The 113716-nt window shown below is 67.8% G+C and carries 108 protein-coding genes and 1 riboswitch (2 of these 109 cut by a window edge); of the genes, 58 read left to right on the forward strand and 50 right to left on the reverse strand.

Annotation, left to right across the window (positions count from 1 at the left end; genetic code table 11):
* Positions 1–49 carry the 3' portion of a hypothetical protein gene (locus ACFVIV_RS06390; protein WP_379193755.1) on the forward strand. It extends 344 nt beyond the left edge of the window, so only the last 49 of its 393 coding nucleotides appear in the window; its start codon lies off the left edge, out of view; its stop codon occupies positions 47–49.
* 10 nt (positions 50–59) lie between these two features.
* Here ACFVIV_RS06390 and ACFVIV_RS06395 read toward each other — a convergent pair whose 3' ends face one another.
* The 3 genes from ACFVIV_RS06395 to ACFVIV_RS06405 form a co-directional block, all read right to left on the reverse strand.
* The gene (locus ACFVIV_RS06395) at positions 60–458 is read right to left on the reverse strand and encodes an RNA-binding S4 domain-containing protein (RefSeq protein ID WP_379193756.1); all 399 of its coding nucleotides are present in this window, start codon (positions 456–458) and stop codon (positions 60–62) included.
* Positions 459–516: 58 nt separating this feature from the next.
* Positions 517–1164 carry a C40 family peptidase gene (locus tag ACFVIV_RS06400; protein ID WP_379193757.1) on the reverse strand — a complete coding sequence of 216 codons (648 nt, stop codon included), beginning with the start codon at positions 1162–1164 and terminating at the stop codon, positions 517–519.
* Positions 1165–1182: 18 nt separating this feature from the next.
* A riboswitch (cyclic di-AMP (ydaO/yuaA leader) is annotated at positions 1183–1343 on the reverse strand.
* 182 nt (positions 1344–1525) lie between these two features.
* Positions 1526–1777 carry a hypothetical protein gene (locus tag ACFVIV_RS06405; RefSeq protein ID WP_379193758.1) on the reverse strand — a complete coding sequence of 84 codons (252 nt, stop codon included), beginning with the start codon at positions 1775–1777 and terminating at the stop codon, positions 1526–1528.
* Positions 1778–1963: 186 nt separating this feature from the next.
* On the opposite strand from ACFVIV_RS06405, the gene ACFVIV_RS06410 reads away from it, so the two are divergent.
* The 4 genes from ACFVIV_RS06410 (at position 1964) to ACFVIV_RS06425 (ending at position 6900) form a co-directional block, all read left to right on the forward strand.
* Entirely contained in the window at positions 1964–3148 is a 1185-nt protein-coding gene (locus tag ACFVIV_RS06410; protein WP_379193759.1) for an AAA family ATPase, read from the forward strand.
* 128 nt (positions 3149–3276) lie between these two features.
* Positions 3277–5232 carry an acyl-CoA dehydrogenase family protein gene (locus tag ACFVIV_RS06415; protein WP_379193760.1) on the forward strand — a complete coding sequence of 652 codons (1956 nt, stop codon included), beginning with the start codon at positions 3277–3279 and terminating at the stop codon, positions 5230–5232.
* Positions 5233–5532: 300 nt separating this feature from the next.
* The gene (locus ACFVIV_RS06420; RefSeq protein WP_379193761.1) at positions 5533–6474 is read left to right on the forward strand and encodes an alpha/beta fold hydrolase; all 942 of its coding nucleotides are present in this window, start codon (positions 5533–5535) and stop codon (positions 6472–6474) included.
* Between the two features lie 135 nt (positions 6475–6609).
* Complete coding sequence (locus tag ACFVIV_RS06425; RefSeq protein WP_379193762.1) at positions 6610–6900, forward strand: hypothetical protein; 291 nt, start codon at positions 6610–6612, stop codon at positions 6898–6900.
* A 111-nt stretch (positions 6901–7011) separates the two neighbouring features.
* Here the strand turns inward: ACFVIV_RS06425 and ACFVIV_RS06430 are convergent, their stop codons facing one another.
* Positions 7012–8346 carry an acetyl-CoA acetyltransferase gene (locus ACFVIV_RS06430; protein ID WP_379193763.1) on the reverse strand — a complete coding sequence of 445 codons (1335 nt, stop codon included), beginning with the start codon at positions 8344–8346 and terminating at the stop codon, positions 7012–7014.
* A 367-nt stretch (positions 8347–8713) separates the two neighbouring features.
* On the opposite strand from ACFVIV_RS06430, the gene ACFVIV_RS06435 reads away from it, so the two are divergent.
* From ACFVIV_RS06435 to ACFVIV_RS06445, 3 genes are read left to right on the forward strand one after another with little or no spacing between them, the layout of a single operon-like run.
* Positions 8714–9547, forward strand: coding sequence for a hypothetical protein (locus tag ACFVIV_RS06435; RefSeq protein WP_379193764.1), 834 nt, complete (start codon positions 8714–8716; stop codon positions 9545–9547).
* Positions 9548–9583: 36 nt separating this feature from the next.
* Positions 9584–11512 (forward strand): fumarate reductase/succinate dehydrogenase flavoprotein subunit, encoded by a 1929-nt coding sequence (locus tag ACFVIV_RS06440; protein WP_379193765.1) that lies wholly within the window; start codon positions 9584–9586, stop codon positions 11510–11512.
* Between the two features lie 2 nt (positions 11513–11514).
* Positions 11515–12261 carry a succinate dehydrogenase/fumarate reductase iron-sulfur subunit gene (locus ACFVIV_RS06445; RefSeq protein WP_379193766.1) on the forward strand — a complete coding sequence of 249 codons (747 nt, stop codon included), beginning with the start codon at positions 11515–11517 and terminating at the stop codon, positions 12259–12261.
* 348 nt (positions 12262–12609) lie between these two features.
* Here the strand turns inward: ACFVIV_RS06445 and ACFVIV_RS06450 are convergent, their stop codons facing one another.
* A complete protein-coding gene (locus ACFVIV_RS06450) occupies positions 12610–12813 on the reverse strand; it encodes a DUF397 domain-containing protein (RefSeq protein ID WP_379193767.1) in 204 nt (67 codons plus the stop codon).
* Positions 12810–13715, reverse strand: a complete 906-nt coding sequence (locus ACFVIV_RS06455; protein ID WP_379193768.1) for a helix-turn-helix domain-containing protein — start codon at positions 13713–13715, stop codon at positions 12810–12812. The genes ACFVIV_RS06450 and ACFVIV_RS06455 overlap by 4 nt, the downstream gene beginning before the upstream one ends.
* A 323-nt stretch (positions 13716–14038) precedes the next feature.
* Here ACFVIV_RS06455 and ACFVIV_RS06460 point away from each other — a divergent pair, with 323 nt between their 5' ends.
* The 3 genes from ACFVIV_RS06460 (at position 14039) to ACFVIV_RS06470 (ending at position 15926) form a co-directional block, all read left to right on the forward strand.
* Positions 14039–14242 carry a hypothetical protein gene (locus ACFVIV_RS06460; protein WP_379193769.1) on the forward strand — a complete coding sequence of 68 codons (204 nt, stop codon included), beginning with the start codon at positions 14039–14041 and terminating at the stop codon, positions 14240–14242.
* Positions 14243–14640: 398 nt separating this feature from the next.
* The gene (locus ACFVIV_RS06465) at positions 14641–15063 is read left to right on the forward strand and encodes a GNAT family N-acetyltransferase (protein WP_379193770.1); all 423 of its coding nucleotides are present in this window, start codon (positions 14641–14643) and stop codon (positions 15061–15063) included.
* Positions 15064–15065: 2 nt separating this feature from the next.
* On the forward strand, positions 15066–15926 hold the full coding sequence (locus ACFVIV_RS06470) for a hypothetical protein (RefSeq protein ID WP_379193771.1): 861 nt from the start codon (positions 15066–15068) through the stop codon (positions 15924–15926).
* On the opposite strand, the gene ACFVIV_RS06475 is transcribed toward ACFVIV_RS06470, so the two are convergent.
* From ACFVIV_RS06475 to ACFVIV_RS06490, 4 genes are read right to left on the reverse strand one after another with little or no spacing between them, the layout of a single operon-like run.
* A complete protein-coding gene (locus ACFVIV_RS06475) occupies positions 15927–16910 on the reverse strand; it encodes an SCO2521 family protein (protein WP_379193772.1) in 984 nt (327 codons plus the stop codon).
* A 7-nt stretch (positions 16911–16917) separates the two neighbouring features.
* Positions 16918–17934 carry an SCO2522 family protein gene (locus tag ACFVIV_RS06480; protein WP_379193773.1) on the reverse strand — a complete coding sequence of 339 codons (1017 nt, stop codon included), beginning with the start codon at positions 17932–17934 and terminating at the stop codon, positions 16918–16920.
* Positions 17934–18854: an SCO2523 family variant P-loop protein gene (locus tag ACFVIV_RS06485; RefSeq protein ID WP_379193774.1), complete on the reverse strand. Its 921-nt coding sequence runs from the start codon at positions 18852–18854 to the stop codon at positions 17934–17936. Before ACFVIV_RS06485 ends, ACFVIV_RS06480 begins: the two co-directional genes overlap by 1 nt.
* A 1-nt stretch (position 18855) precedes the next feature.
* Positions 18856–20733: an SCO2524 family protein gene (locus ACFVIV_RS06490; protein WP_379193775.1), complete on the reverse strand. Its 1878-nt coding sequence runs from the start codon at positions 20731–20733 to the stop codon at positions 18856–18858.
* Positions 20734–20848: 115 nt separating this feature from the next.
* On the opposite strand from ACFVIV_RS06490, the gene ACFVIV_RS06495 reads away from it, so the two are divergent.
* From ACFVIV_RS06495 to ACFVIV_RS06515, 5 genes are read left to right on the forward strand one after another with little or no spacing between them, the layout of a single operon-like run.
* A complete protein-coding gene (locus ACFVIV_RS06495; protein ID WP_379193776.1) occupies positions 20849–21736 on the forward strand; it encodes a carbohydrate ABC transporter permease in 888 nt (295 codons plus the stop codon).
* Positions 21726–22559, forward strand: a complete 834-nt coding sequence (locus tag ACFVIV_RS06500) for a carbohydrate ABC transporter permease (protein ID WP_379193777.1) — start codon at positions 21726–21728, stop codon at positions 22557–22559. The genes ACFVIV_RS06495 and ACFVIV_RS06500 overlap by 11 nt, the downstream gene beginning before the upstream one ends.
* Before the next feature lie 2 nt (positions 22560–22561).
* Positions 22562–23836: an ABC transporter substrate-binding protein gene (locus tag ACFVIV_RS06505; protein ID WP_379194193.1), complete on the forward strand. Its 1275-nt coding sequence runs from the start codon at positions 22562–22564 to the stop codon at positions 23834–23836.
* A complete protein-coding gene (locus ACFVIV_RS06510) occupies positions 23784–24188 on the forward strand; it encodes a hypothetical protein (protein WP_379193778.1) in 405 nt (134 codons plus the stop codon). Before ACFVIV_RS06505 ends, ACFVIV_RS06510 begins: the two co-directional genes overlap by 53 nt.
* A complete protein-coding gene (locus tag ACFVIV_RS06515) occupies positions 24181–24303 on the forward strand; it encodes a DUF397 domain-containing protein (RefSeq protein WP_379193779.1) in 123 nt (40 codons plus the stop codon). The genes ACFVIV_RS06510 and ACFVIV_RS06515 overlap by 8 nt, the downstream gene beginning before the upstream one ends.
* An 8-nt stretch (positions 24304–24311) precedes the next feature.
* On the opposite strand, the gene ACFVIV_RS06520 is transcribed toward ACFVIV_RS06515, so the two are convergent.
* Together ACFVIV_RS06520 and ACFVIV_RS06525 are read right to left on the reverse strand one after the other, a co-directional pair.
* Entirely contained in the window at positions 24312–25244 is a 933-nt protein-coding gene (locus ACFVIV_RS06520) for a DNA-3-methyladenine glycosylase family protein (protein WP_379193780.1), read from the reverse strand.
* Between the two features lie 132 nt (positions 25245–25376).
* The gene (locus ACFVIV_RS06525; protein WP_379193781.1) at positions 25377–28280 is read right to left on the reverse strand and encodes an FAD-binding and (Fe-S)-binding domain-containing protein; all 2904 of its coding nucleotides are present in this window, start codon (positions 28278–28280) and stop codon (positions 25377–25379) included.
* Between the two features lie 158 nt (positions 28281–28438).
* Between ACFVIV_RS06525 and ACFVIV_RS06530 the strand changes: the two genes are divergently transcribed.
* The 4 genes from ACFVIV_RS06530 (at position 28439) to ACFVIV_RS06545 (ending at position 32349) form a co-directional block, all read left to right on the forward strand.
* Positions 28439–28690 (forward strand): DivIVA domain-containing protein, encoded by a 252-nt coding sequence (locus ACFVIV_RS06530; protein WP_379193782.1) that lies wholly within the window; start codon positions 28439–28441, stop codon positions 28688–28690.
* 116 nt (positions 28691–28806) lie between these two features.
* The gene (locus ACFVIV_RS06535) at positions 28807–30687 is read left to right on the forward strand and encodes an ABC transporter ATP-binding protein (protein WP_379193783.1); all 1881 of its coding nucleotides are present in this window, start codon (positions 28807–28809) and stop codon (positions 30685–30687) included.
* A gap of 109 nt (positions 30688–30796) precedes the next feature.
* Positions 30797–31735 (forward strand): class I SAM-dependent methyltransferase, encoded by a 939-nt coding sequence (locus ACFVIV_RS06540; RefSeq protein ID WP_379193784.1) that lies wholly within the window; start codon positions 30797–30799, stop codon positions 31733–31735.
* Positions 31736–31893: 158 nt separating this feature from the next.
* Positions 31894–32349 (forward strand): hypothetical protein, encoded by a 456-nt coding sequence (locus ACFVIV_RS06545; RefSeq protein WP_379193785.1) that lies wholly within the window; start codon positions 31894–31896, stop codon positions 32347–32349.
* Here ACFVIV_RS06545 and ACFVIV_RS06550 read toward each other — a convergent pair.
* On the reverse strand, positions 32294–32770 hold the full coding sequence (locus tag ACFVIV_RS06550) for a PaaI family thioesterase (RefSeq protein WP_379193786.1): 477 nt from the start codon (positions 32768–32770) through the stop codon (positions 32294–32296). The two genes, ACFVIV_RS06545 and ACFVIV_RS06550, sit on opposite strands and share 56 nt — an antisense overlap.
* A 4-nt stretch (positions 32771–32774) precedes the next feature.
* On the reverse strand, positions 32775–33344 hold the full coding sequence (locus ACFVIV_RS06555) for a TetR/AcrR family transcriptional regulator (protein WP_379193787.1): 570 nt from the start codon (positions 33342–33344) through the stop codon (positions 32775–32777).
* Between the two features lie 63 nt (positions 33345–33407).
* Here ACFVIV_RS06555 and ACFVIV_RS06560 point away from each other — a divergent pair, with 63 nt between their 5' ends.
* The gene (locus tag ACFVIV_RS06560; protein WP_379193788.1) at positions 33408–34496 is read left to right on the forward strand and encodes a DNA polymerase IV; all 1089 of its coding nucleotides are present in this window, start codon (positions 33408–33410) and stop codon (positions 34494–34496) included.
* A 52-nt stretch (positions 34497–34548) separates the two neighbouring features.
* Positions 34549–35334: an enoyl-CoA hydratase/isomerase family protein gene (locus ACFVIV_RS06565; protein WP_379193789.1), complete on the forward strand. Its 786-nt coding sequence runs from the start codon at positions 34549–34551 to the stop codon at positions 35332–35334.
* Here ACFVIV_RS06565 and ACFVIV_RS06570 read toward each other — a convergent pair whose 3' ends face one another.
* Positions 35335–36171, reverse strand: coding sequence for an alpha/beta fold hydrolase (locus ACFVIV_RS06570; protein WP_379193790.1), 837 nt, complete (start codon positions 36169–36171; stop codon positions 35335–35337).
* 139 nt (positions 36172–36310) lie between these two features.
* On the opposite strand from ACFVIV_RS06570, the gene ACFVIV_RS06575 reads away from it, so the two are divergent.
* A complete protein-coding gene (locus ACFVIV_RS06575; RefSeq protein ID WP_379193791.1) occupies positions 36311–37303 on the forward strand; it encodes an oxidoreductase in 993 nt (330 codons plus the stop codon).
* 96 nt (positions 37304–37399) lie between these two features.
* On the opposite strand, the gene lon is transcribed toward ACFVIV_RS06575, so the two are convergent.
* A complete protein-coding gene (gene lon, locus ACFVIV_RS06580; protein ID WP_379194194.1) occupies positions 37400–39733 on the reverse strand; it encodes an endopeptidase La in 2334 nt (777 codons plus the stop codon).
* A 221-nt stretch (positions 39734–39954) separates the two neighbouring features.
* On the opposite strand from lon, the gene ACFVIV_RS06585 reads away from it, so the two are divergent.
* From ACFVIV_RS06585 to ACFVIV_RS06605, 5 genes are all read left to right on the forward strand, one after another.
* A complete protein-coding gene (locus ACFVIV_RS06585) occupies positions 39955–41004 on the forward strand; it encodes an alpha/beta hydrolase family protein (RefSeq protein ID WP_379193792.1) in 1050 nt (349 codons plus the stop codon).
* The gene (locus ACFVIV_RS06590; RefSeq protein WP_379193793.1) at positions 41001–42236 is read left to right on the forward strand and encodes a saccharopine dehydrogenase family protein; all 1236 of its coding nucleotides are present in this window, start codon (positions 41001–41003) and stop codon (positions 42234–42236) included. The genes ACFVIV_RS06585 and ACFVIV_RS06590 overlap by 4 nt, the downstream gene beginning before the upstream one ends.
* Positions 42237–42294: 58 nt before the next feature.
* The gene (locus ACFVIV_RS06595) at positions 42295–43116 is read left to right on the forward strand and encodes a PaaX family transcriptional regulator C-terminal domain-containing protein (RefSeq protein ID WP_379194195.1); all 822 of its coding nucleotides are present in this window, start codon (positions 42295–42297) and stop codon (positions 43114–43116) included.
* 71 nt (positions 43117–43187) lie between these two features.
* Entirely contained in the window at positions 43188–44051 is an 864-nt protein-coding gene (locus ACFVIV_RS06600; protein WP_379193794.1) for an alpha/beta fold hydrolase, read from the forward strand.
* A gap of 69 nt (positions 44052–44120) precedes the next feature.
* Complete coding sequence (locus ACFVIV_RS06605) at positions 44121–45128, forward strand: zinc-binding dehydrogenase (protein ID WP_379193795.1); 1008 nt, start codon at positions 44121–44123, stop codon at positions 45126–45128.
* Positions 45129–45191: 63 nt separating this feature from the next.
* On the opposite strand, the gene ACFVIV_RS06610 is transcribed toward ACFVIV_RS06605, so the two are convergent.
* Positions 45192–46244, reverse strand: a complete 1053-nt coding sequence (locus ACFVIV_RS06610) for a metallophosphoesterase (protein ID WP_379193796.1) — start codon at positions 46242–46244, stop codon at positions 45192–45194.
* Positions 46245–46455: 211 nt separating this feature from the next.
* Between ACFVIV_RS06610 and ACFVIV_RS06615 the strand changes: the two genes are divergently transcribed.
* From ACFVIV_RS06615 to ACFVIV_RS06640, 6 genes are all read left to right on the forward strand, one after another.
* Positions 46456–47811 (forward strand): hypothetical protein, encoded by a 1356-nt coding sequence (locus tag ACFVIV_RS06615; protein ID WP_379193797.1) that lies wholly within the window; start codon positions 46456–46458, stop codon positions 47809–47811.
* A gap of 44 nt (positions 47812–47855) precedes the next feature.
* Positions 47856–48647, forward strand: coding sequence for a TIGR03084 family metal-binding protein (locus ACFVIV_RS06620; RefSeq protein WP_379193798.1), 792 nt, complete (start codon positions 47856–47858; stop codon positions 48645–48647).
* Positions 48648–49049: 402 nt separating this feature from the next.
* Positions 49050–49862 (forward strand): hypothetical protein, encoded by an 813-nt coding sequence (locus ACFVIV_RS06625; RefSeq protein WP_379193799.1) that lies wholly within the window; start codon positions 49050–49052, stop codon positions 49860–49862.
* Positions 49859–51058 carry an L-2-hydroxyglutarate oxidase gene (gene lhgO, locus ACFVIV_RS06630; protein WP_379193800.1) on the forward strand — a complete coding sequence of 400 codons (1200 nt, stop codon included), beginning with the start codon at positions 49859–49861 and terminating at the stop codon, positions 51056–51058. Before ACFVIV_RS06625 ends, lhgO begins: the two co-directional genes overlap by 4 nt.
* A 103-nt stretch (positions 51059–51161) precedes the next feature.
* Positions 51162–51680: an SRPBCC family protein gene (locus tag ACFVIV_RS06635; protein ID WP_379193801.1), complete on the forward strand. Its 519-nt coding sequence runs from the start codon at positions 51162–51164 to the stop codon at positions 51678–51680.
* Between the two features lie 10 nt (positions 51681–51690).
* Positions 51691–52335: an RNase H family protein gene (locus ACFVIV_RS06640; protein WP_379193802.1), complete on the forward strand. Its 645-nt coding sequence runs from the start codon at positions 51691–51693 to the stop codon at positions 52333–52335.
* Positions 52336–52557: 222 nt separating this feature from the next.
* On the opposite strand, the gene ACFVIV_RS06645 is transcribed toward ACFVIV_RS06640, so the two are convergent.
* The 9 genes from ACFVIV_RS06645 to ACFVIV_RS06685 form a co-directional block, all read right to left on the reverse strand.
* Positions 52558–53454 carry a hypothetical protein gene (locus ACFVIV_RS06645; protein WP_379193803.1) on the reverse strand — a complete coding sequence of 299 codons (897 nt, stop codon included), beginning with the start codon at positions 53452–53454 and terminating at the stop codon, positions 52558–52560.
* Positions 53455–53564: 110 nt separating this feature from the next.
* A complete protein-coding gene (locus tag ACFVIV_RS06650; RefSeq protein ID WP_379193804.1) occupies positions 53565–54737 on the reverse strand; it encodes an MlaD family protein in 1173 nt (390 codons plus the stop codon).
* A complete protein-coding gene (locus tag ACFVIV_RS06655) occupies positions 54734–55846 on the reverse strand; it encodes an MCE family protein (protein WP_379193805.1) in 1113 nt (370 codons plus the stop codon). Before ACFVIV_RS06655 ends, ACFVIV_RS06650 begins: the two co-directional genes overlap by 4 nt.
* On the reverse strand, positions 55843–56904 hold the full coding sequence (locus ACFVIV_RS06660; RefSeq protein ID WP_379193806.1) for an MCE family protein: 1062 nt from the start codon (positions 56902–56904) through the stop codon (positions 55843–55845). Before ACFVIV_RS06660 ends, ACFVIV_RS06655 begins: the two co-directional genes overlap by 4 nt.
* Positions 56905–56984: 80 nt before the next feature.
* A complete protein-coding gene (locus ACFVIV_RS06665; protein WP_379193807.1) occupies positions 56985–57980 on the reverse strand; it encodes an MCE family protein in 996 nt (331 codons plus the stop codon).
* A complete protein-coding gene (locus ACFVIV_RS06670) occupies positions 57977–59008 on the reverse strand; it encodes an MCE family protein (RefSeq protein WP_379193808.1) in 1032 nt (343 codons plus the stop codon). The genes ACFVIV_RS06665 and ACFVIV_RS06670 overlap by 4 nt, the downstream gene beginning before the upstream one ends.
* Entirely contained in the window at positions 59005–60477 is a 1473-nt protein-coding gene (locus ACFVIV_RS06675; RefSeq protein WP_379193809.1) for an MlaD family protein, read from the reverse strand. The genes ACFVIV_RS06670 and ACFVIV_RS06675 overlap by 4 nt, the downstream gene beginning before the upstream one ends.
* Positions 60478–60489: 12 nt before the next feature.
* On the reverse strand, positions 60490–61353 hold the full coding sequence (locus ACFVIV_RS06680) for an ABC transporter permease (protein WP_379193810.1): 864 nt from the start codon (positions 61351–61353) through the stop codon (positions 60490–60492).
* A gap of 3 nt (positions 61354–61356) precedes the next feature.
* Positions 61357–62175 (reverse strand): MlaE family ABC transporter permease, encoded by an 819-nt coding sequence (locus ACFVIV_RS06685; RefSeq protein WP_379193811.1) that lies wholly within the window; start codon positions 62173–62175, stop codon positions 61357–61359.
* A 507-nt stretch (positions 62176–62682) separates the two neighbouring features.
* Here ACFVIV_RS06685 and ACFVIV_RS06690 point away from each other — a divergent pair.
* A complete protein-coding gene (locus tag ACFVIV_RS06690) occupies positions 62683–63345 on the forward strand; it encodes a S1 family peptidase (protein ID WP_379193812.1) in 663 nt (220 codons plus the stop codon).
* Positions 63346–63406: 61 nt separating this feature from the next.
* On the opposite strand, the gene ACFVIV_RS06695 is transcribed toward ACFVIV_RS06690, so the two are convergent.
* Positions 63407–64033 carry a hypothetical protein gene (locus tag ACFVIV_RS06695; protein ID WP_379193813.1) on the reverse strand — a complete coding sequence of 209 codons (627 nt, stop codon included), beginning with the start codon at positions 64031–64033 and terminating at the stop codon, positions 63407–63409.
* 116 nt (positions 64034–64149) lie between these two features.
* On the opposite strand from ACFVIV_RS06695, the gene ACFVIV_RS06700 reads away from it, so the two are divergent.
* From ACFVIV_RS06700 to ACFVIV_RS06725, 6 genes are all read left to right on the forward strand, one after another.
* Positions 64150–65514, forward strand: coding sequence for a cytochrome P450 (locus ACFVIV_RS06700; RefSeq protein ID WP_379193814.1), 1365 nt, complete (start codon positions 64150–64152; stop codon positions 65512–65514).
* Between the two features lie 313 nt (positions 65515–65827).
* Positions 65828–66733, forward strand: coding sequence for an Ig-like domain-containing protein (locus tag ACFVIV_RS06705; protein ID WP_379193815.1), 906 nt, complete (start codon positions 65828–65830; stop codon positions 66731–66733).
* Between the two features lie 252 nt (positions 66734–66985).
* Positions 66986–67915 carry a carbohydrate ABC transporter permease gene (locus ACFVIV_RS06710; RefSeq protein ID WP_379193816.1) on the forward strand — a complete coding sequence of 310 codons (930 nt, stop codon included), beginning with the start codon at positions 66986–66988 and terminating at the stop codon, positions 67913–67915.
* 59 nt (positions 67916–67974) lie between these two features.
* Positions 67975–68766, forward strand: a complete 792-nt coding sequence (locus ACFVIV_RS06715; RefSeq protein WP_379194196.1) for a carbohydrate ABC transporter permease — start codon at positions 67975–67977, stop codon at positions 68764–68766.
* A 19-nt stretch (positions 68767–68785) separates the two neighbouring features.
* Complete coding sequence (locus tag ACFVIV_RS06720; protein ID WP_379193817.1) at positions 68786–70129, forward strand: ABC transporter substrate-binding protein; 1344 nt, start codon at positions 68786–68788, stop codon at positions 70127–70129.
* A 96-nt stretch (positions 70130–70225) separates the two neighbouring features.
* Positions 70226–71305 carry an ABC transporter ATP-binding protein gene (locus tag ACFVIV_RS06725; RefSeq protein ID WP_379193818.1) on the forward strand — a complete coding sequence of 360 codons (1080 nt, stop codon included), beginning with the start codon at positions 70226–70228 and terminating at the stop codon, positions 71303–71305.
* Between the two features lie 16 nt (positions 71306–71321).
* Here ACFVIV_RS06725 and ACFVIV_RS06730 read toward each other — a convergent pair whose 3' ends face one another.
* The 4 genes from ACFVIV_RS06730 to ACFVIV_RS06745 all read right to left on the reverse strand — a co-directional run bounded on the left by ACFVIV_RS06730 (position 71322) and on the right by ACFVIV_RS06745 (position 75222).
* A complete protein-coding gene (locus tag ACFVIV_RS06730; RefSeq protein WP_379193819.1) occupies positions 71322–71849 on the reverse strand; it encodes an AAA family ATPase in 528 nt (175 codons plus the stop codon).
* 73 nt (positions 71850–71922) lie between these two features.
* Positions 71923–73905, reverse strand: coding sequence for a M13 family metallopeptidase (locus ACFVIV_RS06735; RefSeq protein WP_379193820.1), 1983 nt, complete (start codon positions 73903–73905; stop codon positions 71923–71925).
* A gap of 44 nt (positions 73906–73949) precedes the next feature.
* Positions 73950–74339, reverse strand: coding sequence for a DUF397 domain-containing protein (locus tag ACFVIV_RS06740; RefSeq protein ID WP_379193821.1), 390 nt, complete (start codon positions 74337–74339; stop codon positions 73950–73952).
* 31 nt (positions 74340–74370) lie between these two features.
* Positions 74371–75222 (reverse strand): helix-turn-helix domain-containing protein, encoded by an 852-nt coding sequence (locus ACFVIV_RS06745; RefSeq protein WP_379193822.1) that lies wholly within the window; start codon positions 75220–75222, stop codon positions 74371–74373.
* Positions 75223–75311: 89 nt separating this feature from the next.
* Here ACFVIV_RS06745 and ACFVIV_RS06750 point away from each other — a divergent pair, with 89 nt between their 5' ends.
* Entirely contained in the window at positions 75312–75785 is a 474-nt protein-coding gene (locus ACFVIV_RS06750) for a hypothetical protein (RefSeq protein WP_379193823.1), read from the forward strand.
* Between the two features lie 81 nt (positions 75786–75866).
* Here ACFVIV_RS06750 and ACFVIV_RS06755 read toward each other — a convergent pair whose 3' ends face one another.
* Positions 75867–76367 carry a DUF4190 domain-containing protein gene (locus tag ACFVIV_RS06755; protein ID WP_379193824.1) on the reverse strand — a complete coding sequence of 167 codons (501 nt, stop codon included), beginning with the start codon at positions 76365–76367 and terminating at the stop codon, positions 75867–75869.
* 108 nt (positions 76368–76475) lie between these two features.
* Positions 76476–77255, reverse strand: a complete 780-nt coding sequence (locus ACFVIV_RS06760) for a pirin family protein (protein WP_379193825.1) — start codon at positions 77253–77255, stop codon at positions 76476–76478.
* Positions 77256–77512: 257 nt separating this feature from the next.
* On the opposite strand from ACFVIV_RS06760, the gene ACFVIV_RS06765 reads away from it, so the two are divergent.
* Genes ACFVIV_RS06765 through ACFVIV_RS06775 form a run of 3 tightly spaced genes read left to right on the forward strand, consistent with a single transcriptional unit; the run spans position 77513 to position 80938 of the window.
* A complete protein-coding gene (locus tag ACFVIV_RS06765) occupies positions 77513–77983 on the forward strand; it encodes an NUDIX hydrolase (RefSeq protein WP_379193826.1) in 471 nt (156 codons plus the stop codon).
* Positions 77980–79287 carry a hypothetical protein gene (locus tag ACFVIV_RS06770; protein WP_379193827.1) on the forward strand — a complete coding sequence of 436 codons (1308 nt, stop codon included), beginning with the start codon at positions 77980–77982 and terminating at the stop codon, positions 79285–79287. Before ACFVIV_RS06765 ends, ACFVIV_RS06770 begins: the two co-directional genes overlap by 4 nt.
* A 13-nt stretch (positions 79288–79300) precedes the next feature.
* Entirely contained in the window at positions 79301–80938 is a 1638-nt protein-coding gene (locus tag ACFVIV_RS06775) for a DUF4185 domain-containing protein (RefSeq protein ID WP_379193828.1), read from the forward strand.
* Positions 80939–80940: 2 nt separating this feature from the next.
* Here the strand turns inward: ACFVIV_RS06775 and ACFVIV_RS06780 are convergent, their stop codons facing one another.
* The 3 genes from ACFVIV_RS06780 to ACFVIV_RS06790 are packed head-to-tail and all read right to left on the reverse strand — an operon-like array spanning position 80941 to position 83285.
* On the reverse strand, positions 80941–81798 hold the full coding sequence (locus ACFVIV_RS06780; RefSeq protein ID WP_379193829.1) for a biotin-dependent carboxyltransferase family protein: 858 nt from the start codon (positions 81796–81798) through the stop codon (positions 80941–80943).
* A 7-nt stretch (positions 81799–81805) separates the two neighbouring features.
* Positions 81806–82522, reverse strand: coding sequence for an allophanate hydrolase subunit 1 (locus ACFVIV_RS06785; RefSeq protein ID WP_379193830.1), 717 nt, complete (start codon positions 82520–82522; stop codon positions 81806–81808).
* A 10-nt stretch (positions 82523–82532) separates the two neighbouring features.
* Positions 82533–83285, reverse strand: a complete 753-nt coding sequence (locus ACFVIV_RS06790; protein ID WP_379193831.1) for a LamB/YcsF family protein — start codon at positions 83283–83285, stop codon at positions 82533–82535.
* Between the two features lie 85 nt (positions 83286–83370).
* On the opposite strand from ACFVIV_RS06790, the gene ACFVIV_RS06795 reads away from it, so the two are divergent.
* On the forward strand, positions 83371–84276 hold the full coding sequence (locus tag ACFVIV_RS06795) for an NAD-dependent epimerase/dehydratase family protein (protein WP_379193832.1): 906 nt from the start codon (positions 83371–83373) through the stop codon (positions 84274–84276).
* An 18-nt stretch (positions 84277–84294) separates the two neighbouring features.
* Here the strand turns inward: ACFVIV_RS06795 and ACFVIV_RS06800 are convergent, their stop codons facing one another.
* Genes ACFVIV_RS06800 through ACFVIV_RS06815 form a run of 4 tightly spaced genes read right to left on the reverse strand, consistent with a single transcriptional unit; the run spans position 84295 to position 87447 of the window.
* On the reverse strand, positions 84295–85452 hold the full coding sequence (locus ACFVIV_RS06800; protein WP_379193833.1) for a sulfate/molybdate ABC transporter ATP-binding protein: 1158 nt from the start codon (positions 85450–85452) through the stop codon (positions 84295–84297).
* A complete protein-coding gene (locus tag ACFVIV_RS06805) occupies positions 85449–86273 on the reverse strand; it encodes an ABC transporter permease (protein ID WP_379194197.1) in 825 nt (274 codons plus the stop codon). The genes ACFVIV_RS06800 and ACFVIV_RS06805 overlap by 4 nt, the downstream gene beginning before the upstream one ends.
* On the reverse strand, positions 86270–87013 hold the full coding sequence (modA, locus tag ACFVIV_RS06810) for a molybdate ABC transporter substrate-binding protein (RefSeq protein WP_379194198.1): 744 nt from the start codon (positions 87011–87013) through the stop codon (positions 86270–86272). The genes ACFVIV_RS06805 and modA overlap by 4 nt, the downstream gene beginning before the upstream one ends.
* A 20-nt stretch (positions 87014–87033) precedes the next feature.
* On the reverse strand, positions 87034–87447 hold the full coding sequence (locus ACFVIV_RS06815; protein WP_379193834.1) for a molybdopterin-binding protein: 414 nt from the start codon (positions 87445–87447) through the stop codon (positions 87034–87036).
* A 109-nt stretch (positions 87448–87556) separates the two neighbouring features.
* On the opposite strand from ACFVIV_RS06815, the gene ACFVIV_RS06820 reads away from it, so the two are divergent.
* Positions 87557–88447 carry a hypothetical protein gene (locus ACFVIV_RS06820; protein ID WP_379193835.1) on the forward strand — a complete coding sequence of 297 codons (891 nt, stop codon included), beginning with the start codon at positions 87557–87559 and terminating at the stop codon, positions 88445–88447.
* Here the strand turns inward: ACFVIV_RS06820 and ACFVIV_RS06825 are convergent.
* Entirely contained in the window at positions 88437–89873 is a 1437-nt protein-coding gene (locus ACFVIV_RS06825; RefSeq protein ID WP_379193836.1) for a CCA tRNA nucleotidyltransferase, read from the reverse strand. The two genes, ACFVIV_RS06820 and ACFVIV_RS06825, sit on opposite strands and share 11 nt — an antisense overlap.
* A gap of 160 nt (positions 89874–90033) precedes the next feature.
* Between ACFVIV_RS06825 and ACFVIV_RS06830 the strand changes: the two genes are divergently transcribed.
* From ACFVIV_RS06830 to ACFVIV_RS06865, 8 genes are all read left to right on the forward strand, one after another.
* Positions 90034–90591, forward strand: a complete 558-nt coding sequence (locus ACFVIV_RS06830; RefSeq protein WP_379193837.1) for an NUDIX hydrolase — start codon at positions 90034–90036, stop codon at positions 90589–90591.
* A gap of 80 nt (positions 90592–90671) precedes the next feature.
* Positions 90672–93176, forward strand: coding sequence for a DUF6049 family protein (locus ACFVIV_RS06835; protein ID WP_379194199.1), 2505 nt, complete (start codon positions 90672–90674; stop codon positions 93174–93176).
* A gap of 578 nt (positions 93177–93754) precedes the next feature.
* Positions 93755–97609 carry a lipid II flippase MurJ gene (locus ACFVIV_RS06840; RefSeq protein ID WP_379194200.1) on the forward strand — a complete coding sequence of 1285 codons (3855 nt, stop codon included), beginning with the start codon at positions 93755–93757 and terminating at the stop codon, positions 97607–97609.
* Positions 97610–97792: 183 nt separating this feature from the next.
* Positions 97793–98365: an RNA polymerase sigma factor SigM gene (sigM, locus tag ACFVIV_RS06845; protein WP_379193838.1), complete on the forward strand. Its 573-nt coding sequence runs from the start codon at positions 97793–97795 to the stop codon at positions 98363–98365.
* Positions 98366–98399: 34 nt separating this feature from the next.
* On the forward strand, positions 98400–99299 hold the full coding sequence (locus ACFVIV_RS06850) for a hypothetical protein (RefSeq protein ID WP_379193839.1): 900 nt from the start codon (positions 98400–98402) through the stop codon (positions 99297–99299).
* Between the two features lie 85 nt (positions 99300–99384).
* Entirely contained in the window at positions 99385–100368 is a 984-nt protein-coding gene (trxB, locus tag ACFVIV_RS06855) for a thioredoxin-disulfide reductase (protein WP_379193840.1), read from the forward strand.
* Positions 100369–100379: 11 nt separating this feature from the next.
* Positions 100380–100718, forward strand: coding sequence for a thioredoxin (gene trxA / locus ACFVIV_RS06860; RefSeq protein ID WP_379193841.1), 339 nt, complete (start codon positions 100380–100382; stop codon positions 100716–100718).
* A gap of 144 nt (positions 100719–100862) precedes the next feature.
* The gene (locus tag ACFVIV_RS06865) at positions 100863–102059 is read left to right on the forward strand and encodes a peptidoglycan-binding protein (RefSeq protein WP_379193842.1); all 1197 of its coding nucleotides are present in this window, start codon (positions 100863–100865) and stop codon (positions 102057–102059) included.
* 60 nt (positions 102060–102119) lie between these two features.
* Here ACFVIV_RS06865 and ACFVIV_RS06870 read toward each other — a convergent pair whose 3' ends face one another.
* From ACFVIV_RS06870 to rpmH, 9 genes are all read right to left on the reverse strand, one after another.
* Positions 102120–102851 (reverse strand): GNAT family N-acetyltransferase, encoded by a 732-nt coding sequence (locus ACFVIV_RS06870; RefSeq protein WP_379193843.1) that lies wholly within the window; start codon positions 102849–102851, stop codon positions 102120–102122.
* Positions 102852–103034: 183 nt separating this feature from the next.
* Positions 103035–104048, reverse strand: coding sequence for a ParB/RepB/Spo0J family partition protein (locus tag ACFVIV_RS06875; protein WP_379193844.1), 1014 nt, complete (start codon positions 104046–104048; stop codon positions 103035–103037).
* 75 nt (positions 104049–104123) lie between these two features.
* Positions 104124–105092 (reverse strand): ParA family protein, encoded by a 969-nt coding sequence (locus tag ACFVIV_RS06880; protein WP_379193845.1) that lies wholly within the window; start codon positions 105090–105092, stop codon positions 104124–104126.
* Positions 105093–105586: 494 nt separating this feature from the next.
* Entirely contained in the window at positions 105587–106324 is a 738-nt protein-coding gene (rsmG, locus tag ACFVIV_RS06885) for a 16S rRNA (guanine(527)-N(7))-methyltransferase RsmG (protein WP_379193846.1), read from the reverse strand.
* 195 nt (positions 106325–106519) lie between these two features.
* Complete coding sequence (locus ACFVIV_RS06890; protein ID WP_379193847.1) at positions 106520–107068, reverse strand: protein jag; 549 nt, start codon at positions 107066–107068, stop codon at positions 106520–106522.
* A gap of 60 nt (positions 107069–107128) precedes the next feature.
* Positions 107129–108205 (reverse strand): membrane protein insertase YidC, encoded by a 1077-nt coding sequence (gene yidC, locus ACFVIV_RS06895; RefSeq protein WP_379193848.1) that lies wholly within the window; start codon positions 108203–108205, stop codon positions 107129–107131.
* A gap of 4 nt (positions 108206–108209) precedes the next feature.
* Positions 108210–108539, reverse strand: coding sequence for a membrane protein insertion efficiency factor YidD (gene yidD / locus ACFVIV_RS06900; RefSeq protein WP_379193849.1), 330 nt, complete (start codon positions 108537–108539; stop codon positions 108210–108212).
* On the reverse strand, positions 108536–108928 hold the full coding sequence (rnpA, locus tag ACFVIV_RS06905; protein WP_379193850.1) for a ribonuclease P protein component: 393 nt from the start codon (positions 108926–108928) through the stop codon (positions 108536–108538). Before rnpA ends, yidD begins: the two co-directional genes overlap by 4 nt.
* A gap of 85 nt (positions 108929–109013) precedes the next feature.
* Positions 109014–109157 (reverse strand): 50S ribosomal protein L34, encoded by a 144-nt coding sequence (gene rpmH / locus ACFVIV_RS06910; protein ID WP_033085250.1) that lies wholly within the window; start codon positions 109155–109157, stop codon positions 109014–109016.
* Positions 109158–109719: 562 nt separating this feature from the next.
* Here rpmH and dnaA point away from each other — a divergent pair.
* The 3 genes from dnaA to recF form a co-directional block, all read left to right on the forward strand.
* Positions 109720–111549 carry a chromosomal replication initiator protein DnaA gene (gene dnaA, locus ACFVIV_RS06915; protein ID WP_379193851.1) on the forward strand — a complete coding sequence of 610 codons (1830 nt, stop codon included), beginning with the start codon at positions 109720–109722 and terminating at the stop codon, positions 111547–111549.
* A 781-nt stretch (positions 111550–112330) separates the two neighbouring features.
* Positions 112331–113500 carry a DNA polymerase III subunit beta gene (dnaN, locus tag ACFVIV_RS06920; RefSeq protein ID WP_379193852.1) on the forward strand — a complete coding sequence of 390 codons (1170 nt, stop codon included), beginning with the start codon at positions 112331–112333 and terminating at the stop codon, positions 113498–113500.
* A 99-nt stretch (positions 113501–113599) separates the two neighbouring features.
* Positions 113600–113716 carry the start of a DNA replication/repair protein RecF gene (recF, locus tag ACFVIV_RS06925; RefSeq protein WP_379193853.1) on the forward strand. The gene runs 1056 nt beyond the window's last position, so only the first 117 of its 1173 coding nucleotides appear in the window; its start codon is at positions 113600–113602; the stop codon falls past the right edge of the window.

Genomic DNA, 113716 nt, shown 5'->3' on the forward strand with positions numbered 1-113716 from the left:
CGCCGACGAGAACATCGCCATCCCGGTGAAGATCGCCTCCATGCCGTAGCCGGCGGCGCTCAGTTCTCCGGGGTGCGGCCGAGCAGCCGATCCGTTTCGCGGCGTTCGCGTTTGGTCGGGCGGCCGGAGCCGCGATCGCGCCGGGGGAGGGCTGCCACGAGCTGCGGATCGGGCGGCGGGGGGCTCTTGTCGATCATGCACTGCACCGCCACGGCCGCGCCGACGCGTTTGGTGATGAGGCGCTCGACGATCACGATCCGCTCCAAACCGCCTATGCGGACCCGGATCTCGTCACCGTGCTTCACAGTGTGGGCGGGTTTCACGGCCACGCCGTTCACGCGCACATGACCGGCGCGGCAGGCCGTGGCGGCCGCGGAGCGGGTCTTGAACAGCCTGACGGCCCAAACCCAGGAATCGACACGGGCTTGGGCCGCTTCGCTCGGTAGAGCTGAGGTCACGGGTTAGACATTACCCACTGCGCGCAAGCCGTTTACGGCCGCGCCAGGGTGCCGGTGATTACGCGACGCGGCGCGCGGTCACCACCATGTCGGGGCGCAGGGGGGTGTAGGAGACCGGGGTGCCGGACTGAACGGCATTGAGGAGCTTGTTGTCGCCGGCGTAGATGCCGACGTGGCCACCGCCATTGGTGATGACGATATCGCCGGGCTGCAGGTTCTCGTAGGCGACCGGAGCGCCGACGTGGGACTGCTCGAAGCTGGTGCGGGGCAGTTCGACTCCGGCCTGCTTGTAGGCCCACTGGACCAGACCGGAGCAGTCGAAGCTGTAGGGGCCCGAGGCGCCCCAGGAGTACTGCGCACCAACCTTGGTCTGCGCGGCCTCGAGGGCGATGTTCGCGGGGGTGCTGGGCTTCATCATCTCCGGCAGGCCGAAGAAGCCGGAGTTGTTGTTGACGCCCGGGTTGTCGATATTGGCCTGCGGGACATTGGCCGCGAAGTCCTTGACCGCCTGGTTGAACTGCTGCACCTGGGGCGTGAACTCGTCCGGCACATCGAAATTGCCGATGCCCGGAATCTCGACGGTGGCGGCCTGGGCGGTGATCGCCGGGAACGCGCCGGTCGTCGTGGCCGCGAGAGCGCCCATCACAACGGCGCCCTTGACGGAATTCGGCAGCCGAGATTCTCGCTGCAAGCTGTGCTTACCCACCGACCCGTGTCTCCGATCTTCCTTGCTCTTGACCACCGACCGGGTTAGCTGACGGGTTCGGGCCAGCAAGTAGGCCCTACTCCGACGGCTTGCGGCCGAAGGAGATTCACCCCAACAAGAGTGGGTCCCCGGCTCGAGGACGAATTTGAGGCTCGTCTCCGATTAGGCGGTAACGTCGCGGGCTGCCTCTCCGATGAAGCAACAGACTCCGCTAAGTCACGAAGAGATTACGACTAGGCGGCTGCGTTGTCCACCCAAACAGGCGCGCGTGTTGCGTGTCGTTGCAAAACGCCCGGCAGACACGCGATTTCCGATCCCACTGAGCGGGTCACGACTCGGCATAGCGGACTGTTAACGGCCGTTACCGCGGCCCGTCCACGGCGCGCTCCAGCTCCTCGATGCGCCGGCGCGCGTCGGCCAGCTCCACTTCCAGTTTCCCGAGCGCCATGACCAGCGGGCCGACCGCCAGATCAGCCACCAGCTGCGGGTCGTCGTACCCGCGCTCGATGGCCACCAGGATGTTGTTGCGAATGCGCGCGGCCACGGTCGCCTCGGCGGGCACGTTCCAGGATTCGACCACCTCCGCGACGGTGGGCGGTGCTTCCTCCGACATGAACCCTCCTGCGCTGGATCGACCGCGACTCGGTCATAAGAGTAGAGACCCGAAGCGACTCCGGGAGTGCGAAAGCCCGGCGCGGGAACGAGCGGCGGCGCGGCGTGCATGCCGATCGATAGTCGCCTCTAGGGTCTTCGATAGATGCCCGGATAATCCGGGATTCTCGCGCTATGGTTGACCGGCATGGACCCCGTGCGCAATCCGTACGCCCCCGGAGCCGGCCAGCGCCCACCCGAATTGGCGGGCCGTGAGCGCCAACTCGACGCCTTCGACATCGTGCTGGAACGCGTGGCGCGCGGCCGCCCGGAACGCAGCGTCATGCTCACCGGACTGCGCGGGGTCGGAAAGACGGTGCTGCTCAACCAGCTTCGCTCGGCGGCCCGCGCGCGCGGCTGGGGCACCGGCAAGCTGGAGGCCCGCCCGGATCAGGAACTGCGCCGCCCGCTGTCCTCGGCGCTGCACATGGCCGTGCGCTCGATTGCGGCGGCACACCGCAATCCGGAGCAAATGGACGATTTCCTGGGCATTCTCAAGGCTTTCGCGCTGCGCTCCACCGCCGACAAGGGCATGCGCGAACGCTGGAATCCGGGCATCGACGTCCCGGCGGTCACCGGCCGCGCCGATTCCGGGGATATCGAGATCGATCTGGTCGAGCTGCTGCTGGAGGCCGCGCAGCTGACCCGCGACACCGGTGTCGGCATCGCGCTGTTCATCGACGAACTCCAGGACCTCGGCCCCGCCGACATCTCCGCCCTGTGCGGCGCCTGCCACGAATTGAGCCAGGACGCCGCGCCTTTGATCGTGGTCGGCGCGGGACTGCCGCATCTGCCCGCGGTGCTGTCGGCGTCCAAGAGCTACTCCGAGCGCCTGTTCTCCTATCACCGCATCGACCGCCTGGATCGCGACGCGGCCGATCGGGCGCTCATCGCCCCGGCCGAGCGCGAGGACGTGAAGTACAGCCACGAAGCCCTGGAGGCGCTCTACCGCAAGGCCGACGGTTACCCGTATTTCGTGCAGGCGTACGGGAAGGCGACCTGGGATGCCGCCGCGCAGTCGCCGATCACGGCCGAGGATGTGGCGGTGGCCGCGCCGACGGCCGAGGAGGAGCTGGCGGTCGGCTTCTTCGGCTCCCGCTACGAACGCGCCACCCCGGCCGAGCGGGAGTACATGCGCGCCATGGCCGATTTGTCGGGAGACGACGGCCCGGTCTCGACGGCGGCGGTGGCCAAGCAGCTCGACCGCAAACCCGCCTCGCTGTCACCGGCCCGTGACGGTCTGATCAAGAAGGGCCTCATCTATTCGGCCGAGCGCGGCACCATCGGATTCACCGTGCCGCACTTCGGCCGCTATTTACGCGGGGTGCAGTAACCGAGAATTCGCCAACCAACCAAGATCATTGCGTAACAAGGGTTTTTGATCTTTGCCAATGACTACCGGTGGGTAACAAAGGCTCCTACACTCGAATGTGATTCTCATCACCTCCGAGGAGGAGAAAAATGGCGACCACAGCGAAAGTCGACGCCACCGAAGAGCAGGCCCGGGCACTGGTCGAGGAATCCCGCGAAACCACTTGGGCCAAGCCATCCTTCGCGAAGGAGATGTTTCTCGGGCGGTTCCGGCTCGACCTCATCCATCCGTTCCCCCAACCCAGTGCCGAGGACGCCGCCAAGAGCGCGGCGTATCTGGCCCGGCTGGAGGATTACTGCAAGACCATCGATGGCGCGCGGATCGAGGCCGAGGGACGCATTCCGGACGAATATGTCAGCGGGCTGGCCGAATTGGGCTGCTTCGGACTGAAGATTCCCGAGGAATACGGCGGTGTCGGGCTGTCGCAGGTCGGCTACAACAAGGCGCTCATGCTGGTCGGCTCGGCGCACGCCAGCCTCGGCGTGCTGCTGTCGGCGCACCAGTCCATCGGCGTGCCCGAACCGCTGAAGCTGGCCGGCACACCCGAGCAGAAGCGAGAGTTCCTGCCGCGCTGCGCGAAAGGGGCGGTGAGCGCCTTCCTGCTCACCGAGCCGGATGTGGGCTCGGACCCGGCGCGCATGGCCTCCACCGCGACCCCGACCGCCGACGGGGAGGCCTACGAACTCAATGGCGTGAAGCTGTGGACCACCAATGGCGTGGTCGCCGAACTGCTCGTCGTCATGGCCCGGGTGCCCAAGAGCGAGGGGCATCGCGGCGGCATCTCCGCCTTCATCGTGGAAGCCGACAGCCCGGGCATCACGGTGGAGCGGCGCAATGCGTTCATGGGCCTGCGCGGCATCGAGAACGGCGTCACCCGCATGCACAATGTGCGCGTTCCCAAACGCAATTTGGTGGGGCGGGAAGGCGACGGCCTGAAGATCGCGCTGACCACCTTGAACGCGGGCCGCCTCGCCATTCCGGCCATGTGCACCGCGGCGGCCAAATGGTCGCTCAAGATCGGCCGGGAATGGAGCGCCACCCGCGTGCAGTGGGGCCGCCCGGTCGGCGAGCACGCCGCCGTCGGGTCCAAGCTGTCCTATATCGCCGCAACGACTTTCGCGCTGGAATCGGTGCTCGATCTGTCCGGCACCATGTGCGACGAGAACCGCAACGACATTCGCATCGAAGCGGCGCTGGCCAAACTGTGGGCCTCGGAAATGGCCTGCTCGATCGCGGACGAACTGGTGCAGATCCGCGGCGGGCGCGGCTACGAGACCGCCGCCTCGCTGGCGGCCCGCGGCGAACGCGCCGTCGGCGCCGAGCAACTCGTGCGGGATCTGCGCATCAACCGCATCTTCGAGGGCTCCAGCGAGATCATGCGGCTGCTCATCGCCCGCGAGATGGCCGACGCCCATATGGCGGCGGCCGGTGCGTTGGTCGACCGCAATGCCGCGCCCAGGGACAAGGCCAAGGCGGCGGTCGGCGCGAGCGGCTTCTACGCCAAGTGGTTCCCGCAGCTGACCGTCGGCTCGGGCACCGCGCCCGTGAGCTTCGGTGAATTCGGCCCGCTGGCCCGGCACATGCGCTTCGTCGAGCGGATGTCGCGCAAGCAGGCCCGGGCGCTCATGTACGGCATGGCGCGCTGGCAGGCGAAACTCGAGTACAAGCAAGGGTTCCTGGGCCGCATCGTGGATATCGGCGCGGAGCTGTTCGCCATGGCGGCGGCCTGTGTGAAGGCCCAGTCCCTGCGGGTGGCGGGCGATCCGGACGGGGTGGCGGCCGAGGAGCTGGCCGAGGTCTTCTGCCGGCAGTCGCGGGTCCGGGTGCGGCAGCTGTTCGAATCGCTCTGGGACAACACCGATGCGGCGGATACCGAGCTGACCCGCGGCATCCTCGAGGGTCGCTACAAGTTCATCGAGGGCGGCGCGCTCGATCCGAGCGAGGGCACCGGGCCGTGGATCGCCGAATGGCAGTTCGGGCCGTCGGCCGAGCAGAACCTGCTGCGCACGTTCCTGCCGTCGACCAAGGCCCCGGCGGCCACCTAGGTCGCGGTCTCGAGGTAAATCTGCCCCTGTCTAGCTTCATGGCTAGACAGGGGCAGATTGCTGTCGCGACCGGGCTTTCGTCAATATCTACAGATTTCTAGCATGATCACTAGATTTATCTAGATTTCCCACGAGACCTCGGGAGAACGGCCGGGAGATCGGGAGTCCGCACGCGCCGCTCCGCTTGTCGATCATCGGCGGCAGTTGGACAACTTGTACATAACGCCTGGTGTAGGCGGTTAACGGCGCGGCAATGACTATCGACAACCGGGCAAGATGCGGACTCGTCAGGAGCACGTCATGTCCACCCACTTCATCGTCAGCGCTGACGACGGCGTGCCGATCGCGGTACGTGAATTCGGTTCGCCCGCGGCCGAAGTCACCGTGGTGTTCCTGCACGGCCACTGCCTGCGCACCGAATCCTGGGCGCTGCTGCGCGAGCATCTGGCGCCGCGCTGGGGCGAGGGCATCCACATGGTCTTCTACGACCATCGCGGACACGGGGATTCGGGCGACGCGGATCCGGCCACCTACACCATCGAGCAACTGGGCCGCGACCTCGATGCCGTGCTGCGGGCCGTCGTCCCCACCGGACCGGTTGTGCTGGTCGGCCATTCGATGGGCGCCATGACCATCCTCGCCTACGCCCGGCTGTTCCCGGAGGCCATCGGCTGCCGGATCATCGGCGTGGGGCTGATCGCGGGCGCGGCCTCCAGCGTCACCCGGGTCGGCGTGGGGCGGCTGCTGAACGGCCCGGCGGTGGCCTCGCTGCAGGCGGCGGTGCGGCGGGCGCCGCGGGCCATGCAGGCCTCCAAGCATTGGAGCCGGCGCATTTTCGAGCCGATCATGCGGGAGGCGGCGCTGGGCACCCGCAAGGTGAGCCCACGGGTGCTGGCGGTGGCGACGGCCATGCTCAACGAGACCTCGCTGCTGACCATGTCGAGCTTCCTGGATTCGCTCATGCGCTTCGACGAGAACGAATCCCTGCACCGGCTGGGGCGGATTCCCGCGCTGGTGCTGGCGGGCTCGGCGGACATCGTCATTCCGTTCGCGCATTCGGTGGTGCTGGCCTCCCAGCTCGGCGACGCCGAGTTGGTGCGGCTGGACGGGGCCGGGCACAGCGTGATCCTGGAGCGCGCCGAGGAGGTGGCGGCGGCCATCGCCGGGCTGGTGGATCGGGCGGTGGCGGCCATGCGCGGGCGGGAGCCGGAGTGCGGGCCGGAGTACGCCATCGCGGGCTGAATCGCGGGCCGGGCGCAGCCCGGGACAGGCCCCCCACCTGCGGTTATGCCATCGTCGCGAGACGGATTCACTATCGTCGCGTACTGTGTTGTAGATCATAATGTGTGGTCTGTCACACGGCTCGAGGAGGTTTCGATGACACGCAGCGAGATTGCGGAACTCCGCTACGCGGTCGGCCAGCTCCGGCAGTGCGTCAGCGCATTGCGCTCGCAGTACGGCGAGGCCAATATGGTGCGCCGGTTGGAGAACGACCTGGAACGACTCGTCATCGACGCCGAGGAATTCGAGCAGGCGCCCCCGCCTCAGGTCACCCGCAGCGGACAACAGGAAGTCATCTACGTCCCCGACAGCAAGTCGGACGAGGCCGCCTGGATGGGCGCCCAGGACGAGGGACTCGGCTTCCACTCCCGTCCGCGAACCAAATAACTCTCATAGCTCTCAGGGGCTTCCCCTGAAACCCCTTCCCAGGACCCCGGGCCTCCCCGACCCTTGGGGTTTCAGGGGCTTGCCCCTGAGAGCTACGAGAGTTGTTCTCTCCTAGGCGCGGTGGCGGCCCGAGCGACCCCTGCGCCCGCCGCCGTGGAAGCGCGCGCCGCGTGGGGTTGGCGCGAGCGGGATGGCGTGGGCGGATTCGAAGATCGCGGCCAGGGCGTGGGCCGGGCCGGTTGGGGTGGCGGCCAAGCCGTATCCGCCTTCGCGGCGGGCGAGTTCGTGCAAAAGGGTTGTCACCATGCGCAGGCCGGCGGCGCCGCCGGGGTCGCCGAGGGCGATGGCGGCGCCGTGGACGTTGAGGCGTTCGGACGGGTCGAAATTCCAGCCTTCGCGTTCCCAGAGTCTGGTGAGGGCCAGGACTTCGACGGCGCTGGTCTCGTCGATCTCGGCGAGGTCCAGGTCGAGCAGGCCGAAACCGGTGCGGGACAGGGCCTTGCCGACCGCGGCGGCGACGGCGGGGGCGATCGCGTCGGTGTCGCCGGTGCTGCCGGCGGACCAGCCGACCAAGTAGCCCATGGGTTCGAGGCCGAGGTCGACCAGGCGTTCTTCGGCCACCACCAGGCAGGCGGAGGCGGCGAGGGTGCGGGTGCTGCTGTTGCCGACCGTGGTCACGCCGCCGGGGCGGAAGGGGGAGAGCATGGCGAAGGCGCGGTGCGAGACATCGTCGCGCAGGCCCTCGTCGCGGTCGACCAATTGCACCACGCCGGAATTCGGATCCCCGGGAACGGCGTTCACCACCACCGGCGCGGTCTCGGCGCCGAAGACGCCCTGTCGCCGGGCGCGGGCGGCGCGGCGGTGGCTGGTGGCGGCGAAAGCGTCGGCGTCGGCGCGGGTGATGCCGTAATGCTGGGCGAGGAGCTCGGTGTACTGGGATTCCAGCGGGCCGCGGGCGGTTTCGGCGGCGGCCCAGACCGCGAGATGCTCGTCGGTGGTGGGCTCCGGTTCGGGGTCCGCGGGCGCGGCGCCGATCATGGCGGTGAAGATCGCGCGGGGAGCGGTCGCGGGCTTCGGGATGAGTGACTCGGATGTGCCTGTGCCCGTGGGGTATTCGGCGCCGAGCGCCAGCGCGACGTCGGCGGAGCCGGTTTGCACCATCATTGCCGCGGTAATGAGGGCGCGCAGTCCGGCGCCGGGGCCGCCGCCGAGGGGGAACTCGCCGATACTCGGCGACAGGCCGGTGAGCGGCACCGCGCCGCGCACGGCATCCGGTTCGGGCACCGCCGCGACGAGTTGTTCGACGCGGTGCGGATCGATTCCCGCGCGGCCCACCACGGCGCTCAGCACCGTGGAGATCAAGCGCTGCGGCGCCACCGCCGCCAGCGCGCCACCCGGCAGGCCGACGGGTGTGCGCATGGGCATCACGATCGCGGCTCTCCTCATCAACCGGCTCCCTTCACCCTCATCACCGGTGTCCCCCTTGCGAGGGTTGTCCTACTTCCGGGACAGGGCACCACAGAGTTGTTGCCCCCGTGTGACGCCGCGCGAATGGCAAATCGAGCCCTGCACAACGCCGCCGCCCCCGCTCTTCGAATCTCACTGGGATGCTGCCACGTTCGTGAGATAGCCGTTTGTTCACTCAGCGAACGATTAACCGCAGAATTCCTAAAATGTGGCGCAAATCACGGGATCACGAATTCGCAGTACCGAACGCGGTTGATAGCTGCCCTGTCGTAAGGTGCTCACCATCACATTCGATGCCGGAGGTAACGATGACGTTCCACGGGATAGAGCAGCGAGGCATCCAGCAGTGAGCGCAGCGCCTATCAAGGCTCCCGAATCGGGCACAACCGGAGTTTTCAGCAAGAGCCGCGCCGCCATCGCCGCGCGCACGCTGCGCACCGACCGCTGGTGGGTGCCGCCGGCCGCGACGGTGGCCGGGCTGGCCGCATTCGTGATCTACGCGACCATCAGATCCTTTGTGCGCGACGCCTATTGGGTCGCGGACTATCACTACCTGACACCGTTCTACTCACCGTGCATCAGCGATTCCTGCGTCGCGGGCTCCGCGCACTTCGGCACGCCGGTGGGCGAGCTGCCCGCGTGGATTCCGCTGGGCTTCCTGGTGCTGCCGTTCCTGCTGCTGTTCCGGCTCACCTGCTACTACTACCGCAAGGCCTACTACCGGTCGGTGTGGTTCTCGCCGCCGGCCTGCGCGGTGGCCGAACCGCACGCGAAATACACCGGCGAGACCAAGCTTCCGCTCATCATCCAGAATTCGCACCGCTACTTCTTCTATATCGCCGGCATTGTCGCGGTCATCAATACCTATGACGCGATCCTGTCCTTCCACGCCAAGGACGGCGGCTTCGGCATGGGCCTGGGCTCGCTCATCATCACCGGGAACGCGCTGCTGCTGTGGGCGTACACGCTGTCCTGCCACTCCTGCCGCCACATCGCCGGCGGGCGGCTCAAGCACTTCTCGGCGCATCCGGTGCGCTACCGGTTCTGGACCGCGGTGTCGGCGCTCAATACCCGGCACATGCTGCTGGCCTGGACGACGCTCGGCACCCTGGTGCTGACCGACTTCTACGTCATGCTCGTCGCCAGCGGCACCATCAGCGATCTCCGATTCATCGGCTGACCACCATTCCCTTGTCTGTCAGGAGTATTCGGTTCCATGCCTGAAGTCGAACGGCACAAGTACGACGTCGTCGTGATCGGTGCCGGTGGCGCCGGCCTGCGTGCGGTCATCGAGGCCCGGGAGCACGGGCTCTCGGTGGCGGTGGTGTGCAAATCACTGTTCGGCAAGGCGCACACCGTCATGGCCGAGGGCGGCTGCGCGGCCGCCATGGGCAATGCCAATGAAAAGGACAGTTGGCAAACCCATTTCAAGGACACCATGCGCGGCGGCAAGTTCCTCAACAACTGGCGCATGGCCGAACTGCACGCCCAGGAGGCGCCGGATCGGGTGTGGGAGCTGGAGACCTACGGGGCGCTGTTCGACCGCACCAAGGACGGCCGGATCAGCCAGCGCAACTTCGGCGGGCACACCTATCCGCGGCTCGCGCACGTCGGCGACCGCACCGGTCTCGAACTCATCCGCACCATGCAGCAGAAGATCGTGTCGCTGCAGCAGGAGGATTTCGCGCAGACCGGGGATTACGAGGCGCGCATCAAGATCTTCCAGGAATGCACCGTCACCGAACTGCTCAAGGACGGCGACCGCATCTCCGGGGCCTTCGGCTACTGGCGGGAATCGGGACGCTTCATTCTGTTCGAGACGCCGGCGGTGGTGCTGGCGACCGGCGGTATCGGCAAGTCCTACAAGGTGACCTCCAACTCCTGGGAGTACACCGGCGACGGGCACGCCCTGGCCATGCGGGCCGGGGCGACGCTGATCAATATGGAGTTCCTGCAATTCCATCCGACCGGTATGGTCTGGCCGCCCAGTGTGAAGGGCATCCTCGTCACCGAGGGCGTGCGCGGCGACGGCGGCGTGCTCAAGAACACCGACGGCAAGCGGTTCATGTTCGACTACATCCCCGCGGTGTTCAAGGGCCAGTACGCCGAGACCGAGGAGGAGGCGGATCAGTGGTTGAAGGACAACGACTCCGCCCGGCGCACCCCGGACCTGCTGCCGCGTGACGAGGTCGCCCGCGCCATCAACGAAGAGGTCAAGGCCGGGCGCGGCACCCCGCATGGCGGCGTATACCTGGATATCGCCTCCCGCATGCCCGCCGCGGAGATCGTGAAGCGGCTGCCGTCCATGCACCACCAGTTCAAGGAGCTGGCGGATGTGGACATCACCAAGGAGCCCATGGAGGTCGGGCCGACCTGCCATTACGTCATGGGCGGCATCGAGGTGAATCCGGATTCCGGCGCGGCCACCGTGGCCGGATTGTTCGCCGCCGGTGAGTGTTCCGGCGGGATGCACGGCTCCAACCGGCTCGGCGGCAATTCGCTGTCGGATCTGCTGGTGTTCGGCCGCCGCGCCGGACTGGGCGCCGCCACCTATGTGGAGGGCCTGGCCGCGCGGCCCAAGATCTCCGACACCGATCTGGCGGCGGCCGCCAAAGCCGCTGTGGCGCCGTTCAACCCGCCGAACAACGGCGCGGGGGAGAACCCGTACACGCTGCACATGGACCTGCAGCAGATCATGAACGATCTGGTCGGCATCATCCGCAAGGAACACGAGCTGAAGCAGGCCGTGGAGAAGCTGTCCGAACTGCGCGACCGCTACGACAATGTCACCGTCGAAGGCCACCGGCAGTTCAATCCCGGCTGGCATCTGGCCCTGGACCTGCGCAATATGCTGCTCATCAGCGAATGCGTGGCCCAGGCCGCGCTGCTGCGCACCGAGAGCCGCGGCGGCCACACCCGCGACGACCATCCGGGCATGGATCCGGCCTGGCGCAGCAAGCTGCTGGTCTGCCGGGTGGATCCGGACGAGGTCGGCTTCTCGGTGCCGTCGGTGACGGTGACGCCGGAGGACCAGGAGCCCATGCGGACCGATCTGATGCAGCTGTTCGATCCGGCGGAACTCGAAAAGTATTACAGCCCAGCCGAACTCGCGACAGTGCGGGACGGCGCCGGAAAGGCGGAATAGCCATGGGTTACGACGCGAAGTTCAAGGTCTGGCGCGGCGACACCGACGGCGGCGAACTGCAGGACTTCACCGTGGAGGTGAACGAGGGCGAGGTGGTGCTCGACATCATCCACCGGCTGCAGGCCACCCAGGCGCCCGATCTGGCGGTGCGCTGGAATTGCAAGGCCGGCAAGTGCGGATCCTGTTCGGCCGAGGTGAACGGGCGGCCGCGGCTGCTGTGCATGACCCGCATGTCCACCTTCACCCAGGACGAAGTGGTGACGGTGACGCCCATGCGCACCTTCCCGATCATCCGGGATCTGGTCACGGATGTGTCGTTCAACTACGAGAAGGCGCGCGAGGTCCCGTCCTTCACGCCGCCGGTGGATCTGAAACCGGGGCAGTACCGCATGCAGCAGCAGGATGTGGAGCGGTCCCAGGAATTCCGCAAGTGCATCGAATGCTTCCTGTGCCAGAACACCTGCCACGTGGTGCGCGATCACGAGGAGAACAAGCAGGCGTTCTCCGGTCCGCGATATCTGATGCGCATAGCGGAGCTGGAAATGCATCCGCTCGATGTGGCGGACCGGCGTGAGCTCGCGCAGGAGGACGCCGGACTCGGGCTCTGCAATATCACCAAGTGTTGTACGGAGGTGTGCCCGGAGCACATCAAGATCACCGACAATGCGCTGATCCCGCTCAAGGAGCGCGTGGTGGACCGGCGCTACGACCCCATAGTGTGGCTCGGCAACAAACTCTTCCGGCGCTGAGACGATATGTGGCCCGCAGGTCTCGACCTGCGGGCCACATTCGTGTTCAAAGGGTGACGGGAAATCTCACAACATCGCAACTACGCCCAGTGCGACGGCGCCGACGAGAACGCCTACGGCCAGCGCCGACATCAATGCTCCGGTGAGTATGTAAACGCCTACAGCCGATACCGCGAAGAGCAGTCCGACGATCAGTCGTTCCACCCAATCGTCCGGACCAATTTTCCGGTACCGGGGACGGTGATAATTCTTGAGTCCTCGGTCCACGCATAGAGTGATACCCATGCTTAGCCCGGGCAAACATATTTTCGTTGCGTAACAGCCGCCGATTCGTGATCTTCCCGCGGATCACCCCTCGAAGCGGCCGTTCGCAATGCCCGCGGTGAACGAATCCCAGTCCCGCGCGCCGAAGACCAGTGCCGGGCCCGCAGGATTCTTGCTGTCCCGCACGCCGACGCGCTCACCGGCCAGGAAGGCCACCTCGACGCATTCCTTGCCGGCCCCGCTCCGGCTGCTCTTGAACCACCGGGCCGCCGCCAGATCCTTGCTCATGCCGAATACTCCTTCGCCACCTGCCGCAGCAGGTTTCTGCTGTCCTGGATGTCCAGCGCGCAGCGTTCCAGGCATTCCTGCGCCCGGCGATAACGTCGGACATCGCCCTGTCTTTCGAGATACAGATCGCCGGTGAACCCCTCCACATAGACGACCGCGGGCTCCACCGGTTGCCCCTTGCCGTCGGTTCCGAACTCCAGAATCACGAACGGACCGGTCGAAAGTCCCAGCGGGACACCGGCACTGAAGGGCAGGATGCGCAGCGCGACATTCGATCGAGTACTCAGCTCGGCCAAGTGCCGGATTTGCGCCGCCATCACCCTTGCATCTCCCACCGCACGGCGCAATACCGATTCGTGCAACACCATGGCGACCGCCGCCGGATGCATGCGCCGGGTGATCAGCGCCTGCCGCTGCAACCGCAGCTGAACGCGCCGATCCAGTTCCGCCGCACTGTCGTTCGGATAGCCGAGCCGGTTCAGGGCCCTTGCGTACTCGGCGGTCTGCAGCAGTCCGGGCACCAATTCCGATTGGTAGCAGGACAACTGCTGCGCGGATGCCTCCAGCCCGACGTACACGTCGAAGTTCTCCGGAATGAGATCGCCGTAGGAGTGCCACCAGCTCTTGACGGCCGCCTGCTGCGCCAAACCCTTGAGCCCCTCGGTGATTTCGTCGGGGATGCCGTAGATCCGGCACAGCTCCTGGATGTCGATGGTGCGGATGCGATCGGCATTGCCCTTCTCCAGCCGCTGTAGCGTGCTGGCGCCCCATTCCATGAGCTTGGCGGCCTCGGCGATGGTCAGGCCCGCCTGGATGCGCCAGTCCCGTAAGTAGCGCCCGAGCTGGCGGCGGGGCAAGGTCGATGACGCGGGGCTATCCGACACAGCACACTCCGTTCTCATCGCGAGCGCGAGCCGCCGGCGCCCCCACAGGTCCCCCTGACCAGGTGCGATAGTGTTGCGGTACAACGGCTCCCGCCCGGCGTACGTCCTCGGATGTCACTTGCGGAACCGGCGGGGGGCTTCGTCCACTATGGAGAATCTTCCTCCCCCAAGTGGATCCGGTGCTGGGAATTCGCGCAATTTTGCGTTCTCCGCACCGATTTTCGCCCGCCGGGCGTCTGCTCATGGTGTGCTGGATATGTGCCCGGAGCGGTAGTCGCTAGGCCCCTTTCCTTTCCTGAAATGCTCCGGGCACTTCAGGAACCACGTAGGAACGAGGAGTCATGCAGCTGACCGCCCTGAACATGCATGTCGCCGGATTGCTGCGCTGCCGCAGGGATCCGGGCGTCATGAGCGCCGACGAAGCCCACTCAGCAATGCAACTGCATCTCGATTGCACCGTCGAAACCTGCAAGGTACGACGCCGGGCCCGCGCGACGCTGGTGGAGGAAGGGCGGTGCGTGCTCGATGAGCGCGCTCTGCCGTGACTCCCGCGGGCGAACCGCCGCCGACCCGGTATTTCGCCACACCCGCTACGACCGAGCGCTACACCGCCTGCTGTGGTGGCTCATCGATATCGGGCGCGCACTGCGCACACCGCTGACTTCGCGACCGGGGACGACCGGGGAAGGCCCCCTGCCGCGATAGACGCTGCCGCACCGCATCTCCAGACGCCCCGCACCTCCCCTCCGGGTGCCGGTGGCGTATTCACCGCCGCGTGCCGCAGCGCGGTTCGGCCCGGCCGCTCACAGACGGCGGGCGGGCCGAACCGCACCCAACCACCCGATTTGCCGCCTACCCTGGATCTCACCGCATCCGCGCCGGTGAAGGGGACACCGTGTTGGCTTTCGAACAATCGCCAGTTCCATTGTTCCGAGCCGCGAAGGTGTCCGATCTGCCCGCCATCCAGGCCATCGAGACGGCCGAGTTCGACCGGCTCGCCTACCCGTATGTCGTGCTGCGCCAGCTCTTCGAGCTGCACGGCTCCGAATGGATCGTCGCCGAGGACGAGGGCAGCGTCTGCGGTTACGTCCTCACCGCCATAGCCACCACGGGCCTGGCCTGGTTCATGGGCTTCGCCGTGGCCGGCTCCTGCAAGGGCCGCGGCTACGGCCGGGCGCTGCTGGAATCGGCCCTCGCGCACTGCCGCACGGCCCGCGTGGACCAGGTCTTCGTAACCGTCCGCCCCGGCAACCGGACGGCCTACCACCTCTACAAGGAGGTCGGCTTCGTCTGGGCCGATCACGAACTCGACTATTTCGGGCCGGATGAGCCCCGAGATGTCCTGGTACGCAAGCTTTACCATTGATCATGTTGGAAAAAGCCGCGCCATCGTCGCCGTTCGTCGCGGCCATGAGCACGCGCATCGAACGGCATGCCGACGCCTACGCCGCGGAGATCGCCGCCTTCCTCGATCAACCGCACCGGCTGCGGCGGCGGGCGACCGAACAACCGCTGCTGGATACCTTCACCCGCCATGTGGAAGCCGTGGTGGCCACCTACGACCCGCCCGGAATCCGGCGAGTCGGGGACAGTCTCGTATTCGGCCATCTGTACGCGGTGGCCCTGCGGCAAACCACCACCGGCGCAGCGGAAGTCGTGCCGGCGCCGAAACTGCTCGCCGCGCTGGTGGCGGCCGAGGTGGAGTTCCGGGGGCCGCTGCGGCTGAGCCGCACCCAGCAGCGGCAGCTGGCGGAGAACTATGAGCGCCTCGGCCGCCGGCTGGTGCCCGCCGGGCTGCCCGCCCATGCGGCACTGGCGTTTCAACGCGCGAGCGGGCTGTACCGGATCGACGAGGACACCGATGCGGAGGACCGGTGCGGGCTGGCCCTGGCGCGGGCCCGGCGGAAAGCCCAGCCGGTGGCGTGGCGGCGCGTCGGGGGCTGGTTCCCGGATCTGGTGTGCGGGTACGGATATCGGCCGTTCCGCATGCTGTGGTGGATCGCTTTGCAGCTGGCGGTGTTCGTGTTCGCGATCTCGTTCGCATCGGACCAGCGGTTCACCACCGATGTGTACGAGGTGCTGGTGAACTATCTGAATCCGCTGGGCCCCGGCGACACCGAGAAGTTCGGGCCCGGCGGGCGCATCATTCTGATCATCGAGTCGTACCTGGCCACGGTGACCACGTCGGTGTTCTTCGCCCTGCTGGTCCGGCGCTGGTTCCGGCTGTGATCACCACTCCGCCGTGCTGATCTTGGAACTGCGCAGGGCCGCCAGGGTCGCCACCGCGAGCCGGTCGCGCAGCTGACCGACCTGCGCGGTCCACTGGCGGGAGAAGCCGGGATCGGATTCCAGCCGGGTCCACAGCTCGCGCAGGCGCGGCGGGGTGTGGGCGCCCGGCATCCACAGGTGCACCAACTCCTCGAGCATGGGCGCCAGGAATTGCACGGTATCGCGATGCGGCCCGGCCTGGGCCGCATCATTGAGCAGGGTGTCGAGGGTGGTGAGCAGCCAGTCGTGCGCGGCCAGATCCTCGCAGAAGCGTTGCACCCCGGCGAGATCCCGGACCGTCGGCACCATGATGCGGACGGTGCGGGTGGTCTCGTCCTCCAGCCGGAAGGCGAACAGGGTCCGATTGCGGGGCCCGCCGCCCACCGGCGGCGCCACCCGCGCGGCCCAGCGCAGCCGGGTGGTGGTGGCGCGCACCGGCGGCTGCTGATCCAGGCGGGCGTCGATGCGCACCCGGGTGAGCAGCCGGTCGCTGATGGAGCCCAGGTCCAGGGTGGTGCCGCTGGACGCCTCGAGGAAGCCCTCGGTGAGATCGACCGCGGCGGCGGTGTCGTCGCCGAGGCGCGGGATGAGCTCCACGGAGCCGACCTGGCTCAGATAGTGCGACCACGACCGCCGATTGGAATTCGCGGCCCGCACCACCCGGGTCCCCGCGGAACTCTGCACGATCCGGCCGCCGACCAGCACCGCGTGCGAGGCCACGGTGCCGATGGCCCGGGATTGCGACCGCGACACCGTCGCCAGCTGACAGTCCACCCCGACCGCCGAACTCGGCGAAATCGCCAGTGCCAGTGGTCGTTCCCGCACGAGCACCCGCTGACCGGGCAGCAGCGCCAGCAGTTCGGCGACCTCGCGCGGCGGCAGCGCGTCGGCGGTGGGCAGCAGACCGGTGCGCACCTCGCCGAGCAGAACCAGCGGATCGGTCATGGCGGGCTCACGCGTCGCCGAGGAAGACGTGGTTCAGCCGCTGTGTGACCGCGCGCGGCACCGTCACCGGAACCCGTTCGGCGGCACCGCGTTCCGCGAGCTTGGCGTAGACCTCCTCATCCAGTTGCAGATGGTCGAGGATGACCCGCACGGCGTGCTCGATGCCCAGATAGCTGTGCGGCAGCAGCGAGACCGCGCGATAGGCGGCGAACGGCGCGGCCTGCGGGTTCAGCTTCACCACCGTGGGCAGCTTCCACCAGTCCTCCGGCCACGGCTCGGTCCAGGCCAGCGGCGCGGCCACCACCGCGCCCTCGTGCCGGATCATGCCCAGCCGCAGCAACTGCCAGATGGAGGCCAGGAACGGACACGACCAGCGGGTGCGCTCCACCGGTTCACCGCCGATCTCCTCGGTGTAGCGGTCCCACAGCTGCACATCCAGGAAGATCGAATGATTGCGCGCCCCGAACTCCTCCGGCGGGCGGTAGGGCCGCACCTGGGTCGCCTGGCGCGGATCGTATTCCGAGGACCGCCGGCCATTGCACAGCCAGCCGTTCTCGGCCGTGGGCGGGCGCCGGCCGGTGGAGTTCTCCTCCGGTTCGGCCACGATGCGGGCCGCCATCATCTCGGCCAGCCGGATCGGATCGCCGATGGGTTCGCTGTCGATGAAGACCGGCACCTCGGCGCAGCCGGCCTCGCGGGCCAGATAGTCGATGCGCACGCCGCACTCCTCGGCGGCGCCGAACAGTTTGGTGAGGATCTCGGTCGGATCGGTGTCGTGCTTGAAATAGTCGTCCACCAGGAAGCAGGTGCTCACCCGCGCGCCGGGTCCGAATTCGGCACGGGCCACCTGGGTGTAGGCCTCCACCAGCGGTGCGACCCGCTTCAGCTGCGCCTTGATGCGGTCCTCGCCATTGAGCAGATCGTCCATGTAGAAATGCCCGGCCTCGATGGACAGATGCGACAGCGGCTGGCCCGCAATGCGATGGCGTTCACCGGCCTCGCTGTAGTCGGTCGCGGAACTCACTATTCTCCCAGCCTTTCCCAGATGGCCGGATTGGTGAGCCCGGCGGCGAGCTTCCGGAAAGCGAGGACGGTCTTCTCGTTCGCGATCCGCGCGGACACATCGGCGTCCAGGATCACCTGCTCGCGCCATTGCAGCATGGGTTCGACGGGCGTCTCGCCCAGAACCACGGTGGTGCCCAACTGATATCGGGTGGCGGCCCGGTTGAGGGTGGCGTTCTGCTCCTGCAACCAGGCTGCCTGCGCGGGCCGCAGGCCGGCCGGTTCGTTCAATTCCGGCACCGCCGTCCGCACGTACCGTATCGATTCCAGCAGCAGCTCCGGATCGTGTCTACATGCCGCGCCGGTTTCCAGCAGCCCGTGCGGGCCGTGCACCAGGCCATTGGCGGCCACGATGTGCTGGCGGGTCCAGCGGTGGAACACCAGCCAGCGCACCACCGCCGCGGACAGCTGCGGCATGCCGGTGGAGCGCAGCGCCAGCATGAGCGCGATGGAGCGGCCGGCGCTCAGATCGACCAGGGTGACATCGAATTCCTGTTCGCAGGTGACCAGCAGCTCGGTGCAGCGGCGCACGGTGGCCTCGTCGATATTGGCGAATTCGCCGCCGCCGCGATCGCCCGGGAACAGCACCAGGCGACCGGACGGGTGCCGGGAATGCCGCAGTTCGGTGCGATCGGTCTCCGAGCGGACGCTCAGGCGCCCGGCGGGCGCGGTATCGCCGAGCAGATACGAGTGCAGGCCGTCGTCATCGGGTGTGCCGCGGTCGATCCGGCTGATCTCGAAGATGGCCCCCACGGTCGGGGAGCCGAAATCGAAGTCCAGGTAGGCGACCTTCAACCCGTCCATGCTGAGTTGATAGGCGATATTGACGCTGGTGACCGAGCGGCCGGTGCCGCCCTTGTCCGACGCCGAGAAGACCAGCACCTCACACGCTCCGGGTGGCGTCGAAGCGGGCGTAGGCGAGCTCGTCCAATTCCAGCAGGGCCTGGGTGGCCAGGCTCAGGGCGGTGCCGGGGCGCTCGTCGATGAGCCGCCGGGCGCGTTCGAGCCGGCGTTCGGCCATGGCCAGCGCGGCGCGATTGGAGGAGATGTCCTTGTCGCTGAGTTCCAGGAGTTCGCGATTGAGCAGGTGCTCGGCCTCGGTGAGCAGTTCCATGGCGCGCAGCACCAGAATGGGCGAGCGCAGCGGCGGATCGCGGAACATGCGGGCCGCGGTCACCAGGCATTCGATCACGCGCTCGGTGAGATACCAGGAGGGCTCGTGGATTTCGTCGCCGCCGAAGATGCGGCAGGGGTCGTCCCACAGGCCGGTGATGCGGCCCTCGCGGAAGGCGCGGCGGTCCAGATGCTCCATGGTGTCCTGGGCCAGCTCCATGAGGCGGTCCCGGGTCTCCATGGTGCCGGAGAGCCGGGCCGCCTGTAGCGTGCGCTTCAAAAGCACTGTGGCGTAGTCGGATACGGTCCACACCAGCAGATGCCCGCCATTGACGTCCTCGGAGCCGTGCAGCCGCAAGCGCACGCCCGGGGTGTGCATGGCGCGGGCCGGATCGTTCTCGGTCATACGGCTGACAATGCGGCCGCGGCGCGCCAGCTCGTCGAGAACCGGTGCGGCCCTGTTCAAATCGTCGTCGCTGGCCTCGCGATTGAGCAGATCCTGCATGAGCACGGCGGTCACGATGAGGGAGAAGTAGTCGGATTCCTCGCCGTCGGAGGTGCGCCACGGAATGTCCTGCAGCGGCCAGCGTCCCGCGCCGAAGCGCGCCACCGCCGACCAGTAGCGCTGTGCCAGATCCCAGCGCAATTGCAGCGCCTCGGCCAGGCGGCGCTGCTCGCCGTCGAGCAGATCGAGTTCGCGGGTGCGGGCGGAGGTGAGGTCGTTGATGCCGTCCAGGGCCACCACCGTGAAATGCAGGTACGGGCGCGCGACGGCATAGCCGGCCTCGGTGGCGATGGGCATGTCGATGAAGTCGATGGGCGCGGCCTCGCGCACCAGGCTCCAGCTCCAGCCGCATTCGAACAGCAGGCCCTCGTCGAAGAGGTCCACGCCCGGCGTCTGGCTGAGGGTGACGTCATTGCGTAGTCGGACGCGCACGCGTTCCAGGCGGCGCGCGACGGATTCGACCACCGCGGAGGTCGGCGCGCCGGTCTGATTCAGCATGGAGAGCATGGCCGCGCCCTCCTTCGACTCCGGCGCGACAGTCTTCACCACGAAGCTGCGCACCAGCCCGACCATGGCGGCGGTGAGGCGGGTATTGATGCGCTCGTCGAGGATCGCGATGCGGGCCGCCAGTTCGCGCCCCTCCCGCCGGGTCTGCCCGGCGACGAACAGCTGGAAGCCGCGCAGGAATTTCAGCGCGGCCAGGCACAGGGTCAGCGACATGGAATAGGAGTCGACGACATCGAGGGCGCGCTGCTCCGGTGTGGGATCGTGCGCTTCGGCCGAGGCCAGATAGCTGCCGGCGGCGAAGACCGGCACATCCTTCTTCGCGCCCGCGTCCGTCTCGACCACGGTGGTATAGCGGTCGATGTACTGCTCCAGCACGTGCACCAGGGTGGCGCCGATGCGCGGGCCATTGCCCATGGGCGCGAGCACGGCGCGGATGTCGTCGGCGATATCGTCGGGCTTGTCCAGCTCGAAGCCCTCGATCTCGGTGGCCGGATAGAGCAGGCACAACAGCTGTTCGGCATCGCTGATGGAATTGGCGCCGTCCCTGCCGCCCCACACCCACTCGCCATCGCGGTAGCAGGCGGTCAGCAGCGACCGCCACACACCGAGAATCTGCTGCCGTGGCTGAATTCTCATCGACGCCGTCCCCTGCCGTCTCGTGGGGCCCCGCCTCGCCGGGGCGAAAACTATCATGCGCCAACCGGGTGTGGGCTCGCATGCGAAGTGCGGGTTCACCGGTAGTTTCGCGATCATGAACCGGGTGGTTCCGCGGGACCGGAGAACACTGGCGCAGATCGCCACGAGCTACGCCCTGCTGCTGCCGAGCCTCATCGGCGTCGGCGTCTTCCTGCTGGTGCCGATCGCGGTGGTGCTGTGGTTGAGCCTACACAGCTGGAATCTGTTGGGGCCCATAGAGTTCACCGGGCTGGATAACTGGCGGTCGGTGCTGACAGACCGACAATTCGGGCATTCGATACTGGTGACGCTGGCCTTGACCGCACTGGTGGTTCCGGCGCAGACGGTACTCGGGTTCGCCGTCGCCGCCCTGCTGGCGCGGCGCGGGCGTGGCGGGACGGTGTTGCGGGTGGTGTACGCGCTGCCGTGGATGTGCGCGCCGGTGGCGGTCGGCGTGGTGTGGCAGTGGATCCTCGCGCCCACCGATGGGGCGCTGAATGCGCTGCTGGGGAGGCGGATCGAATGGCTCAGCGATACGGCCGTGGCCTTGCCCGCGGTGGCGGTGGTGATCGTCTGGATGAATGTCGGGTATGTGGCTTTGTTCTTTGTTGCCGGGATTCGAGCCATTCCCGGGGAGATTCTCGACGCGGGTGCGCTGGACGGCGCCACCGGATGGCGGCGCATCCGCTGGCTGATCCTGCCGCTGCTGCGGCCGACCATGTTCTTCGTGCTCGCCACCGGCGTCCTGAGCGCCTTCCAGACCTTCGACACCGTGTACGCGCTGACCAAGGGCGGGCCCGATCATCACACGGATGTCGTTGCCATGCGCATGTATTCGGAGGCGTTCCAGGCGGCGCAGCCGGGGCGCGCGGCGGTCATGGCGGTGGTGGTGTTCGCGGTCATGGTGGTGATCACGGTGGTGCAGCACCGGTATTTCCGGGATCGGACCAGCTATGAGTACTGAAGCGCGCGCGGCGGTGCTGCGCTCGGGAATCGCCTACGCCGTACTGGTGGCGGGTGCGCTGCTGACCGTCGCGCCACTGGTGCTGAGCGCCTTCACCGCCATGAAGACCACCGAGCAGTTCACAACCGAATCCGCGCTGGCGCCACCGCATCCGGCGACGCTCGACAATTTCCGGACGGTGCTGGACCAGGGTCTCGGACGCGCGGTCGTGGTCACGGCGCTCATGACGGTCTGTATCACCGGTGGGCAGTTGATCACCTCCGTGCTCGCCGCGTATGCGTTCGCGCGCACCAGTTTTCCCGGCCGCGATGTGCTGTTCTGGGGATATCTCGCGACCATGATGGTGCCCAGCGTCGTCACGCTCGTCCCGCTCTATCTGATGTTCGCGAAGACCGGCTGGCTGAACACCTTCTGGGCGCTGGTGCTGCCCTTCGTCTTCGGCTCGCCGTACGCCATATTCCTGCTGCGGCAGTACTTCCGGGCCATACCCGGTGAGCTCATCGACGCGGCCCGCATGGACGGGGCCGCCACACCCGACATCCTCTGGAATGTCGTGGTGCCGATGAGCCGGCCGATCCTGGCCACGCTGACGATCATCACCGTGGTCTCGCAGTGGAACAACTTCATGTGGCCGCTGGTCGCAGCCAGTGGGCCGCGCTGGCAGGTGCTGACCGTGGCGACGGCGAATATGCAGACCCGGTACAACGCGCAGTGGACGCTCGTCATGGCGGCCACCACCCTGGCCATCGCACCGCTGGTGGTGCTGTTCGTGCTGTTCCAGCGGCACGTGCTGCGATCCATCGCCTGGACGGGACTCAAATGAGGATCAAGGATTCGACCCGGGCCGTGCTCGGCATCACCCTGGCCGCCGCGCTGCTCATTGCCGCGGCGCTGTGGCTGGGCCGCGATAGCGACGGCTCGGGGCGCACGGTGGTGCGAATGCGGATCTGGGATCAGAGTTTCGTCGCCGCGTACCGGGCCTCGCTGGACGAGTTCGAGCGGGCGAACCCGGATATCGAGGTGCGAATCACGCTGGTGCCGTGGGCTTCCTATGCGCAGAAGCTGCGGCTGGATGTGGCGGGCGGCATTGCGGACGATCTGTTCTGGACCAGCCTGTACGAGGACTACGCCGACAGCGGGCATCTCGTGGACATCGGTCAGGCCCTGGGGCCCGAAGCCGCGCGGGCATGGGATCGGTTCGCGGTCGAACAGTTCACCAGGAACGGAACACTCTGGGCAGTACCGCAATTCATCGACGGCGGCAGCGCGGTGTTCTACAACCGGGACCTGCTGGCGGCGGCCGGTATCGATCCCGCCGAGCTGAACGCGGCCCGCTGGAGCCCGGACGAGGCGGCCGATACCTTCCGGCCCTTGCTACACCGCTTGCGGCCGGTCGCACCGTGGCCGTACAACGCCGCCAATGACTTCCAGTCCATTACGCTGCCCTATCTCGGCTCAGCCGGTGGCAGTTTCCAGCGGGACGGGCAGTTTGCATTCTCCAGCCCGCAGGGGCAACAGGCCTTCGGCTACACCGTGCGGCTGGTCGCCGACGGGCTCTCGCCCTCGGCGGCCGACACCAACACCAGCGGCGACTTCGCCAAGAACGCCTTCCTGCAAGGCAGGATGCCGCTGTTCCAATCCGGCAGCTTCAATCTCGCGACCATTCACGAAAACGCCGGTTTCGGGTGGGGCTTGGCGATGATTCCCGCGGGCCCACACGGCCGGATCAGCGCGAACAACTCGATCGGCGTGGCGGGAAACGCCGCGAGCGAGCATCCGGACGCGGTGCGGCGCGTGCTCGCGTGGCTGGGCAGTGCGGCCGGCAACCGTTACCTCGGCGTGGATGGGGTCACCATTCCCGCCGTCACCTCCGAACAGCAGGTCTACCGGGATTATTGGGCCCGCCTGGGCGTGGACGCGTCCCCGTTCTTCGAGGTGCTGCGCGACGGTCAGATCGCCGCCGGCGGCGGGCCCGGATTCCCGGCCGCGCTCGAAGCCATCGATCCGATCCTCGACGAGATGTTCCTGGGCCGGATCCCCGTGCCACGTGCTCTGGATCGTGCGCAGCAGGCGGCAACCGAGGCAGCCGACCAGCGATGACGACACACCGCGCCGCAGCAGGAGCCAACTGCTCGGCAAGACGAAAGTGCTGCTCCATGCTCAACCCATCGAGCGGCACGATGTCGATCGACATGCTCAGCGTCTCCTCGTAACCCGGAATATGCAGCAGGCTCGGCACGATCAGTACCGCAGCCTCGGAATGGCCGCAGTCGCAAAGGATCCGGCTGGCCGGGTATTTCTGGAGAGCGTTCGCGGCGGCATCTACCTGACGAAAGACACCGATGTCGAGTTCTACGACAAGGCATACCGCACCATCTGCCAGGCAAGTAGGACCCCAGAGGAAAGTCAGACCCTGCTCACGCAGGCAGCAAAGGAGTACGAACGTGAATGACGAACTGACTGGCGCGAACTGGTTCAAGAGCAGCTACAGCCAGGCCCAAGGGGAGTGCGTGGAAGTGGCATTCACCGCCGGAGTCGCGACAGGCGAACTCGACAGGAACGGGTAGCGGCAGTCTCAGATCCGGCTGTGGTCGGTGTAGGGCGTGCGGGGGCCGAACTTGGGTTTGCGGGCGAAACCGGCCAGGCCGAGTAGGCGCACGGCGCGATAGCGGTGTGGGCGTAGGGGTTCCAGGTATTCGACCATGGCGTCGTCGTCGATGGGGTGGCCCAGTAGGGTCCAGCCGACGATGGAGGCGAGATGGAAATCGCCTACCGACAAGGCATCCGGATCGCCGAAGGCGCGCTGGGCAATCTCGGCGGCGGTCCAGACGCCGATGCCGGGCACCGTTTGCAGGAGATGTGCGGCTTCGACGTGGCCGAGTTGGGTGGCCTCTTCCAGCTTCGCGGCCATACGGGACGCCAGCACAATGGTTTTCGAACGCTGGGGGCCCACATTGGCGCGGTGGTAGACCCAGGAGGGGATGTACCGCCAGGTCTCGGCGTCGGGCATGACCCGCAGGCCCTGCGGGGCCGGGCCGGGTGCGGGAGTGCCGTAGCGCCACACCAGTTTCCGCCAGGAGTCGTGTGCGGTCTTGGTGTGCACCTTCTGTTCCAGCACCGCGGGGACGAGGGCTTCGAACACCAGGTTGGTGCGCAGCATCCGCAATCCCGGATTGCGGCGGTGCGCCTCGGCGACCTTCGGATGTTCGGGGGCGAAGTCGGTGACGTCCTCGTCCAGGCACAGCATGACCGGGAGCTGCTCGAGGAACTCCTCCGCGCCCTGGCCCCACGCCTGGGCTTCGATGGAGTTCCGGTCGGCTTGCCGCAGCCGGTAGGTGACCGGGCCGCTCGCCATTCGGGAGGCATGCCAGTGCGCGCCGTCCGGGGTCTCGCGATGGCACGGATCACCGAACCCGCGCCGGAGCGGGGTGATGGTGGCCGCGAGATCGATGGGGCGCTTCGACCGCACCGTACGGGTGCGTGCGGTGGCGGTCGGCGCTGAAGTCACCGGGACATGCTAATCCGCCTCCCCGGCACTTCAGCGCCCAGCAAAGTGCCGTTGACGCACACACACGCGTGCCGGCGGTAAGTGCCGAACCAATTCTGGGCGTACCCCAGGAGTTACCCGAACCGCACGAAATCAGTTGTTACGTCGGTCACGCAGGAACTGGGCGAGATGTTGCGCGGGCCGGTCCGCGAGCTGACCGGCCTGTGTCCGGCAGGAGAAACCGTCCGCGAGCAGGATGGCGTCCGGGGGTGCGGAGCGCAGGGCGGGCAGCAGGCTGGTCTCGGCGACGGCTACCGATACCTCGTAGTGGCCGCGTTGCATGCCGAAGTTTCCGGCCAGTCCGCAGCATCCGCTGAGTTCGGTCACGGTCGCGCCGGTGCGTTCGAGAATGCGGCGGTCGGCCGCGAAGCCGGAGACGGCGTGCTCGTGGCAGTGCGGCTGCACGATGACCGTCGATCCGGTGCGGTCGGGCGGCTGCCAGCCGGGCTGCGCTTCGAGGAATTCGGCGAGGGTGCGCACGGCGGCGGCGACGGCCGCCGCCCGTTCGTCGCCGGGCAGCAGACGCGGCAGGTCCTCGCGCAGGGCCGCGGTGCACGACGGCTCCAGGCCGACCACCACGCCGCCCGCCAGGACGTGGTCGGACAACGCGGTCACGGTAGCGCGCAATCGTTTCCGGGCGCCGTCCAGCTGGCCGGTGCTGATCCAGGTGAGTCCGCAGCACACGCGGCGGTCCGGGATGCGGACCCGGTGGCCGAGGGATTCGATCAATTCGACGGCCGCCCAGGCGATCTCGGGGTCGAAGGCGTCGGTGAAGGTGTCGGCCCACAACATGACGCCCGCTGTCATCCCGGCCGCTGTCATCCCGGCCTCCGTCATCCCAGCCTCCGTCATCCCGGCCTCCGTCATCCCGGCGTGCTGTTGGCCGGGATCCACCCTGCGCCGCTGTGGATTCCGGCCGAAAGCACGCCGGAATGACGAAGAGGCGAGCGTGGGGACGGGTCGGCGCGGGTCGATTCCCGCTGTGCGCAGGCCGATTCGGCGGAGTGGGCCCGCGGCCGTGAGGGCGTTGAGTACGCGGGGCATGCGGGTGGCGGCGGAGAGCCATTGCGGGAGGCGGCCGAGGGTGTAGTGGTCGATGGGGCGCGGGCGGCCCCGATAGCGGCGGTACAGGGTCTCGGATTTGTAGGTGGCCATATCCACGCCGGCCGGGCAGTCGGAGTGACATGCCTTGCAGGACAGGCACAGATCGAGGGATTCGGCGACGGCGTCGTCGCGCCAGTCGAGCGCCCCTCGCACGACCTCTTGCAGGACGCGGGCACGGCCGCGGGTGCTGTCCTTCTCATCGGCGGTGGCCAGGTAGGACGGGCACATGAAGCCGCCGGAGGCGCGGGTGTCGGCCCGGCATTTGCCGACCCCCACGCAACGGTGCACGGCAGTGGCGATATCGCCGTCCTCCGGATACACGAACCCACCGGCGATGGGCACCGGACGCAGACCCACCAAGCGCAGGTCCGTGTCGATGGGATTGGGATCGACCAGGACACCCGGGTTCAGCACATTATCGGGATCGAACAGCGCCTTGAATCCGGCGAAGGCGCGCAACGCCTCCTCGGAGTACATGTAGCGCAACAGTTCCGAGCGGGCGCGGCCGTCGCCGTGCTCACCGGAGAGCGAGCCGCCGAATTTCACCACCTGCCGGGCGGCGTCCTCCAGAAAGGCCCGGAAGCGTTGCGGCGCATCGGCTATCGGCAGATCCAGGCGGACGTGGATGCAGCCGTCGCCGAAATGCCCGTACAACAGGCCGTCGACGCCGTGCTCGCGGGTCAGCTGCTCGAATTCGCGCAGATAGTCGCCCAGCCGATCGGGGGGAACCGCGGCGTCCTCCCAGCCCGGCCAGGCCGGATGCCCATCGGGGGTGCGGCCCGCCAGGCCCGCCCCGTCGGCGCGAATACCCCAGAGTGCTTGCGCCTCGGTCTTGTCCACGACGATGCGGGAGTCGACCGCGTGCACCGAACGGCGCAGCTGTTCGGCGGTGTCGCGGGCCGCCCCCGCGGTCTCGGCCGCGAGCTCGACCAGCAGCCAGCCGCCGCCGCGCGGTAGGTCCGGCACCGCGCCGCGATGGGTGCGCACGACATCCACCAGGCGCGCGTCCATCCCCTCGACCGCGATCGGCCCGACGGCCATGACGGCGGCGATATCGTCGGCGGCCTTGGGCATATCGGGATAGCCCAGCACCACCAGCACGGTGGCGGCCGGTACCGGCACCAGCTCGACCGTCGCCTCCAGCAGCAGGCCACAGGTCCCCTCGGTGCCGACGAAGGCCTTGGCGATCGACGAACCCCGTTCCGGCAGCAGATGTTCCAGTCCGTAGCCGGAGGCCTGCCGCTCGAAGCGACCGAGTTCGGTGCGGATCATCGCGAGATTCGCGCGGGTGAACGCGTCCAGTCCCGGGACTGCGGACAGGTCGGCTCCGAGCCGCCGCTCCACGCCGCCGCCGTCGAGAATCCGCAACTCCCGCACGGTGTCGGAGGTGCGCCCCCAGGCCACCGCGCGCGGGCCGCAGGCATTGTTGCCGATCATCCCGCCGAGCGTGCACCGATTCTGCGTCGAGGGATCCGGCCCGAAACGCAGCCCGTGTGGTGCGGCCCGGCGTTGCAGCGCCGCCAGGACGACGCCGGGTTGCACCCGTGCGCTGCGCCGCTCGGTATCGACGTCGAGAATCGCGTTCATATGCCTGCTGAAGTCCAGCACCAGTCCGGGCCCGATGGCATTGCCCGCCACCGAGGTTCCGCCGCCCCGGGCGGTGACCGCCAGCCCCTCGGCGCGCGCGAAGGCCAGGGTCGCCGCCACATCGGCGGCATCGCGCGGAAACACCACCGCCGTGGGCGGCAGACGGTAGTTCGAGGCATCCGACGAGTACTCGGCGCGGCGGCGCGGTGAGGCATCGACCTCGCCCGCGAGCACGCCGCGCAATGCCTGCTCCACCCGCGCCTTCTCTACCGGCGCGACACCGGCCCGCTCCACCGAATCGGTCACGCGGCCAGCCTAAGCGCCTGGCCGGCGGATCTCCTCGTCGTCCGGCGCGCTCCTGGTCACGTCGAATGCATTCCTGCGATTCGGCTCTCGGCGAATGCACCGCACACGGGCCGCGGGGCGACCACAATGGATCAATCCACCCGTCCGAGGGGGCATATATGAGTCTCACCGCAGACGATGTCCACGATGTGGCCTTCCGCAAGCCGCCGTTCGGGGTGCGCGGCTATCGCGAGAGCGATGTGGACGCCTTCCTCGACCGGGTGGAGGCCACCCTGCGCGGCGCCGACCATCTCACCGCCGCCGATGTGCGCGAGGCCGCGTTCCGCAGACCGCCGTTCGGGCAGCGCGGCTACGACGAGACCGAAGTGGACGCGTTTCTGGACGTGGTCGAACGGACCCTCGCCGGATAGCGGTTCGCTCTGGGCGAACTCCGCCGCCCGCCGGAAGCACTTGATCTGAACCATTGTTGAGGTCTTAGTGTCGGTGGCCTGGGGTTCGATGGAGCTCCGACGGTGAGGAGTGCGGGATGAGTATGGAATCCGTGGCGTGGAATCAGCTGTACCGGCAGATGAACGCGCCGACCGAGCAGCGGCCGCTGCGGCTGGTGACCGCCCGGCGGATTCTGGCGTTCGCCAAGCCGCACCATCGGCGACTGGCGGCCTTCCTGGTGTTCAGCATCGCCTCGGCGCTGCTGGCGGTGGCCACCCCGGTGCTGGCCGGCGAGGTGGTCGACGCCATCGTGGGCGGCGGCGCCGCGCGCACGGTGATCATGCTGGCGGTGATCATCGCGGTGGTGGCGGTGCTGGACGCCGGGCTCGGACTCGTCATCCGGTGGCTGTCGTCCCGCATCGGGGAAGGACTGATCTTCGATCTGCGGACGGCCGTCTTCGATCACGTGCAGAAGATGCCGATCGCCTTCTTCACGCGCACCCGGACCGGCGCACTGGTGAGCCGGCTCAACAATGACGTTATCGGGGCGCAGCGGGCCTTCAGCTCCACACTGTCGGGCGTGGTCACCAATGTGGTCACGCTGCTGCTCACCCTGGTCGTCATGCTGCGCCTGTCCTGGCAGATCACGCTGCTGGCGCTGGTGCTGCTCCCGGTGTTCATCCTGCCCGCGCGGCGCATGGGTGAGCGGCTGGCCACCATTCAGCGCGAGGCCAGCGGGCTGAACGCGGCCATGAGCACGCAGATGACCGAGCGCTTCTCCGCCCCGGGCGCGACCCTGGTGAAGCTGTTCGGCCGGCCGCGCCAGGAGTCCGCGGAATTCGCGGTGCGGGCCGGGCGGGTGCGCGATATCGGGGTGCGCACCGCCATGCTGCAGACCATGTTCGTCACCGCGCTCACGCTGGTGTCGGCGCTGGCCCTGGCGCTGGTGTACGGGCTCGGCGGCTACCTGGCGCTGAAAGGCAGGCTGGAACCCGGTGCGGTGGTGGCGCTTTCGCTGCTGCTGACCCGGCTGTACTCGCCGCTCACCGCGCTCGCCAGCGCCCGGGTGGACATCATGTCGGCCATGGTGAGCTTCGAGCGGGTCTTCGAGGTGCTGGATCTGAAGCCGCTCATCGAGGACGCGCCCGATGCGAAATCCGTTCCGGACGGGCCGGTGTCGGTGGAGCTGGATCGGGTGAGCTTCGGCTACCCGTCCGCGGACAAGGTGTCGCTGGCCTCGCTGGAGGATGTGGCGACCCTCGACACCCGCGGCGGCGAGGAAGTGCTGCACGAGGTCTCGCTGCGCGCCGAACCCGGGCAGATGGTGGCACTGGTCGGTTCCTCCGGGGCCGGGAAATCCACCATCGCCCAACTGGTTTCGCGGCTCTACGATATCGACTCCGGCGCGGTGCGCCTGGGCGGCGCGGATGTGCGGACGCTGACCGGCCGCTCCATCCAGGACACCGTCGGCCTGGTCACCCAGGACGGGCATCTGTTCCACGACACCATTCGCGCCAACCTGCTGCTGGCCCGGCCCGAGGCCACCGAGGCGGAGCTGTGGGACGCCTTGCAGCGGGCCCGGTTACGCGATCTCATCGCCGCTCTGCCCGATGGGCTGGACACCGTGGTCGGGGAGCGCGGCTACCGGCTCTCCGGCGGCGAGCGGCAGCGGCTGACCATTGCCCGGCTGCTGCTCAAGCAGCCGCGCGTGGTGATCCTCGACGAGGCCACCGCCTCCCTGGACTCCACCTCCGAGGCGGCCGTGCAGGAGGCGCTGGGCGAAGCCCTCGCCGGACGGACCGCGCTGGTGATCGCGCACCGGCTGTCCACCATCCGCAATGCCGACCAGATCGTGGTGCTCGAGCACGGGCGCATCGTGGAGCGCGGCACCCACACCCAGCTGCTGGCCGCGGGCGGCCGCTACACCGAGCTGTACCGCACCCAGTTCGCCGACGTCAGCGAACCGGCCGCCGCTTAGGGCGGAAAGCCGGACCGGCGGGCAACGCGTCGCGCTCTCCGCGTGGCGCGTTTGCCGGACCGGCAAAAGAAGTAGTCCGCCGCCGACTCTCGCGGATAACGTCGAGAGCATGGGCGCACATACTCACGGGCATTCGCATGGGCACGGGCACTCGCACGGACACGGCCACGGGCATACCCGGGACGGCATCGACTGGGCCGCGAAGATCGCCCACCTGCAGCAGGACGACGCGATGGCGGAGACCGCCGCGGCGCGCATCGCGGAACGGTTGATCGGGCTGCCGCGCGTGGACGGCGAGCGGCCCACGATCGTGGATATCGGCGCCGGCGCCGGGGGACAGAGCGCCGCCTTCGCGCGTGAGCTCGCCGGGCGCGGCGGCGGGCGGCTGATCATTGCCGACGCGGTGCCGGAATTGCTCGAGGTGGCCCGCAAGGCGGCGGAGACCACCCTCGGCGACGACGACCGGGTCACGATCGAAACCCTGCTCGTGGACGCCACCTCCGACGAGGTGGTGCGCACCGTGCCCGCGGCCGATGTGGTGTGGGCCTCGCGCATGGTGCATCACCTGCCCGATCAGCAGGACGGGGTGGACCGGCTGGCGAAGCTGGTGCGGCCCGGCGGGTGGCTGGCCCTGGCCGAGGGCGGGCTGCCGACCCGTTGCCTGCCTTGGGATCTCGGCGTCGGCACGCCGGGCCTGGAGGATCGGCTGCTGGCGCTGCGCGATGAGCGTTTCGGCCGCATGCGCGCCGAGATCCCGGAGGCGGTGCCGATGCCCTACGGCTGGGGCACGGCCCTGGCCAAGGCTGGTCTCGACGCGGTGACCTCGTTCAGCGTCCTCACCGATCATCCGGCCCCCGCCACCCCCGCGATTCGCGAAACCGTCACGGCCCGGCTGGATTCCATGCGCGAGCACGTGGGCGAGGAACTCGGCGCGGCGGATCGCGCGACCCTCGAGGCGCTGCTCGATCCGGCGGCCGACACGTACATCGGCAAGCGCGAGGACGTCTACCTGCTCGGCGCGGTCACCGTGCACCTGGGCCGTCGCTGAATCCGCATCCGCCGCCGCGGCGCTCGCGGCCGGAGCGACATCGGGATGTGACCGTACTGTTAGACACCGGAAGGTCCGAAAAGTCCAGCTGTACGGCATAATTCGACTTCCCTGGCATCGCCAAGATCATCGTTTCACATGCCGGGGAAGGAGTTTCGGTGAGCCGTACCACAGCACAGTCACGCCCTGAGGCGCTCTGGCGCATGCCCGTCTCCGGGCGTCCCCGGCAGCCGGTGGAGGAACCACCGCTGCGGCTGCGGGTCGACGGCGGGACGGCGCGCACCGACGACCAGTGGACCGTACCGAAAACTCTTTTCGCCGAGTCGGTTTCCGGCAAACTGGTGATCGACTTCACGCGGGCGCACTGCGTGCGGCGCGAGATCGACGTGCACGTGCGCGCCGGAGCGGGGGCGATCGTCATGATCGTGCCGCGGGGCTGGCGCATCGACCTGGACGGCGTGCAACGCGGCGGCGGCACCGTGACGAACAAGGTGACGCTGCCGCGCTTCCCGGGCGCTCCGTTGATCCGGGTGCAGGGACAGGTGGAGACCGGAACGGTCAAGGCGCGCTATGCGTATCGCTCCCCGCTGAACTGGTTCCGCCGTTCCCGTTGAGCTCTCGTTCCACACTGCGGGCGGTGCCCTGCGCGACGGCGCAGAGCACCGCCTCGCCCGCGGCGCTGTCGGCGAATATCTCGCAGCGGCAGACGGCCTGGCGGCGCGTGGCATCGATGACGGTGGCCTCGGCGCGCAATCGCGCCCCCGCGGCCGGGCGCAGATAGGTGATGGTGAAACCACCGGTCAGCACATTCGCGCCGAGCACCGTGCCCGCCGCATAGGTGAGGGCATTGTCGGCCGCGTAGGCCAGGACGCCGCCATGTACATACCCGAACTGCTGGCCGAGCTCCGGCCGGATGGGAATCTCCAGAGTGGCGCGGCCATTGCCGAATGCGGTCAGCTCCGCGCCGACCAACTGGCTGAACGGCTGGGCCGCAAGGACTTTCCGGCCCAGGTCGAGATCCAGTTCTACAGTCATCACTTCACTTTCCGGTCGGTTCGGGAGTTCGGAGCGCCTGCCAGGCGGCGTCGGCCAGCTGCGGGGCCACCTCGATCGGCGCGGTGACGAATTCACCGCCGAGCCAGTGCCGCGAGTACACCTGCGCGGGACCCAGCCACAGCGCGTAGAGCAGGTCGAAGTCGAGTTCACGCACCGCGCCGTAGCCGGCGTGGGTACGCCACCAGCGGGCGACGCCGCGCATGAACTCCCGATTGCCGTCGCTGTCGCGCACGCCCGGCGGCCGGGCGGAGGTGAGCACCTTCGCGCGGTACTGGTTCTCGCTCACCCAGCGCAGATGCTCGGTGACGCCGGCGCGCACCCCGGCCTCGGCGTCGGCGCTGTCGCGCACCGCCGCCCAGAAATGGCGCTGATAGTCCTCCAGTGCGAAGGCCCACACCTGCCGGTACAGCTCGGCCTTGTCCGGGAAGTGGTGATACAGCGCGCCGACACTGGCTCCGGCCGCGGCGCGAATCTGGGTGAGCGTGGCATCGAGAGTCCCCTGTTCGGCGAACTGGCGTTCGGCCGCCAGCAGCAACCGATCTCGAATCTTCATGCCCAGAATTTAGTTCTGTTTCGGCGGGCAGCACAACCCCCTTTCCCGACATTTCGGCAGACCATGCGGTATGACGGAGGGGTGGCGCGCTGGCTGTTGCACGTCGACCTCGACCAATTCCAGGCCGCGGTCGAATTCCGGCGGCATCCGGAACTGCGCGGGCAGCCGGTCATCGTGGGCGGGAACGGAGATCCGGCCGAACCGCGGAAGGTGGTGTCCTGCGCGTCCTATCCGGCGCGGGCCTTCGGGGTGCGGGCCGGGATGCCCTTGCGAACGGCCCTGCGAATCTGCCCGGACGGGGTGTTCCTGCCGCAGGATCTGGCCACCTACGCGGAGGCGTCCGAGGAGATCATGGCGCTGCTGCGGACCTTTCCGGGGCGGGTGGAGGTGCTCGGCTTCGACGAAGCCTTCCTGGCCGCCGATACCGATGATCCGGAGCAGCTGGCGCGCGAGATTCGCACGGCCATCGAAGAATTGGGGCTGACCTGCGCGGTCGGCATCGGGGACAACAAGACCCGGGCCAAACTCGCCACCGGGTTCGCCAAGGCGGTGGGCAAATCCGGCGACGCCGCGGCGGAGGCCGCGGGCGGGGCGGGCATCTTCCGGCTCACCGCCGACAACTGGGTCGAGCTCATGGCGCACCGGCCGACCACGGCGCTGTGGGGGATCGGGGCGCGCATCGCGAAACGCATGAGCGCCCTGGGCATCGAGACGGTCGCCGATCTGGCGGCGGCGGACCGGGAGCGGCTGGCGGCGGAATTCGGGCCCAATACCGGACCGTATCTGTGGGTACTCGGACACGGTGCGGGTGACACCGATATCGCCGAACCCCGGGAACCGGTGGGACACAGCAGGTCCGAGACGTTTCCCGAGGATCTCACCGAGATCGCCGACCTCGACGCGGCCATTGCCCGGCTGGCCGCCCAGGTCGCGGAGGACACCTTCGCGGACGGGCGCGCCATCGGACGGGTCGGGGTGACGGTGCGGACCAAGACGTTCTTCACCCGCACCAAACAACGCAAGCTGCCGCGGCCCACCGCCGATGTGGACGAGGTCGTGCGGACCGCGCTGGAGGTCCTGCACCGGTTCGAGCTGGACCGGCCCATCCGATTGCTCGGCGTGCGCGTCGAATTCGCCCCGGGCATGCGGTGATCGACGCGTTTGACATGCTGTGGTCAGGCATCCGACGGAAGGCACCCATTCGATGACCCACCAGTACGAGAACATTCTGTTCGCGCAGGACGGGCCCATTGCCCGCATCACCCTCAACCGGCCCAATGCCGCCAACGGCATCAATCAGGCCCTGGCCGATGAGCTGGCGCAGGCCGCCGCCTACTGCTCCGATGATCCGGCCGTCAAGGTCGTGGTGCTGACCGGGGCCGGGAAGTTCTTCTCCGCCGGCGGTGACGTGCGGGCCATGGCGGCCGCCGACGACACCGGCGCGTTCATCGACAAGCTGGCCGAGACCCTGCACCACGCGGTGTCCTCGTTCGCGCGCATGGACGCGCTGCTCATCACCGCCGTCAACGGCACCGCCGCCGGGGCGGGCCTGAGCCTGGCCATTGCCGGTGATCTGGTGGTCGCGGCCGAATCCGCGTCGTTCACCATGTCCTACACCAAGGTCGGGCTCAGCCCCGACGGCGGCGCGTCCTACTATCTGCCGCGCCTGATCGGCGTGCGCCGCACCCAGGACCTCATGCTCACCAACCGGGTGCTCACCGCGAACGAGGCGCTCGACTGGCAGCTGCTGCACCGGGTGGTGCCCGATGCCGAACTCGCCGGAGCCGTCGAGGAACTGGCGCAGCAGTTCGCGAGCGGCCCCAAGCTGTCCAATGCCAATGTGAAGAAGCTGCTGCTGGTGTCCTCGCAGCACACCCTCGAAGAACAGCTCGGCACCGAGGCCGCGTTCATCACGCACTGCGCGGAATCGGCCGACGGCGCCGAGGGCATCGCCGCGTTCCTGGGCAAGCGGGCGCCCAAGTTCGCCTGATCAGCTCTTCAGGAATTCGAGAATGTCGGCGTTCACTTGCGCCGCATGACTGATGTACAGGCCGTGCCCGGCATCCGGGTACTCCTTGTAGACCGCATGCGGCACCAGCTTGACGGCCTGCCGGCTGGCGACGTCGATGGGGATCGACTGGTCCGGAATGCCGTGCAGCAGCAGCACGGGCAGCGTGAGGGCGGCGACGTCGGCCCGATGGTCGGCGGTGAAGATCTCGCGCTGCATGACCAGCGCCGCATACGGCGCGGCCTGCATGCAGCGCTGCATTTCCGCATCCATGACCGCTTGGGACACACCGGTTCCCATGTGGGTGGCGAAGTAGCCCTGCCCCCGGTCGGCGTACCACTTCGGCCGGTCGGCGCGGAACTGCGCCTGCGAGGCCTCCAGCGCCGCCCGCGGCACGCCGGCCGGATTGTCCGCGGTCTGGCACATGAACGGAATGGCGGGCGCCAGCAAGGCGATTCGCGCAATGCGGTCCTGCCCGTGCCGGGCCAGGTAGCGCACCACCTCACCGCCGCCCGCCGAATGCGCGACCAAGATTACGTCCGCTCCACCTCCCTGCGCTTGCAAGTCGAGATGCTCGATCAACGCCGCCAGATCGTCGGCGCGGGTGTCCACGTCGTAGCCGGTGGACGGCCGGTCCGACCGGCCGTGACCGCGGCGATCCACCAGCACGCAGCGATAGCCCTGCTCCAGGAAGAACGGCACCTGGTACTCCCACATATCGCTGTGCAGCGACCAGCCCGCCACGAACAGCAGCGGCGTGCCGGTGCCGTAGTCCTCATAGGCGAGGGTGGTGCCGTCGGTGGTCTGGAAGAATCCCATATCTGCTGCGCTCCTTAGCGTTTCGCTTGCTGATCTCAGACTGCCGGAGCCCGGGAACGAAAGCGATTACGCGCGAGGTAAAGCTGTGAATCCATCGCAAGACGGGCCTGGCCGGCAGCGCCGGTCTTATGCTCGGTCAATGGAGTTCCAGGCGATGGTGGCCCACGAAACGGACAGCGGTATCGCACTCATCCGCGAAACGGTGAACGACGACTTCCATGGGCCCGGCGATGTGACGATCAAGGTTCATTACTCGGGCGCGAACTACAAAGACGGCCTGGCCATCACCCCCAAGGGCGGTGTGATTCGCGAGTATCCGCTCATCCCGGGCATCGATCTCACCGGCGAGGTGGTCACCTCCGGGAATCCGGACTTCGCCCCGGGTGATCTGGTCGTGGCCCACGGTTATGAGCTGGGCGTCTCGCATCACGGCGGCTACACCGAGTACGCCAAGGTCCCGGCCGAATGGGTGGTGAAGCTCGAGGGCCTGACGCCCCGCGAGGCCGCCGCCATCGGCACGGCGGGGTTCACCGCGGCCATGAGCGTGCAAGCCCTGCTCGACCACGGCCTGACCCCGGCCGCCGGTCCGGTTCTCGTCACCGGCGCCACCGGCGGCGTGGGCAGTGTGGCGGTGGACATTCTGTCCGGTCTCGGCTTCGAGGTGGTCGCCTCCACCGGCAAGATCGGCGCCGGCGAACTCCTCGAAACCCTGGGCGCCGCTTCGGTCATCGGCCGCCTGCCCGCCGCAGGCGAGAAGCTGCGCCCGCTCGGCAAGGCGCAATGGGCCGCGGCGGTGGACAGCGTCGGCGGCCAGTCGCTCGCCCACATTCTCAGCACGATCAAGTACGGCGGCGCGGCCGCGGTCAGCGGTCTCACCGGTGGTCCGGAGCTCCCGACCACCGTCATGCCGTTCATCCTGCGCGGGGTCTCCCTGCTCGGCATCGACTCGGCCCATATGCCCATCGCGGCCCGCCGCGAACTGTGGGCCCGCCTCGGCAAGGACCTGAAGCCGGCGCATCTGAGCCTGCTCGAGAACTACGCGCCCATCACCGAGGCCGAATCCGTGCTCCGCTCCATCCTGGAGGGCACCCACTCCGGGCGCACCGTGCTCGGAGTGGCCGGGGAGTTCTGAGACGGCCACGAAATACGAACGGACCGCGCGGGTTTCGGTTTCATGTGAAACAAGCGCGGTCCGTTGCTATTCGGTTGTGCTATCGCGTCCCGCCCGTCAGGCGGTGGCGCTCAGGGCCGGACGGTCGAGCTCGGACTCGATGACCGGTTCGATGGCGTAGGCCAGGATGTCGGCCACGTCGGCGACGGGGCGCACATCCAGGGCGGCCAGCACCTCGGCCGGGACCTCGTCGAGATCCGGTTCATTGCGGGCCGGGATGAAGACGGTCTTCAGTCCGGCGCGCTGCGCGGCCAGCAGCTTCTGCTTCACGCCGCCGATGGGCAGGACGCGGCCGTTCAGCGTGACCTCGCCGGTCATGCCGACATCGCCGCGAACCTGCCGGCCCAGGGCCAGCGACACCAGGGCGGTGACCATGGTGACGCCCGCGGACGGACCGTCCTTCGGGACCGCGCCCGCCGGGAAGTGGATGTGGATATTGCGATCCAGCACCTTCGGCTCGATGCCGATCTCCTCCAGGTGGGAGCGGACGTAGGTCAGGGCGATCTGCGCCGACTCCTTCATGACGTCGCCGAGCTGGCCGGTCAGGGTCAGCGAGCGATCGCCCTCGGCCGCATTGGCCTCGATGTAGAGGACATCGCCGCCGGCGCCCGTCACCGCCAGACCGGTCGCCACGCCGGGGACCGCGGTGCGTTCCACCGAATCCGGGGTGAAGCGGGGACGGCCCAGGAACTCCGTCAGGTTGTCCAGGCCGATGACGATGGAACCGGTGTCGTAACCCAGATCCTTGTCGTAGCCCAGGCTTTCGGAGTCGGCGAGATCCGCCGATTCCGACAGCTTGGTCGCCGCCTTGCGCAGCGCCTTGGCGATGAGCCGTTCCATTTGCCGCACACCGGCTTCCCGGGTGTAGTTGGCGGCGATCTCGCGCAGCGCCTCCTCGGTGATCGAAACCTCCTCGGCGGTCAGGGCATTGCGCTCCAACTGCCGCGGAATGAGGAAGTCGCGGGCGATGGCGACCTTGTCCGCCTCGGTGTAGCCGTCCACGGTGATCAGTTCCATGCGGTCCAGCAGCGGGCCGGGAATGGTCTCCATGACATTGGCGGTGGCGATGAACAGGACATCGGACAGGTCCAGGTCCAGATCCAGGTAGTGGTCGCGGAAGGTGTGGTTCTGCGCCGGGTCCAGAACCTCGAGCAGGGCCGCCGCGGGATCGCCGCGGAAGTCCGAGCCGACCTTGTCGATCTCGTCCAGCAGGACGACCGGGTTCATGGAACCGGCCTCCTTCATGGCGCGCACGATGCGGCCGGGCAGGGCGCCGACATAGGTGCGGCGGTGACCGCGGATCTCGGCCTCGTCGCGGACGCCGCCCAGGGCGACGCGCACGAACTTGCGGCCCAGCGCGCGGGCGACCGATTCACCCAGCGAGGTCTTGCCCACGCCGGGCGGGCCGACCAGCACCAGCACCGCGCCGGAGCCACGGCCGCCGACCACCTCCAGATTGCGGGCGGCGCGGCGGGCGCGCACGGCCAGGTACTCGACCATGCGGTCCTTGACCTCGTCCAGGCCGTGATGATCCGCGTCCAGCACCGCGCGGGCCGCCGAGACATCGGTGCTGTCGGTGGTTTTCACGGTCCAGGGCAGGTCCAGGACGGTGTCCAGCCAGGTGCGGATCCAGCCCGATTCCGGGCTCTGATCGCTGGCCCGCTCCAACCGGCCCACCTCGCGCAGCGCGGCCTCGCGAATGTCCTCGGGCAGGTCGGCGTTCTCGATGCGGGTGCGGTAGTCGTCGGCGCCGTCCGGCTCGTCCTCGCCCAGCTCCTTGCGAATGGCGTTGAGCTGCTGGCGGAGCAGGAATTCGCGCTGGCTCTTCTCGACGCCCTCGCGCACATCCTCGCTGATCTTCTCGCTGACCTCGGTCTCGGCGATGTGCTGCTTGGTCCACTCGATGAGCTTGGTCAAACGGACCGTGGTGTCGACGGTTTCGAGCAGTTCCCGCTTCTGCTCATTGCTCAGGTACGGCGCCCACCCGGCGGTGTCGGCAATGGCGGACGGCTCGGACAGCTGGTTCACGGCGTCGATGACCTGCCAGGCCTCGCGGCGCTGCAGGACGGCGACGACCAGCTTCTTGTATTCGGCCGCGAGCTCGGTGGTGCGGCCGTCGGCGGCGGGCGCCTCGACGGGCTCGGCCTCCACCCACAGCGCGGCGCCCGGGCCGGTCACCCCGTGCCCGATCTTGGCGCGGCCCTCGGCCTTGAGCACGGCGGCGGGCGCGCCACCGCGCATGCGCCCCACCTGTTCGATGGTGGCGACCACGCCGTAGGTGGCGTAGCCCTCGTCCAGCCGCGGCGCGACCAACACCTGGTTGACCTTGCCCGCCCGCGCGGCATCGATAGCGGCCTGCGCGGATTCGTCCAACTCGATCGGCACGATCATGCCGGGCAGCACGATCGGATCGGTCAGGAACAGGACCGGCAGGTTCTGTGGTGTTGTCACGACTTCGACCCCTTCCAAGGTTGAGCGATACCTACTCAACCCCGGCCCCGGTGGTCTTGTTCCAGCCCGCTGTTCGCCCCGGGCGAACAAGGGGAAGTGCTATTTCTATCAATATGTAAACGATCATTATTATGACGATCATTTCTGATACGATCAGAACCATGTTCCGTAAGACCTGGCTGCTCCGGTTGTCGATCGCCGCCGGGTGCGTCATCGCACTCGCGCTGTCCGCGGGGGCCTGGGTCGTCGTCGCGAACGACTTCGCCTTCACCGAGCGACGGGTCACCATCCCGGGGCCCGGGCAGGACCTACAGGGCACCTTGGTGATGCCCGAGGATCAGCGCGGTCCCGCCGGACTCGTCGTATTCGTGCACGGTGACGGGCCCGCCGACGCCGGTCGCGACGACTTCTATCGGCCGCTCTGGGAATCGTTCGCGCGGGCCGGGTACGCGTCGCTGGCCTGGGACAAGCCCGGAATCAATGGCGCGCCCGGGAATTGGCTCGAGCAGTCCATGCACGATCGGGCCGTGGAGACCGAGGCCGCCATTGCCTGGGCGGCGGCGCGCGACGATATCGATCCGCGGCGCATCGGGATGTGGGGGATCAGCCAGGCGGGATGGGTGCTGCCCGAGGTGGCGGTGCGGCATCCGGAATTGCAGTTCATGATCCTGGCCGGGCCCGCCATCAACTGGTTGCGGCAGGGTGAGTACAACACCAATGCCGAACTGCGGCACCGGAATGCGTCCGAGGCCGAGATCGTGGCGGCGCATGATCGTCGCACCGCCGTGCTGGGGTTGCTGCGCGCGGGCGCGTCCTATGAGCAGTACCTCGCCGCGGGAATCGACGACGACCCGATGTCCGCCGACCGCTGGCGGTTCGCTGGTCGGAACTACCTCTCCGATGTCAGCGAGTATCTGCCGCGACTTCGGATTCCGGTGCTGCTCGCGCTCGGTGAACAGGACCTGAATGTGGATGTCGCCGAAACCGCCCGCGTCTACCGGGAATTGGCGCCGGCCGGGTTGCTCACCGTCCGGAGGTATCCGGACGCCTCGCACAACATCGTCAAGGCGGAGCTGGACAACGACCAGGGTGTGCGATCGGTGCTGGTCGCGGTGTTCGCGCCGCGTTCGCTGTACGCGCCCGGATATCTGGACGACCTGCGGGAATACGCCGAACAGCAGGAACCCTCGACAGTCAGGAGCTCGAAATGAAAGTCCTCGCACTGGGTGGGCCGGGCGCCATGGGCGCCGTCGCGGTGCGGATCGCGGCCGGGCTGGCGGGGCTCGAGGAGATCGTCATCGCCGATCGCGATCTCGGGGCCGCCCAACGGCTGGCGCGGGAACTGGCGCATTCGCCGGTTCCGGTGCGGGCACTCGAAGTCGACGTCACCGATGACTCCGCGCTGCGGAACGCGCTGTCCGGCGCGGACCTGGTGCTCAATACCGTTGGGCCGTATTACCGTTTCGGCCCGACCGTGCTGCGCGCCGCCATCGAGACCGGAACCCACTACCTCGATATCTGCGACGACTGGGAACCCACGGTTCGGATGCTCGAACTGGATGCGGCGGCGCGCGGGCACGGCGTGTGCGCGGTGATCGGCATGGGCGCCAGCCCGGGCATGAGCAATCTGCTCGCCGCCCTCGCCGCCGCCGAACTCGACACCGTGCGCGACGCGTACACCGCCTGGGCCGTCGACGCGGGCGAGACGCCGGTCGATATGGAGGAACAGATCCTGGGCCCGGACGGCAGGCCCACCGCGGCGGCCGTGCATTGGATGCAGCAGGCCAGCGGCGTCATCACCGTCGTGCGCGACGGGGTCCCGGCGGAAGTCCGCCCGCTGCGCCCGATTCCGCTGACGCTGCCCGGCGGTCGGCGCGGCGCCGGCTATTCCATCGGTCATCCGGAACCGATCACCTTGCGGCGCAGTCTGAAACTCAGCGGTGACGCCCTGAATCTGATGGTCCTGAAACCCTGGACCCTCGCCTATCTCGACACCCTGCGCCGCGATATCGACAGCGGCCGGCTGACCAACGAGACGGCCGCCGCACTGCTCACCAAGCCGACTATCGTGCGCGGCCTGCGATCGATCCCGACGGCGCTGCGCACCGCGGGCCCCGGCAATCTGCCGCCGTTCTTCGCACTCGTCTCCGGAACCAAAAAGGGGCGCGACCGCACGGTGCTCGCCCACCCGAACCTGACCGGCCCGAGCTCGGACCCGGTGCACGGGCTGCTGACCGATATGGCCCGCGCGACCGGAATCCCCTTGGCGCTGGGCATGTATCAGGTCGTCGACGGCAGCGTGCGCACGCCCGGCGTGCACGCCCCCGAGGAAGTCATCGATCCGGCGCGGTTCTTCACCGACCTCGGCCGCACCCTCGGGCGGGATCCGGGCACTCCGATCTACCTGGTAGAACAGGAACCCTCCGACGCCGCCGGGAGGTGAACACTTGGACAGCACACCGAACGACACCGATATCTCCACCCGGACCCTGGTGGAGAGCATGATCCGCGCCGACGCGACGATCGACGCGGGCGAGTTGTACGACGTCGCCGCCGCGCTCGGCATGAGCGATCAGCAGGTCCGGCTCTGCATCAAACGGCTCGTCGCGGAGGGGCGATTCACCCAGGACGGGCGCGGCCGCAAGGCGGTCCTGCATGCCACCGAGCTGACCCGCGGGCTCATCGAACCCGATCTGGAATTCATCCGCTATATGTACGCGCAGGATCGCGGCCGGGCGCCATGGGACGGGACGTGGCATCTGGTCGCCTTCGGGGTGCCGGAATCGGCGCGGCAGGCGCGCGATGCCATGCGCGATGCCATCCTGCGGCTGGGCGGCGCCGCCATCCAGGGCGGACTGTACGTGGCGGCCAACCCCTGGGAGGAGCTGATCCGTTCCGCCGCAGCGCGATTCGGGGTCAACGACCACGTCACCACGTTCACCAGCACCGATCTCACGGTCGGCGGGCACAGTGCCGCACGCGATCTCGCCGAGCACCTGTGGCCGATCGAGCGGATCGCCGACGGTCACCGGCGACTGCTCGCCACCGCCGAACGCATCGGGCCGCGGCTGCCGGACGCCTCGCACATCGAGCGCCTGACCATGGCCGTCACCCTCGCCACCGCATTCAACCGGGCCAGCGAACCGGATCCGCTGCTGCCGCCCCAACTGCTGCCCCAGCCGTGGATCGGCGCCGCCGCGCGGGCGGCCACGGCGGCCTGCTGGGCCGAGCTGCTGAAATCTACCTCAGCACAACCACTTCAACTGTTTCGTTGGTATTCCGCTGTGCTCGAAGAGGTTTCGGCAACGGCGCCGATTTCCTGAACCGATTCCCGTCCCCTGGCCGCCGCCATGACAGACCATGGAAGGGGGCCTAGCGGGAGGCGGGCAGCGTCATGGAGCAGTTCCGGTTCGAAGGCATCCGGGTCGCCTACATGCGGCGGGGCGAGAGCGGGCCGCCGGTGGTGCTGCTGCATCAGGCGGGCGGATCGCATCTCATCTGGATGCCCCAGATCACCGCGCTCGCCCGGAAATACCGCGTCCACGCCCTCGATCTGCCCGGGTACGGCGCCTCGGACAAACCCGCGGGCGGCTACGGGCTCGAACTGTATGTGAACACGGTCCGGCAGTTCCTGCGCTGGAACGAGCTCACCGACGTCGCGCTGGTGGGGAACTGCGTCGGCGCCGCCACCAGCCTGACCCTGGCCCGCCGCTATCCGGCCATGGTGCGCGCGGTGGTCGCGATCAATCCGCTGACGGAATCCACCGCGATGCAAGGCGAGCAGGGCCTGCCCGCGCGGCTGACCCGCGGCATGCCCGCCCTCGGCGTCCGGGCCGTGCAGCGGGTGCACACGCCGAAATGGCTGGCGCGCAGCGCAATGCGGTACTGGTTCAGCAGCCGGCGCGCCTTCCGCGAAAGCCCGTATGTGGGCGCGCTGTCGGCGGGGTTCCCGGTGCGCGCGCTCACCGGCCTGGTGCGGGACCTGGATTCCTTCGCCGCACTGGACGAGTGGCCGGACCGCGCGGCGCTGCCGCCGGTCTGCACCATCTGGGGCACCCGAAATCGCGTGCTGTCCGCGGCGGCCGGACGCGCCCTCAACGAGAAGCTGCGACCCGAGCGCGCGGAATGGCTCGACGGCTGCGGGCATGTGCCCATGCTGGAGCGCCACGCCGAGGTCACCGCCATCATCGACGAATTCCTCACCGCGCACCCGGTCCCGGCCCACCCCGCCGGCCACGGCTCCGACCGGGAAAGCTAGTCCGGCAGACCCGGCTTCGGCCTACCATGGCGCCGGAAAGCATTGCCGCACGATCGTTCTGAGGAGCCCATGACCATGCTGGCCGCACGACTGCATCTGGGACCGAACCGCAGCCTCGAACTCGACGAGGTGCCGGTGCCCGAGCCCGGAGCCGATCACGTGCTGATCAAGGTCGAGGCGGCGGGCGTGTGCCTGTCGGACGTGCACCTCATCGACGGGACGCTGACACCGCTGTTCCTCAAAGGGGACGTGGTGACCCTCGGGCACGAGGTCGCCGGGACCGTGCACGCGCTCGGACCGGGCGTCACCACCGCCAAGGTGGGGGACCGCGTCGTGCTGCAGGCCGGGGAATCGCGCGACGGTGCGACCTACACCCGCGGCGTGGACTACGACGGCGGCTGGGCCGAATACGCCCTGGCCCGGGTCGACACCCTGGTGCCGATTCCCGATGATCTGCCGTTCGAGCAGGCGTGCTTCATTCCGGACGCGGTGTCCACGCCGTGGGGCGCGATCACCGCCACGGGCAAGGTGAAAGCCGGTGAGCCGGTGGGCGTCTGGGGTGTCGGCGGGCTCGGCGCGCACGGCGTGCAGCTGCTGCGCCTGGTCGGCGCGGCCCCGATCATCGCCGTGGATCCGCTGCCCGCCGCCCGGGAACGCGCACTGGAATTCGGCGCGGACCTGGCCTTCGATCCGGCCGACCCGGATCTGCGATCCAAGATCTTCGCCGCCACCGGGACCGGGCTGGCGGCCGCCTTCGACTTCGCGGGTGTGGCGGCGGTGCGCGAGCAGGCCGTCATCTGCCTGGCCCCGCACGGACGCCTGGTGCTGGTCGGTCTCACCGATAAGCCGATCACAATCACCCACGGCACCGCGTTCAGCTTCTTCCAGCAGGAGCTGCGCGGGCACTACGGCTCCGCGCCGGAGGATGTGGCGAAGCTCGTGAAACTTCAAGGCCTGCACCGGGTCGAGTTCTCCCGGTCGGTCAGCGCGGTCATGCCGCTGGCCGATGCGGCCAAGGCCGTGCACGCCCTGGAATCCAAGGAGGGCAACCCGATCCGGATCGTGCTGAAGCCCTAGCACGCACTCCCCGGACACATTTCGCCCGGAACCGCTGTGCGGTTCCGGAGCGCGGCGTCGTTCTTAGGCCAACCGACGCTGGAAGGCGTTGGTGGCCTGCGCAGTCGACGGATCGACGGTGTAAACGCCGAGGTCCGCCGAGGAAGCCGTCAGGTCCAAGGTCATGAAGCCGACGTCGCCGAAGTTCTGGAACAACGCCGGATTGTCGCCGTGCGCGGACGTGGTCTTGGCGGCCGCGCCGGAGACGATCTGACGCGTTCCCTTGGAGGCGGCGTTCGGCTCGAGCACCTGCAGGCAGTGGTCGTGCCCGGAGAGAATGAACTGGGCGCGGCCCAGCACGTGCGCCTCGAAGAACTCCTTCACCCAGAGTCCATTGGCGGGTTCGAACGGAAGGCCGTCGTATTCACCGGCATTCCCGTGGCTGCCATTGCTCAGATACGGGTGGTGCGTGCAGACGATCTTCCACGTGGCGGTGGACTCGTCCAGCGCCCGATCCAGCCACGCGGCCTGTTCGGTCATGAACTGGCCGCCCTTCGACCAGTAGGCGTTGAACACCGGCGGCAGCAGCGCGGCAATGGGATTCAGGTCCAGCACGAAGAATTCGACCACGGGCTGTTCCCGCGGGACGCGCACCGAGTAGTAGCGCGCCGGCATCCACCAGCGCCGCGACCGCGCGTGATAGGCCACCTCGTGATCGCCGCGCAGCAGCCAGCCGCCGTCGCCGGGCAGCACCGCGGTGTTGTCGTGATTGCCCTGCACCATGATCCAGGGGAAGTCGAGATCGTGGTTGGGGTCCTCGAACTTGGCGGCGAACTGGGCGTCGTCATCGGACCACGGGCCCTGTTCGTAGACATTGTCGCCGAGGCCGAGGCCGAGGGAGAACGGCTTGCTCGCGTGCTGGGCGCGAATGGCGTCGGCCACCGCCCACTGCGGGCGGGATCCGGTCCCGGCGTCGCCGGTGACGAGAATCCGGAGATCACGAGAGGCGGGGAAGGGGAACTTGTCCACGGTCGGCGCGGGTGCGGGCTGCGCCCAGGCCGGTGCGGCGGTGGCGACGGCGGCCAGGCCGGCGGCGGTGGCCGCACCGGTCAGGAAGCCACGGCGGTCCACGGTCATCAGAAGATCTCCCTCGAGTTCCATCCTGGTCGGCTGACCAGTATTCCTGGTCTCCGGCGAATACGCCTGCCGAGGCGAACGAGGCCCCACCCTAGCGGCCCGACACGCCGCGTTCTCCGAGGCCACACCCCTTTTGACAGCACTCGGAACCGGTGAGACTGTTGGATGTCCGTTTTCTCACCAACCGGCTCGGCCACAGGGGGACCCCGCAATGACGACACTGGCCTCAGGGTTGTTCCTGGACTGGGAACAGCTGACCGGCCAGTCCCGTTTCGTCGTCGATCTGGTCAGCTTCCCGCTCTTCAGCGCCATCGCCGGCTGGCTGACCAACTGGACCGGCGTGCTCATGCTGTTCTGGCCGATCTACTTCCGCGGCATCCGGATTCCGGGACTCGACATCCTCTATCCGTATCTCCCGCGGCGAGTGCAGGTGCTGCCGACCTTCTCCGGGGACGGCAAACGGCTCGGCTTCCAGGGCTTCATTCCCGCGCGCGCCGAGAAGATGGCCAGCATCTGCGTGGACGTCGCCATCATGCGAATCGGCAGTCCCAAGGACTTCATCCACGAACTCGACCTCGACGGCATTGCCGACTACATCGCCGAGGTCGGGCGCAAACAGGTGCCGTCCATGGTCAACGAGATCATGTACCGGGAGAACCCGGACCTGTGGGGCGCCGTCCCGCGCGCCGTGCGCAATGTGCTCTACCAGCGCGTCGAGCGCGAACTGCCCACGCTGGCGCGCCGCGCCTTCGAACAGCTCGGCGACAATGTCGATCAGCTCATCGACATCAAGAGCTTCGTCATCCGGTATCTGCGGGAGAACCCGGAGATCCTCAAGGACCTCACCACCACCATCGCCGCGCCCGAGCTCAAGTTCATGGTGCGCATCGGCCTGCTCGGCGCGCCGTTCGGCGTGCTGCTGGCGCTGTACATGCATGTGCATCACAGCATTCCGATCCTGGGCTGGCTCCCGGGCTGGGTGGTCATCCTGACCGCGGCGGCCGCCATCGGCGTCATCGTGAACGTCATCGCCGTGAAAATGGTGTTCGAACCCGGCGATCCGCAGCCGCGCTACAAGTACCTGTGGAAGCAGGCGCTGCTGGCCAAGCGCCAGCCCGAGGCCGCGGCCGATCTCGCGCGCATCCTGGCCTACCAGGTGCTGACGCTGCCGAATCTGGCCAAGGAACTGCTCGAGGGCCCCAATGGCGACAAGACCCGGCAGCTGCTGGAACGCCTCATCGCCGATGAGATCCACCGCCAGCTGGGACCTACCCACACCGTGGTGCGCACCGTGTTCGGCAAGCGGCAGTTCGACAATCTGAAGGTCGGCGCGGCCGGCGCGGCGGCCGGGCTCGCGCCCAGCCTGGTCGAGGACGCGGAATTCGCGGCGACCCAGGCCAAGAAGATCGACGATTTCGCGGCGCGCAAGCTCAAACAGCTCACGCCCGGTGAGTTCATGGAGATGTTCTACGCCTCGGTGGAACAGGACGCCTGGCTGCTCTACCTGCACGGCGCCGCGCTCGGACTGGTGGTCGGCGCGGTTCACCTGGTGCTTTTCGGCTGGTAGGACACCCCTTTCCAAATACAAGCACGCGTGCTTGGATTAGGCGCATGGCCGACCTCGAGGCATTGCTCGCCGATCTCACCGCCGAATGCGACGACCTGGATCGGCTCATCGCGGATCTCGACGCCGCCGAATGGCAGCGCGACACCCCCGCCGCCGGCTGGACCATCGCCCATCAGATCGGGCATCTCACCTGGACCGACCGGATCGCGGCCGTGGCCGCCACCGATGCCGAGGCCTTCGACGAGGCCGTGCGGGCGGCACTGCCGAAGGCGCTCACCTTCGTCGACGAGGCCGCCGAAGCGGAAGCCCGCACGCCCGCACCGGAATTGCTGGCCGCGTGGCGGCGGGACCGGCGAGCGTTGGCCGAGGCGCTGCGCGCCGTGCCCGCGGGCGTCAAACTGCCCTGGTTCGGCCCGCCCATGAGCGCCGCCTCCATGGCCACCGCGCGCCTGATGGAGACCTGGGCGCACGGACAGGACGTGGCCGATGCGCTCGGCGTCGCGCGCACACCGACCGCGCGGCTGAAGCACATTGCGCACCTGGGCATTCGGACCCGCGACTTCTCGTACCTGACACATGGGCGCACCGTGCCGGGCGAGGAATTCCGGGTCGAACTGACCGCCCCGGACGGCACGGTCTGGACTTGGGGGCCGGAGACTGCGGCGCAGCGGGTCACCGGTCCCGCCCTGGACTTCTGCCTGCTGGTGACCCAGCGCCGGCACCTCGACGATCTGGCGCTCGCGGTACGGGGCGAGGACGCCGCCGAATGGCTCGGCCTGGCACAGGCTTTCGCGGGTCCCCCCGGAACGGGAAGAGCGGCGGGTCAATTCGCCTGACCCGCCGCCCGTTTCCGGCCTCCGGCCGAATCCCCGATTCCCACTTCGAGCTCAATTCCATGCCCTGACGAGGGCTTTGCCTCGATGAAGGGAGCGAGCGAGCGCCTACCGTGGGTGCGCCGTGCCTGGTGCCGACCGGACGCCGTTGGCCGGAGGTCCTCGATGGCAGTCGAGTCGGCGCTCGCCGCTATGCCCTTTTTACCCAGCTGTCAGATGGCGGAAACCTGTGTATCTTGTGGTGTCCGAGATGTGATCCCGGTCTCTCGGGAACACATGTAACCCGCCGTTACTGAAGTTCGCGATCTTGCGGGAGTAATCTGGACGGGCGTACGGCTTTCAATGGTGCGGGTCGTTGCGTCGAAAGACGCAGGGGGACCAGGGGAGAGGGAAAGGAACGCACCGATGTCGCAGCACACGGCGACGACTGCTGCCCGGAAACCCCGGCGCACCAGGCAGGCGCTCCGCTTCAGCGCCATCATCACCGCGGGCATGGCCAGCATCGGGCTGACCGTCGCCGCGGGTTCCTATATCGCCAATCAGATGCCGGAAGCCCAGAAGTCCGGCGGCATCCTCGCCGCGCCCACCGGGCCGCGCGGGCCGATGCCGGTCCGGGACGGCGCCGGTGCGGATCCGGTGCCCGCGGATTATCCGGCGGTCGCCGAGAACATCGGGCTCACATCGTTTTTCACCAGCCATCCGGTGCGGTCGCACGAATTGTGGGTGCCGCCCGCGCTCGCCGGGGCGGCGAGCGAATCGGTGGTAGCGCAGCGCCCCGCCGGGATCACCGGGCAGGTCCGGCTCGGCAATGCGTACGTGGGCGCACAAGTGGCACCGGCGCAGCGCAATTCGGTGACGCTCACGCTCGACACCAATGTCTTCGCGGCCGTGGCGGATCTGGTCTTGCGCGGGGAGCTGGGCGATACGCTGGGCCTGCGGGCCGATCCCACCGCGAACACCCAGGTGCGCACCGAATTCGACACCCGGCGCGGGGAATTCACGATCACCGTGACCGATCCGGCCATCGGCCGGCACGGTGTCCAGGTGGCGCGGCGCAATGCGCCCGCACCGGCCGAGCAGGCCACCCTCGCCGAGCAGGCCACCGTCGCCGAGGACACCACCGGGGACGAGGACACCATCGGGGAGAGTTTCGCGGTCGACGGCGCGCCGGTGCGGCCGCTCACCCATGGTGAGGACGGCGCGGTCACCACTGTGTGAGACTTCGTGTTGTGTACGACTACTGCGTGATCGGCGGCGGCATCGTCGGGGTGGCCACGGCGCACCGCCTGCTCGAGCGGCATCCGGGCGCGAGCCTGCTGCTGCTCGAGAAGGCCGATGAGCTCGCCGTGCACCAGACCGGGCACAACAGCGGGGTCATCCACTCGGGCATCTACTACGCGCCCGGCAGCCTCAAGGCGCGGCTGTGCCGGCAGGGGGCGGCCTGGACCAAGGAATTCGCGGCCGCGCACGATATTCCGTTCCAGGAGTGCGGAAAACTGCTGGTGGCCACGGATTCCGCCGAGTACGCGCGAATGCTGGCGCTCTACGAGCGGTCGGCGACCAATGACGTCGAGGTGGAGTTGCTCGACGCGGCCGAACTGATGCGCCGTGAACCGCGGGTGACCGGTGTGGGGGCGCTGTTCGTGCCGAGCACCGGAATCATCGACTACACGCGGGTGACGCGGGTGCTGGCACAGCAGGTGCAGGCGGCCGGGGGAGAGCTCGTCCTCGGCGCCGAAATCACCGCCATCAGCGAAAACAGTGACGCGGTCACGGTTTCCGGGCCCACCGGCAGCTGGCGGGCGGCCCGGCTGGTGGTGTGCGCGGGCCTGCAGGCCGATCGGCTGGCGCGGCTGGCCGGGTTGCGCATCGATCTGCGCATCGTCCCGTTCCGCGGTGAGTACTACCAGTTGCCGCCGCACCGCAAGGATCTGGTGCGCACCCTGATCTACCCCATTCCGGATCCCGAATTGCCGTTCCTGGGCGTGCATTTGAGCCCCACCATCGACGGGGAGCTGACGGTCGGGCCGAATGCGGTGCTGGGCCTGGCGCGGGAGGGTTACCGCAAGGGCAGCGTGGATGTCCGGGATGCCCGGGAGATCCTGGGATTCCGCGGTTTCCACCGGGTGGCGGCGGCCAATGTGCGCACCGGGTTGCGGGAAATGCGCAATTCGCTGTTCAAACGCGGCTATCTGGCCGAATGCCGGCGCTACTGCCCGGAGTTGACCGTGGCCGATCTGCTGCCGCGCGAGGCGGGCATTCGCGCGCAGGCGGTGCTGCGGGACGGGACCCTGGTGCACGATTTCCTGCTGGAACGGACGCCGCGCTCGGTGCACGTCCTCAATGCCCCCTCGCCCGCCGCCACCTCCGCGCTCCCGATCGCCGCGCATATCGCCGCGCAATTCGACGACTGACCGGCGGGAATTCTGCTGCGGACTTGCTACGAATCGCGGGTCCGCACCATTAAATAGGATTTCTGTAGTACTTTTGTTGGCAGCCGTGGGAACGGGAGCACCTATGGGCCACTTCAAATACGCGAGCGACGTCGGGGCGCCGGTGGAGGTCGCGTTCACCTACACGGACAACCATCAGTTCGTGCCGGACTGGGCCTTCGCCGTCGCCGCCTTCGAACCGATCGGGGACCTCGATCACGGTGCGGGAGCCGTCTTCGCAGCAACCCTGCGCGCCGGCCTCTGGCATCCCACGGTCGACTGTGAGATCACCGACTACCGCCGCAATGCGGTCATCGAGTACACCCTGCGCAGACGCCGGAAGGGGAAGCCGGCGCCCGCGCAGGGTGCAGCGGGTCACAGCCCGCCCCTGTGTGTCATAACCCTGCGCTTCGACCCGCTCGGGTACGGTCGCGCCGTGCTGACCTCGGAAACCGAGTACTGGGCGCCCCGGCACTGGACCGGACGCCTGCTCTCCCGAATGCTCGCCGCCGCCGTACAATCAGCGGTGCGGCGAACCGAGTCGCAATTGCGTAGGGAGATAGAGGAATTCCACGGAACGGATCTTGTCGGCCGGATTGCGTAGGGTGGCGAGCATGATCATCGTGAGCACCGACGGATCGTGCCTGCGTAACCCGGGCGGAGCCATCGGCTGGGCTTGGGTCAATCACGCCGGCGGATCGGCCAGCGGCGGTGCGCCTTCGGGCACCAATCAGATCGCGGAGCTACGCGCGCTGCTGGAAGCGGTACGCGCCCATCCCGGCTCCGAACCGATGCTCATCGAAAGCGATTCCCTCTACGCCATCAAGTGCGCCTCCGAGTGGATCAATGGCTGGCGCAACAACGGGTGGAAGACCTCCACCGGCGGAGCGGTCAAGAACCTCGAGCTGATTCAGCAGATCGACCGCGCCATCGCCACCCGCCCCGGGCCGGTGCGCTTCCGCTGGGTCCGCGGCCACGTCGGCAACTACTTCAACGAACAGGCCGACGCCCTCGCCGGACAGGCCGCGCGCCAGGTCGCCGCCACCGGAATCGGGACCGACCCGGAACCGGATCCGGTCACCGAACCCATTCCGGTCGAGCCGAGCACCGAACCGATCCCGGTCATCCCGCCGAGCGAGAAACCCGCTCCCACCGCCGAGAAGATCGCGGTCGGCCAGACTCACCCGGCGCCCCAAACCCCGCGCCGCCGCGCGGCAGCCGCGAAAGCACCCGCGCCCGAAGCGCTCACGCTTTTCTGACGAAAAGAGGTAAAGGGGAATGGGGGTAAACCCCCGAACCCCCTTAGGGCTGCGCCCGGCCAACCCCACGCTGGGCCAACCCCCCACGCTGCGGCCGACCAACCCCACGCTGGGCCCCACCCCCACGCCGCAGCTGACCGACGAAAGAGGCCGCCGCCGAGGGGCTCTCATCGGCGGCGGCCTTGCTCTTTCGAGTGCGGGGCGAGCCCACTGCCTCGGGCTCTAGTTGCCGGGGGCGGGGGCCTGGGTTGTTGGGGCCGGGGCTTCGGTGGTGGGGGCGGGGGTGCCGCTGCCGGTGAGGCCCTTCATGGCGGGGGAGTCGAAGTTGGCGACTTTCCACTTGCCGTTTTCTTTGACCATGTCGGCTACGCCGGGGACGGTGAGCATGTCGGAGCCGGCGGCTACGCCATTGGAGCGGACCTGGGTGAGGATGAGGACGACCTTGGCTTTGTCGTCGCTGCCGGATTCCCAGGCGCAGTGGATCTCGTCGAGGGTGGACTTGGCTTGGACGCTGGCCATGGCTTCTTTGAGGGCGTCGGAGGCGCCGCCGAAGAATTCCAGCCACTGGCCGGTGGAGAGGTCCTTGACGCGGGTGAAGTAGTCGTCGAGGTTCTTGGCGTCGTAGTTGGAGACGGCCTTGCCGAAATCGCAGGCGGCGGCGGTGGCGCCGTCGCGGGCGTCGAGTTCCTTCTGGTTGTCGGAACCCTTCTTCCAGAGCACGACTCCGGTGGCCACGGCGGCGACCAGGAGCACGCCGGCGGCGAAGGCGGCGATCACCGGGACCAGCGGGAAACCGGGCTTGGAGTCGGAGGAGGCGGCGGCCGACTTGGGGGCCTTGGCGGCGGGCTTGGGCTTGTCCGCCTTCGGCGCGTCGGACTTCTTGCTGAAGTCCGGCTTGGCGGCGGGCTTCGGCTCCTCGGCCTTCGCCAGGACCTCGGTCTTGGCGTCCGTGGACTCTGCATCCTCGGACGCGGCGTCCTCGGTCTTCGCGTCCGCGGCGGGGGCGTCCGCCTTCTTGCTCAGGTCCGTCGTGGCGGACTCGTCGGCAGCGCCCCCAGGCTGTGTCGCGTCGGCCTCGGCGGCCTCGTCTTCAGTTTTCTTGGTGGCGTCATCCGACATGAATCAGTCCCCACACTTTCTGGCGCGCTGCGGGCGCGCCGGTTCGTTTCGGTCTGCGAGTATGCCGACCCGGCGGGCAGTCCGCCGGGACCGGGTTTGTTTCACCCTCTTCACTTGATGGGCGGCAGCGTCCGCTCGTTCGGATCGGCGTCCGCCGGCGGCAGTGCGCCATTGTTCGGCACATCCGGGCGCGGCGCATTGCCCGAACCACGAATCTGCTGATCGAACGGCGGATTCGTGCAGTAGCTGGCCCACCGGGGCATGGTCGACTCGGTGGCCGCCTCGTTGCGCACCTTCTTGGTCGGGTAATCGCACCAGGTGCGCGGCCAGATATCGACGATGGTGTAGAACTCGCCATCGTGCGCCGGAGCGCCCATGGCCTCGGTGCCCACCACCAGCGCCGGGAACAGCGCCCGCAGCGCCGGCACACGCAATTGCGCGGCCTTGGTGATGGCCACGAAATTGGTGACCAGACTGGTCATCGGATCGGCGGTCTTGTCGAGCACCGCGCCGAGGGACTGCATCTGCCCGGGTGCCTGCTCCAGGATCCGCTGGAGTTCGGCATTGGCATCGTTGAACTGTTGGAACAGAACGGACGAGTTGGCCGTCAGCGTACCCAGATCCGGCTGCGCGAGCGAGGTCGTCGCATTGATGGTCTGCAGGTTCTCGAGCAGATTGGTGGTCTGCGGCAGCAGATTGTCCAGACCGGTGGTGGCGATACTGATGCCATCGATGAGCGAGCGCAGCTGATCCTGGCCGCCGGAGAGCGCCACATCCAGCTCGGACAGGATGACCTGGAACTTGTCCGGATCGATCTGGGCGATGAGTTCCACCGAATTGTCGAGCACCGACCACACCGGGGTCGGCGTCCGCACCTTCTCCTTGTCGAACTGCACCACCGAGCCGTCGTGCAGATACGGCGCCTGATCGGTGTTCGGCCGGAAGTCGATGTACTGCTCGCCCGCGCCGGAGAGCGCGCCCACATGGATCTGGGTATCGGCCGGAATCCGGTACTTGGTGTCGATCTGCGCGGTGGCCGCGATGGCCGCGCCGCCGTCGACCAGCCGGATATCGGTGACCTTGCCGACGCGATAGCCGCGCAGCGTCACGTCATTGCCGGACTGCAGACCGCCGGAGCGATCCAGATTGACCGTCACCGAATAGGTTTCGCGCAGCGGGTTCACCCGCATCACGCTCACCGCCAGATAGGCCGCGCCCACGATGAGGATCAGCGCCAGCGCCGTATTCGACACCAGGTTCTTGTGCCGCTTCACCCAGTTCATCTGTGGCCCCCGTTGATCCGGCTGTACACGATCTGCAGCACCTGGATGAGGCTGCCCGCGAAGTCGGCGAAATCGTGCCCGTCCGGGAACTTGCTATTGGCCGGATCGGTGATCAGGCCGATATCGAGCATGGTCAGCGTCGCCGCCACCGCGAGGGTATTGCCCTTGAAGGAGGCGTCCACCGCGGGCCGCAGCTCGCTCAGGGCGTCCAGCGCGGGCCCGAGGTTGGCCTCGGTCTGCGACAGCGCGTTCATGAGCTGGTGCACATTGTCCAGCAGGCTGGCCAGGTCCTCGGAGGTGGTGTTGGCGTAATCGCCCAGCGCCGCACTGGTCGTCGAGATCCGGGTGAGCAGATCGCCGATGGCCTGGTTGTTCTCGGCAATGGCGCCGATCATGGAGGGCAGGCTGTCGGCCACCTGGCCGAGCTGATCGTGATTGCCCTCGATGGTGGTCGCCAGCGTGCTGAACTGGGTGAGCACGGCGTCGATGTTCTGGCTGTTGTTGTTGAGACTGCCCACCACGCCGGTCATCTCGGTGAGCAGATGCGCCAGCTGCGGCCCGCGCCCGCCGACAATGGAGTCCATTTCGGCGGTGAGCTTGGACAGCGCCGCGATGCCGCCGCCGTTGAACAGCAGCGAGATGGACAGCAGCAGTTCCTCGACGGTGGCGCCGGCCGAGGTATTGGTCAGCGTCTCACCGTCTTTCAGCAGCTGCTGACCCGGCGCGTCCTTGGGCTTGGACACCGCCACGAAGACGTCGCCGAGCGGAGTCGCCTGGCGCAGTTCGGCGGTCGAGTTGGCCGGCAGTTCGATGTCATTGCGGATCTCCAGATCCACGATGGCCTGGAAGTTCTTGGTCTCGATCTTGGTGACCACGCCGACATCGGAGCCGCCGATCTTGACCTTGGCCTGATCGGGCAGGTTGAGCGCGTTCTCGAAGACCGCGTGCACGGTGTAGGTGTCATCGCCCGCACCGGGTTTGGGCAGCGGCAGGCTCTCCACGGTCATCCCGCAGCCCGAGGCCGCCAGGGTCGCGGTGACGGCCAGCGCCAGGGTGGCGCGCCGGGCTCGCTTGGTCATACGCAGGTCGCGGCGGAATCGATTGCTCATCGCGTCAGTCCCAACATGGCCGCGGTCAGACCGAAGTCCGGACCCATATCTTCGATCTTTCCGGTCCGGCAGCCGTCGGCCTTCATCTGGATGCGCTCGCAGAACAGGCTGATGAGCTCACCCGACAGCGCGGTGCCGATAATGCCGTGCAGGCGGACGAAGCCCTTCTCCTTGTTGACCGACCGATCCAGGTTCTGCATGAGCAGCGGCGCCACATCGACGATCTCGATCACCCCGGCCGCATTGGCGCGCAGCTGGTTGGTGACATTGGTGAGACCGGTGAGGGTGCCATTGAGCTGCTCGGAGTACTGCGAGAACGCGCCGGAGGTATTGCCCAGGAAGGCGTTCAGCTGATCCAGCGTGGCCTGCAGGCCCGGGGCCTGGTCGGCGAGCAGGGTACTCATCTGGGTGAGCTTGTTGCTGAAATCGCGCACCGACTGGTCGTTTTCGGCCAGCATGGTGGTGAGCTCGTTCAGCTTGATAATGATGGTGGCGACGGCGTCCTTGTTGTCCACGCCCACCTTCAGCGCACCCGACAGCGAGTTCAGCACCTCGCGCATCTTCTCGCCATTGCCGTCCATCATCGGATACAGCACCCGGCCGGACAGCGGGCCGATGCCCTCCTGCCCCTCTTGCGGTTTCAGCGCCGCGGCGAAGGCGTCGATGGTCTTGATCATCGTGTCCAGCTCGACCGGGGTCTTGGTCTGGCTGGTGGTGAGATGCGCGTTCTCCTTCAGCGTCTCACCGCCGGTGTAGACCGGGCTGAGCTCGATGTGCCGGTCGGTCACGATGGACGGCGAAATCAGCGCCGCCACCACGTCCTTCGGGATCTTGATGCCCTTGTCCACGGTCATGTGGACCTCGACGTACTCACCCTTGGGGATGATCTTGTCGACCTTGCCGACCTCGAGGCCGAGCACGGTGATCGGATTGCCCTCGAACATGCCCGCGATATTGCGGAAGTCGGCGGTGAAGTGCTGGGTCTGCCCGGCCGCGTCCTTCACGCCGATCGGCACGATGGAGCAACTGCCCACCGCCAGCGCCGCCGCGCTGACCATGGCTATTTTGGCAACTCGCGTAACTCTCAGGGGCAAGCCCCTGAAACCCCGAGCAGCAGCAAGCATGTCGCGAACTCGCATTACTGGCACCCCTCGTTCACCTGCGCGAAGCACAGCCAGTTGTCCGGGAACAGCCACGGCAGGGCGACCTCGCCGTAATTGCCGTTGCCGAAGACATTGTTGAAGGTCCGCACGGACACCGGCATGATCGACAGCATTCGATCCAGGTTGTCCTTGTTCTTCTGCAGGCCCTCGGCCATGGTCTGCAGCTGGATCAGGGTCGGGCCGAACTGATCGTTGTTCTCGGCGCCGATGGCCTGCAGCTGCCCGCTCAGCGTGGCGATATTGTCCAGCAGCGAGCGCAGCAGGGCCTGCCGCTCCATCACCCGGTTGGCGATGGCCTCGCCCTGGGTGATCACCAGCAGCACACTGTTGCGGTTGTCGCCCAGGATGGTGGTGACCCGGTCCAGGTCCTTGAGCAGCTGATCCACCGCGTCCTTGCGGTCGTTCATGGTCTTGGCCAGTGCGCCGATGGAATCGAGCGCCTGCACGGTCAGCTGCGGGGTGTCGCCCAGCTGCTGATTGATCAGGTCGAGCGACTGCGCCAGCTTCTGCGTGTCGAGGGCCTCGAACTTGGGCGTGCCCTCCTGCACCACATCGGCCAGGTTGTAGGGAACGGCGGTATTGGACTTGGGGATTCGATCGTCCGGCAGTCCGGAGCCGTCACCCGGTTCCAGGTCGACGAAGCGGGCGCCCAGCAGCGTGGCCATCTTGATGGAGGCGCGCGCGTCCGGGCCCAGCTTCACGTCATTGCTGACCGCGAGCGTGAGCAGGACATGGTCACCCTCGAGTTCGGCGCCGGCGACCCGGCCCACCGGGACGCCGGAGACGTCCACCTTGTCGCCGACCTTCACGCCGGCGGTCTGGGCGAATTCGGCCTTGATGGTCTGCTCACCGACCCCCAGCATGCGGAAGGTGCTGGAGAAGATGAGCAGGGCCACGACGAAGACGGCGCCGAGCACGCCGAGCCAGAAGTTGCGGTTGGAATCGAAGCGGGACTTGAGTTTCGCGATCATGGCCGGCACACCGCCGAGTGGGAGTTGCCGCCGATCTGGTTGAACAGACCGCGCGGGAAGAGGACACCGTAGAGCGAGACATCCAGGGAGCAGACATACGCATTGGCGTACGTGCCGTTCTGGGTGAACTTGCCGATATCGGCGAGGATGGCGGGCAGGTCCACCGCGACCCGATCGAGCTTCTCGCCATTGGCGATCAGCAGGGTCAGGGCATCGCGGGTGGCGTTCTGGGCCAGCGCCAGCTTCGGCTGGATCTGCCCGATCATGCCCACCAGCGCCGTGGTGGCGTCGGCGATCTGCACCGTCGAGGCCTGCAGCGACTGGCCCTGGGCGTACAGGCCGCCGATCAGAGCGCGGGTCTGGGTCACCAGGGTCTCCAGTTCGTCACTGCGCCGGGCCAACCCGGACATGACACCGGACAGATTGGTGATCACCGAGGACAGGATGGCGTCGCGCCGCTGGAAGTCACTGGCCAGCGCGGCCGCCTGGGTGATGAAACCGCTCAACGACACTCCATCGCCCTGCAGGGCCTGGATGAAGGTATTGGACAGGCTGTTCACCTGTTCCGGCTGCAGCACCTCGAACAGCGGCTGGAAACCGTTGAGCAGACCCGAGATGTCGAACGACGGCTCGGTGCGCTCCAGCGGGATCGACGCGTTGTTCTTCAGCGGCGTGTGATCGCCGCCCTTCTTGTCCGGGGCCAGCGCGATATAGCGCTGCCCGATCAGGTTCTGGTAGCGGACCAGCGCCTTGGTGTCGCCGAACAGCGTCTGATCGCGCTGCACGATGAAGGTCACCTTGGCATTGTTCTGCTTGTCCAGCTCGATGGACTCGACCTTGCCGACCCGCACGCCGGCCATGCGGACGTCATCGCCCTCACGCAGGCCCAGCACATCGGAGAAGGTGGCCGAGTAGGTGTTGGTGGAGCCTTCCACGGTGCGGGCCAGGGTATTCCAGATGACCGTGGTCACCAGGACCGCCACCACCGCGAAGAGACTGAAGCCGATCAGCGGTTTGCGATAGCTCACTTGGCCGCCCCGCTTTCGGTCACTTGCAACGTTCCACCCCTCAGAATCGAGCTCAGCAGCAGGTATTCACCCGCGGTGGGCTTGCGACCCAGCATCGCGATGATGGCCTGTTCGGTATTGAGCGAGATCGGCCCGGCCGCCGCGGGCACCGTGCCCTCCGGATTCGGCTTGGTCTCCGGCTGCGCCCCCGGCACGGTCGGCACGCCGAACAGGTTCGGGAACAGATCCTCGAGCGGGGTGCCCGAGAGCGGGTTGCCCGGCTGCGCACCCGGCGCGGTGGGCTCGCCGGCATTGAGGCCCGGAATGACCGGGAAGCCGTCCGGCACCGGCAGATTCGGCAGTCCGGCCGCCGACTCCAGGGCCCGGGGCCGCAGCGATTCGGGCAGCACGCCCGGATCCGATTCCAGCGGCGCGGTGAAGCAGCTGGGCGCGGCCAGCTCGCCGTAGCGCGGGCAGTCGGCCTGGGTGTACGGCTTGTACGGGGTGAAGGTGAGGCCCATGTTCCAGACCATCTGCTTCTGCGGACCCCAGTGGAAGGTGGTGGCCAGAGCGCGCACCGACTTGTTGAGGTTCTCGATGGCCTTCGGAATGGCGCCCGGATCATCGGACATGGCGCCGAACAGCGCACTGGTGCCGGTGGTGACTTCCTTGCCCACATCCGGATTCCGTGCGAACAGCGCGTTGACCTTGTCCACGGTGCCGGAGGTGCCGGCGATGAGCGAGATCAGCTCGGCGCGGCGATCGGAGATGGTCTGCGCGGTGCGCACCGAATCCGCCAGCACGCCCATGAGTTCCGGCGCGGACTGGTTCAGCGCCTGGAAGGCGGTGGAGAAATCGGTCAGCATGACGCCGAGGTCCGGAATGGACTCGTCCACCGCCAGCAGCCACCGGTCCACCCGCTCGATGGTGGAGCCGGGCATGCGGCCGCTGCCGTCGAGCGCGTAGGACAGCGTGCCCAGCACCCGCCCGAACTGCACCGGATCGATCTTGCTGAGGATATTGCGCACCGTGGTGAGCGTGTCCTGCAGTGCGATGGTGCCTTTCGAGGTGTCCTCGGGGATCTGCGAGCCCTCTTTCAGGTGCGCGCCGTCGGGCCCGTTGTAGACGAGCTCGACCGAGGTCACGGCGAACAGGTTGGACGGCACCACGCGCGCGGTCACATTGGCCGGGATGCTGCCGGTGTACTCCGGCTTCATCTCGATGTGCACTTCCTGCTTCTCGCCCTTGGCGGCGACCGAGACATTCTTGACCGCGCCCACCAGCACGCCGCGGAACTTCACGTCCGCCTTCTCGGGCAGACCGTCACCGGTGGTGGTGAGATTCGCGACGACATTCACCTTGTCGACGAACTTGCCCTGATAGCGCGCCATCAGGAAGCCCAGCACCAGGGCGATGACCGCGAGGCCGCAGATACCGGCAATGACCAGCTGCCGCATCGTCGGGCCGCGCCCGCTCGGATCGATGATCATCGTGTACGCCCCCTATCCCGAGATCCGGATGCCGGGGTCCACACCCCAGATGGCCAAGGTCATGAACAGGTCCGCGAAGACCACCGCGATGATGCTGAGCTTGATCGCGCGACCGGCCGCGACGCCGACGCCTTCCGGGCCGCCCGTGGCGAAAAAGCCGTAGTAGCACTGGATGAACGTGGTGATCGCGACGAACAAGATCGCTTTCACCAAGGAGTACAGCACATCCTGGGGCACCAGGAACTGATAGAAGTAGTGCTGGAAGGTGCCTGTCGCGGTGCCGCCGATGAGCGCCACGGTCAGCGAGCAGGAGATGTAGGCCAGCGGCAGCGCGATGCAGTACAGCGGCACGATGGCGATCATGGCCGCGATCATGCGGGTGCTCACCAGATACGGAAGCGGGCGGATGGCAACCGATTCCAGTGCGTCGATCTCCTCGGAGATGCGCATGGCGCCCAATTGCGCGGTGAACCGGCACCCCGCCTGCGCCGCGAAGGCCAAGGTGGCCAGCATGGGGCCGAACTCGCGCGTGGTGGCGAAGGCGGAGATGGCGCCGGTGAGCGGGCTCAGGCCCAGCAGGTTCAGCGAGGTGTGGCCCTGAATGGCGACGGTCATGCCGCCGAACGCCGACAGGATCAGCACCACGCCGATGGTGCCGCCGCCGACGATGAGATTGCCGTTGCCCCAGGTCACATCGGACAGCAGCCGCCAGACCTCTTTGGGGTAGTGCTTGAAGGCCATCGGCATGGAGCCGACGGAACGCAGGAAGAAGAAGACCTGGTGGCCGACGCGCGCGATGAAGTCCACCGGCGACTGCGCGACACCCTTGATGCGCTGGAAAGGCCGCAGCAGCGGCGGAACATACGTTGCTGACACGACTCAGACCATCTGTGGGGGGAAGAAGGAGTTGTAGAGCTGCGTGATGATCAGGTTGACGCCGAAGAGCATGACGGCGGACATGACCACGGCGGTGTTCACCGCGTTCGCCACGCCGCCCGGGCCGCCCTTGGCATTGAGCCCGGCGTCGCAGGCGATGATCGCGGCGAGCAGCCCGAAGATCAGCGATTTCAGCAGTGCCACAAACAGATCGAAGGTCACCGCGAACGAGGAGAAGGTTCCGACGTAGGAACCCGGCGTGCCGCCCTGGGCGAAGATATTGAAGATGTAGCCGGTCAGGAAGCCGACGAAAACCACGAAGCCGCACAGCAGTACGGACACCAGCATGGCCGCCCCGAGGCGCGGGGCGACCAGCCGGCGCATGGGATCGACGCCCATGACCTTCATGGCGTCGATCTCCTCGCGAATGGTGCGCGAGCCGAGATCGGCGGTGATGGCCGAGCCGACCGCGCCCGCGATCATGAGCGAGGTGACCAGGGGCGCGCCCTGCTGGATGATGCCGAGGCCATTGGCCGCGCCGATGAACGAGGTGGCGCCGACCTGCCCGGCCACCGAGCCGACCTGGATCGAGACGATGACGCCGATCGGAATGGCCACCAGCAGGGTGGGGGCCGCGGCGACGCTGGACATGAACGCGCACTGCCGGATGAACTCGCCGAACGGGAAGCGCTTGCGGAAGATGGCGATGAACAGTTCGGCCACCGCCGACACGCCCATGCCCATCATCCGGCCGCCGGTTTCGAGGGACCGCTTGGGATGGTCCTGCCAGTACTCCTTGGCCCAGTTCACGGCCGTATTCATCCGTGATTCCGTTGGGCTCCCCTGCCCACCCAGGCTTTTGGTCAACTGCACTGGCTACCCCTCTCGACGCCGGGAACCCGCCGCCGGCGACTGTTTGCTTGACGCACCTTACTACGGAGTTAGGAAAAACACATCACGCCCATGTGGTTCCGGTCATAGAGCCGGATCACTTTCGACGATCTGTTGTGAACAGCCACATCACAGTTGGTTTACAGCCCAAAGAACCAGTCAACGTTCTAGAACTCGTTCTAGTTTTCTTCACCGAGCCATAGCAATCCGGTGTTGTGAACAACCGCCGGGTAAGAATTAATAGGAAATAATTTATCTGAAATCCACCCGGCTCGAGGAATGTTCCGATAACTCCCTATCCAACTAGGAAACCGACCACGGGCGCGGGAGGACACGGCTCGGCAACATGTGGCAGTACAACCAGCACCCGGGGACGAATACTGACAGGATGAGTGCAGCAACAGGTCGATTCGAGCGGCTTCCGACGTCTGGAGGGTCATGATCAGGAAACTTGCCGGGGTGGCCGGCGCCTTCGCCCTTGCGCTGAGCACCGTATTGCTCAGCGCCGGAACCGCGAACGCCGAACCTTCGGCAGTCATCGGTGGTGGATCGGGGATCATCATCGACGACATGTACGAGTGCACCGTGACCACCATCGGTCACGACAATGCGGGTCGGCTCGTCGGTCTCACGGCGGGACACTGCGGCGATCCGGGCGCACAGGTCTACGCGGAGGCCGCCCGCGGCGCCGGGGAGATCGGCAAGTTCGTCTACTCCAACCACGAACTCGATTACGCGGTCATCCAGTTCGATCCGGACAAGGTCGTCCCGGTCAACCGCATCGGCAATGTGACCATCACCGGCCTCGGCGGTCCGCCCGGATTCCCGATGATCGTCTGCAAGGAGGGCCGCACCACCGGCAATACCTGCGGGCTGTCCTGGGGTGACGTCTTCGGCTCCGGCATCGAGACCTGGAGCCAGATGTGCGTGGTGGAAGGCGATTCCGGTGCGCCGGTGGTCGTCGGCAGCACGCTGGTCGGCATGGTGAACGCCTACCTGGCCATCGCCTGCTTCGGGCCCGAGGTGGGGACGAACATGTCCACCATCATGGAGAACATCAATGCGCGCGGCGGGATCGGAGCGGGGTACTACCCCATCTGATCGGCCGAAAGCGCCGGAAAGGGGCGGTGATCCGAGGATCACCGCCCCTTTCCCGTTGCCCCTAGAGCGTATTGACGCAGACGACGAACTTCCGCTCGTCGTAGGTGCGGCCCTGCTCGCCCAGGGTGCAGTCGTCGACGCTGGTGGTGTTCTTGACGATCTCCAGCACCTTCACGCCGTCGATGGCGGTGGTGCTGGTGCACTCGATCCGCTTGGGCATGGTGTCGCGATCGCCCATATCGATGCAATCGCCGATGACCCAGTCGATATCCAGGCAGATCGCGCCGGTCTCGACCCCGGCGAGGGTCTCGTAGTACGCCTGGTCGACATCGGTCGGGCACTGATCATTGGTGCGGGCCTTGGCCACCACCTTGTAATTCGACTCCTTGCTGCCGCAGGTGGCCTTGGTGATGGTGGCGTCCTCGCTGGTGCCGCCCAGCTTCACGCAATCACCGATGGTGGCCTGGAAATCGGTGTCACCGCCCTTGTCGGCATTGGTGGTGGTGGGCGCGGCCTTGGTGGTGGGCCGGGATTTGGTGGTGGACGGGGTGGTCGCCGAGACCACGGCGGCCGAGTCGTTCGAGGCGATGGCCGTGCCGTCGACGGTGGTACCGCAGCCCGCGAGCAGCAGGGCGACGGCGGAGATCACCGGAACGGCGATCCGGGCGGAGATCTGCTGACGCAACACAAGCAGTCCTATTTTTGATCTTCGGGTTTACGCGGACATGCTTACACGCCCTCACCGACAGCGTCGACCCGGTACTTCCACCGAACCAGGGGCGCGGCGACCTCGTATAGGAGGGCATGAGCACCGCAGCGGACGCACCGCCCGCGCTCCGGGAACCACGGCTGGTCCCGCTGCACGCGCTGGCCGCCGGAATCGATTTCGGGCGCTACTTCCGGTGGCGGCACGAGCGTGACGGCGACCCGTTCCTGGTGCGGTTCCCGGGTTTCGGATCGGTGGTGTTCACCGGCACGCCGGAGGGGGCGCGGGAGCTGTTCCGGGCGCCGGCGGAGCTGCTGCAACCGCCGCTGCCCAATCCCATCGAGCCCATGGTGGGCCCGGCCTCGCTCATCCTCTCGCGCGGGACCAAGCACCGGCAGGACCGGGCGCTGCTGGCTCCCGCATTTCATCGGAGCCGAATCAGCGCGTACGGCAACGTTATTCGCACGGCCGCGCGGGCGGAACTGGCCGGGGAGCGCACGGGCGCGGCCTGGCGGCCCGGGACCAGAATCGATGCGAGGGCCGCTGCGCGCGCAATTACACTGCGCGTGATTCTGGCCGCGGTGTTCGGAATCGAAGAATCGCGACGTCGGGACGAATATACAACGGCGACAACGGAATTCTTGAACTCGTTCGGCGGGGCGCTGTTCCTGGTTCCGGCATTGCGGCGCAATTTGTACGGATTGTCCGGATGGCAGCGGTTCACCGCCGCGCGTGATCGTTTCGACGAACTGATCGACGGCGAAATCCGCCGCCGCCGCGCGCACGGCGACAACGGGACGGACATTCTCGGCCTCCTCCTGGATACGCGGTACGACGACGGCAGCCCCATCACCGAGTGCGACCTGCGCGAACAGCTGCGCACCCTGCTGGTGGCCGGGCACGAGACCACGGCAACGGCGCTGGTCTGGGCGCTGTACCGGCTGCACCGCGACCCGGAGACACTGGCGCGGTTGCGCGCGGAACTGGACACGGCCGGACCCGACCCGGATCCACTGGACCTTGTGAAACTTCCCAATCTGGATGCGGTATGCCAGGAGACGCTGCGCCTGCACCCGCCGGTGCCGATCGTATTGCGCAGGCTCACCGGCGATTTCGAGCTGCGCGGCATCCGGCTGCGGGCGGGGGACACCATGGGCGTGGCCCTGCCGCTGCTGCACGCCGATCCGGCGGTGTGGCCCGAGCCGCGGCGGTTCCGGCCCGAACGCTTCCTCGAACGCCGGTACGGCCCATTCGAATTCGCGCCCTACGGCGGCGGGCACCGGCGCTGCGTCGGGGCGACGCTGGCGGACTACGAGCTGCGGATCGTGCTGGCCACCATTATCGGCACGGTGCGGCTGCGGCTTTCGCCGCGCTTCGCGCGCGGGCGGATGCCACTGACCGTGCCGCACAACATTGCGACCGGTCCGCATGCGGCCATAACCTTCGATGTCCTGGAACCTTGATGCGTCCTCGAACCTTGATGCGCCATCAGTGATTTCGATCACAAGCAGGTTTGACCGGGGGTGCGCCCGGCGATCTGGCACGGTCCGGGACCACATTCCGACTCGCCGACCTGAACGGCGCATACACATCACACGAGAGGCGTGCACCCGGTGATGTGACGCGTCGCACACCTGTAGGTCTGTATGCATAACCGCCAGAACGCGATTGGCACACCCCGCATCGCACTGTAGGAATGAGTGCGGGGTTGGGGCCTGCCGCGGACCTTCGTGTGTCCGCACTCTGCGTGTGAACGAGGATCGGAAGGACCAAGCTGTGCGCATTACCCGCTACCGGAAGACGGGACTGATCGCCCTCGCCGCCATTGCGGCGACCGGAGCCGTGGTGGCAGCGCCGGCATCAGCGGCTCCCCTATGGCCGGGCGGCCCGGAGGTTCCCGGCGTGCCCTCCGCCGTCATGCCGCAGCCCACCCCGGGCGATCTGCCCACCGCCCCCGGCGCGAACTCCCCGCTGCCGCCCGCCAACTTCACCGCGCCCAACATCACCCCCGGTGACGGCGAGGTGGTCGGCGTGGCGCAGCCCGTGATCATCAGCTTCAAGGAGCCGGTGACCGATCACGCCGCCGCCGAGAAGGCCATCCGCATCACCTCCACCAACAAGGTGGACGGCCACTTCTACTGGATGGGCGACAAGCAGGTGCGCTGGCGGCCCGAGTCGTTCTGGCCGGCCGGCTCGCAGATCACCGTCGAGGCGGGCGGCACCAAGGTCGCCTACGAGATCGGCGACGAGTTCATCGCCACCGCCGACGACACCACCCACCAGATCACCGTGACCCGCAATGGCGAGGTCGTGCGGGTCATGCCCACCTCCATGGGCAAGGTCGGGCACGAAACCCCGAACGGGACCTACATCGTCAGCGAGCGCAATCGCAAGATGATCATGGATTCCTCCACCTACGGCGTGCCGGTGACCGCGCCCGAGGGCTACAAGCTCGAGGTCGAGTACGCGACCCGCATGTCCAACAGCGGCATCTTCGTGCACGCGGCCCCGTGGTCGGTGGCGCAGCAGGGCAAGTCCAACTCCTCGCACGGCTGCCTCAATGTGAGCACCGAGGACGCCAAGTGGTTCCAGGAGAACGTGAAGCGCGGCGACCCGGTCATCGTCGTCAATACCAATGGTGGAACGCTCAATCCGGCCGACGGCTACGGCGACTGGAACTGAATCCTCCAGATCTCGCGCCCCCTGCCCTGTCGGGCGGGGGGCGCGGTCATTTCCGGACCCGGTTTTCCCTGATCACAACGGTATCCGCGAATTCGACCTTGAAAGAGACTGGGCGGACTTACTATTCGTCCCATGTCCGCGCCACCAGCGGATGCCTCCGGTGAACATACGGTGGCGCCCGCGCGCCGACTATTCAACCGCAAGGCATCCCATCGTTACCGGCTATTCGCGCGCAACCGACACAGTGCGCGGGTGAGATCGAGTCCCGAACGAGTACTGCCGCAGCCCCGCGGGCGCGGGTGGCGCGGTAGGCCCTGGCAGGATTACGCGCTGTTCTTCGTGCTCGTCGCGCCGAATCTCGTACTGCTGTCGGTATTTGTCTACCGGCCGCTCATCGACAATATTCGGCTGTCGTTCTTCGACTGGAACATCTCCGATACCAACGCCACCTTCGTCGGCTTCGACAACTACACCGAGTGGTGGGGCCGAGACGACTCGTGGCAAGTTGTCAGCAATACCGTGGTCTTCACCATTGCCGCCGTCATCGGCAGTATGGTGCTGGGTTTGGCCCTCGCGCTGCTGCTGGACCGGAAGCTGTTCGGGCGCAATGTGGTCCGCTCCGCCATCTTCGCGCCGTTCGTCATCTCCGGCGCGGCCATCGGCGTGGCCTTCCAGTTCATCTTCGAACCCGGCTTTGGGCTGGTGCAGGACGTGCTGCACAAACTCGGGGTGGAGAAGGTGCCGGACTTCTATCAGGACCCCACCTGGGCCATGGTCATGGTGACCGTCACCTACCTGTGGAAGAACCTCGGGTACACCTTCGTCATCTATCTGGCCGCGCTGCAAGGCATTCGGCAGGACCTGATGGAAGCCGCCGAGATCGACGGCGCGAGCCGGTGGACCAGCTTCACCCGGGTCCTGCTGCCGCAGTTGCGGCCGACCACGTTCTTCCTGTCCATCACGGTGCTGCTGAACTCGCTGCAGGTGTTCGACATCATCTACACCATGACCCGCGGCGGCCCGCTGGGCACCGGCACCACCACCATGGTCGTGCAGGTCTATCGCGAATCCTTCGTCAACTTCCGGGCCGGATACGGCGCGACGGTGGCCACCATCATGTTCCTGGTGCTGCTCGTCGTGACGCTGTTCCAGGTGCGCGTCATGGATCGGGGCGATCAGTGAAACTCGGTACGGCCCGGATCGATCGGGAGACCTGGGCGAAGATCTTCGGCTACGCGGCCATGGCGTGCGTGCTCGTCATCGTCGGCGTCCCGCTGTTCTGGATCGTGATCACCTCGTTCAAGGACCGGCCCGACATCTACGTGCAGCCGGCCGTGTACTGGCCGCGCGTCTGGCATCCGGAGAACTATTCCGACGCCACCACCACGCTGCCGTTCTGGACCTTCCTGCGGAACTCGATCATCGTCACCGGCGTCGTCTCGGCGGTGAAGTTCGTGCTCGGCGTGTTCAGCGCGTACGGCCTGGTCTTCCTGCGCTTCCCGGGCAAGACCGTGCTGTTCGTGGTGATCATCGCCGCGCTCATGGTGCCCAACCAGATCACCGTCATCTCCAACTACGCGCTCATCGCCCAGCTGGGCTGGCGAAATACCTTGCAGGGCATCATCGTTCCGCTGTGCGGCGTCGCCTTCGGCACCTTCCTCATGCGCAATCACTTCCTGTCGCTGCCCAGTGAGGTCATCGAGGCCGCCCGCATGGACGGCGCGGGCTGGTGGCGGCTGCTGACCCGGGTGGTGCTGCCCATGTCCGGGCCCACCATGGTGGCGTTCGCGGTGGTCACGCTGGTCAACGAATGGAACGAGTACCTGTGGCCGTTCCTCATGGCGGACGGTCCCGAGGTCGCCACGCTGCCGGTGGGCCTGACCCTCTTGCAGAACACCGAGAACCCGAGCGTCACCAACTGGGGGCCGGTCATGGCCGGAACCATCCTCACCATGCTGCCGATTCTCGTTGTCTTCCTGGCACTTCAGCGTCACATGATCAAAGGCCTCACCTCCGGTGCGGTCAAGGGTTAACCCGGAAAGAGAGAATCCCGTGTCCGAATCACCATCACTCAACGGGCGCCGCCCCGCTCTGTCGCGACGCGGGTTCCTCGGCCTGGCCGGGGCCACCGCGGCCGGGCTGGCGCTGACCGCCTGCGCGGGCACCGGCGGCGGGGACAAGCAGGGCGGCGATGCCAACACCATTACCTTCTGGTCCAATCACCCGGGCACCTCGAAGGATCTGGAACTGGAGCTGATCAACCGGTTCCAGGCCAAATATCCGGACCTGAAGGTCAATCTGGTCGACGCCGGCAAGAACTACGAGGAGGTGTCGCAGAAGTTCAACGCAGCGCTCTCCGGCGGTGAACTGCCCGATGTGGTGGTGCTGTCCGACGTCTGGTGGTTCAACTACGCGCTCAACGGCACCATCGAACCGCTGGACAGCCACTTCGGTTCCGCCGGAGTGCAACTCGACGACTACGTGGACTCCCTCGCCGCCGACTACCTGTTCAACGGAAAGCACTACGCGCTGCCGTACGCGCGCTCGACGCAGATCTTCTACTACAACAAGGACGTCTGGGCCAAGGCCGGGCTGCCCGACCGCGGCCCGGAGAGCTGGGCCGAATTCGACGAGTGGGGCCCCAAGATCCAGTCCGTGGTGGGCGCCGACAAGTGGGCGCACGGCTGGGGCGATGCCAAGAACTACCTGGCCTGGACCTTCCAGGGACCGACCTGGACCTTCGGCGGCCGCTACTCGGATCAGTGGACGCTGAAGTTCAACGACGCCAACACCATTGCGGCCGGCAACTATCTGCGCGACAGCATCAATGTCAAGAAGTACGCCAGCATCCGGCCGCAGATCGCCACCGACTTCGGCACCGGCATCATCGCCTCGACCATTGCCTCCACCGGCGATCTGAAGGGCATCCAGAAGAATGCCGAGGGCAAGCTGGAATTCGGCACCGCCTTCCTGCCGCGCCCGAACGGTCCGGGCGCCACCACCGGCGGCGCGGGTCTGGCCATTCCGTCGCGAATCTCCGACCAGCGCAAGGCGAATGCGCTGAAGTTCATCGAGTTCATTACCAATGCCGCCAATACCGCGTACTTCACGCAGGGCACCGGCTACATGCCGGTGCGCAAGTCGGCGCTGCAGGATCCCAGTGAGCTGGAGTTCCTGACCAAGAACCCGAAGTCCAAGACCGCCATCGACCAGCTGGCGCTGACCCGCTCGCAGGATTACGCGCGCGTGTTCGTGCCGGGCGCGGACCAGATCATCGGCACCGGCATGGAGCAGATCGGCCTGCAGAACCGGGATGTGGCACAGGCTTTCGCCGATGTGACCACCCAGCTGCAGAACATTATCGACCGGCAGATCACGCCCAAGCTGCCCAAGTAAGACGCCCCTCGCGCCGCCGTCAGGGCCGGAGGCGGCAGCTTGCGTAACCACGCAGGCCCCGGCGGCGCGAAAAATCGACTAGGGAGACCCGCCGGCATGGCGACTGTGCAATTCGAGGGCGCGACCCTCACCTACCCGGGTGCGCCCGCCCCCGCGGTCGACACCTTGAACCTGGAGATCGCCGACGGCGAATTCCTGGTCCTGGTGGGCCCGTCCGGATGCGGCAAATCCACCAGTCTGCGCATGCTGGCGGGTCTCGAGGCGGTCACCGGCGGGAGCATTCACATCGGCGACCGCGATGTCACCGGGCTCCCGCCCCGGGCCCGCGATGTGGCCATGGTCTTCCAGAGCTATGCCCTGTACCCGAACATGACCGTGGCCGAGAACATGGGCTTCGCCCTGCGCAATGCCGGAATGTCCAAGGCGGACACCCTGATCCGGGTCAAGGAGGCCGCCGCCATGCTGGAGCTGGAGGACCTGCTCGAGCGCAAGCCGGCCAAGCTCTCCGGCGGGCAGCGCCAGCGCGTGGCCATGGGCCGCGCCATCGTGCGCCGCCCGCAGGTCTTCTGCATGGACGAACCACTGTCCAACCTGGACGCCAAACTGCGCGTCTCCACCCGCTCCCAGATCGCCGCCCTGCAGAAGCGACTCGGAACCACCACCGTCTATGTCACCCACGACCAGGTCGAGGCCATGACCATGGGCCATCGCGTCGCGGTGCTGCGGGACGGCAGGCTGCAGCAGATCGCCGCGCCGCGCGAGCTCTACGACGATCCGGTCAATACCTTCGTCGCGGGCTTCATCGGCTCACCCGGCATGAACCTGCTGACCGCCCCGGTCGAGGACGGCCACGCGGTGCTCAACAGCCTGCGAATCCCGGTGCCGCGCACCATGACCGGGAAGCGGGTGATCGTCGGCATCCGCCCCGAATCGTGGGAGGTCACCACGGACGCCACCAATGCGCTGGCCGTCGAGGTGGAGTTGCTGGAGGAGCTGGGCGCCGAATCCTTCCTCTACTCGCACGGCGTCACCGGCCAGTGGTCCAGCCGCTCCGGACGCGTCGTCGCGCGAGTGGATCGGCGCTTCCAGGTGGCCCTGGGCGACCGCCTGCTGCTCACGCCCAAGCCGGACGAGCTCTTCTTCTTCGACGCCGAGACCGAACTGCGCATCCGCTGAGGGATCGGCTGGGCGGTCAAGGGATGGGCTGGGCCTTCGCCAGGATCTCGTCCACGGTCTCCTCGACCGTGAGATCCGAAGTGTCCAGCCACAATCCGATCCGCGGCGTGGTGGTGCGCAGTCCGATGTCGAGGTCCTCGACGGTGAAGTTCTCGTCGTAGGCGTTCTTGTCCCGCCCCGCTTCCCGGGCCGCGACGACCTCCCGCCGCGGCGCCAGCACCACCACATACCGCGGCCGGGTCTCGATCTGCTCGGCGAACCAGGGCAGGAACTCACCGAGCACCACATCCTGGACGACGGCCGAAAAACCCTGCGCCGCATACGCGTCCGCCGTCCGCGCGGCCAGCCGATAGCGCAGCCGCAATTGTTCGAGAGCCTCCTCGGGCGGTTCCGGCCGCATCTCCTCGCGCCCGTTCACCACGAACCGCCGGAAGGCGTCGCCGCGCACATGGGCCGAGCGCGGCAGGCGCTCGGCCAAAGCCTGGGCGACGGTCGATTTCCCGGCCGCCTGAATCCCCGTGATCAGATACACCGCGCTCGTCATGTTGATCATGATCGTCGGGGCGCGCTCCGGAGGCCAGTGAGTTTCCGGCCCGGAGCACGCCGCCGCGCGGGAATTACCAGATCTTCACGCGCTCGGCCGGATCCAGATACAGCTCGTCGCCCGGCTGCACGTCGAACGCCTCGTGGAAGGTGTCGAGATTGCGGACCACGCCATTGCAGCGGAACTCCGGCGGGGAGTGCGGATCGGTGGCGAGACGGCGGATGGCCTCCTCCTTGCGGGCCTTGGTGCGCCACACCTGCGCCCAGCCGAAGAAGACCCGCTGCAGACCGGTGAGACCGTCCAGCACGGGCGCCTCGTCGCCATTGCGGCTGATCTTGTACGCCTCCAGGGCGATGGACAGTCCGCCCAGATCGCCGATGTTCTCACCAATGGTGAACTCGCCGTTGACCTTGTGATCGTCGGAGAGATCCTTGGGGGAGAACCGGTTGTACTGATCGATGAGCGCCTTGGTGCGCTTGCCGAACTCGGTGCGGTCGGACTCGGTCCACCAGTCGACCATATTGCCGTCGCCGTCGTACTTGGAGCCTTGATCGTCGAAGCCGTGCCCGATCTCGTGGCCGATGACCGCGCCGATACCGCCGTAGTTGGCGGCGTCGTCGGCGGTCATATCGAAGAACGGGGGCTGCAGGATGGCGGCCGGGAAGACGATCTCGTTCATGCCCGGGTTGTAGTAGGCATTGACCGTCTGCGGGGTCATGAACCATTCGCCGCGGTCCACCGGGCCGCCGAGCTTGTTCAGATCGCGGTCGTGCTCGGCGGCATAGCCGCGGCGGAAGTTGCCGACCAGATCGGAGGGGTCGATCGCGACCGCGGAGTAGTCGCGCCACTCGTCCGGGTAGCCGATCTTGGGGGTGAACTTCTCCAGCTTGGCCAGCGCCGCCCGCCGGGTGTCCGGGCCCATCCACTCCAGCTCGGAGATATTGCGGCGGTAGGCCTCCTGCAGGTTCTCGACCAGCTCGAGCATGCGGGCCTTGGCCTCCGGCGGGAAGTGCCGCGCCACATAGAGCTTGCCGACCGCCTCGCCCAGCAGATCCTGGACCAGGGAGACGCCGCGCTTCCAGCGCTCGCGATTCTCCGGAGCGCCGGTGAGGGTGCGGCCGTAGAAGTCGAAGTTCTGCTCGACCAGATCGGCGGTCAGATAGGGCGCGCGGGCCTTGAGCACGCGCCAGGTGGCCCAGGCCTTCCAGTCCTCCAGCGATTCCGCGGCCCACACCCGGGCGAAGGTGCGGACGTAATCGGGCTGGCGCACGACCAGTTCGGCGAACAGCTCCGGGCCCGGGCGGTCCAGGCTCTCCGCCAGCGCCGAGGTCCAGGCGTTCCAGTCGAATTCCGGGTTCTCCGCGGCCAGGGCGGCGAAGGTGGTGAGGTTGTAGCTCTTCTCGGCGTCGCGGCGGCGCACCACATCCCAGTGGCCGGCGGCCAGCTTGGCCTCCAGGTCGAACACCCGCTGCGCGTCATGGTCGATATCGGCCAGCTCGAACATGCGGCGGATATGGGCGACGTACTTCTCGCGGATCTCCGCGTACTCGTCCTTGTGGTAGTAGGACTCGTCGGGCAGGCCGATACCGGACTGGGTGGCGTGCACCAGGTAGCGCTCGGAGTTCTTGTCGTCGGTGTCGACGTACACCGCCAGCGCGCCGCCCACGCCGGTGCGCTGCAAGCCGCCCAGCAGGGCCGCGAAGGCGCCACGATCGGTGATCTGGCGGATGGCCGCCAATTCGCCCACGATCGGGGCCAGGCCGTGCTCCTCGACCTGGGCCTCGTTCATATAGCTGTTGTAGAGATCGCCGATCTTGCGCTCTTCGCTGCCGAGGGCGGCGTTCGCGGCCGCGGCCTCCTGGATGATCGCCTGCACATCCTTCTCGGCCTGGTCGTAGAGCGTGCGGAAGGCGCCGTCGACCGCCCGGTCCGCCGGTATCTCGTACGTGTCCAGCCACTTGCCGTTGACGTGCGCGAACAGGTCGTCCTGCACTCGCACGTCCGCGTTCTGGAAGGACAGGTCGATTCCCGAGGGAGGCGTCAGCTGCGAAGTCACGATCCCCAGTATGCCGACTCCGCGGGCACCTGGGCGGGCTCCGCTCAGCCGGACACGGGAATCCGATCGAACTCCCCGTCCCGGGCTCCGGCCACGAAAGCCGACCATTCGCCAGGGGTGTAGACCAGGGTGATCTCACGATGGCGCAGGGCGGTGTGACCGTCGGGGGCGGTGTGTGTGGTCAGGTCGCCGGTGGGGGCGGCCGCATCGTTGCGGCCCAGCACCAGGGCGAGGAACGACATCCATTCGCTCGCGCTGACGGTGATGATGGGCTCGGCCTCTGGGCGATGTTCCGGGTTACGCCGGTACTTGCTGTCTCGGATGAGCACCGCATCACCGTCGAAACGAACCTCCACACACTGATTTCCATTGTTGGTGCGAGTCGACGTGAACCAGCCGGTGGATTCCGGTTGGTGTTTCGCGGTGGTAAGCATGGGCAGCATTTTACGCGCGCACATGTGTCTCCTACCCTTGCGAATAATTCCTGATCAGCTCCAAAGACTCTGAACGGCTGAGGGATTGGTCGAGTGCACGCACGAATGCAAACCCCAAATCGCGAACCTGCTCGGAATCGTCCACCGCGCCACCGAAAACCGCGCTCTCGGCCCAGGCGAAGGTGGGCAATGATTCCCCGGCGAAATCCAGCAGGTGAAAACTGGAACCACCGAGAATCGCACCGGCGGTCGCGGTGAACGGAATCACCCGCACCGTCACCGAATCCTGTTCCGCCAGCAGGCTCGCCAAATGCTCGAGCTGCCCGCGCAGCACCTTCGGGCCGCCGATCTGCTGTAACAGCGTGGCCTCGCCGACCACGGCGGTGAATTCCAGGCGATCGTCGCCGCGCAACCGTTCTTGTCTTCGCATGCGCACGGCCACAAGTTGTTCCACTTGCACCGGCCGGATCATGACATCGGCGCTGATGAGCGCCCGCGCATACTCTTCCGTCTGCAACAGGCCGGGGATCACCAAGCTGTCGTAGCTGCGGATACTCTCCGCACCGAATTCCATACCGTAATAACGCTGCAACTCCGTGCCGATGAGTGCGGAGGATTTGACCCACCAGCCGCGCTCCTTGCTCGCCGCCAGGAGTTCCTGCAGCTCGGCGCGTTCCTCATCGTCCACCTCGAGCAGTTCCAGCACCGGTCCGAGCGTATTGACGGTGAGCACCCGGCGGCCCTTTTCGACATGCGACCAATTCGCCGGCGTGAAGCCGACGCGTTTGGCGAAGGTCGCCGAATCGAAGCCGCGCTGCTCCCGCAGTTCGCGCAGGCGCAACACCAGCTCCCACCGGGCGACCGTGGGCGAGACGGGTGCCATGCCTGCTGACTCTACGCCCATAATTCACTGGCGTGTGACTATTGTCATACCGATTGCCGGAGAATAGGGTCGGTAGCAGGAGGTTCGCCATGAGCGCGCTGGACCCATCCTCGTACACCGAAACCCAGGAAGCGCTGGCCCGCTGCCGCCGCTACCGCAAGGAGCACGGCCTGTACGGGGTCGTGGATTCCCAGCTCGGGCGGATCATGCTCGAGGTCGGCGCGGTCGGGGCGGTGACCATGCCCGCCGATATCGGAGCGCGCGTGCGCGACCACCTGAAAACCCTGCACCGCTGCGGTCCGGTGATCGCGCACCCGCGCTCGCACCGCTGGACCTTCCTGACCGGGCCGACCGACGGGTCCTATCTCGATATGGCGTTGTTCTCCGATCTCTTCCGCGACTGCGCCGCGGTGGCGCTGCCCGGTAGCCACATCGTGCTGCCCTCACCGACCGATGAGCACAGCGGCTACCGGCTGTGGATCTGCCCGCCGGAAGGGGACTTCCGGCCCGAACTCGCGGAGGTGGTGGCGGCCACCCGGGAATGCCGGGGCGTGCCGCACTAGAGCTCTAGGGGGCACCGCCCAACCCCCGAAGAGAAGGGCGTGGGGGCTTCCCGATCAGCCGGCCCCCACACCCGCTACCACTCAGTTGGTCGGCTGGGGCGTCAGCGTGATGCTGAACTTGTCCTCCACGCGCTGATTCCAGTCGCGTTCGCACTGATCGAGTTTGGCCTGATCGTTGCCCGCATTGCTGACGCATTCGATGAAGTCCTTGCCGCCGGTCTCCTCGAACACCGTCCAGCCGACGATCAGGAAGACGACCGATCCGGCCAGGCCGAGCAGGCCGAGGATGAGACCCGTGAGCGCCATGCCGAAACCACCGGCCCGGCCGGACTTGGACTTGACCATGGCGATGATGCCGAAGATGAGGGCGAACAGGCCGAACAGTATGCCGCCGAGGATGGTCCAGAAACTCAGCAGCGCCAGGATGCCCAGCACCAGGGCGGTGATGGCCAGACCCTTGCCCTTCGGGGACTCCTGCCAGTACTGCTGGCCGCCGGGCGCTCCGGGCGGCGGATAGCCGCCGGGCGGTGGGGTCGGGTATTCGCCGTAGGGACCGGAGGGGGGTGGCGGATACTGCGACATGAGGGGTCCTTCCGTCGGTGGTGCTCCCGGTATCGCGAACGTGCGAGCGAACCGTTAACGTGCCCGATTCGTCCCAAATGCTGCGTTCATCACGAGCCGCTGTCGATGCTATTGCCCACCCAGTCGGGCATGCATCTCCCACACCAGGATTTCCGACGGCAGATTCGCGGTGATGCGCTGGCCGCCGCTGCGGGCCATCCGCACCGCATCGCCCTCGTAGAGCGGGCCGACGCCCTCCATCTCGACCTCGCCGTGCGCGACGAACAGATGCAGATAGGGCGCCTCGGGTAGGCGCACCTCCACCGGTTCGGACGGACCCGCCATCCGCGCCACGTGCAGCGCCGAATGACTGCTGTTGATGGCGATGGCCGTCCGGTCGCGATAGCGGGGCAGCCCGGAGGCCACCGTCACCAGACCGCCGCCGGCCAGTTCGTCGTCGATCTCCAGCTGCTGATAGCCCGGGGTCAGGCCGGGTTCGTCCGGCACCACCCACATCTGCACGAAATGCACCGGCTCCTCGTGCTCGGGCGCCGTGCTGATCCGCCAGGAATCGTTCTTCTCCGAATGCAGGATGCCGGTGCCCGCGCTCATGCGCTGCGCCAGGCCCGGATAGATGACCCCGCTGTGGCCCAGCGAATCCTGATGCACCAGGCTGCCGCTCAGGACCCAGGTGACGATCTCCATATCCCGATGCGGGTGGGTTTCGAATCCCTCACCCGGCAACACGATGTCCTCGTTGTTCACCAGGAGCAGGCCGTGATGGGTGTTGTCGGGATCGTAATGTTCCCCGAAGGAGAACGAATGCTTCGAATCCAGCCACGCCACACGGGTTTTCATGCGGTCGCCGCCACGATGGACATCGATGTGTGGTGTCGTGAGCGTGGACACCGCCGTACTCCTCTCACCGGCGAGCACCGATCAGAATCCAGGGTAGGGGCACTCTCCACGGGTCAACCTGAATTCCCGGTAAATTCTAACGTGCGGGCAGCACCGCCCTGCACCCCGCCGACCAGGCAGTTCGCTACCGTCATCGCAGGCGGGCAATCACCCGGCGACCGGAACCGGCGCGTGTCGCTACCCCGGCGGCGGCCGGGCGGCGACCGTATCATGATGGGCCGCAAGTGAAACCGGAGGAGGGCAGGGGGATGCGACCCGAGGTACTCGCGGGCATCGAACGCGAACTCCGGCAGCAGGCCAGCAGCGAGGGGATCAGCCACTTCGTGGTAGGGGTAGCCGTGTTCCGCGGCGGGAAACTCCTGGTCGTCCGGCGTGTCGCCGACGACTGGCACGGGGGCATGTACGAACTGCCCGGCGGCGGTGTGGAATCCGGCGAGAGTTTCGCCGACTGCGTGGCCCGGGAACTGTACGAGGAGACCGGACTGCGGGTCCGCCGCATCACCGACGTACTCGGCGGCTTCGACTACGCCACCCGCACCAAGTCGCGGGTGCGCAAATACAGCTTCGTCGTCGAGGCCGAGCCCGGCGAGGTCTCCCTGGCCCCCGGCGAACACGACGAATTCCAATGGATCGACGCCGACGGCCTGGACAGCCTGCCCATGGCCGAGGACATGCGCGCCGCGGTCTTCGCCCTCGTCACCACCCACCCCGCCCGGTGAACACACACCCACCAGAACCACTCCCCACCCTCCGCACCGGGCTGCGTGAGAATCCCGGCGCACTACGCCTGAGCGCCATCCGCTTCGCCGGCCAGTTCGGTGACGGCATGTTCCAGGCCGCGCTGTCCGGGGCCATCCTGTTCAATCCGGAACGCGAGACCGATCCGCTCGCCATCGCGGGCGGATTCGCGGCGCTGCTGCTGCCGTATTCCATCATCGGCCCCTACGCCGGCGCACTGCTGGACCGCTGGGATCGGCGCATGGTGCTGCTGCTGGCGAATCTGCTGCGCGCCCTGCTCATCGGCGTGGCCGCGGTGGGCCTGCTGGCCGGCATCCCCTCCGGCCCCCTGCTGGTGCTGGCCCTCGCCGTCGTCGGCGTCTCGCGGTTCGTGGGCGCGGGCGTCTCGGCCGCGCTGCCGAAGGTGATCGCGCAGCGCTGGCTGGTGCCGATGAACTCGATCCTGGCGACCGTGGCCTCGGGCTGCGCCATCGTGGGCGCGAGCCTGGCCTTCGGGATCATCGGGCTGATCGGCGCCGGCGATCTCGGCTCGGCGGTCGCCGTGGCGGCCAGTGCGTCCGGCTCGCTGCTGGGCGGATTCGCGGCCGCCGGATTCCGGCCGCGAGCGCTGGGTCCCGATATCGCCGAGCGCACCCGCAGTTCGGTGCGCGCGGTCGCCGCCGGGCTGCGGCAGGGCGCCACGGCGGCCTGGCACTCCCGCGAGGTGACCACGGCCATGCTCGGAATCGGCGCGCACCGCATGGTTTTCGGGGCCGACACCCTGCTGATGGTGCTGGTGCTGCGCCGCGGCGACGGCGCGGACAGCATTGCCCGCTTCGGCGTCGCCATCACCGCCACCGGGGCGGGCATGCTCGCCGCGGCGGTGGTGGCGCCCTTGCTGATCCCGCGCCTGGGCCGCTCCCGGACCGTGGTGACCGGGCTGCTCACCGCGACCGTGGTGCAGCTGGCCCTGGTCACCCCGGTCACCATCGCGACCGGTGCGGCCGAGGCGAGGGCGGAGCTGCTGTTGCTCGCGGCGGCCTTCCTGCTCGGGCTGGCGGGGCAGGCCATCAAGCTCACCGGCGACGCCGCCATGCAGATCGATATCGACGACGGGCACCGCGGACAGGTCTTCGCCCTCCAGGACACCGTCTTCAACATCACCTACGTGCTGGCGCTGGCCGGCACCGCCCTGTGGATTCCGGCGGACGGGCGGGCGCCCTGGGTGGTGGTCGCGGCGGCCGGAATTTACTGGATCGGTATCGCCGCCATCGCGCTCAACACCCGGCGGCACGCCGGCCGCTGATACGGTGAGGGCGATGATCGCCGACATGTCGCGCCCCGGAATCCGTGCCGCACTGGCCATCTCCGGTGTCCTCACGGTCGGGGCCGTCCTGCTGCCCGCCGTGCGCGGCGGCGCCGAGGAGGCGGCCTGGGTCCCGCCCGTGAACGAGTGCGGCGAATTCGGATTCGATCCGCTCTTCCGCGGCACCAGACCGGTACAGGCGCAACCGCAACCGGATCCGACCATTCGAATCCCTTATCCCGTACCGGAATTCGTGCCGGTCGAAGTGCCCGGCCCGCTACCGGACAACACCCGCATCGATCCCGAGGCGCTACCCGCCGATCCCTGCCGGAACCCCTGCCCGGATATTCGGGACATCCCCAAGCCGGTCACGGAAACCACACTGCCGGAAGGCAATCCGTCCGCCGCGCCGGTCACCGGAACCAGCGCGCCGACGACCGTCACCGAGCCGCCGTTCCCCACCTCCGAACCCAGCGGCGCCGGCGCGGACGGCCCGCTGCCGCCGCGCACCGCCGAACTCGTCCCGCAGACCGAGATCGTCCCGGTCCCGGTCCCGGGCGGCCAGGCCCCCGAACCGCAGCCCGCGCCCGCCCTGGCCATCCAGCCGCCCGAACTCGCGCCCGCCGCGCCGCCGCCGGTCCCGCCGGCCGTCGAATCGGTGCGGCTGGTCAATCAGGTCACCGGGCACGGCTCCACCAATCGCACCGATATGCGCTGGTCGGTGGACGGCACCGATCTCGGCCTGTTCTGGGAGAACCGGCCCGGCGAGGTGGCGGTGGTCTTCGGCGACACCTTCGGCAAGGGCTGGGAATTCCCGGGCGCCGGCAATGGCGATCAGGACTGGCGCAGCAACACCATCGCCTACAGCACCGACCGCGACCTGTCCGACGGCCTCACCCTCGACACGTTCGTGCAGAACAGCCGCTGCCACGCCGCCGAGATCCTGGACAGCCGCAAGGTCGACAACTTCGAGATCACCACCATCCCCACCTCCGGGTTCACCCTCGGCGGGCGCCAGTACCTCAGCTATATGTCCATCAACCGGTGGAGCCGGTACCAGCCCGGCATGTGGTGGACCAATCTCGGCGGGATCGCCTGGTCCGACGACAATGGCCGCACCTGGACCAAATCCCAGTGGGCGACCTGGGAGAACCTCTTCGGCCTCAGCCGTTTCCAGGTGACGAGCATGGTGCCGCACGACGGGTACGTCTACATGTTCGGCACGCCCAACGGCCGCTTCGGCACCATCGGCCTGGCCCGGGTGCCCGCCGACCAGGTGCTCAACAAATCCGCGTACCAGTACTGGATCTCCGGCGCCTGGATTCCGGCCGTCGGTCCCGCCGAATTGTTCGCCACCCCACTGATTTCCGGCACCGCCAGTGAGCTCTCGGTCCGCTTCGACCAGTCCAGCGGACTGTGGCAGATGGTCTACCTGGACCTACAGCGCAATGAATTCGTGCTGCGCACCGCCATCGCACCGCAGGGCACGTGGACCGAGCCGGTCGCCCTGATCGACACCGCCGACTACCCCTCGTCCTACGGCGGGTTCATCCACCCGTGGTCGACAGGCACCGATCTGTACTTCACGATGTCGCACTGGGCCACCTACAACGTCTACCTCATGCACGCGGTGGTGAATCCCGGCCGCTGAGTTCAGCGATAGGGGCGGAAGCGCAGCGCCTGACCCGGGCGGGCCTGCGCCACCAGGTCCACATCCGCGTCGACCACCACCCCGATCACCGGATAGCCGCCGGTAATGGGGTGATCGGCCAGGAAGACCACGGGCTGACCGCTGGGCGGAACCTGGATGGAGCCCAAAGCCATACCCTCCGTGGGCAATTCGCCGGTATCGCGGCGGCGCAGCGGTGGGCCGTCGCGGCGGTCCAGGCGAGCGCCGATGCGGTCGGTATCGGAGGAGATCAGCCACTCGCCCTCGAACAGGGCCGGGGTGTTCGCGAACCAGTCGTCGCGCGGGCCCGGAATCACCCGCACGGTGAGCCGCTCGTTCGCGGGCACGGCCACCGGGGCGACATCCACGATCGGATAGTCCCGCGGCGGCGTGCCCACCGGCAGCACATCGCCGGGTTGCAGCGGCTCCGGCCCGATCCCGGACATGGTGTCGCGACTGCGCGATCCCAGCACGGGCGGCACGTCGATCCCACCGCGGACCGCCACGTAGACGCGCAGGCCGGAGGCCGCCATGCCGAGCCGAAGGCGTTGGCCCGGTTCGAGTTCCAGGACACTGGCCGCACCGACCGGGCAGCCGTCGACCGTGGCGGGGGCGGCGGCACCGGTGACGGCCAGGGTGAGATGCCGTTCCGCGAGCAGTTCGACGCCGCCCAGCAGAGCCTCGATGGCCGCCGCGCCCTCCGGATTCCCGACCAGGCGATTGGCCAGGCGGAGCGAGGCGCGATCGGCAGCACCCGCCGTGCCCACCCCGGAGTCGAACCAGCCGGGGCGGCCCAGATCCTGGATGGTGGCCAGGGGTCCCACGCGTTCGACGCGCATCATGATCGGCTCACCTCCCGGCCCCGGCGTTCACGAAGCGGACGCGAGTTCCCGCTCGTACCAAGGCGGGCGGATCGCGATCGACATCCCACATGGGCAGCTCGGTGGTGCCGATGAGCTGCCAACCGCCCGGGCTGCGGCGCGGATAGACGGCGGAATAGCCACCGGCCAGAGCCACCGCGCCCGGCGGTATGGCGGTGCGGGACTGGGTGCGGCGGGGGACCGTCAGGCGGCCGTCGGCGGATTCCAGATAGCCGAATCCCGGCGCGAAACCCACGAAGGCGCAACGCCATACGGTGCCGGTGTGCTGGGCGATCACCTCATCGGTCGTCAGGCCGAGGTGGCGGGCGACCTCGGGCAGGTCCGCACCGTCGTAGCGCACGGGGATGAGCACCGGCTCGCCGCGGGAGTCGTTGCCGCCCAGTCCATCCCCGGACGACGGCCGCGGGCCGGACATGCGGGGGGCCGCGGCGACCCGGGCTTCCGAATCCAGGCGGGTCAGCAGGGCGGTCAGCTGTTTGCGCACCGAATCGGCCGCGGCGGGCGAGGTCAGGGTGATCAGGACGGTTTCGGCCGCGGGCAGCACATCCGCGACGCCGGTCGGGTGGGGATGCAAAGCCGCCACCAGCTCGGGCAGCAGTGCGTGCCGCGGCGGGATCACCAGCAGGGCGCGGTCACCCGCCGGGCGGATGTCGCCGATCGCGGGGGCGGTTCCGGTATCGCTCATCTCGTACCCGTCAGATGAAGGGCCGCACCGGGATTCGCGACTCGTCCAGGGCGGCGCGAATGCGGCGGGCCATCTCGACGGCCGCAGGGGAATCGCCGTGCACGCAGAGACTGGCGGCGGTGACCGCCACCGTGCCGTCGTCGACGGTGACCGCCTTCCCGGCGCGGGCGATCGACAGCGCCTGCGCCACGGCCGCATCCGCGTCCAGCACCGCGCCCGCCAGGCCGCGCGGCGCCAGCAGGCCCTCCGAGGTGTAGGCGCGATCGGCGAAACCCTCGGCGAAGAACCGGATTCCGGCCTCCCGGGCGGCGGCCTCCAATTCGGTGCGGGCCGGGCCGAGCAGCACCAGGCGCTTGTCGAATTCGCGCAGCGCGGCCAGCAGGGCGTCGGCGAGCGTCCGGTCGGCGGCGGCCGCGTGGTACAGCGCGCCGTGCGGTTTCACGTAGCGCACCCGATCACCGGCGGCGCGGGCGAAGGCGTCCAGACTGCCGATCTGATACAGGGTCTCGTCCCGCAGTTCCGACGGCGGCACCGCCATCGCCCGCCGGCCGAAACCCGGCAGATCGCGATAGCCCACATGCGCGCCGATCCGCACGCCCTTCTCCACCGCCAGCGCGCAGGTGCGGCGCATGATCGACGGATCGCCGGCATGGAAGCCGCAGGCGATATTGGCGCTGGTCACCAGGTCCAGCATGGCGGCGTCATCGCCCATGGCGTACGCGCCGAAGCCCTCGCCCAGGTCGCTGTTCAGATCCACGCTCATCGTCCCTCCCAGCTCCTGTCCTGCATTGTGGCACGCGTCATACGGTGTGGTGTCACGTCCGGCGGGCATTACCTGTCCCATGGATATGACCGATACGAAAAAGGTACTGCTGGCCGGGGCGAGCGGCGTCCTGGGCCACCACATCGCCGATGCCCTGCGGCGGCACGGCTACACCGTCCTGGCCCTGGGCCGCGGCGCGGAAGCCGACATCACCGCCGACATCATGAATCGCGATCAGCTGCTGCGCGCGCTCGAAGGACAGCGGATCGACACCGTCATCCACGCGGCCACGGCGCTGGCCAAGGCGCCCATGAAGCACCGGGACATGTACGCCACCAATGCATTGCGCATTACCGGCACCGCCAATCTGGTGGAGGCCGCGAAACTGGTCGGCGCCCGGCGGATGATCGCCGAGTCCATGGTGTTCGGCTACGGCTACCGCGACTTCGGCGACCACGTCATCGCCGAGAGCGACCGGTACGGCGCGGACGGCGACAAGGCGGTGGCGCCGCACCTGGAAGGCATGCGCGTCAAGGAGGAGCTCATGCTCGGTACGCCCGGGATCGAAGGGATCTCGCTGCGCTACGGCCTGTTCTACGGCGCGGGCGGCACCGAGAACCTGGTCGGCATGCTGCGCAAACGCCGGCTGCCGGCGGTGAACGACCACGGCCGGGTACTGCCCTGGGTGAACCTCGCCGATGCCGGCGCCGCCGCCGCGCTCGCCGTCGAAGGCGGTACGCCCGGCGCGGCCTACAACATCGTCGACGACAGCCCGCTCGGCTTCGGGGCCCACGTCCGGCTGCTGGCCGAAGCCTTCCGCACGCCCGCGCCGTTCACCGCACCCCGCTGGCTGCTGCGGCCGATGTCCTACATCCACACCGTCACCGGCGTCAGCATGCGCGTCACCAATGCCAAGGCCAAGGCCGAACTCGGCTGGAAGCCGCGGTACCCCGCCTGCGCCGACGGCGTGCGCGCGCTCGTGCAGGCCTGAACCCCGCACCCGCACAATTCAATACGAATAGACCTCGACCTCGGTCGCCTTCACCGCGAAGTACACCTGCAGACCGGGGGCCAGGCCCAGCTGCGCCACCGCCGCCGGAGTCAGATCCGCGGCCAGGCCCGCCGCCGCCCCGGGACCGTCGGCGCCGCGCACCCGCACGATGCCGCCCCGATCCTCCAGATCCTCGACTCGCACCCGGAAGACATTGCGGGGACTGCCCTCCGGGTGGTCCCGGTGCACCGCGACGGCGGCGGGGGAGAAGACCGCCGCGGCCCGGCCCGCACCGGTCCACGCCGTTTCGCTGCGCCCGAAGACCGTCGCGTCGCCATCGGTGACCGCGCCCAGGCCCGCGGTGCCGCCGCTCACCGCCGTGCCCTCGATCAGGTTCACCCCGGCGATGCGCGCCGCGAACCGGCTGCGCGGGCGCGCCAATACCTCGGCGACCGGACCGAATTCGACGATTCGACCGGATTCCACCACCGCCACCCGATCAGCCAGCGTGACCGCGTCGATAATGTCGTGGGTGACCAGGACCGTGCAGTCGGGCCGCGCGGGCGATCCGGATTCACCCGGCGCCTCGCGCAGGACGCGGCGCAGCAGTGCGCGCATGGCCGGGGCGGCGGTCACATCCAGTGCGGCCATCGGCTCGTCCAGCAGCAGCACCCGGGGATCGACGGCGAGGGCGCGCGCGAGGGCCACCCGCTGCGCCTGACCGCCCGACAGCGAACCGGGCGATCGGTCCGCCAGTTCCACCGCGTCCACCTCGCGCAGCCAATGCCGCGCGATCTCGTGCGCGGCCCGGGCGCGCAGGCCGCGACTGCGCGGACCGAAGGCCACATTCGCCGCGACCGACAGGTGCGGGAACAGCAGGGCGTCCTGGGCCAGCAGCGAGACATCGCGCCGATGCGGCGGCACCGCAATGCCCGCCGCGGTATCCGTCAGCACGCGGCCGCCCGACCGGACCGACCCGGTATCGGGCACCACTAGACCGGCCACCACGTCCAGCAGGGTCGACTTGCCCGCGCCATTGGGGCCGAGGACGGCGAGGACCTCACCCGGAGCGAGGGTCAGTTCCACGTGAAACCCGCGGTCCGCCAGGCTCGCCGAGACCAGCAGACCCTGATCGGTCGTCGATGTCGCGCGGACCGGCGCGGCAGCATCGCTCATGCCGTCACCTCGCGCCGACCGCTACTCGGACGAATCGGGCTCGCGGCGCGCGCACCGCGATAGGCGACCAGCACCACCGCCGACGCCGCCAGCACCAGCAGCAGGGAAAGCGCCACGGCGGCATCGGGATCGGCCTCACGCTGCAGGTAGATCTCCAGCGGCAGGGTGCGGGTGCGGCCTTGCAGACTGCCCGCGAAGGTGAGGGTCGCACCGAATTCCCCCAGCGCCCGAGCGAAGGCGAGCACCGTTCCCGAGATCAGCGCCGGGCGCAGCAGCGGGAGGGTCACCCGCCACCAGACGGTGGTGGGCCGCGCGCCCAGCGTCGCGGCAATGCGCTCGAAGCGATCACCCGCCGTGCGCATCGCCCCTTCCAGCGTGATGACCAGGAAAGGCAGCGCCACGAAGGTCTGCGCCAGCACGACCGCCGTTGTGCTGAACGCGATCCGGATGCCGACGGCCTCCAGCTCGCGACCCAGCAGGCCCTGCCGGCCGAACAGATAGAGCAGGGCCAGACCGCCCACGACCGGAGGCAGCACCAAAGGCAGCAGCACCAGGGCGCGCAGCACCGGCAGGGCCCGCCAATTCGACCGGGCGAGCACCGCTGCCATCGGGACGCCGAGCAGGACGCACAGTGCCGCGGCGGCCAGCGCGGTGCGCAGGCTCAGCTCCAGGGCATCGCGGGAGGCGGGCGAGGTGATCAGCGCGAGGAAGTTCGACCAGTCCACCGCGCCGGTCAATGCCACCAAAGGTCCTGCCACCAGCACGAATCCGAGTGCGGCGGGTAGCAGGAGCCAGCGGGGCAGACCGGTGCGCGGCATCAGGGTGCGCCGAATCCGGCCTCGGCGAGCACCTTCCGGCCCTCCGGACCGGTGACCAGCCGCAGGAACTCCCGAGCCGATGCGGAATCGGGCGAATCGGCCACCACCGCAATGGGATAGGTGTTCACCGCACTCATGGACTCCTGAAACGGCACGGTCGTCACCTTCGCGCCCGCGCCCGCGGCATCGGTGACATAGACCAGTCCGGCATCGGCCTGGCCCGAGGTCACCTTGGCGAGCACATCGCTCACCGAGGACTCCTCGCTCACCGGCGCGATGGTGACGCCGGCGGCGGCGGTCACCTTGCGGGTCGCGGCACCGCACGGCACCTGCGGCGCGCACACCACCAGTTGCACACCGGGTTTCGACAGATCGGCCAGCGACGCGACATTCTTCGGATTGCCGGGCGGGGTCACGATGGTCAGGGTGTTGGTGGCGAAGGTGGTCGGCGTGTCGGTGATCCGGCCGGTCCGCACCACCTTGTCCATATTCGCGTTGTCCGCCGAGGCGAACACGTCGGCGGGCGCGCCCTGATTCAGCTGAGCGGCCAGGTCGGATGAACCGGCAAAGGAGAACCGCACCTTCGTACCCGGATGCGCGGCCTCGTATTCGGCGCCCAGCCGGGTGAACACCTGCTTCAACGACGCGGCCGCGAAAACCGTCACCGTCTTGGCATCTGTCCCGGTATCCGGAGCACCGCAACCGGACAGCACGCCACCGCCGAGCACCGCGACCGCGGACAGCGCCGCCGCCGAGCGGAAACCTACTCGCCGCCACCGCTTTCCGCGGCGGTCTCCACGACCACGTTGGTCGCCTTCACGCTCGCCACCGCGATGCTGCCCGGGCGCAAGCCGAGTTCGCGCACCGCCTCGCTGCTCATCAGGGACACCACCGTGAACGGTCCGCATTGCATCTCCACCTGTGCCATCACCGTATCGGCCACCACACGGGTGACCAGTCCGGGAAATCGGTTACGCGCCGAACTGGCGCTGCCCAGCCGGGTCAATGGCGGCCTGGCCTGCTCGACGGCCAGTTCCGCGAGTTCGGCCCCGTCCACCACCAGGCGGCCGGATTCGTTCTTGTGCGCGCGCAGCAAGCCGGTGTCCACCCACCGGCGGACGGTGTCATCGCTGACACCCAGCAGCAGGGCAGCGTCACGAATCCGAATATCGGGCATGAAGGGGAGAATAGAGCCGCATCTGCGGAACCACCAATAGGATGAATCCGCAAATGCGGAGCCTTACCGCCACGCCGGTTTGGGAGAGATCGACAAGGATTGACCGGTAGTGGCCCAGGTCACTCCGGAGTATCCGGAGATGTCACTACCGGCCAGTACCCTCGAAGAAATCATGGCCACGTATTTCGATCCGAAGGCCTGGTCACCATTGCGGGCGGTGGACCTGGGCATGGACCTGGGTAAACGCCTGTTCGATCAGAGCTGGGTGGAGCAGTGGACCAGCTTCACCACCGCGTGGCTGGATCCGGTGGCCGACTTCGGGGCCGGGACGGTCACCGCCCTCATGCCCGACGTGCTCATGACCCTGCTGTCGGAGGGAATCCTCAGCCAGTTCGGCGGGCAGGAGGTGAACGCCACCTTCCTCGGCCATGAGCTGCGCGCCACCCTGCACACCCTCAAGGTGCGGCGGCGAGGCGCCCACTTCCAGACCAAAACCGTACTCACCCGGCTGCATTGGAACCGGCACCCGATCGAGGAGCTCACCGTCATCGCCCACGGGGTGCGGCTGATCCCCGGCGTGCCCACCAAGATCCGCACCGCGCAACTCGATCTCACCGGCGTCATCTCCGTTGCCGCGCTGATCGATTGGATCAACACCTGGCAGCCGGACTGGAAGCTGGAACCCGCCGAGGACGGCCTCATCCTGGCGCAACATCGCCGCCGACGCATTCGCGCCCTCGCCGCAGCCGAGATCACCGACAACGTTCTCACCATCACGGTGCACAGCGCCCACTGGCGCAAAGTTCGCGCCCCGCGCCGTATGACCCGGCTGGACTCGATCCCCTTGACCGACATGCCGAATCAGGCCCGCATCCTGCGCGCCGAACGCCGCGGCGACTACATCCACTTCGCCGCCGACCTCCCCGGCCTGACCGGCTCCTTCGACCTGGCGCAAATCCGCTCGGCCATAGTCGCCGGAACGACGCTCATTATTTTTTAGACTGCGCCTGCCACCAATCGAGCAAAGCTGCTTCAGCCTCGTCGCGGTCCATCGGGCCGCGGTCCAGGCGTAGCTCCTTCAGGAACTTCCAGGCCCTGCCCACGTCCGGACCGGGGCGCAGGTCGAGGAGTTCCATGATGGCGTTGCCGTCGAGGTCCGGGCGTACTCGCGCCAGATCCTCTTGCTCCTGGATCTTCGCGATGCGTGTTTCCAGGTCGTCGTAGGTGGAGCGCAGGAGGGCCGCGCGGCGCTTGTTGCGGGTGGTGCAGTCGGCGCGGACCAGTTTGTGCAGGCGGGGGAGGAGGTCACCGGCGTCGGTGACGTAGCGCCGCACGGCCGAATCGGTCCACTGGCCCTTGCCGTAGCCGTGGAAGCGCAGGTGCAGGTAGACCAGGCGCGCCACGTCCTCGGTGAACTGCTTCGGATACTTCAAGGCGCGCATGCGCTTTCGCACCATCTTCGCGCCGACCACCTCGTGGTGGTGGAAGCTCACGCCGCCGCCGGGCTCATTGCGCTTGGTGGGCGGTTTGCCGATGTCGTGCAGCAGCGCGGCCCAGCGCAGCACCAGGTCCGGATCGCCCTCTTCCTGGTCGATGGCCTGCCGCAGCACGGTCAGCGAATGCTGGTAGACGTCCTTGTGCTGGTGGTGCTCGTCGATCTCCAGCTGCATGGCCGGCACCTCGGGCAGCACGCGCTCGGCCAGCCCGGTCTCGACCATGACATCGATACCGTCGGTGGGGTATTCGCCGCCGATGAGCTTGTCCAGTTCGGCGCGCACCCGCTCGGCGGTGATGCGATCGATCTCCGGGGCCATGTCGACAATGGCCGCCCGCACCCGCGGGGCCAGCCGGAACCCCAGCTGCGAGACGAAACGCGCACCGCGCAGCATGCGCAGCGGATCGTCCCGGAACGAATCCTGCGGCAGCGCGGGCGTATCCAGCACGCCCTCGAGCAGGGCTTCCATGCCATTGAGCGGGTCGACGAACTCCAGCTCACCGAGCCCGCCGATCCGCACCGCCATGGCATTGACGGTGAAGTCGCGGCGCACCAGATCGGCCTCGAGGGTGTCGCCGAAGGTGACCTCCGGATTGCGCGACACCCGGTCGTAGCTGTCGCTGCGGAAGGTGGTGATCTCCAGCTGCTGCCCGTCCTTGGACGCGCTCACCGTGCCGAACGCCAGCCCGCCGGTATCCCACAGATGATCGGCCCAGCCGCGCATCATCTCCTGCACGACCTCCGGCCGCGCATCGGTGGTGAAGTCCAGATCGGTGCCGAGCCGGCCCAGGATGGCATCGCGCACGGTGCCGCCCACCAGGTACAGCTCGTGCCCGCGGGCGGCGAACAACTCCCCGAGCGGGGTCAGCACCTCCGAGAGCCGGCCGACGGTTATCGCCGCCGCGGCCAGCAATCGGGTACGGCGATCCACGCTTGCTTCCTCGGACTTCGGCGAAACCACGAAAATGCAGCTTAGTTGAGTAGGGCAAATCGTTTCCGCACCCGTGCGGTCCAACCCCCTTATAAAGCGGAACGAACGGCACCGGCCCGCATGGGGCGGTCCGGGGCAACCTGCCCTATAGACTGGCGCAGTGTCCCCGGCCGATCGCGCGAACAGTCGACGTCGCCAGCCCCGGCGCCGTGGTGGTTCGGCCGGTGGTGCTGCGAAGAGTGGTGCCGCGAAACAGCCGCGCATGCGCACCGTCCGCGAGACCTCCGCGGGCGGGCTGGTGGTCGACGGGCTGGACGGGCCGCGCGAGAAACGCTGCGCCGCGCTGATCGGCCGCACCGACCGGCGCGGTCGGCTGCTGTGGTCACTGCCCAAGGGACACATCGAAGAGGGGGAGACCGCCGAGCAGACCGCCATCCGGGAGGTCCAGGAGGAGACCGGCATCCACGGCACCGTGGTCGCCGAGCTCGGCAGCATCGACTACTGGTTCGTCACCGAGGGCCGCCGCGTGCACAAGACCGTGCACCACTATCTGATGCGGTCGCTGGGCGGGGAACTGTCCGACGCGGACGTGGAGGTCACCAAGGTGGCCTGGGTTCCCTTGAGCGAACTCGATTCCCGCCTCGCCTACGCGGACGAACGGAGGCTGGCCGAAGTCGCGAACCGGCTGATCGACCGGATGGAGAACGGCAGACAATGACGCGTGCGGGGTCCGGGCATCCGGACAGGGACACCGCGGCGGCACACTCGACTCGAACCGAGGGGGTTCTGCACCGCTGGATGCTGTCGCTGGTCGCGGTGGCGCTGACCGTGCTGTCGCTCGCCGCGGCCGGGCCGATCGCGTGCCCGCCGCTCGCGACGGCGCAACCGACCGGCAATGGCTCCGGCAATGGCAACGGCCAGCAGACGGACTCGAAGTTCCTGAAGATGTCGCTGGATTCGGTGACGCCGTCGACCATTACCGCCGCCAGCGATCCGTACTTCGTGGTGTCCGGCACCGTCACCAATATCGGCGATCGCCCGGTCTCCGACATCAGCGTCCGGATCCAACGCGCCGCCGCCGTCAGCACGCCGAGCGGGCTGCGCTCCACCCTGCGGCTGGACCAGATCAACTACGACATCACCGGCGAATTCCAGGACATCGCCGAGAAATTGACGCCGGGCCAGCGAAAACAGTTCAGCCTCACCGTCGCCCTGCACTCCTCCGCCGAACTGCCCAGTGAGATCTCCGCGCTCGACATCACCGAGCCGGGCGTCTATCCGCTGCTGCTCAATGTGAACGGCGAACCCGCCTACGGCAGTCAGGCCCGTCTGGACGATGCCCGCTTCCTGCTTCCGGTGCTCGGGGTGCCGGCGGCCGCCACCGATCCCAAAGAACCTGCCACGCAGCCGGTTCCGGTCGCACCCGCGCCGGCCGCGCCGGTCGCCACCACCATGCTGTGGCCGCTGGCCGACCGGCCGCGCCTGGTGGCGGGCCGTCCTGGATCCGCCGAGGGCCAGGCGCTGCTCACCGATGACGATCTGGCCGCCTCGCTCACCTCGGGCGGGCGCCTCGATCAGCTGCTCTCGGCCCTGGAGACCGCGCTCGAACCGGGCGGCGGGCGCGAGAACAATCTGAGCGGCGCGCTGTGCCTGGCCATCGACCCGGATCTGCTGATCACCGTGTCCGACATGGTGAACGGCTATCGGGTGCTGGCCAGCCCCTCGGATCCGGACGGCCCCACCCGCGCGGGCGGCGGCGCGCACGCCGCCACCGAATGGCTGGAGCGGCTGCGCACCCTGGCCGCCCGAATGTGTGTGGTGGCCCTGCCGTTCGCGCAGGTCGACCCGACCGCCCTGGCCGCGGTCGGCGATGTGACCCTCGCCGACCGGGCGCTCAACGGCCCCGCGGATCTGGTGGATTCGCTGCTGTCGGTGAAATCCGTGCGCGGCGTGGCCATTCCCGATGCCGGGACCATCGACGACGAGGCGGCCGCGCTGTTCGCCCACCACGGGTTCACCACCACCGTGCTGGCCGGCAATGCGGTCGAGCGGGCCGACGGCCAATCCAATCTCACCGCCGCCAGGACCCCCGACGAGCCCGCCGAGCCGGTGAACCCGGATGTGGTGCGGCTGGCGGGCATCACCGGCCCCGCGCCCGCCACCGACGGCACCCCGCCCCCGGGTGCCCCGGAACTGCGGGCCGCCACCTTCGACATCTGGTCGGCCACCGCGCTGGCCGCGGTCGGCTCGCATCCGCCCACCCCGCCGTTCACCCCCGAGGCGGTGCGCTACGACGTCACCAATGACTCCCGCGCCGCCCGCCTGCAGGACGCGCTGGGCGCCATCTCCTGGACCGCGCTCAATCCGCAGCCGGAGCGGGCGCGGTCGGCGCTGCTCATGCCGCCGCAGCAGTGGGGCGCCAACCGGGACGAGGCCACCGCCCTGCTCGGCCAGCTCGAGCTGCTCTTCCGCAATAATCTCGCCACACCGCGCGCCTTCGCCGATCTGCTGGCGCAGCCGGCGGACCCGCAGTCCTACCAGCTGGACTACCTGCCGCAGGCCGCCGAGGAGGCGGTGCCCGCGCACTTCGCCGAACCCGTACGGCAGCAGGCGCATCGGATCACCGAGCTGATGAACGCGCTCGCCGAGGTGCCGCAGCAGGAGCTCGGCCCGCGCGCCTTCCTGAATCCGCTGCGCGACGACCTGATCCGGGTGCTCACCCTCTCCGACCGCCGCGCCGCCTCCAGCGGCCCGGACACCACCGCGCAACGCCGCATCGACCAGACCACCCGCACCCTGACCGAACTGTTCGGCTCGGTGACGGTGCTGCCGCCCGGCGGCGTGTACACCCTCGCCTCCGAGCAGAGCCCGCTGCTGCTGGTGGCGCGCAATGACCTGCCGGTCGCCATCCGGGTGAAATTCCGGATCGACGCGCCCGCCGAGACGAACATCACCGATATCGGCGAACAGGTATTACCCGCCAAGGGCACCCGGTCCTTCCAGATCCCGACCGAAGTGTCCGACAGCCGGAACCTGGTGATCCCCATCGCACTTACCACGCCGGACGGCGTGCCGCTCGGCAACGAGGTTTCGGTATCGGTGCGATCCAACGCCTACGGTCGTGTGTTGGCAATAATTACCGCGTGCGCCGGGGCACTGCTGCTCCTGCTGGCCGGCCGGCGACTGTGGCACCGCTTCCGCGGTCAATCCGACCCGGCCGATGAGGGCTTCGACCCGGAAACCCGACGGCGGGTGAACCGGTTCCGGCGCGCGCGGAAACGCGAGCTGCGAAAGGAGGCGTGATGAGCGAATACGGCGATGGCCCACGCTCATCCGGCCGACCCGAAGGCAGCGACGGGCCACCACCGCGCCGGGCGCCCTCCGCGCCCTGGGAACGCGGCGTGCCACCGCAACGCGGGCCCCGGCAGGGTCCGCCGCCCGGCCGGCGACCCCAGCCCGTACCGCGTCCACAGCAACCAGGGGAGGAACCACTGCAACCCGGAGAGGGCCGACCGCAGCCAGGACCGGGTGGTCCGCAACCGGGACCGCGTGCGGGCAGGCCGGTTCCGGGCGTCTCCCGGCCCGGACCGCAGGGACCGGGCCCGCGCGGGAACGTTCCGCCCGCGGCGCCCGGAAATCCGTACGGGGCGCCGGGGCGCCCGCCATCGGGTCAACCGTCCGGTCCGCCACCGGTGCGGGGACCGCGGCCCTCCGAATCCGGGCCCATCATGCAGCGACCCGGACCGCCGCAACGGCCCCTGCCGCCGCAGCGCCCGGCCCGCCCGGCCCCGCCGGAACCCGAAGAGCGCTACCACTGGGGCCATCGGGATCCGCAGGACCGGAACCGGGCGCCGGGACCGCAGCGCTATCCGACGCCGCCGATGTCGAACCCGCAGCGACAGCCGTTGCCGCGCAAACTGCCCGGCGCGACGGCCACTTCTCAGCACGCGAAAGCGCCCGCGAAGGCCGAGAATTCGAAGTCCAAGCTGGTTCGCGACACGGGATCCATCGCCATCGCGACGCTGATCAGCCGCATCACCGGCTTCGGCAAACAGCTGCTGCTGCTGGCGGTACTCGGCCCTGCCATCGCCTCGGCCTTCACGGTCGCCAACACCATTCCGATGATGATCTCGGAATTCCTGCTCGGCGCGGTGCTCACGGCGATCGTCGTCCCTACTCTGGTTCGAGCAGAAAAGGAAGACGCCGACGGCGGTGCGGCCTTCGTGCGGCGACTCTTCACCGTCGCGTTCACCGTGCTCGCGATCGGCACCGTCCTGGCGACCGCCGCGGCACCGGTGCTGACAACACACATATTCCTGTCCGAAGACGGCCAGGTCAGCACGCAGTTGACCACCGCGCTGACCTTCCTGTTGCTGCCCGCAATCGTCTTCTACGGCATGTCGGCGCTGCTGATGGCCATCCTCAACACGCACGGTGTGTTCAAGCCCGGCGCGTGGGCTCCGGTGCTGAACAACATCGTGGTGCTGACCGTCCTGGTGTTCTATGCGCTGACCCCGGGCGAGATCACCCTCGATCCGGTCCGCATGAGCGAACCCAAACTGCTGGTGCTCGGCATCGGCGTAACTCTCGGCGTGATCGTCCAGGCGGTCAGCTTGGTGCCCGCCATCCGCCGCGAGGGCATCGATCTGCGGCCGCTGTGGGGCATCGACGCGCGGCTCAAGCAGTTCGCCGGAATGGCCGCGGCCATCATCCTGTACGTCCTGATCAGCCAGATCGGGTTCATCGTGGCCACCAATGTCTCGTCCAGCCACGACCTCGCCGGACCGGCCATCTACCAAAATGCCTGGCTTCTGCTGCAATTGCCGTACGGCGTGCTGGGCGTGACGTTGCTGACCGCCATCATGCCGCGGCTGAGCCGCAATGCCGCCGCTGACGACACACCGGCGGTGGTCGACGATCTGGGCACCGCCACCCGGCTCACCATGATCGCCCTCGTCCCGGTGGTCACCTTCCTGACCTTCGCCGGACCGCAGGTCGGTGAGGCCCTGCTCGGCTACGGCCGGTTCACCGACAGCGCTGGACGGCTCGGCGAGGCGGTGTCATGGTCGGCATTCACTTTGATTCCGTACTCGCTGGTGCTGATTCATCTGCGGGTGTTCTACGCGCGCGAACAAGCTTGGACGCCAACCTGGATCGTCCTCGGCATCACTACCGTCAAGATCCTGCTCTCGGTACTGGCGCCTGCGTTCGTCTCCGCCGACCACGTGGTGATCGCGCTCGGCGTTGCCAACGGCCTCGGCTATGTAACCGGTGCGGTGATCGGTGGCTGGCTGCTGCACCGCAGCCTCGGCGATCTGCACATGGCCAATGTCGGCAAGACGATCACGCGCGTCGTCCTCGCTGCCGTGGCGGGTGGCGCGGTCATGCTCATCGCCGACACCGTGATCGGGCTGGATCGCCTGTCGGAATCCTTCGGCGGCATCGGCTCGTTCGTCCGGGTCGGCATCGACGCCATCGTCATGTTCACCGTCGCCTTCGGGCTCATGCGCCTGGCCGGCATTCCGGAGATCGTGGCCATTACCGTCGCCCTCTCGCGCCGCCTCGGCATCAGCCCGCCCAAGCCGGATCTCGGCCTCGACGGCGAGCCGATCGAGGACCTGCACGACACCACACTGCTGCCGAAGCCGGATCTGCGTGCGGCGCCGTACTACTACCGCTTCGATCCGTATCTCGACGCGCAGACCATGGTGCTGCCGGTTATCCGACCCGATGCGGTTGACATCACCGGCACGGGCGAGTTCCCGTACCCTGTTCCGCAGAGAAGCGCAACCGCCGGATCCGGCGCCTCCGGCACCCGCGCGGATGCCGGTGCCCGCACCCCTTCGGATGCCGGCGAACCGGTTGTGGCCCCGAAATATCGGTCTTCGACACACCAGGGCGAAGGAGGAGCGAGGGTGAGCGACGACGCGGCGGGCGGTGTCCCGGCCGCCGAATCTTCAGCGACCGCGGGCGGCGGGCTCTCCACGGATACGCCTCCGACAGCCGGAAAGCCGGGCGGTCCGCCCGCCTCCGCCGGCCGGACCGCGGACAGCTCCGCCGAGCACACGCACGAGGAGCCGGAACACCTACCGGAGGACGACGAACCCGAGACCGGTGGTCCGGAAACCGGCGTCTACGAGGCGGTTTCGCCGCAGATGCCGCCCATGCGGGTGGAATCGACCAAGCGAATCCAACGCGGCCCCAAGCTGATTCCGGGCGCCTCGGTGGCCGGTGGCCGCTACCGGCTGCTCGCCGGACACGGTGGTGCGCGCGGGCTGAGGTTCTGGCAGGCCCTGGATGTGAAACTCGACCGCGAGGTCGCTCTCACCTTCGTCGACGCCGATCAGAAGGCCGCCGACAACTCCGGACACGATGGGCCGCAGGCGATCCTGTCCCGCACCCTGCGCCTGGGCCGGATCAATTCGCCCGGCCTGGCGCGCGTGCTCGATGTGGTGCGCGGCTCCTCCGGCGGCATCGTGGTGGCCGAATGGACGCCCGGCCGCTCGCTCAAGGAGATGGCCGATACGGTGCCCTCGCCCATCGGCGCGGCGCGCGCCATCCGGGCGCTGGCCGCGGCGGCCGAAATGGCGCACCGCGGCGGCGGATCGCTGTCCATCGACCATCCGGACCGGGTGCGCATCAGCGCCACCGGTGACGCGGTGCTCGCCTTCCCGGGCACGCTGTCGGACTCCGACGCGCAATCGGATGTGCGCGGCCTGGGCGCCATGCTCTACGCGCTCATCACCGCGCACTGGCCGATCCGCACCGGCGGCCTGACCGGCAGCGCGGCCACCGTCGGCGGGCTGCCGCTGGCCGATTTCGGCCCGGACGGAACTCCGGTGGAGCCCAGGACGATTCGGCCCGAGGTGCCCTTCGAGATCTCCGCGGTCGCGGTGCGCTCGCTGGAGTCCAACAAGGGCGTGCGCACCGCCGCCACCGTCCAGCACGTGCTGGAGCAGGCCTCGGTGGTGGATCAGAAGACCGATTTCATTCCGGTGCTGCGACTGGGCCAGCGGCCGCCGAGCGCACCGGACGAGACCCTGGCCGATCCGGAACTGCTCGCCGCCGAGAAGGAACGCTCGCAGCGGATGATGTGGATCCTGGTCGGGCTGGGCGTGCTGGCCGCGCTGGTGGTGGGCGTCATCATCTGGTGGCTGCTGAGCGTGTTCGCGCCCGGCACCTCCAGCGAACCGCTCAACGAACAGCGCAATATCGGCCTGACCACCTCCAGTTCGGCCCCGGCCGTACCCGGTGTCAGCCCGGCGGAGACCTCCCCGGCCGAGGCGGCCACGGGCGGCGTGCCGGTGCCGGTCACCGGGGCCATGGTGTTCTCGCCGGAGGGCACGCCCGACAATGTCGGCAGCATCGGCGCCGTGCTGGACAACAACCCCAGCACGGTGTGGCGCACCGACGCGTACTTCCAGCAGTTCCCCGCGCTCAAGAAGGGCGTGGGGGTGCTGGCCACGCTGGGCAGCCCCTCCAAGCTCACCAAGGTGATCATCGACTCGCCGGCGCCCGGCACCCAGGTCGAGATCCGCACCTCGCCGACCGCGTCGCCGACCCTCGATCAGACACAGCTGATCGGGTCGGCGACCCTCGGCGACGGGGTCACCGAGATTCCGGTGAAGGCCGATCAGCCGGCCCGCTATGTTCTGGTTTGGATCACCGCTCTGGGTAACAACGGGGGACAGTTCCAGTCGGCCATTGCCGAAGTGCGTTTCGAAGCCGCGCCCTAAGAGCGCCCCAGTAGTCCGGTTCGCCCGATGCAGCCGCGCTAGCTGCACTTTTCTGGGCCAATCCATTGCTACCGAATCGTTATCCTCGATATGATCTTGCCGATTTCTTCGGTAGGGGATCTACCCAGGATCCGATTCTCGGTCCTGGTCGACGCATGTAGCAGCGCCCGTCTTAGGGGTCGTATGTCGGCAGCGAACGAATACAGGACAGCGACGGTCGAAGCCTCCGACCGCGAACTGCTGGCCGCGCACGCCATCGGCGAGCGGCACGCATTCGCCGAACTATTGCGGCGCCACCGTGACCACCTCTACCAAACCGCGCTGCGGGTGTGCCGCACGCCCGAGGACGCCGCCGACTCGCTGCAGGACGCCATGCTGTCCGCGCATCGCGGCGCGGCCTCCTACCGGGGCGATGCCGAGGTCCGAACCTGGTTGCACCGCATCGTGGTCAACGCGTGCCTGGATCGGATACGCCGCAACAAGACCCGGCACACGGTAACGTTGCCCGCAGAGTCGCTAGCCGAACACCCTTATGCCCGCGACGATTTCGCGGACCTGGAAACCACGCTTGTGGTCGACGCCGCGTTGTTCACGCTGCCCGCCGAACAACGCAGCGCGCTGGTCGCCGTCGAGCTGGAGGGTTATTCGGTCGCGGATGCCGCTGCGCTGCTGGGAGTTCCGGTCGGAACCATCAAGAGCCGGTGCGCCCGCGGCCGGCAGCGCCTCGAAGCACACCTGAATTCCATGGACATGTGACCATGTCATATATCGGACCCGATCTGGAGGGGCGATGGACGCGAACACAGGAGGAGCAAGGGCGGCCGGGACGATCTCCGGCCCGCCGTTCTCCCCCGAACTGCTCGCCGATCTGCACGCCGGCAATGTGCCGGCCGAACTGTCCGAGCAACTGTGGTCCGCGGTCCGCCGCGATCCGGCCGCCATGCGCTATCTGGCCTCGCTCGACCAGGTGAACTCCCGCCTGCACGACCTGGCCCGCGACGAGAACATCGCCCACCCCATGCCCACCGCGGTGGCGGCCAAACTGGAACGCATGATCGACGATCTGGTGACCGCCGACCTCACCGACACCGGCGAACAGCAGATCGGCACCGTGCACCACTTCCGCGCCCCCAACCGCTCCACCCACCCGGCCCCGCCCCCCACCGCCCCCATGCCCGCCCTGCGCACCCCCAACTTCGACACCGGCCAACTCGACCTCACCGACCTCGACAACGAGGACACCCCCGAATTCGCCCCCCACCCATCCCGATTCGACGAACCCACCTCCCGCCGCCTGCGCTGGCTCACCGCCGCCGCAGCCGCCATCGCCCTCCTGGCGGGCGCCGTAGTGGCCGTCGACGCCGTCCGCAGCCGAAGCACCACCCCGAACCCTCACCCCGCCACCGAATTCCAACTGGCGGCCGATCTACCCGCCACCGACGTGCTCACCGCCATGGGCCGCCACGACATCACGGGCCCGCTGGCCACCGGCAACGCCCTCACCGAATGCCTGCGCGCCGCCACCCTCGACCGCCCCGTCCTAGGCTCCCGCAACGTCACCTTCTCCGGCCAGAAGGCCGTCCTCGTCCTCCTGGCAGGCCCCGAAGCACCCCAAATCACCGCCGCAGTCCTCGGCACAGGCTGCACCGCAACCAACCCCCAGGTCCTCGCAAGCTCCGACATCGGCTGAACAGCCGCGAAGGCACCCCGGGAACAACGCCGTTTAGGCTGTTGTTGACCGACACGCTTGTTTCACAACTTCCCCGGAGGGCCCTTTGAGTACGCCTGTTCGCGACCTGATCATCGTCGGTTCCGGACCTGCCGGCTACACGGCAGCTGTCTACGCGGCACGTGCGGAACTCGAACCCCTGCTGTTCGAAGGCACCCAGTTCGGCGGCGCCCTCATGACCACCACCGAGGTGGAGAACTTCCCCGGCTTCCGGGAGGGCATCATGGGCCCCGACCTCATGGAGGAGATGCGCGAGCAGGCCAAGCGCTTCGGCGCCGACATCCGCACCGAGGACGTCGAGGCCCTCGACCTGTCCGGCACCATCAAGAAGGTCACCGTCGGCGGCGAGACCTTCGAGGCCTACGCCGTGATCCTGGCCATGGGCTCGGCCGCCCGCTACCTGAACGTTCCGGGCGAGCAGAAGCTGCTCGGCCGCGGCGTCAGCGCCTGCGCCACCTGCGACGGCTTCTTCTTCAAGGGCCAGGACATCGTGGTGGTCGGCGGCGGCGACTCCGCCATGGAGGAGGCCATCTTCCTGACCAAGTTCGCCTCCAGCGTCACCGTGGTGCACCGCCGCGAGGAGTTCCGCGCCTCCCGCATCATGCTCGACCGCGCCAAGAACAACGACAAGATCCGCTTCGTGCTGAACGCGGAAGTCACCGAGGTGCACGGTGATTCGAGCGTCACCAGCCTGACCCTGCGCGACACCCGCACCGGCGAGACCTCGGAGCTGGCCGCCACCGGCCTGTTCGTCGCCATCGGCCACGATCCGCGCAGCGAACTGGTCGCCGGCCAGGTCGACCTGGATCCGGACGGCTATGTGAAGGTGCAGGATCCGACCACCTACACCTCCATCCCGGGCGTGTTCGCCGCCGGCGACCTGGTCGACCACACCTACCGGCAGGCCATCACCGCCGCCGGCACCGGCTGCCGCGCCGCCATCGACGCCGAGCGCTGGCTGGCCGAGCAGGGCGACATCACCAGCAATACTCTCGAACACGCCGGTCAGCCGGTCGAAGTGAACAACTAAGAGGAGTCCCCATGTCCGACGCCAAGACCACCGCCACGAAGACCGTCACCGACGCCACCTTCGCCGACGATGTGCTGTTGAGCGAGAAGCCGGTCCTGGTCGACTTCTGGGCGGCCTGGTGCGGTCCGTGCAAGATGGTCGCCCCCGTGCTGGAGGAGATCGCCGCCGCCAATTCCGACAAGATCACCATCGCGAAGGTGGACGCCGACGCCAATCCGGAGACCTCGAAGCACTACGGCATCCTGTCATTGCCTACCATGGTGCTGTTCCAAGGGGGCAAGGAAACCAAGCGGATCGTCGGCGCGAAGGGCAAAGCGGCCCTCTTGCGCGAACTCGAAGGTGTTCTCTAACGACGCGCCGTAGGATGCCTGCACTCGACAGTTGCCGATAATCCGTCCGGGTCTGCGACAATCGACCGACGCTCCGGTCGTGCGCAGGTGTGAACCTGCGCATGAGTGGGTACCCGGGTTGGCGGAAGGAAAGGGCTCTTACGCATGCACCGACTTCGTCACGGCGATACTGGACCAGCCGTAGCTGAGGTTCGGAGCACCCTGGCAAGCCTCGGATTTCTGCACACCCACCCCCATTCCGATCCGGTCGGCGGCAACGGGGAGTACTGGAAGGACGCCGACGCCACCTTCGATCACGATCTCGATTCCGCGGTACGCGCGTTCCAGCAGCATCGCGGCCTGCTCGTGGACGGCGTGGTCGGCCCGGCCACCTACCGGGCGCTGAAAGAGGCGTCCTACCGGCTCGGCGCCCGCACCCTCATCTATCAGCTGTCGGCGCCGCTGTACGGCGACGATGTCGCCACCCTGCAGCGCCGCCTGCAGGACCTCGGCTTCTACGTGCACCGGGTGGACGGCTACTTCGGCCCGCACACCCATGACGCGCTCACCTCGTTCCAGCGCGAGATCGGCCTGTCCTCCGACGGCATCTGCGGTCCGGACACGCTGCGCTCGCTGGATCTGCTGGGCGCCCGTGTGACCGGCGGCAATCCGCATCGCATCGCCGAGGAAGAGGTGGTGCACCGGGCCGGGCCGCAGCTCACCGGCAAGCGCATCGTCATCGATCCGGGCCTGGGCGGGCCGGACAAGGGCTCGGCCGTGCCCACCGAATTCGGTGACGTGTACGAGTCGGAGATCCTGTGGGATCTGGCCAGCCGGCTGGAGGGCCGCATGGCCGCCACCGGCATGGAGACCTTCCTGTCCCGGCCGTGGGGCGCCAACCCCTCCGATGCCGAACGCGCCGAGACCTCCAACACTTTCGACGCCGATCTGATGATCTCGCTGCGCTGCGCGGGCAATCCCAGCGGTGCCGCCAGCGGTGTGGCCAGCTTCCATTTCGGCAACTCGCACGGCTCCACCTCCATGATCGGCCAGGTGCTGGCCGGCTTCATCCAGCGCGAGATCGTGGCGCGAACCTCCTTGCAGGACTGCCGAACCCACGCCCGCACCTGGGATCTGCTGCGCCTCACCAAGATGCCCACCGTCCAGGTCGACATCGGTTACCTCACCAGCGAATACGACGCCTCGGTCCTCACCAACCCGCGCATGCGCGACGTGATCGCCGAAGCCATCCTCATCTCGGTCAAGCGCCTCTACCTGCTCGGCCAGGACGATCAGCCCACGGGGACATACACTTTCGCCGAGCTGTTGGCCGAGGAATTGGCTGCGGCAGACCGCATCTGAGGCACGAAGAAAATCGCCGCCCGAGTGACTCGGGCGGCGATTTTCGTTTGGAGCCAACGGTCAGAGCGTCACCATGCGGGTCGGCATGGTCAGCTCCGCCGCCGCCAGCAGCTGATCCAACGCCCGCTCGACGTCTTCCTTCCAGAGATGGTCGCTGTCCAACTCCAACCGCAATCGCGGGAACCGGTGATGTGACGCAACCACTTTGAACCCCACATCCTCGAGGAAGTCGGCATCGATCATGCACGCCTCGGGCGAGCACCCATCCGCATGCGAGGGACTGCGCGGCGCCCGCAGGGGAGTGGGCGCGATCCGCTCCAGGAACATCATGGACCCGCCCCGCTCCGACATGGCGGTGGTCGGCGGATCCCAGCGCATCCCGAACGCCTCGATGGCCCGCACACCGCGACGCATCAGATCGCCCACCACGGCCTGAATCAGCTGATGGGCTACATCGGTCTGCTGATACGGCGTTTCGGCCCGCAGCGTGGTCAGCAGGACCGCATCCGGGCTCACCGGGGAGGTGGGGAACAATCCGGCCCGCGGCACCACCCGCGGCGGCGCGTACAGCGCGCACCCGGCCGACTGCCCGTCGACCAAGGCCACCTGTCCGCAGGAACCCCATTCGAGCATGACGGTGGAGAGCCAGGCCTCCTTCTCGAAGACCGGGTCGCTGAAACTGCGGGAGTCCGCCGCCACGGCCGGATCCATTTCCCAGAACACGCAACGGCGCGCGTGGCCCGGAAGTTTGTCGAGCCCGCCGAGGGTAAGTGCGGTAACGCTGGTCGACACCGCTCTGCTCAGCCTCCAGCTGTCCGATTCATCCACACTCACGCCGCATCAATATCTACTCGCCAGCAAGAATAAGCGATCAAAGCAATCACGCCTCTTCCATAGTGTCAGGACCTGACGTCGAGGGCATCAGGCCCCGCGTCACAGTGACGTTTCGGCCCCGACCCTCTGGGTGGGGCTCCGCTACAGCTTCGACTGCTCCATCAGGCTTACGATTCGTTCCAAATCGTCGATCGAACCGAATTCGACGGTGATCTTGCCCTTGCGCTTGCCGAGGCTCACCGTGACGCGCGTATCGAACGACTCCGACAACCGCTCCGCCACATCCTGCAGACCCGGCATCTGAATCGGCTTGCGCTTGGGCGCCGGGGGAGTGACCGCGGCATCCGGATTCCGGTTGGACAGCGTCACGGCTTCCTCGGTCGAGCGAACCGACAAGCCTTCCTTCACAATCCGTTCCGCGAGGGCTTCCTGCACCTCGGCTCCACCCTCCAGGCCGAGCAGTGCGCGGGCATGTCCGGCGGAGAGCACGCCGGCCGCGACCCGGCGCTGCACCGGAATCGGAAGCTTCAGCAGGCGAATCATATTCGTCACGACCGGACGGGAACGGCCGATTCGGGAAGCCAGTTCCTCGTGGGTGACACCGAACTCCTCCAGCAGCTGCTGATAGGCGGCCGCCTCTTCAAGGGGATTCAGCTGGACGCGATGAATGTTCTCCAGCAACGCATCCCGGAGTAGCGATTCATCGGCGGTCTCGCGCACGATGGCCGGAATGGCGGACAGGCCCGCCTCCTGGCTGGCGCGCCACCGCCGCTCGCCCATGATGAGCTGATATTTGGGATCGGGCCCGGATTCGACCTGGCGCACCACGATCGGCTGCATGAGGCCGAATTCCTTGATGGAGTGCACCAGTTCGGCGAGCGCCTCGTCATCGAAGACCTGACGCGGCTGCTTCGGATTGGGCTCGATATCGCCCGGCGGGATCTCCCGGTACACCGCGCCCGCATCCACGCCGTCCACCACATCGGCGGGATCCGGAACCCGGTGCAGGAAGGCCGAAGCCGGCTGCGGCCCGATCGGATCGAGACCGATGACGACGTTCGCGGCGGCACTGCCCAACCCCTGGGTGGCCGCGGGCCCGGTCGGGATCAGTGCGGCGAGACCGCGTCCGAGTCCACCCTTCTTCGCCTGACTCATCGGTCTACCGACCCCTTTCATCGTCACCTGCACCCGATTGCGCACCGCACCGGATTTCACTGCACCGGAAATTCACTACATATCGGATTCTGCGTCGGGCGGCGTCCCCGCCGTGGTTTGACGCGCCGAGCGAGCCGCCATCTCTCGTCCGGCATCGAGATAGCTCATCGCACCACGCGAACCCGGATCGTAATCGAGCACCGTCATTCCGTAGCCGGGCGCCTCGGAAACCTTGACGCTGCGGGGGATGACCGAGCGCAGCACCGCGTCGCCGAAGTGGGTGCGCACTTCCTCGGCCACCTGATCGGCGAGCTTGGTGCGACCGTCGTACATGGTGAGAACGACGGTGGAGACATGCAATTCGGGATTCAGGTGCGACTGCACCAGCCCGATATTGCGCAGCAGCTGACCCACGCCCTCCAGCGCGTAGTACTCGCACTGGATGGGAATGAGAACTTCCTTGGCGGCGACCATGGCGTTCACCGTGAGCAGACCCAGCGACGGCGGGCAGTCGATCATGACGTAGTCGATGTCGTACCCGGCGAGATTGGCCTCCTGGATGGCCTGCTTCAGCCGGCCCTCGCGGGCGACCATGGAGACGAGTTCGATCTCCGCGCCGGCGAGATCGATGGTGGCCGGAATGCACAGCAGCCGTTCGCTGTGCGGGCTCTGCTGAATCGCCTCCTGCACGGTGCACTCGCCGATGAGCAGTTCGTAGCTCGACGGGATTCCGGAGTGGTGTTCGATGCCGAGCGCTGTGCTGGCATTGCCCTGCGGATCGAGATCGATCACCAGCACCCGCATCCCCTGGATGGCAAGCGCGGCGGCCAGATTCACGGCCGTCGTGGTCTTGCCGACGCCGCCCTTCTGATTGGCGATGGTGATGATGCGCTGCTCCCGCGGCCGGGGCAGCGAGGCATTGCCGGGATGCAGCACCTGACTGGCGCGCTGGGCTTCGGCGGCAATGGGAGTCTCGTTGGCGGAGATGTTCCCGAACGGAGTGCGGCTGAACTCCTCCACGTCGAAGGCTCCGGTATCGAGCATGCCGGGAACCCGGGACGTTGTTTCCCGTGAAACATTCGCCGGACCGTTGGACATACAGGCTCCTAACCCCGAGAACTCAAAGACACGTGGCCGAGCTGATTTCTTCCGCACCTGGCAGCAGCCGCGACAGCGTACGTGATGGGGGAGCGGAGTTGCCATCCCAGCACGCAGCGCTGCGTTGGAACCGAGGAGGTACGAGGTGCGCGATCGATACCCATTCCGGACGCCGTTCCCAACTGACGTGCAGTCGATTTCGAGCCTGCCGGGCATCGCAGGTGTGCGCTCACGCTCGACGATCACTAGCTTGCCAGTAGGAGACACAATACGGAAGTTGAACGGAGACGAACTTGGTGCGACACGCAAAATCGCCGAGCTCGCACGAAATTTCGGTCGATGTTTCACATGAAACAGGGCGATCGATCGATCCCGAAGGTTAGCGCAGCTTCGTCACCGTGACGATGTTTCCCGTGAAACATGGCCACAGGGGGCGAGACTCAGTGGCGCTTGGATCGGTCCGCACGCTTGGCGGCACGGTTCGCGCCGCGGCGTTCGCTGCGGGGGAGTCGCTCGGCGCGGATGACGAAGGTGGGGGTCTCCAGCGCGCCCGCACCGCATTCGATGACTTCGGCGTGACCCGCGCCCGCCTTGGTCAGCTCGGCGCGATCGCGCTCCAGTTCCTCGGCGGCACTGATGCCCTTGAGGGCGATCATCCGCCCGTGCTCGTGCACCAGCGGCATGGACCAGCCCGCCAGCTTCGCCAGGGGAGCGACCGCGCGGGAGGTGACGATATCCGCGCCGCCGGCTTCCTTCTTCACACCCGCCTGCTCCGCGCGCCCGCGGACCACGGTGACATTGTCCAGACCCACCTCATTGATGAACTCCGCGAGGAAGACGGTGCGGCGCAGCAATGGCTCCACCAAGGTGATCCGGAGATCGGGCCGGGCAATGGCGAGGGGGATGCCGGGCAGTCCCGCACCGCTGCCGATGTCGACCACCGAGGCGCCCTGCGGGATGAGTTCACCGATCACGGCGCAATTGAGGATGTGGCGATCCCAGAGCCGGGGCACCTCGCGCGGGCCGATCAGGCCGCGCTCCACACCCGCGCCCGCGAGGGCGTCATAGTAGCGCCGGGCCATATCCAGCCGGTCCCCGAAGACCACCGCGGCCGCGGCGGGCGGTTCGACCGGACCACTCGGCTCGGTCACCTCGGTGCCAGGTTCCACGTGAAACATCCTTCCGACTTTGCTCAACTCTCGAGGCTCTCAGGGGCTTCGCCCCCGAACCCCCCGGGGCAGAAGTCGCAGCGCCTGCCTCGACTCTCCGAACCCGGGGGAGACGGCTGCGGGCGGGGGAGGGGCCGACTCGGTACAAGCGTAGGGCCCCCGGTCTGTTCGACGCGGGGGCCCTGGCTCGAAACGGGGTGCGTGTCAGGCGGGGAGGACCACCACGCGGCGGTTCGGCTCCACGCCTTCGCTCTCGCTGACGACGCCGTCGAGGGCGGCGACGGCATCGTGCACGATCTTGCGCTCGAACGGGGTCATGGGGGAGAGCGCCTCGCGCTCACCGGTTTCCAGCACCCGCTTGCCGGCCTCGGTGCCGAGCGCGCTCAGCTCCGAGCGGCGCTTGGCGCGCCAGCCGGCCACATCGAGCATGAGGCGGCTGCGCACGCCGGTGGCCTGCTGCACGGCCAGCCGGGTGAGCTCCTGGAGCGCGTCCAGGACTTCACCGCGACGACCGACCAGCTTCGTCAGATCCTTGCCGCCGTCGATGCTCACCACGGCGCGGTCGCCCTCGACATCGAGGTCGATATCGCCGTCGAAGTCGAGCACGTCGAGCAGCTGCTCCAGGTAATCGCCCGCGATCTCACCCTCTTCGATGAGCGCTTCCTCGGCGTCGTTCACGGCGTCCGTTGCGGTATCCGATGCCGCGGTCGCAGCCGTCACTGTGGGGTCCCCTCCGTCGGTTTCAACAGTCATGGTTGTTTCCTTCATCTGGAGTTGTCGGCGCACTGCGCCGTCGAAGCTTTCGAGGCAGGCTCAGCGGCGGCGCTTCTGATTGGCGCGCCCGCGATTACCGGACCGCTTCTTGCCACCCGCGGGCTTGGCGCCGGCCGCCGGCTTGGAACCGTTCTGGGCGGCCTTCGGCGTCTCGCCGTCGACGGCGTCGGAGTCGGCATCGGTCTTGGCGGCGTCCTGCTTCTTCCGAGTATCGACCGGCTTGGCGCCGGGCTTAGGGGCATTCGCGGCGCGGCGCTCCAGGGCGGCGGCCTTCTTCGCTTCCTCTTCCTTGGCCATATGACCGAAGACGAGGTGCTGCTGACCGTAGGTCCAGATGTTGTTGGAGACCCAGTAGAGCAGGATGGCGATCATCAGGAACGGGCCGCCGACGAGCACGCCGAGCGGGAACACCCACAGCGCCAGATTGTTCATCAGCTTGGCCTGCGGGTTCTCCAGGGCCTCCGGAGTCTGCCGGGCCACCGAGGCGCGGGCGTTGAAATGCGTTGCCAGACCGGCGATCACCATGAGCGGGATGGAGACCAGCGCGATGTTCAGCTTGTCCGGGATGCCGCCGTAATCGGCGAAGGACTGCAGCACGCTATTGGGCTCGGTGATGAACGAGGACAGTGGAGCGCCGAAAATACGCGCGCGCAAGAAGGACTGGACGTCATCCGGGCTGAAGATGTAGTTCGCGGTGTGCGCGTTGTCGTACGGGGACATGCCCAGCTGACCGAACCCGTGGCCGGTGCGGTTGAACGAGCGCAGCACATGGAACAGGCCGAGGAAGACCGGAACCTGCAACAGCACCGGGAGGCAGCCCATGAGCGGGTTGAAGCCGTGGTCCTTCTGCAGCTTCTGCATCTCGATCGTCATCTGCTGACGATCGTTCTTGTACTTCTTCTGCAGTTCCTTGATCTGCGGCTGCAGCTCCTGCATCTGCTTCGTCGTGCGGACCTGCTTCACGAACGGCTTGTAGAGCACCAGCCGCAGCGTGAACACCAGGAACACCACGGCCAGCGCCCAGGCAAAGCCATTGTCCTTGCCCAGCGCGAACCCGAAGACCCTGTGCCAGAACCACAGAATGGCCGACACCGGGTAATAAATGAAGTCGAGCACGGCTCTATGCACTCCCGTCGTTCGTATCGCCGGTCACCGCGGGCGATGACCCTTCAAAAGCTTGTGCCGGGTGCCGGTGACGTCGTTGCGGACGCTCCGGTACCGGGTCCCACCCACCAGGGTGCCAGGGCGCGCATTTGACCAGACGCACGGCCGCCAGTCCGAGGCCGACGAACAGTCCGCGCGTGCGCAACGCGGTCACCGCGTACTCGCTACAGGTGGGGGTGAACCGGCACACCGGCATACGAGTGGGGGAGATATAGGTCCGATACAGCTCGATGAGAAATATCAGAGCTTTGGCCGGGAATCGGGCAGCGGCGCGCAGGGCGTTCATGCCGGCTCGGATTCACGGGTGAGAGTGCCGAGTTTGCGCAATCCGCTCTGCACCTGCCGCGCCAATTCGGCGGAGGGAGCGTCGGCCGCGCCCGGCAGCGCGCGAAGAACGACATCGGCACCGTCCGGCAATTCGGCCGCCAGGCTCGCGCAGATATGACGCAGGCGGCGGGCCACCCGGTGGCGCACCACCGCCGGACCCACCGCCTTGCTGACGATCAGGCCGAAACGCGGACCGCCCACCCGGATGACCGGGTCGGATCCGTATGCCTGATCGTCGTTGTGTAGCAGTACGTGCACAACGAGATCCCGCCTCCCGATCCGCCGGCCCTGGCGCACCGTCCGGGAGAAGTCGGTACGCCGATGCAGCCGATACGGCTCAGGAAGCACCTGAGCGTCCGGTGTGCGGGCGGGTAGGGGACCAGAGACCGTACGGCGAACAAGACGTGATACGCCGCATCGGGTGATTACCGGATCAGGCCGTCAGCTTGGCGCGGCCCTTGCCACGGCGCGCCGAGACGATGGCGCGGCCCGCACGGGTGCGCATCCGGAGGCGGAAGCCGTGGACGCGCGCCCGACGACGGTTGTTCGGCTGGAACGTCCGCTTGCCCTTGGCCACGGTCAACACTCCTCTAGGTGGTGGGCGTCCGGTGACGCCCGAAGCTTTTCGGTGGAACTGCCGCATCGCGTGGAATCGGGATGATTCCTCGGTGCAATACCCTTGTCGGCACGGGCAGCACGCAGCCGCCACCGCACCATAGGGTGACTGTAGAAGGGTACTGATCTGCTGGACGAGGGTCAAACTCGGGGTCGATCGACCCTTGGGCGCGCCGTCTCCTGCGGGTTCGTGTCGCCGGGGGTGGTTCGTGTACGGTCCTTAACCGGCGTGCCGGAGGTTCGACACCAGGCATTCGAGCGACCGCGGGAATCTTTGCCGAAAGTTTGCTGAAGAACCGCAGGTCCACGCCCGATTCGGGGGATTCGACGCGATGCGACGCGTATCCCCAGGTTTTCCACATCTGTGGATAATTGTGTGGAAAGACCCCTGGAGTGGCATATTCGTAGGGCCGACGGTGCCTCGCCGACGCCCGGTTTCCTGGTCTCCAGTCATCATTCCCGGGGGAGCCGAGCAGTGCCGACCGTCTGCTCCTATCGACCTAGCTCCGGGGAGGACGACGTTCGTGGACGACGAGCAGAACGTGTTGACCAGCGTATGGCCCGAGGTGGTGGCCGAACTCGCCGGCGGATCCGACGACGGTGAGATCCAGCCGGTCAGCAAGGCTCACATGGCCTGGCTGCGGATGATCGAACCGATCACCCTCGCCCAGGGATTCGCCCTGCTCTCGGTGTCCGGGACGATGGCGCAGGGCGTGGTCGAACGCGATCTGCGCGAACCCATCCTGCGCGCGCTGACCCGCCGCGGACTGCAGGTGGAGGGGCTGGGCGTGCGCATCTCCGCCCAGCAGAACACACCCGCCGACCGGGCGCCCAAGCCGCGGCACGCCCGCATGACCTCGCGACCGGAGCGCCCGCGCGAGCCGGAACCGGGTCCGGTGGGCTATCCACCGGCAGCCGCGCCGCCGCCCGCGCCGGAACGCCAGCTGCCGCACTACCAGGCCCCGCCGGAGTACCGGCAGCCGCGCTACCTGCCGCCACAGGAGTACCCGGGCGAATACCCCGACCAGGATGGTTATCCCCCTGTGGAATTCGGGCAGCCGCCGATGGCCGAAGAGTTGCCGGTGCCCGCGCCCGAGCCGCAGATGGCGCCCCGGCGCCGCGAGGAACGCCGCGCCGCGCCCCGGTCGCCCGGGCAGGAATCGCTGTTCTCCCCGGAGCCCGAGGACGAGCCCGCGCCCATGCCGGCCGCGCGCCGCCCGGTGGACGAGGACCATCACGACGACGAGCCGGTGGTCAATGTCCGCAATACCTGGCCGACCTACTTCAACAAGTCGCCCGAGCGGGAGACCGCGCCGGCCTCGGGCACCAACAGCCTGAACGCGAAGTACACCTTCGAGACCTTCGTCATCGGCGCCTCCAACCGCTTCGCGCACGCCGCGGCGGTGGCCATCGCGGAGGCGCCCGCGCGCGCCTACAACCCGCTGTTCGTCTGGGGCGCTTCGGGTTTGGGCAAGACGCATCTGTTGCACGCGGCCGGGCACTACGCCCAGCGGCTGTTCCCGGGCATGCGGGTGAAGTACGTCTCCACCGAGGAGTTCACCAACGACTTCATCAACTCGCTGCGCGACGACCGGAAGGTGGCGTTCAAGCGCCGCTACCGGGAGACCGACATCCTGCTGGTGGACGACATCCAGTTCATCGAGGGCAAGGAAGGCATCCAGGAGGAGTTCTTCCACACCTTCAATACGCTGCACAACGCCAATAAGCAGATTGTCGTCTCCTCCGACCGGCCGCCCAAGCAGCTGGCCACCCTGGAGGAGCGGCTGCGCACCCGCTTCGAATGGGGCCTCATCACCGATGTGCAGCCGCCGGAGCTGGAGACCCGCATCGCCATCCTGCGCAAAAAGGCGCGCATGGACCGCCTGGACGTGCCGCACGACGTGCTGGAGCTCATCGCCAGCCGGGTGGAGCGCAATATCCGCGAACTCGAGGGCGCGCTCATCCGCGTGACCGCGTTCGCCTCGCTCAACGGGCAGCCGCTGGATCTGTCGCTGGCCGAGGTGGTGCTGCGCGATCTCATGCCCGATACCGCCACGCTGGAGATCACGGCGGCCACGATCATGGCCGTGACCGCGGAGTACTTCAACACCACCCTGGAAGAGCTGACCGGGCCGGGCAAGGCGCGGCCGCTGGCGCAGGCCCGGCAGATCGCCATGTACCTGTGCCGTGAACTCACCGACCTATCGCTACCCAAGATCGGTCAGGCCTTCGGCCGCGACCACACGACGGTCATGTACGCCGAGAAGAAGGTGCGCAAGGAGATGACCGAGCGGCGCCGGGTGTACGACCAGGTTCAAGAACTCACAGCCAGGATCAAGCAACGCTCTCGCTGATCCACAGCTAACAGGCCCCCACGTCACTTGACGTGGGGGTCTTCTGTTTTCGGGGTTGTGGATTCCTCGAGGAGTCCTCGAGGAAAGCCTGGGGATTCCTCGAGGAATCCCACTGTTGTCCACCGGTTTGCTCCCAGGGGCTCACTCACAGTGGTGCACAGGGGTTGATGCACAGTTCCCACAGGAGGATTCATCCTCGAGGGCTGACCTGCGCGAAGTCCGGTTCATCCCTGTGGATTCCTCGAGGAGTCCTTGTTCAGTCCTCGAGGAATCCTCGAGTTGTCCCCGGTTTCGCTCAGATGTGGGCAGAGCCGCCGGAAATCGGGGAGCAACTCGAGGATGGCTCGAGGATGACTGTGCAGAACGCCGTCTGCTCCACAGCCATCCGACGTTCATCCTCGAGACACTCTCGAGACATCCCCACGCCGCCACACCCTCCGACCAGGGAGAACCGGCGGAGTCCACAGAACTAACAGGCCCTACTACTACTTCAGTTCTTCTTCTAGAAAAGGTTCTTCTAAAACAGGGTGTGTGGAAACTCGGGTTGGGAGGGCAACGATTCGCTCGCAGCCCCTCCCCACCCGAACGAGAGGCAAGGAGAAGAGGGGATCCGGTTCTCCTCGATCCGATGCGTCCTCGGATGCCCCGGAGGGTCGGCGTAGGCAAGAGCGACAGGCGCGGGTACGGTTTGGTGTCGGTCGCCTGTGCCAGACTGCGCAGGGGTGGCTGATTCCAGAGCTTTCCGACATGAGCCGACGCGTAGGAGAGGACAGACCGGGCGATGGAGCTTGCAAGCATGAAGTTTCGGGTCGCTCGCGAGGACTTCGCCGAATCCGTAGCCTGGGTGGCCCGCAGCCTGCCGTCGCGGCCTCCGGTGCCCGTGCTCGGCGGTGTACTCCTCGTGGCCGACGAGGACGGCCTCACGGTCTCCGGCTTCGACTACGAGGTCTCCGCGCAGATGCGCGTGGCCGCCGAGGTCGCCGGGCCGGGCCAGGTGCTGGTGTCGGGCCGCCTGCTGGCCGACATCACCAAGGCGCTGTCCAACAAGCCGGTGGACGTGTCGGTGGACGGCACCCGGGTGCTGATCGCCTGTGGCAGTGCGAAGTTCTCGCTGCCCACCATGCCGGTCGAGGATTATCCCCAGCTTCCCGAGCTTCCTCCCCAGACCGGTGAGCTCGGCGTGGACGTGTTCGCCGAGGCGGTCGGCCAGGTGGCCGTGGCCGCCGGGCGCGATGACACGCTGCCCATGCTCACCGGCATCCGGGTCGAGATCGAGGGCCCCAAGGTCGTGCTCGCGGCCACCGACCGCTTCCGCCTCGCCGTGCGCGAGCTGGAATGGCAGCCGGGCCGCGCCGATGTGGAGACCGCGGTCCTGGTCCCGGCCCGCACCCTGTCCGAGGCCGCGAAGACCCTCGGCGCCTCCGATCAGCCGGTGCAGCTGGCCTTCGGCACCGGCACCGACGGCCTGCTCGGCATCGTGAACGGCGGCCGCCGCACCACCACCCGCCTGCTCGACGCCGAATTCCCCAAGTTCCGCCAGTTGCTCCCCAAGGAGCACACCTCCATCGCCACGCTGTCGGTGAGTGCGCTGACCGAGGCCATCAAGCGTGTGGCCCTGGTGGCCGAGCGCGGCGCCCAGGTGCGGCTGGAATTCTCCGATGAGGGCCTGCTGCTCTCGGCCGGCGGCGACGACGCGGGCCGCGCCGAGGAATGGCTGACCGCCGAATTCCGCGGTGAGCCGCTGACCATCGCCTTCAACCCGGGCTATCTGGTGGACGGCCTGTCCGCGCTGCGCACCGATCGGGTCACCTTCGGCTTCACCACCCCCAGCCGTCCGGCGGTGCTGCTGCCGGCGCCGGAGGAGGATCCGGAGCCCCTGGACTCGGGCGCCTTCGCCGCCCTGGCCAGCCCGTACATCTACCTGCTCATGCCGGTGCGGCTGCCCGGCTGATCGGCCGGACATCTGTGCACAGTGTTGACAAACCTGTGAAAAACTCGGCGGGCGTAGGGGTTTCGCCGTACCTGGAAATCGGCATGGTGAACTAGCCGGATGTACGTGCGGACGTTGTCACTGCGCGATTTCCGGTCCTGGGAAGCCGCTGAGCTGGAGTTGCCTGCCGGGCGCACGGTTTTCCTGGGGTCCAATGGCAATGGCAAGACGAACCTG

It is taken from the genome of Nocardia sp. NPDC127526 (genome assembly GCF_042672265.1).
Taxonomy (GTDB): Bacteria; Actinomycetota; Actinomycetes; order Mycobacteriales; family Mycobacteriaceae; genus Nocardia.

Bases quoted from the DNA above. Each gene is read 5' to 3' on its own strand.
- ACFVIV_RS06405 (WP_379193758.1), bottom strand. From the start codon at position 1,777: ATGTCGGAGGAAGCACCGCCCACCGTCGCGGAGGTGGTCGAATCCTGG.
- ACFVIV_RS06410 (WP_379193759.1), top strand. From the start codon at position 1,964: ATGGACCCCGTGCGCAATCCGTACGCCCCCGGAGCCGGCCAGCGCCCA.
- ACFVIV_RS06415 (WP_379193760.1), top strand. From the start codon at position 3,277: ATGGCGACCACAGCGAAAGTCGACGCCACCGAAGAGCAGGCCCGGGCA.
- ACFVIV_RS06420 (WP_379193761.1), top strand. From the start codon at position 5,533: ATGTCCACCCACTTCATCGTCAGCGCTGACGACGGCGTGCCGATCGCG.
- ACFVIV_RS06425 (WP_379193762.1), top strand. From the start codon at position 6,610: ATGACACGCAGCGAGATTGCGGAACTCCGCTACGCGGTCGGCCAGCTC.
- ACFVIV_RS06430 (WP_379193763.1), bottom strand. From the start codon at position 8,346: ATGAGGAGAGCCGCGATCGTGATGCCCATGCGCACACCCGTCGGCCTG.
- ACFVIV_RS06440 (WP_379193765.1), top strand. From the start codon at position 9,584: ATGCCTGAAGTCGAACGGCACAAGTACGACGTCGTCGTGATCGGTGCC.
- ACFVIV_RS06445 (WP_379193766.1), top strand. From the start codon at position 11,515: ATGGGTTACGACGCGAAGTTCAAGGTCTGGCGCGGCGACACCGACGGC.
- ACFVIV_RS06450 (WP_379193767.1), bottom strand. From the start codon at position 12,813: ATGAGCAAGGATCTGGCGGCGGCCCGGTGGTTCAAGAGCAGCCGGAGC.
- ACFVIV_RS06455 (WP_379193768.1), bottom strand. From the start codon at position 13,715: ATGAGAACGGAGTGTGCTGTGTCGGATAGCCCCGCGTCATCGACCTTG.
- ACFVIV_RS06460 (WP_379193769.1), top strand. From the start codon at position 14,039: ATGCAGCTGACCGCCCTGAACATGCATGTCGCCGGATTGCTGCGCTGC.
- ACFVIV_RS06470 (WP_379193771.1), top strand. From the start codon at position 15,066: ATGTTGGAAAAAGCCGCGCCATCGTCGCCGTTCGTCGCGGCCATGAGC.
- ACFVIV_RS06475 (WP_379193772.1), bottom strand. From the start codon at position 16,910: ATGACCGATCCGCTGGTTCTGCTCGGCGAGGTGCGCACCGGTCTGCTG.
- ACFVIV_RS06490 (WP_379193775.1), bottom strand. From the start codon at position 20,733: ATGAGAATTCAGCCACGGCAGCAGATTCTCGGTGTGTGGCGGTCGCTG.
- ACFVIV_RS06495 (WP_379193776.1), top strand. From the start codon at position 20,849: ATGAACCGGGTGGTTCCGCGGGACCGGAGAACACTGGCGCAGATCGCC.
- ACFVIV_RS06500 (WP_379193777.1), top strand. From the start codon at position 21,726: ATGAGTACTGAAGCGCGCGCGGCGGTGCTGCGCTCGGGAATCGCCTAC.
- ACFVIV_RS06530 (WP_379193782.1), top strand. From the start codon at position 28,439: ATGAGTCTCACCGCAGACGATGTCCACGATGTGGCCTTCCGCAAGCCG.
- ACFVIV_RS06535 (WP_379193783.1), top strand. From the start codon at position 28,807: ATGAGTATGGAATCCGTGGCGTGGAATCAGCTGTACCGGCAGATGAAC.
- ACFVIV_RS06540 (WP_379193784.1), top strand. From the start codon at position 30,797: ATGGGCGCACATACTCACGGGCATTCGCATGGGCACGGGCACTCGCAC.
- ACFVIV_RS06550 (WP_379193786.1), bottom strand. From the start codon at position 32,770: ATGACTGTAGAACTGGATCTCGACCTGGGCCGGAAAGTCCTTGCGGCC.
- ACFVIV_RS06555 (WP_379193787.1), bottom strand. From the start codon at position 33,344: ATGAAGATTCGAGATCGGTTGCTGCTGGCGGCCGAACGCCAGTTCGCC.
- ACFVIV_RS06560 (WP_379193788.1), top strand. From the start codon at position 33,408: ATGCGGTATGACGGAGGGGTGGCGCGCTGGCTGTTGCACGTCGACCTC.
- ACFVIV_RS06565 (WP_379193789.1), top strand. From the start codon at position 34,549: ATGACCCACCAGTACGAGAACATTCTGTTCGCGCAGGACGGGCCCATT.
- ACFVIV_RS06570 (WP_379193790.1), bottom strand. From the start codon at position 36,171: ATGGGATTCTTCCAGACCACCGACGGCACCACCCTCGCCTATGAGGAC.
- ACFVIV_RS06575 (WP_379193791.1), top strand. From the start codon at position 36,311: ATGGAGTTCCAGGCGATGGTGGCCCACGAAACGGACAGCGGTATCGCA.
- lon (WP_379194194.1), bottom strand. From the start codon at position 39,733: ATGATCGTGCCGATCGAGTTGGACGAATCCGCGCAGGCCGCTATCGAT.
- ACFVIV_RS06585 (WP_379193792.1), top strand. From the start codon at position 39,955: ATGTTCCGTAAGACCTGGCTGCTCCGGTTGTCGATCGCCGCCGGGTGC.
- ACFVIV_RS06590 (WP_379193793.1), top strand. From the start codon at position 41,001: ATGAAAGTCCTCGCACTGGGTGGGCCGGGCGCCATGGGCGCCGTCGCG.
- ACFVIV_RS06595 (WP_379194195.1), top strand. From the start codon at position 42,295: ATGATCCGCGCCGACGCGACGATCGACGCGGGCGAGTTGTACGACGTC.
- ACFVIV_RS06600 (WP_379193794.1), top strand. From the start codon at position 43,188: ATGGAGCAGTTCCGGTTCGAAGGCATCCGGGTCGCCTACATGCGGCGG.
- ACFVIV_RS06605 (WP_379193795.1), top strand. From the start codon at position 44,121: ATGACCATGCTGGCCGCACGACTGCATCTGGGACCGAACCGCAGCCTC.
- ACFVIV_RS06610 (WP_379193796.1), bottom strand. From the start codon at position 46,244: ATGACCGTGGACCGCCGTGGCTTCCTGACCGGTGCGGCCACCGCCGCC.
- ACFVIV_RS06615 (WP_379193797.1), top strand. From the start codon at position 46,456: ATGACGACACTGGCCTCAGGGTTGTTCCTGGACTGGGAACAGCTGACC.
- ACFVIV_RS06620 (WP_379193798.1), top strand. From the start codon at position 47,856: ATGGCCGACCTCGAGGCATTGCTCGCCGATCTCACCGCCGAATGCGAC.
- ACFVIV_RS06625 (WP_379193799.1), top strand. From the start codon at position 49,050: ATGTCGCAGCACACGGCGACGACTGCTGCCCGGAAACCCCGGCGCACC.
- ACFVIV_RS06635 (WP_379193801.1), top strand. From the start codon at position 51,162: ATGGGCCACTTCAAATACGCGAGCGACGTCGGGGCGCCGGTGGAGGTC.
- ACFVIV_RS06640 (WP_379193802.1), top strand. From the start codon at position 51,691: ATGATCATCGTGAGCACCGACGGATCGTGCCTGCGTAACCCGGGCGGA.
- ACFVIV_RS06645 (WP_379193803.1), bottom strand. From the start codon at position 53,454: ATGTCGGATGACGCCACCAAGAAAACTGAAGACGAGGCCGCCGAGGCC.
- ACFVIV_RS06650 (WP_379193804.1), bottom strand. From the start codon at position 54,737: ATGAACTGGGTGAAGCGGCACAAGAACCTGGTGTCGAATACGGCGCTG.
- ACFVIV_RS06655 (WP_379193805.1), bottom strand. From the start codon at position 55,846: ATGAGCAATCGATTCCGCCGCGACCTGCGTATGACCAAGCGAGCCCGG.
- ACFVIV_RS06660 (WP_379193806.1), bottom strand. From the start codon at position 56,904: ATGGTCAGCGCGGCGGCGCTGGCGGTGGGCAGTTGCTCCATCGTGCCG.
- ACFVIV_RS06665 (WP_379193807.1), bottom strand. From the start codon at position 57,980: ATGATCGCGAAACTCAAGTCCCGCTTCGATTCCAACCGCAACTTCTGG.
- ACFVIV_RS06675 (WP_379193809.1), bottom strand. From the start codon at position 60,477: ATGATCATCGATCCGAGCGGGCGCGGCCCGACGATGCGGCAGCTGGTC.
- ACFVIV_RS06685 (WP_379193811.1), bottom strand. From the start codon at position 62,175: ATGAATACGGCCGTGAACTGGGCCAAGGAGTACTGGCAGGACCATCCC.
- ACFVIV_RS06690 (WP_379193812.1), top strand. From the start codon at position 62,683: ATGATCAGGAAACTTGCCGGGGTGGCCGGCGCCTTCGCCCTTGCGCTG.
- ACFVIV_RS06700 (WP_379193814.1), top strand. From the start codon at position 64,150: ATGAGCACCGCAGCGGACGCACCGCCCGCGCTCCGGGAACCACGGCTG.
- ACFVIV_RS06715 (WP_379194196.1), top strand. From the start codon at position 67,975: ATGGCGTGCGTGCTCGTCATCGTCGGCGTCCCGCTGTTCTGGATCGTG.
- ACFVIV_RS06725 (WP_379193818.1), top strand. From the start codon at position 70,226: ATGGCGACTGTGCAATTCGAGGGCGCGACCCTCACCTACCCGGGTGCG.
- ACFVIV_RS06730 (WP_379193819.1), bottom strand. From the start codon at position 71,849: ATGACGAGCGCGGTGTATCTGATCACGGGGATTCAGGCGGCCGGGAAA.
- ACFVIV_RS06740 (WP_379193821.1), bottom strand. From the start codon at position 74,339: ATGCTTACCACCGCGAAACACCAACCGGAATCCACCGGCTGGTTCACG.
- ACFVIV_RS06745 (WP_379193822.1), bottom strand. From the start codon at position 75,222: ATGGCACCCGTCTCGCCCACGGTCGCCCGGTGGGAGCTGGTGTTGCGC.
- ACFVIV_RS06750 (WP_379193823.1), top strand. From the start codon at position 75,312: ATGAGCGCGCTGGACCCATCCTCGTACACCGAAACCCAGGAAGCGCTG.
- ACFVIV_RS06755 (WP_379193824.1), bottom strand. From the start codon at position 76,367: ATGTCGCAGTATCCGCCACCCCCCTCCGGTCCCTACGGCGAATACCCG.
- ACFVIV_RS06765 (WP_379193826.1), top strand. From the start codon at position 77,513: ATGCGACCCGAGGTACTCGCGGGCATCGAACGCGAACTCCGGCAGCAG.
- ACFVIV_RS06775 (WP_379193828.1), top strand. From the start codon at position 79,301: ATGATCGCCGACATGTCGCGCCCCGGAATCCGTGCCGCACTGGCCATC.
- ACFVIV_RS06780 (WP_379193829.1), bottom strand. From the start codon at position 81,798: ATGATGCGCGTCGAACGCGTGGGACCCCTGGCCACCATCCAGGATCTG.
- ACFVIV_RS06785 (WP_379193830.1), bottom strand. From the start codon at position 82,522: ATGAGCGATACCGGAACCGCCCCCGCGATCGGCGACATCCGCCCGGCG.
- ACFVIV_RS06790 (WP_379193831.1), bottom strand. From the start codon at position 83,285: ATGAGCGTGGATCTGAACAGCGACCTGGGCGAGGGCTTCGGCGCGTAC.
- ACFVIV_RS06795 (WP_379193832.1), top strand. From the start codon at position 83,371: ATGACCGATACGAAAAAGGTACTGCTGGCCGGGGCGAGCGGCGTCCTG.
- ACFVIV_RS06800 (WP_379193833.1), bottom strand. From the start codon at position 85,452: ATGAGCGATGCTGCCGCGCCGGTCCGCGCGACATCGACGACCGATCAG.
- ACFVIV_RS06815 (WP_379193834.1), bottom strand. From the start codon at position 87,447: ATGCCCGATATTCGGATTCGTGACGCTGCCCTGCTGCTGGGTGTCAGC.
- ACFVIV_RS06835 (WP_379194199.1), top strand. From the start codon at position 90,672: ATGCTGTCGCTGGTCGCGGTGGCGCTGACCGTGCTGTCGCTCGCCGCG.
- ACFVIV_RS06840 (WP_379194200.1), top strand. From the start codon at position 93,755: ATGTCGAACCCGCAGCGACAGCCGTTGCCGCGCAAACTGCCCGGCGCG.
- sigM (WP_379193838.1), top strand. From the start codon at position 97,793: ATGTCGGCAGCGAACGAATACAGGACAGCGACGGTCGAAGCCTCCGAC.
- ACFVIV_RS06850 (WP_379193839.1), top strand. From the start codon at position 98,400: ATGGACGCGAACACAGGAGGAGCAAGGGCGGCCGGGACGATCTCCGGC.
- trxA (WP_379193841.1), top strand. From the start codon at position 100,380: ATGTCCGACGCCAAGACCACCGCCACGAAGACCGTCACCGACGCCACC.
- ACFVIV_RS06865 (WP_379193842.1), top strand. From the start codon at position 100,863: ATGCACCGACTTCGTCACGGCGATACTGGACCAGCCGTAGCTGAGGTT.
- ACFVIV_RS06875 (WP_379193844.1), bottom strand. From the start codon at position 104,048: ATGAGTCAGGCGAAGAAGGGTGGACTCGGACGCGGTCTCGCCGCACTG.
- ACFVIV_RS06880 (WP_379193845.1), bottom strand. From the start codon at position 105,092: ATGCTCGATACCGGAGCCTTCGACGTGGAGGAGTTCAGCCGCACTCCG.
- rsmG (WP_379193846.1), bottom strand. From the start codon at position 106,324: ATGTTTCACGTGGAACCTGGCACCGAGGTGACCGAGCCGAGTGGTCCG.
- ACFVIV_RS06890 (WP_379193847.1), bottom strand. From the start codon at position 107,068: ATGACTGTTGAAACCGACGGAGGGGACCCCACAGTGACGGCTGCGACC.
- yidD (WP_379193849.1), bottom strand. From the start codon at position 108,539: ATGAACGCCCTGCGCGCCGCTGCCCGATTCCCGGCCAAAGCTCTGATA.
- dnaN (WP_379193852.1), top strand. From the start codon at position 112,331: ATGGAGCTTGCAAGCATGAAGTTTCGGGTCGCTCGCGAGGACTTCGCC.